Genomic DNA, 99,697 nt, shown 5'->3' with positions numbered 1-99,697 from the left:
AAAGCATCAAATATTCAAATGGTTCCTTTTATACAAAAAACTCCCACGAGCATATTGACCCTGGGAGTTTTTTAATATTCAAGAATTTCAAAAAAGAAACGCACAGCTAGAAGAGGAAAATCTCATCTTAAAAAAAGCAAGTGCCATATTCATGCAAAACGCCAAGTAAGAATTAAAGCCGTCTATCGGTTACGTTTTGAGCACACGGCAGTCACCCTCTGTCGTGTTTTACGTGTCAATCGTTCAACCTACTATAATTTCATTAACAGAAAACCTGCTAAGCGTGAAATTAATAATCAGCGATTTAGAAAACTACTACTCGAAATTTATATAAAAGCCAAGAAAAGAATTGGAACAAGAGCTTTCAAAATTATACTTCTGCATAATTATGGCGTTAATATCTCTGAAGGAAGAATTTATCGGCTCTTAAAGTCTATGAACCTTTCCAAAATGTTAGCGACTAAACCTCGTTTTAAATTAAGAAAGACGCCTGAATTTTCTTCTGATAACTTACTTAAACAAGAATTCAATCCTAAATCCCCAAATCAAGTCTGGACTACTGACTTCACTTATATTTCCATTGGAAACAAGCGTCACGTTTATCTCTGCGCTATTCTTGACCTCTACTCTAGAAAATGTATTGCTTGGAAACTCAGTCATAAAATTGATTTAAATTAGCCTGACCAAGGTAGCCAATTTAAATCACAAGAGTTTAGAAGATTGCTAGATGAACATCACTTAATACCCTCTTATTCGAAACCTGGCTATCCTTATGATAATGCGGTCACTGAGGTCTTTTTCAAGTACCTGAAACAACGTGAGATCAATCGAAGAACTTTTTATTCTATTGACAAAGTAAGATTAGCTTGCTTTGAATATATCGAGCTATTTTATAACAACTATAATCCCCATTCTGCAAACAAAGAGTTGACGCCAAATCAGAAAGAGGAAAATTATTTTTAAAATTAATTCCCTTTTTTCTGTCTAATTATTTGACATTAGTCCAGTTACACATATTCTATCAGTCTATACATATCAAAAAGTCTTATAAGTAAATACTTACAAGACTTTTGTATCAAATATCTTTACAAGTTCTGAATCCTCATTACTTAATGTTTCTCAGTCAAAATACCATCTAGCATCAAATAGACCTTATCACAATAATCAACCAAGCGTAAATCATGTGTGACCATAATTATCGCCTTATTCTTTTTCTTACTTTCTTCTGCAAGAATTTTCACGACTTCAAAAGCTTTATCAGTATCAAGACTTGCTGTTGGTTCATCAGCCAAGATAATCGTAGGGTCATGATAGAGTGCTCGAACAATCGCAACACGTTGTCTTTCACCACCAGATAAATCTTCTGGATATTTATTAACTAACAATGATATACCGAGTTGTTCAAACAACTCATCTCCTTTTGTTTTAGCCATATTTTTAGTGATTTTATCGACTAGTTTGAGTTGATTTTTGACTGTTAAAAATGGTACTAGATTAGAGCTCTGTAGGATAAAACCAATCTCATCGAACCGTAATTTCGCGCGTTCTTTTTCCTTTTTACCACTAAAAGTTTTACCATTAATGAATACCTCACCATTGGATGGTGCCTGTAAACCCCCTGCAATGGTTAAAAAAGTACTTTTACCTGATCCTGATGGTCCAATAATAGCAACAAATTCGCCTTTTTTAACCGAAAAATCAGTACACTTTAATGCTTCAATGATTTCATCACCGTCTTTAAAAGACTTCGTGACATTTTTAAATTCTATTGCATTCATCAGTTACTCCTGTCTACCCAATCGCTTTTAAAGGATCAATTTTAACAATCGAGCGCACCGAGAACAGAGCACCCAAAATTGCAACCAATACAATCAGCACAGCGATAACAGCGAGGAATACTGGCTGACTTTGGAAAGGTACAGCATCAGGCAATACTAGCGCAGATAAAACTGTTGCGATTAAACCTGTGATCACACCTGTGAAAGCGAGAATAAAAGTCTGTGCTACTACAGAATTTGCAATATAACGACTTGAAATTCCTTGTGCTTTCATAACACCGAAAATCGCTATTTTTTGCATCGTTAAGACGTAAACGAAAATACCGATAACAATCGCAGCAATCACCACGAGAAAACCAATCATAAAGCCGAAAGTCAGAACTTGCGCACTATAACCAGGCAATTTGTTGATAAAATCATGTATTGATAGTTTTTTCAAGCCTGCAGTTTCGCTAGGTGAACCTTTTGTGATAATGGCATTAACACTTACAGATTGTTGTCCAGACATACTGACACCATTACGCATTAACTGAATCGTCTCTAATGATGTATAAAGTACAGGCGACACACTGAATTTAGCCTGATCAGTGAAACCGACGATAGTTAAAATTTGATCGTTGGTTGCCAGTTTAACTTTGTCTCCTAACTTATAGTCGTATTGTGTCTCTAGACTCTTGTCAGCGACAACATCACCTGTTTCTTGAAACATTTTACCTTTGACGATATTGGGTTTGAGGAATTGTTCAGGATTAATGCCAAAAAAACTGACATTTTGTTTCTTTTGGTCATCCTTACTATCAATGATTATCCCAGGTGTCTGAGCTAGAACAGCTTTTTCTTTTGCCTTCACCTGATTAAGCATTTGAGGATCCAATCGTGACATGGACAAACTGTCATTGGCTTTATCTGACAAGAGGATATCTGTCGCATGCCATTTATCAACAGCCATGCGATTTTCTTGTGCCAAACCATAAGATAAGCCGGTCAGAAAAAAGACAAGGTAGGCAATTAAAAAGGTTACGCCAATCACCAGTGCATACCTCAATTTTGAATGTTTAATTTCATTAAGTGCCAAAAACATAGCATAAATCCCCCCTTTGCTTTTCAGTATAACACAAAATTTTGATTGATTCAGGTTTTTAAAATTTTAAAAAACAATTTTATTATAACGAAGCTCCTATCATCCCAAATAAAAAGACTTGTAAGCAATTGCCAAGTCTTTCAAATTTATTATTTAGCTTAAGGACTACTGTTTATAGGGATTAACTGGATTTCGTTTTAATGAAAAATGGTCTGGAACATAATCAACACCACCTTTTGCAAACGGATTGCACCGCAAAATTCTTGCTGTACCCATAAGTACACCAAGAAAGCCATGTTTTTGAATGGCGACAATCATATAATTCGAGCAGGTTGGATGATAACGACAAGCCCCTGGTAGCAAGGGCGAGATAGCAATTTGATAAAACCGGACAGGTGCAATAAGCACATGAGTAATCATTTTTTTTAGCATGGTGCTTTTATTTTCTTTCGTTTAATTATGAGTTAATGGTTAGCTCAGACACGTAATTTTATGATAAATTTGGTGCCTTGAGGCTGATTATCTTGAACATCAATCCTTCCACCACAAGCATCAATAATTTGTTTAGCAAGCGACAGACCTAAGCCAAAGCCACCTTTTTGACGAGTTCGAGCTTTATCTACACGGTAAAATCGGTCAAAAATCCTCTTTTTGTCTTCGTTAGAAATACCATATCCAGTGTCTGAGGTTGTGATCACAAGATTTTGACCATTTTTTTCTACTTTAATTTCAATCTGACTGCCAACATCTGTGTACTTGATGGCATTATCAAATAAAATCGTAAGAACTTGCTTAATCAGGCTTTCATCTAGTTTCACATGATCTTTAAAATGAACTGAGCTGGTAAACGTGCGCTCTGAATTTTCAGCGAGTAACTTATAATTTTCAAATATGTTTTCGAAATAGGTCTGATCAACTGTCGTCAGTTCTACTTTAAGACCACCGTCTCGTTTAGCTAGATTAAGCAGGTTACTCGTTAGCATTCGCATGTTTCTAACTTCTGCCAGACTCTGTGAAATATTTTCACTTTGATCAATAATCGTAGCAGTTGGTTTTTGGAACAAAAGCTCCAAACGATTTTGCAAAATAGCCAAAGGTGTTCTCAATTCATGACTGGCATTTTCAACAAAATTCTTTTCTTTCTCGTAAGCTGCCAATACTGGTTTTTGTGACCACCTAGATAAATAAATAGAGGCTACCAGTGAAATGAGCCAAAAACTGACCATGGTCGTTAAAATAATAAATTGACTTCGGGATAAACTGTCTGATAACTGATCGACATTGACAAAAATCTGAATATAAGCAATATTAGTCGTGATATTTTTATCAAAGGTTACTTTAAAGGTTTTAGTTCGGTAAAGAAGCGACTCTCCTAATGCTGTTTTGATAGTGACTGTGCTAATCTTACCAACATTTGACTCATCAAATTTTAGATCTTCAGCAACTGTAGATGTTTCTAAATTAGTATCAGCATTTAAAATCTGACCTTTTTTATCATAAAGGATGACAGTTTGGTTCGGAGAAAAAACAGAGATTTGCGTACCAGATACTGAATTTGTCTCGTTATTTGGATTATGATCAGGACCGTCAGAAAAAACAGTTGCTTTATTCGTGCCATGCAAGGCTAGATTTGTCAGCATGAGGGGATTTTTAGCTAATCTTTCAATCGTCTCATCTGTTGAGTTATAAATGCCTGAAGTCAATGTTTGCAGGATAATGGCGGATAGGGCCACGAAAATAATCGTAAAGACAACAAAGAAATGCAAAAAATATTTCACATCAAAGCGAAACAGGTGATGATTGGCGAATTTTTTGACGATTTTTTTCATGCGATTTTATCTTTATCTTTTTTCATATACTCTAACCTATCTTAAAATATAACCGACATTGCGCAAGGTGGAAAGATTTTCCACAAATTCTGATCCTTTGAGTTTCTTGCGTAATTTTGACATATAAACTTCTACAACAGTGACGGTTGTATCGCTGTCAAAGCCCCAAATTCGGTCGAAAATCTGCTCTTTAGGTAAAATGACATTACGATTTTGCAAAAAATATAGGAGCAAATCAAATTCTTTTCCTAGAATTTCGACGTTTTTTCCCGATATTGTTACTTGATTATTGGCCGTATTGACGACGAGAGCCTCACCATATTTAATAGTCGAAGTATCTTCAAGTTTACCTGAACGTTTAAGTAGGGCTTGAATCCGTGCTTTCAGTTCATCTAAATAGAAAGGCTTAGTTAGGTAATCATCAGCACCAATTTCAAAGCCATGCATTTTATCATCTAGGCTTTCCTTAGCAGTCATGATTAAAACAGGCGTTTTTACGCCTTTGGCACGGAGTTCAGCTAGGACTTCAAAGCCGTTTTTTTCTGGCAACATAAGGTCAAGTAAAATGATGTCATAAATATTCATTTCTGCTTCATATAAACCCTCGTCGCCATCAAAAACTTGGACGACATCAGCGAAATTTTCTAAAAAATCATAAACGGAATTGGATAAAGATAAGTCATCTTCTACTAATAGTATTTTGATCATCGTCTTGTTCACCTCTCTTAACTCATTAGGCTACTATGCAGTCTTAAAATCATTGCACAGTAGCCTTTTATCAACTTGCTTTTTATTTTACACTATTTTAGCCTAAAAAACTTAAGATAAACATAAAAAAAGCCGTCAGTTGACAGCTTTCGTCGATTCGCGTACCTTAAGCTCAAAAGGCACGGTCACTTTCTCACGAAAATCATCAGGATCTGCAATCAAATGCAATAACTTTTGCACTGAACTATGACCGAGCTGCGTGATATTAATATCAAATGTCGTCAAATAAGGATGAATCAAGCTCGCAAAGACAGAGTTATTAAACGAAATCACTGAAATGTCGTCAGGTACAGTAATCCCACGCTCTGTCAGGCCTTGAATAACTTTGATGGCTAGAATATCATCTAACACTACAAGTGCTGTCACATTGTCTAACGCCAGACTTTCTGACGTATAAAGCAACTGACCATTAAGTCCAAGCGACTTAATCTTCTCCTCAAAACCACGATAACGCTCATGAAAAACCTCGCCCTTGTCTGTATTCGTCACAAAAGCTAATTTTTTGTGACCCAAACCTGCAAGATATTGAGCAGCCTCAGCTCCCATAAGTTTATTATCATTATCAACAGCTGTCATCTCATTTGCCCGCTCAATAGGTGTCCCAACAATGACAAAAGGAATCTCACCTGCCAACAAATAATCACGCACATCGTCAGCTTCTCCCGCATAAAGCACGATAAAACCATCAACCCTTTTTTCCTGATACATGACTCTGACTTGACTCAAGAGTTCTTCAATTGTATGACCAGAGGCGATTGAAACCGTGATTTTGTTTTGATGGGCTTCTTCATTAATAGCTGTCAAAATTTTCATGAAAAAAGGCTGCTCAGACTTATTTTCAATTGGTGGAAAAATCACGCCAATAGCACCCGACTTGCCACTTGCAAGCATCTGTGCTGCTGAATTTCTTGAATAGTCAAGGTCAGCCATAGCTTTCCTGACTCTTTCTTTCGTCTTTTCGGAAATCGCCGAATGATTATGAATTGCTCGACTAACCGTTGACGGATTGACACCAGCACGTCTGGCAACATCTTTGATTGTAACTGCCATCGTTCCCCTTTCTATGCTTTCCTGTTTTAAAAAACGTGTTACTTTATTTAATTTTTAAAACCATCTTAATTCTTTAACAATAAGCAGAAAAACGGAAAACGGCTCGAAAGCGTTTCCGTTTACTAACTATTGATTGTCCCATACTTCTATTAAAAAATCAAGTGTCAGTTGGCTTGTATCAGAGACGAGTGCAATGTCTGAGCCTAATACTTCTGCTTTACCGACACCAATCGGTAACACATTTGCGGCTTTAATCGCTGCAATCCCAGAATAAGCATCCTCAATCCCGATTGCTTGACTCACGTCAACACCCACACCCTCAGCAGCAGCGATGAAAATATCAGGTGCTGGTTTACTTGCGACCACTTTTGCCGGATCGGCAATGGCATCAAAGTACTCTGTTATTTGCATTTGTTTCAGCAAAAATGGCCCATTTTTTGAAGCGGATGCTAGGGCAATTTTAATGCCTTGTCCTCGTAAATCCTGAAGCAATTGTAAAATACCAGGATAGACATCTTTTGGTGACACTGCTTGAATCATCTCAACATAGTTGTCATTTTTAAGTTTGGCCATAGCAGCAAATTCTTCTGGCGTATAATCATTTGCCTTGCCGCCATGTTCTAAAATACGACGCAAGGATTCTTCGCGTGAGACACCTTTCAGGTTTTCGTTGAACTCACGGTCAATCTCAATACCAATTTTCTTAGCCAGTTTTTCCCAGGCTAGAAAATGGTATTCCGCTGTGTCTGTAATCACACCGTCCAAATCAAACAAAACTGCTTGGAACATATTAACCACCTACTTTCACTGTATAGTTAGATGTCAATTCAACTGATTGACCATAGACTTCTAAAGTCAAAGCATCACCTGATAACAAGCTGACGGTAACATTTTCAGCCACTTCAATTTTCAAGAGACGACCACGATAATTGATATGGAAGGTATAACCGGTCCAATCTCTTGGTAAAAATGGTGCGAAGCTAAGTTTGCCATCCCATGTTTTCATTTGGGCAAAGCCTTGAACGATAGCTAACCAAGAGCCAGTCATTGACGTGATATGCAGACCATCTTCTGTATCATTATTATAGTTATCTAAGTCAAGACGCGCTGTTCGACCATACATTTCAACTGCTTTAGCTTCTTTGCCAAGTTCAGCCGCAAGAATGGCGTGAATAGATGGAGAAAGTGAGCTTTCATGGACGGTCATGGGTTCATAGAAATCAAAGTTGCGACGTTTTTCTTCCAATGAGAATTGGTTACCAAAGAAGTAAATCCCTTGTAGCACATCGGCTTGTTTGATAAATGGTGAGCGCAAAATTTTATCCCAAGACCAATTTTGGTTGAGTGGTAAATCTGACGCGTCCAAGGCTGAAACTGGGCGGAGGTCTTTATCCATAAAACCATCGTGTTGGACAAAGACGCCTTCTTTTTCATCAAATGGATAGTACATCTTGTCAACGATTTCTGACCATTTTGCCAATTCATCCACTGTGACGTTGAGGTCAGCACGGCTGTGTTTAGCCAGACTTTCAGTTGTATAACGCAACACCCAAGCCGCCAGTGTATTGGTATACCAATTGTTGTTGATATTATTTTCATACTCGTTTGGTCCAGTGACACCATGAATCATGTATTTGTCATTGCGCGCTGAGTAATGCACACGGTCTGCCCAGAAACGTGCGACCTCTACCAGAACATCGAGCCCCTCATGCGCCAAATAGGTTTCATCACCTGTATAGTTGGTATAGTTGTAAATTGCATAAGGAATAGCGCCGTTACGGTGTATTTCTTCAAAGGTAATTTCCCACTCGTTATGACACTCAACGCCTGTGAAGGTGACCATCGGATACAAGGCGCCTTTAAGACCTTGTTGGCGGGCATTATGTTGGGCTTGTGGCAATTGTTGGCGACGATATTTCAAGAGATTTTTTGTTACTTTTTCGTCTGCTAAAGAGAGATAAAGTGGGACAGCGTAGGCTTCTGTATCCCAGTAGGTTGCACCGCCATATTTTTCCCCAGTAAAGCCTTTAGGACCAATGTTAAGGCGTTCATCTTCACCATAATAAGTTGAGAAGAGCTGGAAAAGGTTGAAACGGATGCCTTGTTGGGCTTCATCAGAGCCTTCGATCACGACATCAGCAATGTCCCAACGTTTGGCCCAAGCAGTCACTTGTGCTTGATACAGGCTATTATAATCTTGCGTTTGAATAGATTTTTCAACGATAGCTTGGTTACCAACTTTAACTGCTGCTAAGTCAGCATAGTCACGGCTTGTCGTCACAACAACACGTTTTTCAAAGGTTAAAACGTCACCAGCTGTGATTGTTTTCTCAAAGCGATTGATAATGGCTTTTTCAGCTGTCATTCCCCCAACTGCATCGAAGTTTCCTGCAAATGTTTGACTGGCAACAACAGTAAATTGGTCGACACCAAATGGATTTTCAATCGTTTGCGTAGCGATGTAAGACCCATTATTCGTCTGACCTTTATCTAAGATGTTCCAAAACTGTTCATCATAATTGGCGTCTTCATTTTTGACATCTGCATCAATGATGGCGTCAATTTGAATCATGTGGTCTTTGCCATCGACTGATTCAAACATGAAGGCAAATACAGCCAGTTCTAAAATGTCAACGGAGAAAAAACGTTCAGCAGAAACTTTGACACCACGCACAATGTAAGTGTAGCTAAGCGTGCCTTTTGCCATATCAAGCGAGAGGTTAAAGTCGCTAATCAACTCGGTTGCCAAGTCTACTTCTGCGCCATCAATGACGAGTTTGATTTTGGCAATATTGAGTGCATTAATCGCTTTACCAAAATACTCTGGGTAGCCATTTTTCCACCAGCCGACCCGTGTCTTATCAGGATACCAAACACCTGCTAAATAGAAACCTTGGTGCATATCACCAGAATAAGTTTCAGCAAAATTACCACGCATACCCATATAGCCATTGCCAATGGCTGTCAACGATTCTTGTAATCGTCGGTCTTCAATTTCTAGTGTATCTGATTTGATTTGCCAAGGGTCAATCGCCATAATACGTTTGATTTGATTCATTGTTGATGTCCTCACTCATTCATTTTAGGTACTGTCATTTTCAATGTTTGCTTTGATTTTGTTGCTTGATTTGCTCCAGCATCTTCATGCTGTTTGGTGCATATTTTATGCAACCGATTTCATATTTATAGTTTAACATGCAACCGGTTGCACGTCAAGCTATTCTTTTATTTTTTTGTATATCCGATATGCCCAGCTCTCTAAAGATAGCTCTAACAGGTCTGGTACTATTGCTTGCGTGACCATGTCTTGATAATCATGTCCCGGTCTCTCGAAAGTTATCGTCGTTGGCGTTGCAGATAAGTTTGTCACGATTAAGAACTCGCCTCGCTTATAGGCTAGAACTGCCGGATGTTCAGGAAATAGAAATGTTATATGCCCTTCCGAAATATCTTGATATTCATGACGAAGTTGAATCAAAAATTTATAGAGATTCAGAATTGAGTCTGGATTTGTTTGTGCTGCTGCAACATTTTTCTCTAAGTAATTAGGATTAATGACCAACCAAGGTTTACCATCTGTGAAACCAGCATTTTCAGTTGCATCCCATTGCATGGGTGTTCGAGAATGGTCTCGAGAATTGACAGTCGCTACTTTGAGTGCTGCGGTCTTTGACAACCCCTCTGCCAATTTTTCATTGTATAAATAGATAGTATCGGTAGCATCAACTTGAGAAATATCTGTATAGTCAAAATTGGTCATACCGATCTCTTGACCTTGATAGATAAAAGGTGTACCACGTAATAACATATAGGCGACAGCTAGTGCTTTAGCCGAGGCCTCCGTACCATCTCCTAAAACGTCAATCACGCGCGGCTGGTCATGATTTTCCAAATATGGCGCATTCCAGCCACGTGCCAATAAATCTTCTTGCCATCGCATGATCGTGTCTTTAAATAATTTTAAATCACCTTGACCATTATCATCTTTATTGCTATGTTCCAGTTCAAAAATCATGTCGATGTAGCCATGGTCATCCGTCCAACTCGTCGCTTCTTTGCTAGATACACCACTAGCTTCTCCGACTGTCAATGCATCAAATTCATCGAATAGCTTCTTAAATTCTGCCATGTAAGCTTCAATACCAGCCACATTCATGAAAGGTTCCCAAGGAGAGTTATCTTTAAAAGATTTAATCTCAAAATCCCATGGCGCTTTCTCAATATGACTAATGGCATCCAGTCTAAAGCCATCAATGCCTTGCTCTAGCCACCAACGAACCATGTCATAAATTTCCTCACGTACCTTAGGATTGTGCCAATTCAAATCAGGCTGTTCCTTTGAAAAAACATGGAAATAGGCTTCACCTGTCGGTTCATCAATGGTCCAAGTACTGCCACCAAAAAATGAAATCCAATTATTAGGTAAGTGATCAGGTGTAGCTGGCTGCCAATGATAATAATCACGATAAGGATTGTCCTTGGACTTACGACTCTCGATGAACCAAGGGTGTTGATTCGACGTATGATTAACGACTAAATCCATGATGACCTTCATACCCATTGAATGCGCTTGCATCATCAAGTTTTGTAAATCAGCCATCGTCCCAAAACGGTCTTCGTCCAATGCATAGTAATCTGAAATATCATAGCCCCCGTCAAACTGAGGACTTTTATAGATTGGATTAATCCAGATAAAATCAACACCCAAATCTTTTAGATAAGGCAACTTCTCGATAATCCCATTAATATCCCCAATACCATCACCATTTGTATCCCGAAATGATTTGGGATAAATCTGATAGCCTACTGCTTGTTTAAACCAATTACTTTTCATATGTCACCCATCCTAACTCATCGTTTGCAACTATTATACAATGCAAACGTTTGCATTGTCAAGTAACTTTGCTATCCTATACAACTTTTATTTATTTCATCTTCATAACCCTATCTCCGCCTGACAAAAAAGACCGATAAGCATCGGTCATTCTTGCAACTAGCAGTCAAATTCAATCTGATACGACTTCAATGGCAAAGGCGTCCCATGGTTGCAGCAATACTTTCGTCAAATCATTTGGAATTTGACGATTGGCAATGATACCTTTACCACCCGTTAACTGACTTTCAAAAAGAGCAGTTTCGTCAGAGAAATTAACAACAACTAGGTATTGTCTCCCTTCAAAATGACGAAGATAGGCAAAAACATTGTCAGACGTTTCAAGCAACTCATAATCACCATAAACAATCCAATCATTTTGTTTGCGCAAGGCAATCAATTTTTGGTACGTATAGAAAATAGAGTCCTTATCAGCCAAGGCTGCTTCAGCATTAATTGTTTGATAATTAGCATTAACCGCCAACCAAGGTTGCCCTGTTGTGAAACCTGCATTATCAGTCGCATCCCATTGCATCGGTGTCCGAGCATTATCACGACCAACGGCACGGATACTCACCATGATATCTTCTGGTTTGTAGCCTTGTGCCAAACGTTCCGCATACATATTAACAGACTCAATATCTTCTACTTGGTCAATCGTATCAAATGGATAATTAGTCATGCCGATTTCTTCGCCCTGATAGATGAAAGGCGTGCCACGCATGAAATGAAGTAAAATCGCAAATGCTTTAGCACACTGAACGCGATATTCAGCATCATTGCCCCAGATTGAAATTGCTCTTGGCAAGTCATGGTTATTCCAAAACAATGAGTTCCAGCCTTGACCGACTGCTAAATCCGTCTGCCATTTAGAGATAATCGTTTTTAACTTAGATTTGTCAAGGTCAATCACATCCCATTTGGGTTGGTCAGGTTCATGTGATAAACTGATATGCTCAAATTGAAAGACCATCGACAGCTCTTCACGCTCAGGTGCTGAATAGAGCTTAGCAATTTCAGGTGTTGCTCCCCAAGTTTCTCCAACTGTCAATAAATCTTTATCACCAAAGGTAGCTTGATTCATTTCATGGAGGTAATCATGCAGCTTAGGCCCATTCCCAGTGATTTCATCATCAGGAATTTTCCCAATCAAATCAATCACGTCCATACGAAAACCACCAACGCCTTTATCAATCCAGAAATTCATCATATCGTAGACGGCTTGACGAACTTTTTCATTTTCCCAGTTTAAATCGGGCTGTTTTTTAGAGAAAAGATGCAGGAAATATTGACCACTTGCCTCATCAAGTTCCCAGGCAGAACCTGAGAAAGCTGACATCAAATCGTTGGGTTCATCACGCCAGACGTAATAATCACGGAATTCGTTGTCCTTAGATTTTTTTGACTCGACAAACCAAGCATGTTCATCCGAGGTATGATTCACCACTAAATCCATGATGATTTTAATGCCATGTTTATCTGCCTCTGCTAAGAGTTCGTCCATGGCTGCCATGTCGCCAAAAATACTGGCAATATCTTCATAGTCTGAAATGTCATAGCCGTTATCATCCATAGGACTTGCATAAACCGGACTGAGCCAGATCGCTGTAATACCAAGCTTTTCCAAGTAATTAAGACGGCTCGTGATACCTTTAATATCCCCAATACCATCACCATCAGAATCTTGAAAACTCCGCGGATAAACTTGATAGGCAACAGCTGTCTGCCACCATTTTTTCTCGAATGTCATGATTTTTTACCCTCCTCAGGATTTTGTAATGTGTTTTTTAGGATATGAGTAACAGTTTAACATAAGTAATTGGAGATGTAAACGTTACCACGTTTAAAAAACATTAAAACTTCTTTAATTTTTAGTTTATTTTGATTGATACTGTTGGTAAATTGACAACAGTAAAAAACTTTTTAGATAGGCAATCAATGCAAAGCCGATAAAGGTTGACAGGTAAATGGCAAAGACCATCATCACAGGTGTCAGCATGGCTAGCACAATGGGTAAAAGCGTGACGATTAAAATCAATAAAGAAATTTTCCCATGTCTTAATACCAGTAAATAAGCATTCTTAGCCGTTGTGATACCATTGTCATCAAAGCGGGCAATGTATGGAAAGATAAAAGTCATCCCGACAAGACTGATAAGACCTGCAAGACCCAAAGCAAGATAGACTAAGGGGCGTATCGGGATTGCGACTATACCAGCAAACAGGTAATTCAGCAGGACAAGAAGATTGATCATCGTAAAAATCAGATGATAGTAAGTCGCCAGTTTAAAATTCGTCTTAAAGGCGCGTAAATAATCAAGAGCGACATGGCCTGTCTTGCCTTCAATCATCTTAATTGTTACCGCAGTAAGGGCAGTATTTGCTGCACCAATGGTCACCATTGGCAAGCAAGTGATGAGATAGAGAAGATTCAAGACCATGAGCTGAAAAACTTTAGTTCCCACCTTGTAAATGAGACCGTCATATGAAAATAAATTTGTCATCGCAATATCTTTCCTCTCTCACATCATTCTTTGACAGAGCCAACAACCATCCCCGTTACAAAATATTTTTGCAACATCGGATAGATTAATAAAAGCGGGATGATAGCGACCATAATTTTTGCCGCATTTAAATTCTTATCCGAGAGCTGCGCAAGATTAGCAATGGATTCTGCAGAGGCATTGTTTTTAATCGCATCTGCAATGTTAACATTTAAGGCTTGGATATAAGTCATCAAAGGGTAATTTTCAGCCTTTGTAATATAGATTAAACCACCCATGAAATCATTCCAGGTGCCAACAATAGAAAACAGCGATACTGTCGCAAGTGACGGCAGAGAAATTGGGATAAATACCTGGAATAGGACTTGTAAAGGGGTCGCCCCATCAATGATTGCTGCCTCTTCAAGTGCTTTTGGAATGCCTCGAAAGAAATTCATGACCAAAATTACGGAGAAAATTGGAACAGCTCCTGGCAAAATCAAAGCCCAAATTGTATTCAGTAAACCTAACTGTTTCACGACCAAATATGTCGGAATCATTCCGCCATTGAATAACATGGCGAAAATCATGATATTCATGTAAATCGAACGCCCTTTAAAAGCTCGTTTACTTTTAGCCAATGGATAAGCCATCAGCACGATGAGTATCAAATTCAGAGCCAATGTCACTATAACTCTTAAAACAGAGATACCAAAGGACCGCCAAAATTGACCATCACCCATAATTTTCTGATAAGCTCCGAAAGTCAAATCAATTGGGATAAGTCCAACTTTGTTACCTGCAACAGCCGCAGAACCTGATAGAGAAATGGCGACAATATTCCAGAGTGGCAAGAGACAAATTAATCCCAGGCCAACCACTAGCGCATAAATAATAATAATCCGCGCATTTAACTTTTCTTTCATGAACCCCTCCAGCTCTAAAACATTTTACGGTCTGTGTAACGACCGGCGATTTCATTGGCCCCTATCATCAATACAGCACCAATCACTGCCTTAAAGAGCCCTACTGCTGTACCAAATGAATATTGACGACCAATCAAGCCGACACGATAAACGTAGGTATCTAGGATATCACCAGACTCATAAACCATCGGTGAATACAGATTATAGACTTGATCAAATCCAGCATTTAAAATATTGGGTAGATTCATGATAGCCAAGAGTAAAATGATCGTCATCATACCTGGTAAGGTCACATGCCAGACTTTTCTAAACCAACTTGCACCATCAATTGACGCCGCCTCATATAGACCTGGATCAATTGACGTAATTGCTGCTAAATAAACGACGGAACTATAGCCAAACTCCTTCCAAACATCTGTTCCAACCAACAAGGGCTGAAAGAGTTTATTAGAACCTAGAAAGTTCAAGTTTTTCAACCCAATCGCTTCCAACATTTGGGTGATAGAACCGTCTAAATTGAACATGTTCATCACAACTGCGGATAGGACAACCCAGGATAGAAAATGAGGTAGATAAACAATAGTCTGCACTGATTTTTTTAGAAAAATCACTCTAATTTCATTTAACAAAATGGCAAATATGATTGATAAGACTGTTCCAATCATTATTTTACCAAGTGCTATCACGATTGTATTGCGAAATAACAAGCCAACATCTGGTAGTGAAAACAAGCGTTGGAAGTGTGCCAATCCAATCCAATGAGACCCTAGTAAACCTTTGGCAGGAATATAATTTTGAAAAGCCATGGCAACCCCTGCCATCGGCACATAGGTAAAGATGATCAAGAATAAGAGTCCTGGAATCATCATCAAATGAAACATGACCTGATTTTTTCGTTCACGATTCGGCATGGGCTGTTTTTTTGATTCTTGGCTAGTTGCTAGCGATAGGTCTTGATTTGTAGCCATTACTTCTCCAATTCTAGGCATCCACCTTATTTTTTAGCGTCTACTTCTTTTTGGACTTCCTTAGTAACAGCTGTGCCACCTTGTTTGTACCATTGTTTCACAAAACTGTCGAAGTCAGAGATTGGTTTTGCACCTGTCACCATTTTCATAAAGGTCTCTTCGCGTAATTTATCCAAATCTGCACCTTTTTCTTCAAGTGTTTTCGTCGTACCAAAATAAGGTGACTCAGTTTCCGAAAAGATACCTTCATTTCTAACTTTGACCATTACATCATTAACTCCGATAATTCGAGAAGTGTATGTTGCCCAATCTGTCGAACTAGCAGTTGCTGGGGTTTTTAGATAGGTTTCAAGTGTTGTAATGAGTGTGCGTGTATCTGGGTATTTAACAGTATCTGCTGATTTTTTTCCATTTAAAACAGCTTGCGCATCAGATACTGTTTCTAAAAGCTCTGTTGACGGATTAATCTCGATATTAAAGGGACGTGATGTGCCATCTACTGCTGTTGCACGGTAATCAGCAATCTCTGGATAATCTGTCGCTGCTGTTGCATCATTACGCGTTTCATCATAGATAAAATTAATGATTTTCATGGCAAGTTCAGGTTTTTTAAACCCCTTACGGACAACAACAAAATTACCTGTTGGATTATTTTGAATGGTCGTAACCTTGCCTGCTGCATTTTCAAGAGCATAGGCTTTAAAGCTAGCTTCTTTATTTTTTTCTTTGGTCTGAAATAATTGCCAATCTGGAATATGCCATGGTCCAGGAATAATACCTGTTTCTCCATTGACAACCATGGCTGATATATCATCCCATGTTCTTGTGCCAAATTGCTTGTCTAATATGCCTTCTTTATACCAACCATTGAGCAAGGCTAAAAGTTCTTTGGTTTGACTACTCACGGTACCATTAACGACTTTCCCATCGTCACCAGTCAGCCAAAAACCAGGATGAGCTCCCAAGGCATCCCCAATGCCCATTGATGTGTAAGCTGAGCCGCCATAGTTGGCTGATATTAATGTCGGTGCCAAGGCCAAACCTGTGTTTTTAGCTGTCCCACCAGGGTTCTGTTCCGAAAACGCTTTAGCTGTATCATGTAACTCATTGATTGTAATCGCCCCATTACCATCTGCATCAAGTTTAAGTCCGAGTTTTTGCGCCCAGTCGTCACGAATCCAGAAAAGCGAAGGTCCTAAATCTCCAGCAGTTGCAGGTAAGCCCATGAGCTTATCATCAAAGGTACCATCTTCAAGCGGCCGATTGTTGTAAGACTCGTAAGCTTCTTTAATCCCTTTACTGGCTTTCTTTTTGTAAATATCCGTCATATTTTCAATCAAATCGTTTTCATACAGCTCTTTCATCTCATCACGAGATACGACCATCATATCTGGAATGTCACCTGAAGCGATAGCAAGTGATACTTGTCGCGTATAGTCATCACCATTAGCTTCAAATTTATCTTTGATTTTAACATTAAATTTTTTATCAACTGCTCGTGTGTAAGCGTTTGATTCGTAAGTATCACCTTTAGGTAACTTAGGGTCTGCAGTCGTTTGTCGCCCTAAAGTGATGATAAGTTTGCCATCCTTAGTTGTCGACGCAGCATCGTCTTTATTGCCACAAGCTGTAAATGCTAAAACAGCTGTGCCCAACATAAGAGCTGAAACCAATTTTTTCTTACAATTTGCCATCTTGAATTTCTCCTTTTCAAGTATCAACTGATTTGTTCTCCAATAGGTGTTACGCAACACCTATTAACAAAAAAATAATAACGATGCACTAATTGATGATAATTTAACTGCATATCCTCATATTTCATGCACTATCCAGACAAACGAACAATGTCCTAGATACAACAAGTGTTTCGTAACACCTTTAGCTAATCATATCACACTTTAAAATAAATTGCAAGCGTTTTCAGGTTAAAATATTGTTTTTAATGATTATCAAAAAATCCCCAATGAACATTATCATCAGGAATAAATACTTTGTAGACTATTTAGATATGAGCTGTTTGACAGTATTTCCTTCAATCAAGGTGCCTGATATCTGGATATTATGCACTAGAATAGGTTCTAAATTAATTTTCTGAAATAGCATTGTTAGCGCCTTCTCGGCTTTCAAATTCACATCTTGGGCAATGGTGGTTAATTTTGGTGAGGCAAATCGACTCAAAATATTGCCGTCAAATCCGACAATTGAAATATCATTAGGTATTGTCAAACCTGCGGCTTGAATACGAGATAAAGCAAGCGCTGCTAACAAATCTGATGCAAAAAATAAAGCTGTTTTCCCATCAAATTGACGCTGAATATAGGCGTCTATCCATTCTTCTATATCAGAAAAATAGTTAGGCAAACCCTGACAAACACTTGAGGTTGACAAACCATGGTCTGCCATTTTTTGTAAGACACCATCTCGACGTTGTGCGTCAACGCCTTGCCATCTCTCTGGTTTACCACGTGATAAAAAGGCAATTTCCTTATGACCTGCTTGTATCAGATATGCCGTCATCTTGGCAGCTGCCACTTTATCATCAAGCCCGACATTGCAGATTTCAGCTGCCACATCAACCGTTTCATCTTGAAAAACATCTAAAAAAACAGCCGGTGTCTTGAGGTACTGATACCATTGCGCAATCTCACGCGGTTGAAACCCTGACAAAATCACGCCCTCCATCTGCCAAGACTGCATCATCCGCAAACTTTCATCAAAAGATTGAGATTTATGATACATCAAATAATACCCTTGCTTACGTACATGATATTCAATGGCTTGTGTTAATTCCCCAACATAGGGGTTGCTAAATTCTCGATCCATTAAACCAATATTATCTTGAATAATGAGACCGATAATACGAGACCCGTTGTTAGCCAAGATACGTCCAGCCATCTGCTCGCTATAATTAAACTTCTCGAGTGCGGCTTGAATCTGTTGAAATTTTTCCCGAGAGACTTTCCCCGTTCTACCATGAATCACGTTTGAAACCGTTGTCGGGCTAGCTCCCGTATATTTTGCTATTTCTTTGATTGATACCATGCTTGATTCCCCAATAATTATCCTTGAATTTTGTACATTCGTTTTTTCAATTCTACCATGGTTTACTGACAATAATCAACTTTTAGTCTAAATAGCAAAAACATAGCCGTCATTTTTGACGACTATGTTCAATAGTTGCTACACAATTAAATTTCTTTCAAAATCATCGCCTGATGAAAGGCGACCTTGCCATTGTTACTCTGAACAATATCACCTGTCAGCAAATCTTCATACTTGCCATTGAGATGTGTAATGCCAATACCCTGAACTGGGAAAAGACCAACGATTATCTCATCTCCTAAAACATATTTGCCAATCAGTGCTTGACCATCTGCTTTAATCGTGTAATAGCCAGTCTTAAAAATTTCTGCTGAGGTAATCTCTGCTAATCTTGCCAGATAGTCACTCTGATCAAGGCCAGTTTGCCAGTCCACCTTGTCCGCGTCAAAAAGACTTGGGATGTGTTTGGCATGCACTTCTTGGCCGGCATAAAGTTGTGTTGTGCCTTGTTGAAAATAGATGAAAGCTGTCCAAGTTGCGAGTTTTTCAGGGTCAGAAATCAAGGCTGCGGCACGGAAATTATCATGGTTTTCCAGATAACGCATCTTGATATAATTATCCGGATAAATGACGGTTTGACGTGTCAGCGCCTCAGCATAATCTGCTAAACTGCGTTTGCCTGTTAAAACACCGTTAAAAATCTCAAAAACATCATAGTCATAAGCCATATCAAAGGCTTGAAAAATCTCAGATTCTGAAAGTGCGGTTTGACCTTGACTTCTGTTATAGCTGACGAAACTTTCTTCCACCGATTCGGATAACCAGACTGCATCAGGGCGTACTTTAGCCACAGCTTGACGTGCCTCAAGCCAGAAATCTAGCGGAACAAGAGATGCGACATCACATCGAAAACCATCCACAAATTCTGCCCACATCTGAAGGGTTTCAATTTGATACTCCCAGAGGTCATGGCTCAGACTATAATCCAAGTCTTTGACATCCGTCCAATCCCCAGTCTTGTTGCCAAAATCTCCGTTAGGCTTACGATAGAACCACTCGGGATGATGCTGGATGAGCCAAGAATCAGGCGAGGTATGGTTATAAACGACATCAATAATGACTTTCATACCTCTCGCGTGAATCGCCTCAGTCAACTGTACGAAATCGGCTTTTGTGCCATACTCTGGGTTGACTTCACGATAGTCCTGAATCGCATAGGGTGAGCCGAGAGCCCCCTTACGATTGACTTTCCCAATCGGATGAATCGGCATGAGCCAGATGATGTCAGTGCCTAGTGCCTTGATGCGGTCGAGCTCAGGCTCAATCGCTGCAAATGTACCAGCCGCACTGAAATTACGTGGAAAAATCGAATAAATAACTTGTCCTCTAAGTGTTTTTGATGTATCTACTGCCATTAGACGGTCTCACTTTCTAAAATAACAACAAATCCTTTAGGTTCTAAGATGCCATCACTCAAATGATTAGCAAAAATCACTTGACCTTTATCAATTGACATCTCATAAGTTGCCACACTCGCATTGAAAGTAGCTGTTAATCGAGTACCTAATAGACTACGCGTAAAGCTCACAATATCTCCCTCAACACGCCAAGCCAAATCGCCATCAACAAGAACCGCCAACTGGTCTTTACGAAGTTGGATTAAAGCCTTCATGAAGGCATACATATCCTGATCCTGCTTATCAGGTCGCCACTCCATCGGTTTACGATTATCAGGGTCATTATCGCCAGTCATGGCGTACTCACTGCCATAGTAGATATCCGGTGTGCCTTGTTGCAGGAACATAAAGGCATACATTTGTTTGACAATGTCTTTATCACCATTAGCAAGACTGAGAACACGTGGTGCATCGTGAGAATCTAATAAATTATACATCATTTGATTGGTTTGATCCCGATTGAGCATGAGTTGGACATTGAGATTGCTGATAAGTTTATCTGCTGATATTTTTCTCTTGGCAAAATAATCAATAATTGACCCCGTAAAGGCATAGTTCATCACACCATTGAACTCATCGCCATTGAGCCACGGCTGTGCACTTGTCCAAATTTCACCTAGAATATAAAAGTCTGGTTCAATGGCAGTGACTGTCTTGTAAAATCTTTTCCAGAAATGATGATCCACTTCATTTGCCACATCAATTCGCCAAGCATCAATACCAAATTCACGAATCCAATAGGTACTAATCTCTAATAAATAATCTTGAACTTCGGGATTAGCTGTATTGAGTTTAGGCATGTGGCGCGTAAAGGCAAAGGTTTCATAATTTGAATCATCGTCATATTCGCTTTTTGGTGTCGTCGTAATTGGCCAAGAATGAATGTGAAACCAATCAGCATACTTAGATTGCTTACCATTTTCCAACACATCCAACCATTCTGGACTTTCATCCCCTATATGATTAAAAACAGCATCTAACATGATTTTAATGCCACGCGCATGCGCCTTATCAACTAATTCTTTAAAATCAGCTTTCGTCCCAAAATGCGGGTCGATTTCTAAATAGTTTCTTGTGTCATACTTATGATTGGTTGGTGCCTCAAAAATCGGATTGAAATAAATGCCATTGATGCCTAAATCGACCAAATGATCTAAGTGATCAATCACACCACGTAGGTCACCACCATAAAAAGCCTCACGTGTTGGATGATCATCTGGATTCCAAGGAAGTGTCCCCTCATTATCATTTGACGAGTCACCATTCGCAAAGCGCTCAGGAAAAATCTGGTACCAAATGGTTTTCTTGACCCATTCAGGTGCTTTAAAACGATCAATTTCTTGGAAATAAGGCATTTTGAAATAGACATTCGAGCCCATGAGAGCGTCCTTTGTATCCGACGCTTCATCAATTAACGGTTCAAAGCCTTGATCCCCATAGAAAAGTACTTCTCCATCAAGTCCTGTAATATTAAAACCGTAATTCAAACGATTGTGTGGCGCATAGAGCTTTGCCTCCCAGTATTGATGCGTTTCTGTCGCAAGTCCTCGTGTCATTTCAACATCTGGCTCTTTTTGCCAAACACCATTTAACGTCTCATAAGGATCGCCTGATACAATGACGATTTTGGCAATATCATCTAAAGCTGTGCGAACACGGACGCGCATTTCGCTTGCTGTGTAGAGATAGGCATATTCTGATTCAGGGCGATGGTAAATGGCTGATAAGTTCATAATCATGTTCTCCTCTATTTATCTAAAAAATAAGATGTTAAACTGCTTTCAAAAATAGTTTAACATAATAAAGATAATTTGCAAACGTTTGCATATATATTGCTCAACAATTTATTAATTCGTGTTTAATAGTCGGCATTTCTTGGTATTAAAAAATGTGACAACCTTAATAGATATGGGATATTTCGTATAATTCCACTAATAATAGCAGTTTACAAAAAAATCAAAATAATGCTTGACTTTTCAAACAAACGGTTGCATAATAGAGATGTAAAATAAAAACGCTTTCATAAAAGCGATGGAGGATTAACTATGAAAACTTGGAAAAAAGCTTTGCTCTCAACAGCAATCCTTGGAACTGCAGCAATCGCACTCGCTGCTTGTGGCTCATCAAAATCATCTGATGGGGGCTCGAAGTCTAAAACAGATGGCAAAACAATCCGTCTCTACGTTGATACTGAGCAAAAGAAAGCTTACGATGAAATCGTCGCTAACTTTGTAAAAGAAAACAAGGACATCAAAGTTGACGTTAAAGCAAACAACTCTGGTGCCTCAAATGCCAAAACCGACATCGCTAAAGACCCGGCAAAATATGGAGATGTTTTCCAAGTCCCTCATGATCAATTAGGCGATATGGCAGAAAAAGGCTATATCAATGAAATCGCACCTAAATACGCTGATGTGTCCAAATCAGAAAACAGTGAACTTGCTTTTGACGCCGTTAACTACAAAGGTAAAACTTACGCCCTTCCTTACGAAGAACAATCACAATTCATCTACTATGATAAATCAAAACTCACTGCTGATGATGTGAAATCTTGGGACACTTTAACATCTAAAGGCGTACTTGGCACAAATTTCGCTGTACCATACAATGTATACCCTATCTTCTTCTCTGCAGGTACAACACTTTATGGTGAAAATGGTGAAACACTTGGCGATATGTCCGTCGACTCAGACAAAGGTGTCAATGCTATGAAATGGTTTGCCGCTCAAAAATCTAACAAAGGTGTCATGAATACAGATAACACACTTAACCAATTGAAATCTGGTAAAGTCTCTGCTATCATTGACGGCCCTTGGTCATCTACTTCAGTTAAAGAAGTTCTTGGCGACAACATGGCAGTAGCACCATACCCAACGATCAATATCGGTGGGGAAGAAAAACAAATGCAAGCCTTCCTTGGTATTAAATCAATCGCTGTTAACTCTAAAGCACCTGACCAAGCCGGCGCACAAAAACTCGCAGCTTACCTCACTTCTGAAGCTGCACAACTTGTTCTCTTTAAAGATCAAGGTCTCGTACCAACAAATACTAAAGCACAAGAAAATGCAGATGTTCAAGCTTCAGACTTGACTAAAACAGTTATCACAATGGCACAAACTGGTCACTCAACTTTGATGCCTAAATTAGCACAAATGTCTATCTTCTGGGACAAAGCAACACCGCTTATCAATGGTGCTTATACTGGTCAAATCAAAGAGGCTGACTACAAAGCACAATTGGCAACATTTGCTAAAGACATCAACAAATAATACATTCGATTCATGATAAAACATTCATAAAGAGTTAGGTCAAACTAACTTTTTATACTTTAGGTTAGCCTAGTGCTAATCTCTATCAGCCCGCCATGCGGGCTCGGTCTTATTCAATTCATTTCACTAACTTAAAATTAGGAAGAAACATTATGGCTAAAAAAAGAAAAATTAATGCAGAATCCATCGTTTCGGAAGCTGAACGTCATCTGTCTATCCGAGATGTCTGGAATGCCGGAAGTGCCGAAAAGCTGACCTTCTTCATCATGGGATTCAACCAGCTCAAGCACAAACAGTTTGCCAAAGGCGCCATGTTCTTGTTATTAGAAATTGCCTTTCTAGGTTGGCTTGCTTTTAGTGGTATCAGTGCTTTGTCGCTTTTGACAACACTTGGACCTAATAAGAAGATGACAACAGGACTTGATAAAGATGGGATCCCTGTCACGATTCAGCCTGACAATTCAGTCATTATCTTACTTTGGGGTGTCCTTGCGATACTTATTATTGCAGCTTTCGTCGTCCTCTTCATCCAAAATTACAAGTCAAACAAACACTTGGTTTATTTGACACAGACAGGTCAGCACATTCCAAGTAATAAAGAAGAATTAGCGTCACTTTTGGATAGCAACTTGCACAAAACCTTGATGGCTGTCCCACTCTTAGGTGTCTTTCTCTTTACCATTTTACCAACGCTTTACATGATTACGATGGCATTCACTAACTATAATAAAGAGCATGCCATTGCCTTTTCTTGGACTGGGTTGACATCATTTGGGCAAATTCTCTCTGGTAACTTGGCTGGGACATTCTTCCCTGTCTTAATTTGGACACTCATCTGGGCAGTCCTTGCGACTGCGACCACTTTTCTCGGTGGTGTGCTACTTGCTATGCTAATCGAGTCAAAAGGGATCAAAGGCAAAGGGATGTGGCGGACAATCTTCGTTATCGTCTTTGCAGTACCACAATTTGTCACTTTACTTTTGATGGCGCAATTCCTTAACACGCAAGGTGCCTTGAATAACCTGCTCATGGATTGGCACATCATCTCTGAGCCGATTAAATTCATCACAACAGACTCAAATGCTTGGGTCTCACGTGCTACCGTTATTGTTGTTAATATGTGGATTGGGATTCCTGTATCCATGTTAACCTCAACTGCGATCATCCAAAACTTACCGCAAGATCAAATTGAAGCCGCACGTATTGATGGGGCTAATAGCTTTAAAATCTTCAAGTCAATCACTTTCCCACAAATTCTGTTTGTGATGACCCCAGCCTTAATTCAACAATTCATCGGAAATATCAACAATTTCAACGTCATCTATCTCTTAACGGGTGGCTGGCCGATGAATGCCAACTATAATTCAGCTGGTGAGACAGACTTGCTGGTAACTTGGCTCTACAAACTGGTCTTTGGTCAAACGCAACAATACAACGTCGCTGCTGCACTCGGTATCTTAATCTTTATCGTCAATGCCAGCATTTCACTTATCGCTTATCGTCGTACTAATGCATTTAAGGAGGGGTAAATTATGAAATCTTATGCACATCAACGTCTCTTATCATTAGTCGGACGCTACGTTTTACTGATATTCCTTGCAATCGTATGGCTCTTCCCGATTGTCTGGATTGTCCTCGTGTCCTTTACTAAAAACTCAACAGGTTTCGTAGACACGATTATTCCTGATAATTTTACAATTGATAACTATGTGTCACTCCTTAAAAATGAAAATGGTGTCTTTCCATTTGTTAACTGGTTGGTTAACACTTTGATTGTGTCTGTTCTATCGACAATCATTTCAACACTCATTATCATCATGATGAGTTATGTGCTCTCACGTTTGAAATTTGCCTTTCGTAAACCTTTCTTACAAATCGCTTTAGTGCTGGGCATGTTTCCTGGTTTCATGTCGATGATTGCCTTATACTACATCTTGAAATCTTTTAATATGTTAAGTATCGGTGGTTTGGTTATGGTTTACGCAGGGGGTGCTGGTCTCGCTTTCTACATCGCTAAAGGTTTCTTTGATACCATTCCGCCATCAATTGATGAGGCCGCTAAAATTGATGGTGCCAACAAATGGCAGGTCTTTACCAACATCACCTTACCGCTTTCAAAACCAATTATTGTCTACACTGCCTTAATGGCTTTCATTGCGCCTTGGACAGACTTTATCTTTTCAGGTATTATCCTAGGTAACAATGATTCAAAATCATTTACTATTGCCTACGGTCTTTATACCATGGTCTTTAACTCCAAAGGTTCAGCTACAACCTACTTTACACAGTTTATCGCAGGTTGTGTGATTATCGCTATTCCGATTACCCTACTCTTCATCTTCATGCAAAAATTCTATGTCAATGGCATTACTGCTGGAGCTGATAAAGGTTAACCTCATCAAAGCCTGTCATTAACTTGACAGGCTTTTTGATTGCTTACATATTTTACTACTGCTACCATACTCAAAAAGCCTAGCGTTTAGCTAGACTTTTTGAGTTGGTTAACAATGCTGATATTAGCCCAACAAAGTTTTTAACTTAGCTTGATATTTGTCAAAATCAATCAGTAAACCTGAACCACCATATTGATCTAGAGCATCAACCCAATCACCATTTTCTGGTACTGTATAGCTTTCAATTCCCTTGGCTGCATCTAAAGCCAAGCCTGGCGCATGTGTCAACATAAAGAAGTCACTGACATTAGTTGAGGTCACACCTTTGATAGTGCCTAAAGCTGAGCTGCCTGTGAAAAGGGTCAACGGACTCTTAACGCCTGACATAATGGCTTGCATCACTTGCTGTTGACGTTTTGTCCGACCGAAGTCGCCCTCGTCATCTTTACGAAAACGTGCATAGTTCAATAAGGTTCGACCATCCATCCGCTGTGGTCTTACCTTAATTTTTTGAATCGGATTTTGATGTTCTGGCGTCCAATTCAAATCGTCAGGCACATCAACTGATTTGACAGTCTCTCCGTCTATCGTTGAAAATTTAGCATCAATTTTAACGCCCATAGGATAGAGCGAATCAATGACTGTCGCAAAACTATTGAAGTTAACCAAAGCATAATATTGAATATCAATATCAAAGTTTTTCTTCAAGACTTCACGCATATATTCGGCACCTTGATGATTATCTTGTTCACCAATGTTATAAGCCACATTGATTTTAGTATCAGCCCCGTATTGGCTGACACCTGGCTGATAAACTAAAGTATCACGCATAAAGCTCACAAGCTTGACTTTATTATCCTTGGCATTGACTTGCATGACCATGATAGAGTCACTTCGTGCATCCCCTGTTGTTTGAAAATCGCGTTGGTCTGTCCCCAATATCAAGATATTGGTTGCACCAGATGGCGTTTTCTGACCTGAAAATTTCTCCGTTTTCAACCCTTCCGGTGCTTTACTTTTACCTCTATGATAACCATAGATAAAGAAACCAATCATCAAAACGATGACAAGCAAAAGAAAGCGCCATAATTTTTTCCAAAAACTTACTTTTTTACGTTTTTTCTTGTTTTTTGGCTTTTTACTTGGGCGTGGGTGGTGATGTTTATTATAGCCATCAGAACTGCTGTTCGACTCAAAATTTGGTGCTTGGTGATAGGATTGAGAAGAATGATAGGCTTGCTCAGACTGCATTGGCTGACTTGCTTGGTATGTCTGATGCGATTGTTGATGAGCTTGATGTTGTTGCTGATGCGTTAAATGTTGCCCTGTTAGTCGATTATACTCTGCTAATTCGACATCATTAAGATATCTGAGATTAGCACGTAAATATTCGATTCTTAATTTTATTCGTTGGTCCATTCCTTTATTTTATCAAATTCCTGAGCAAATGTAAAAAAAAAACTGAAATAAATCAGAATTATTTAACAAAACTTTTAATTTTAGAAACTACTGCTGCAATGCCCATTCCAGTCGTATCAATTAGAATTGCATCATCTGCTTGTTTGAGCGGGCTGACCTCTCGTGTGGAATCTTTACGGTCTCGCTCAGCTATCTCAAACTTCAATTGCTCGTAATCAGTTAAAATGCCTTTTGCCAAGTTCTCCTTATAGCGGCGTTCTGCACGTTCTTCGACGGAAGCAACCAAAAAGATTTTGAGTTCAGCATCTGGCAACACAACAGTTCCGATATCGCGACCGTCCATAACGATACCACCATGACTTGCAATCTCACGCTGTGCATCAACGAGATACGCACGAATTTCAGGAATCGCCGAAATCCTAGATACGGCATTGGTCACATCATTTTGACGAATAGCATGCGTCACATCTACTTCACCGACATAAACCAGCTGGCCTTCTGAAGATGTCCCAAAAGAAATTGGATTCTCTTTTAAGATGGTAATAATTTTTTCAAAATCGTCATCTAACTCGTTAGATAAGGCAACGTAAGTTGCTGCACGGTACATTGCACCCGTGTCTAGATAGATAATATCAAAGTCTTTAGCGATAATCTTAGCGACTGTTGATTTACCACTAGAGGCTGGACCGTCAATTGCAATTCTAATCTCTTTTAAATTCATTTTAACTTAATGACATCTCCTGGATTTGCATACCAATTCTCAACGGTCATACCGTTAGCCTTGGCAATGGTTTGGGCATCTACACCTGTTCTAGCCGCGATTGAATAAAGACCTTCGCCTGCTTCAACAGTAGTCGTCTCTCCAGCCACTGTCGAACTCGATTCAGCTGTTTTAGAATCAGATGATTTATCTTCTGTTGCTGCACTTGATTGGCTAGCAGATGTAGCTTTTGACACGCTAGATTTACTGGTATAAAAACTTGACGATATTTTAGTATTGTCAACTAGTCGATTATTCCAGACAATAATCACAACAATACCACCAATGATCATAAATAAAAGCACTACTAAAAAAGTTAAAAAATTGGTAGATACCTCATTTTTTTTAGCTGATCGTTTAGGTGGCAACTCACCACGCGATTCTTGCATGGCACCATAAACTTCATTATTCCATGGTTCGTTTTTCTTAGTCATGATGTCCTTTCTCTGTTATACTAGTAGTATGATTATTCAAATACTTCCTGAGCAATGCATTGCTTGTGGCCTCTGCCACACTTATAATCCTATTTTTGACTACGATGTTGATGGTTTAGTTCGATTTGATACGGATGATACTATACTTGACCTTGCACCTGATCCAAGTCTTGTCCAAGCCGCTAAAGAATGTCCAACAAAAGCCATCGTTGTTAAAGAATACTGATATCACAGCATAGCTAGTCTGTGCTGTTTTATATTTTGCTAAGTTTACTTTTCTTGTCATTAGAGTAGCTGTCAAAATAATGGTCGATATGTCCGATCAATTCAACTTCTCCTTGAAAGTAGGGATTGATTGTCAAGGTATCCACAAAATATTTTTTGGGCCATTTTCTCATATAAAAAATCTTACCCTTAACATTGCGATTGGTATAAATAATAATAGCGCGTTTGCTAATTTTTATCATCGAGATACTAGAAATCACTGTCTTACCTGCATAACCTGGTACTAAACCACGTGACAATAGTAAATCTTTATCTTCCGAAATTTCAAAATAGCGTTGAAATCCAATCCAAACCAAAACGATAAAAATAATAAATAAAATAAATGAAGATCTTGAGATTTTGGTATTTTCATATAATAGAGCTAAGCTGATAAAGATAGGTGCAATTGACAAACACCAATAAGTTATCGTGATGGACAATTCTGGTTGCCAGTGGTAACGTAATTTACCGAATATTTTAATCATGTACCTAACGCTCTTTCTACGATTTCAGGTTGAAAATCTTAAAACTTGATCTACACTGGCATTTCATTCAATTGTCAACGCAACAGACAAGATTTTATGTTGATGAGTTGGCTGGATTAACCAATAGCTGTTTTAATTTTTCACTTTTAGGCGTCTAACGTCTGCCAAAGTCCTTACATTAAGTTTATCATATTTTCTGAAATAAAGCATAAAAAATTGTGTAAGAATATGCTGTTTTTAAAAAAAATCATCCTCAAGAAGTAGGATGATTTTCTTTTTATAAACAACTACATTTTTAAATATTACTTATTTTTAATTTTTTCAATTCGTTTGTCTGGTACAATCCAAAGTAGGAAAGATAAAACATTAATTATAAGACCACCGATTGGGATAAAAAAGGCAGCTACTAAAGCCAAAGCATTTAAAAGTAACGTTCGGTAAGACTTCCTATAGTCTCCTAATATTTTTGTCACACAAGCATTGTGGGCGTTGACTTTAACTAAGTTTTTAATCATAAATAACCACGTCAAATTAGCCAATAAAAATAAAGCGGCATAAAGTATTTCAGGGTCATGTGCCCAAATGTTATCCCCTAACCAATTGGTCGTAAATGGCAAGAGCGTTATTAAAAAGATAAAGGCATTGTTCCACCAAAGTGTCTGTCCGCTCACTTTTTCAACCATTTGAAAAATATGGTGATGATTACTCCAATAAATGACCAAGAAGATAAAACTAATGACATAAGCCGGAAAAATATCTTTCAGTACAACCAAATCCGCAAAGGTAGGGCCATGAACATGCGGAAATTCTAATACTAAAATCGTCATGACAATGGCAATGACGGCGTCTGTAAAAGCCTCTGTTCTACTTTTTTCCATTTTCTATTCCATATCTTTCTACTATTTTTTTATTATTTCATATGCCCAGACGCATTCTTCGCTACTAAAAGATTCGCCCGAATCTTTTACCAACGCTCGAACTGTAAAAGCCTCTGTTCTACTTTTTTCCATTTTCTATTCTACATCTTTCTACTATTTTTTTAGTGTTTCATATACCCAGACGCATTCTTCGCTACTAAAAGATTCGCCCGAATCTTTTACCAACGCTCGAACTGTAAAAGCCTCTGTTCTACTTTTTTCCATTTTCTATTCTACATCTTTCTACTATTTTTTTAGTGTTTCATATACCCAGACGCATTCTTCGCTACTAAAAGATTCACCCAAATCTTTTACCAACGCTCGAACTGTAAAAGCCTCTGTTCTACTTTTTTCCATTTTCTATTCCACATCTTTCTATTAATTTTTATAATATTTCATACGACCAGACGCATTTTATTAACTGGCCCTATTTTCTAGGCAGCAAACAATTATAACGCTGAACTTCAGCTGCAATCATCGCTGCAATCTCAGGAGTTTGGTAGTCCTCTGACTCAAACCAAATCTTTTTAATTTGCAAAGTATCTTGACGTGTCTTATCACGATCTGGTTCAAATCTGGCTATCAATTTATCGCCTAAAAGAATAGGCAAAACATAATAGCCATACTGCCGTAATTTTTCTGGCTTGTAAACTTCCCAAATGTACTCAAAGTCAAAAATCTCCTTGACAAATTTTCGATCCCAGATGATATTATCTAATGGCGCAATAAATCTGACTCGTTCAGTGTTAATCGGCATATCCTTAACTGCCAATAACCGCTGATAGTTATCTATTGTCAAATACAGTGCCTCTTTCATATCTGTCACCGTAATCTTAACAACTTTTCCTTGCGCTACGAAACGCGAAATAACTGCCTTACGCTCTTTCGTATGCCGACTTAGCCACCCAGCACCAGACCTCAACCAATACACCCCTAGACCAGACAATCTTCGATAAATGAACCAGTCTATAAAGTCTATTTCCAACTTAAATGTTGGCAAATTTTCCAAGCCCTTAGCTTTTTCAAAATGCATATAAAGTTTACGGCGCTCTTTTCTTTCAGCAATAATTGCCTTTCCTTGACACCAAAGATGATAGAGGACCACATTACCCAAATTTGAACTTCCCCAACTACTATCAGTAAGTTTACCAAAGTTCAAATCTTGAGATGAAATCGGTACTGAGCTCTGTTGTAAAATCTCCGTCACCTCATCCAAGTAAAATAGTGCTGTCTCTTGATCTCGATAACTTAGCGTTTTAAGATTACCCGCTGCCTGTTGTTCTCGAGCAAAAGCAAACTTACCCCACTCATCACGCGAAAAAAGGCATGCCTCCTTATCGAAACCCTCTATCAATACCTCATCCTGATAAAGCAGATCAGCCAAGATATCAGGACTATAATCTGAGAATCGACTTGCTAAAATAATATCAATATTTGTTCCTACTATATTGAGTGGGTCTTGTTGCAGGCTAGTCACTTTCCTAATATATGATAGAATACCTGATTTTCCGTCACCATACGCATCTAGTTCATCTAACCCAAAATGGTGGATCAAATACCGCCTTATATCCTGTTTTGAAAAAATCGTTTCAGGCATTTTCTCACCTTCCTAAATCATCAAACCTTAGCTTTAAGTTCTTTCAAAAATCGTTGACCGAGTTCTGTTAATAGACCTTTTTTGTGGCAAATATACCCTATCTCAATCTTCTCATCCACCTGCAGCGGTACGCTGAAAATATCGTCGCCATTCAAATCGCTGTTCAAAATACCCGTAGAAATGGTGTAGCCGTCAAGACCGATGAGTAAATTAAATAAGGTCGCACGGTCGGATACAACGATAGATTTGTCATGTCTAGCTGTCGACAAAATCTCTTCAGAAAAGTAAAAAGAATTACGCTCACCCTGCTCATAGCTCAGATACGGAAACTCAGCCATTTCGTCTAGTGTGACTGATGTTTTATTGGCGAGTGGATGGTGCTTAGAAATGAACACGTGCGGTACTGCCTGAAATAGCGGTGTAAACTCAAGATTGTTATCCAAAAACAGCTTGGTTAAGACGTCACGATTAAAATCATTGAGATATAAAACACCAATTTCTGAGCGAAAATCACGCACATCATCAATCACTTCATGTGTCCGAGTCTCTCGCAAAATCAACTCATAATTACGCATATCGTTTTCGCGTAAAATGCTCGCAAAACTTTCCACAACGAAGGCATAATGTTGCGCAGAAACGGCAAATAATTCCTTTTTCTCTCGATTATATTTATAGCGCTCCTCTAAAAGCTCTGTCTGCTCTACAATTTGTCTGGCATAAGATAAAAATTCTACGCCGTCTGAGGTCAATGTAATGCCTCGTGTTGAACGGGTAAAAATTTTAATATTCATTTCTTCTTCTAGCTCTCTTACTGCATTTGAAAGTGACGGCTGTGTTACAAATAAATGCTTTGAGGCCTCGTTCATAGAGCCAGTTTCAACGATTTTGATGATGTATTTTAATTGCTGGATTCTCATGGTATTTTCCTACTCAGATTCTAATTTTTTTTATAGCTATATTATAACATTTTTGCCAATATAGCTAGAGAAAAACAGGTTTATTTTTGCCAAAACTATTTCCTTATCTTCTAGAATAGTCTGTAATAATACAATTTCATGACAAAGAAACCGTTTCCACCTTTTGACTTGACAAACCATTTATGATAAGAGCATAATAGAGTGTAATAATTTTTTATTTACAATTTCTTATAAGGAGGAACTCAAATTTGAGTATCGGAATCGTAATTGCGAGCCACGGCGAATTTGCCGAGGGTATCCATCAATCAGGTTCAATGATTTTCGGTGAGCAAGAAAAAGTCCAAACGGTCACTTTCATGCCTAGTGAAGGTCCTGATGACTTGCGTGCTAAAATTGACGCAGCCATCGCGACATTCGACGCTGATGATGAGATTTTGGTGCTTGCGGATTTATGGAGTGGGTCACCATTTAACCAAGCAAGTGCTGTTCTGGGTGAAAATCCAGATCGCAACATCGCTATTATCACAGGTTTGAATTTGCCAATGCTAATTCAAGCATACACTGAACGTATGATGGATGCTGACGCTGGCTTAGAAAAAGTCGTTGCCAACATTCTCAAGGAAGCGAAAGACGGGATTAGAATTTTACCTGAAGCGCTCCAACCTGAAGAAACAGCAACAGTTGCACCAGCTGAAACAGTCGCTGCAGCTGCTATTCCTGAAGGTACTGTCATCGGTGATGGTAAGATTAAAATTAATCTTGTCCGTATTGATACACGTTTACTACACGGTCAAGTTGCGACTGCTTGGACACCGGAATCTAAAGCAGACCGTATCATTGTTGTTTCTGACGCTGTTGCTAAAGATGATTTGCGTAAACAATTGATTGGTCAAGCTGCACCAAATGGCGTGAAAGCCAACGTTATCCCAATATCTAAAATGATTGAGATTGCCAAAGACCCACGTTTTGGTGACACACATGCTTTCTTACTATTTGAAAACCCAGAAGATCTTCTTGCTGTGGTTGAAGGTGGCGTTGCTATTGATACAGTCAATGTTGGCTCAATGGCACATTCAACTGGTAAAACAATGGTTAACAAAGTGTTGTCAATGGATAAAAAAGACGTTGAAACCTTTGAAAAACTACGTGATTTGGGAGTCAAATTTGACGTTCGTAAAGTACCAAATGACTCTAGAGCTGATTTGTTCGATTTAATCAAAAAAGCTAACGTTCAGTAAAACGAAAGGAACTAAACATGTCTATTATCTCTATTATTTTAGTTCTGATCATTGCTTTCTTCGCAGGTCTTGAAGGCATCCTTGATCAGTTCCAATTTCACCAACCTATTATTTCTTGTACATTAATCGGTCTTGTAACTGGTCATTTGACAGCTGGTATTATCCTTGGTGGAACAATTCAAATGATGGCACTAGGTTGGGCTAATATCGGTGCTGCAGTTGCACCCGACGCTGCCCTTGCCGGTGTTGCTGCTGCCATTATCATGGTACAATCTAATAACTTTGATACAACAGGTATCACTGTCGCTTTCTCAACCGCTATCCCACTTTCGGTTGCTGGTCTTTTCTTGACAATGATCGTTCGTACGATTTCTGTCGGTTTAGTGCATGGTGCTGATGCCGAAGCTAAAAAAGGTAACTTTGCAGGTCTTGAACGATTCCATTTTGTTGCACTTTTATTACAAGGTATTCGTATCGTCATCCCTGCTTTTGCGCTTATCATGGTACCAACTCAAACCGTACAAAATGCGCTTGAAGCAATGCCAGCTTGGTTGACTGATGGTATGGCTATCGGTGGTGGCATGGTTGTTGCCGTAGGTTATGCCTTGGTTATCAACATGATGGCATCACGTGAGGTTTGGCCTTTCTTTGCCATTGGTTTTGCGCTTGCCGCAGTTAGTTCTTTAACACTTATCTCCCTTGGTGCAATTGGTGTTGCCCTAGCGCTTATCTACATCAACCTTTCTAAAATGGGTGGTAATGGTAACAGCACTAGTGGTGGTTCTGGTAGTACAGATCCTATCGGCGACATCTTGAATGACTATTAGAAAGGACGACAAGATTATTATGAATGAAAAATTTAAACTTTCGAAAAAAGACCGTTTAGCCGTTGCTTGGCGTTCTACTTTCCTTCAAGGTTCTTGGAACTATGAACGGATGCAAAACTTAGGTTGGGCTTTCTCTTTAATCCCAGCGATTAAAAAGCTCTACACAACAAAAGAAGACCGTGCTGCTGCTTTGACACGTCACATGGAGTTCTTCAATACACATCCTTACGTTGCAGCTCCAATCATGGGTGTAACACTTGCTCTTGAGGAAGAACGTGCGAATGGTGCAGCTATTGATGACGTTGCCATTCAAGGGGTTAAAGTTGGTATGATGGGTCCTCTTGCCGGTATCGGTGACCCTGTCTTTTGGTTTACTATTCGTCCTATCCTAGGTGCAATCGGTGCCTCACTTGCTTTGAGCGGTAATATCCTTGGACCAATTCTTTTCTTCGTCCTTTGGAACATCATTCGTTGGGCTTTTATCTGGTACACACAAGAATTTGGTTATAAAGCTGGTTCCTCAATTACTTCTGACTTGTCTGGTGGTTTGTTGCGAGACATCACTAAAGGTGCCTCAATCTTAGGGATGTTTATCCTTGCCGTTCTCGTAGAACGTTGGGTATCTATCAAATTTGCCCTGCAAGTTTCTAAAGTAAAACTCTCTGAGGGTGCTTACATCGAATGGGACAAGCTTCCTAAAGGTGGTAAAGGTATCCAAGAAGCTTTCCAAAAAGTTGGTGAAGGTCTTTCTCAAACACCTGATAAAGTCACAACTTTACAACAAAACTTGGATGGCTTAATTCCTGGTCTTGCTGGTTTACTCTTGACATTCCTATGTATGTGGTTACTTAAGAAAAAAGTTTCACCAATCGCTATCATCATCGGCTTATTCGTCTTTGGTGTTGTGATGCACGTACTTGGTGTTATGTAAAAAGAACGAAAGCTTGTCATTTATGACAGGCTTTTTTCGTGAAAAATGGTATACTAAAGATATGATACAATCACTGAATACAAAAACTTCTGCCCCTTTTCAAGCTATCGCTTATATTGGACTTGGTAATGTCTATGGTAAACTGCTCATTGGTGACAAAGCATTTGAGTTTTTTAATGATGCGAATGTGTCTGATGCCATTCAGATTCCTTGGGAAACCATTCATCATGTAGAGGGTGTCATTACCCGACAAAATAAAATCAGTCGCCAGTTTGTCATTGTCCTAAATAAACAAGGCAATAGCAAGCGACAAAACCATTTACGTTTTTCTTCTAAAGATGCTGGTAAAGTCCTTAAAATAATTCGCGAGCATATCGGTAATGATAAGGTGGTTAAAGCACAAACCTTAGTTAGCAAAATCAAAAAATTATTGACTAAAAGAAAAAGTTGATTATTATAGCCTATCTTGCTATAATGAGTTTAGCGGATAAGTAAGATTAATTATTGGTTTAGAAAGGTTGCGGTTGTTGCAAGCAACTCCTTGATTAATTTGAAATTCTACCGCCCTTAAACAGATTAAAATAAAAACGAGATGCTTTCAAAGCAAGACAGGTGGAACCGTGTTGAAAAACGCCCTGTTCATTTTGAAGGCATCTTTTTCATTACTCGGAGGACAATTATGTTAGACATTAAACAAATTCGCAATCAATTCGATGAGGTGGAAGCTAAGCTTAAAACACGCGGTGTAGCATCTGAAAAACTCTATGAATTACGTGATTTCGATGCTAAAAGACGTGAGTTAATCATCGAAACTGAACAACTCAAAAAACAACGTAATGAGGCGTCTGACGCCATTGGCATTGCCAAACGCAACAAAGAAGATGCTAGCGCTGCAATCACACAGATGCAGGAAGTGTCAAGTCACATCAAAGCACTTGACTCTGAGTTAGCTTTCTTTGATGAAAAAGTGACAGCTATACTTGAAACTTTACCAAATATCCCAGCAGATGATGTGCCTGTCGGTGCCGATGAGGATGATAATGTTGAAGTCAAACGTGTCGGAGAGGTGCCAAACTTTGATTTTGAACCACAAGCCCATTGGGATTTAGGGGAAAAATTGGGTATTTTAGACTGGGAACGTGGTGCTAAGGTCACTGGCTCACGTTTCTTGTTCTACAAAGGACTGGGGGCGCGCTTAGAGCGGGCACTCTACAACTTCATGTTGGATGAACACGCTAAAGAGGGCTATACTGAAATGATTACACCATACATGGTCAATCACGACTCCATGTATGGCACTGGTCAATATCCGAAATTTAAAGAAGATACCTTTGAATTAGCAGATAGTGATTTTGTTTTGATTCCAACTGCTGAAGTCCCATTGACCAACTACTATCGTAATGAAATCATCGATGGTAGCGAGCTTCCTATCTATTTCACTGCCATGAGTCCTTCATTTCGTTCTGAGGCCGGATCAGCAGGTCGAGACACACGCGGTCTCATCCGTTTGCATCAATTCCATAAAGTAGAGATGGTTAAGTTTTCTAAGCCAGAAACGTCATATCAAGAGCTTGACAAGATGGTCGCTAATGCCGGTAATATTCTTGAAAAATTAGGTTTAGCCTATCGTATTGTCGCTTTATCTACTGGCGACATGGGATTCTCTGCTGCTAAAACTTATGACTTAGAAGTCTGGATTCCATCACAACATACTTATCGCGAAATTTCTTCTTGTTCAAACACAGAAGATTTCCAAGCACGTCGTGCTCAAATTCGTTACCGTGATGAAGAGGGGAAAACACAACTCCTTCACACTTTAAATGGTTCTGGTTTAGCAGTCGGTCGTACTGTCGCTGCGCTGCTTGAAAACTACCAAAATGCTGACGGTTCTATCAGAATTCCTGAAGTACTCCGTCCTTATCTTGGCGGTGTTGATGTAATTAAATAATGATGATAAACTTTGAAAACAATCGGTTATTACTCGATTTTCCAAATGAGCTGGGGCAACTTGAGATCTTAGATTTAACAGCTTTCGTTGCTGATAAGTCTAAAGCCACTTTCTACTTTAAGGGACCAAATCTGGTCTCTCAAAAAGCGCAAGCTGATCGCGTGCTTGTCTTTAGTTTGCCATTAGACATTGAGCCTGTTTATTTCAAAAAATATCTCACAGCTCAAAAACTCCCCAAGCATCAAACAAACATTGTCAAGACTTATCTGGAGCAGCTTTTACCCTATCTAGATAAGCTCGGTTATCAATTCAAAATGTCTCAAGAAACGTTAACTACTTCTCCTACCAAAAATGCAGCTAAAGCACAACATCGTTTTTCAAAAGAAATAGCGGACATCCCTTTCTATATTGATTACAATGGTGCTAAAGCTGAAGTTTATTGGCTGAAACGATCTGATTTCCTCATCAAAAAAGGCGCTGTCCTTAAACAAGATATGCCGCTTAATCAAGATGGTTCTATCGGTTTTTCACAGAAATTTGCGCTGAGTTTGCGTCAGGAACACGCTGAGGTCATTGGTCCAGATGGCGTGACAACATCTGATATCCATTTAAAATCAGTCAATGAAGTCGGGCATTTACTTTATTTTGCAGGCACTAATTCTTGGTTGATACTCAAAGATAAGACTGGCAAATCACTTTCAAGTCACACAATTATTTCGTAAATAAAAAAACTGCTAAATTAGCAGTTTCAGGTTGTAGACAAACCCCATTTTTAAACCAAAATGGGGTTTGTTTTGATATTTTCTAATTTAGAAATAGCTTAACCGTCGGTTTTCTAAATAAAAATTTCCGTATTTCGTAAAAATCTTAACTAGATTTTTACTTTGTCTACAGTCTGAAACTGCTAAATTAGCAGTTTTTTTGCACAGTTACAGTTTTTTGGTCATCCAGTAATCATTGAGAAGATATTCTCCGAAGGGCGTATCAACCACCTGAACAATTTCAAAACCATAATGCTGGTAAATGGTTAAAGCATGCGTATTATCCCGATTTACATGCAAGTGTAGCTGATTTTTCCCATGACTTTTAGCAATTCTTTCAAATCTTTCAAAAACTTGTCGAGAAAGTCCTTGTCCTCGACTGCTTGCTAAAAAGTAAAGCTTACTAATAAAGAGTTGACTCTCCTCAAAAGCATAGGCTAAATAACCAATTGGCTGGTTATTTAGTAGAATTAATTCATACTGAACGCCATCATTGATTTCAGTTTTAATTTGGTCAATTGACTGATAAGTGTCTAACATATAAGCAACTTGTGTTGCCCCAATCACCGGTGTAAAAACTTCTGGCCAAATAACTAGAATCAAGTCTGATAATATTGCCATTGTTTCTGTCGTCTCTACTTTTTTATAATTTAACATCTTTCTAGATTTCACTCCTATTTCTCAGATAAACTGATGCGTTTAAAAGCATCTCTAATATAAAAAAATCATCTTTTAAGGATGATTTTTTGAACTTAATCTTTGCTGCCACCAATTCCGAAAATTCTCAAGATTGAGATGAAGAGGTTGATGAAGTCAAGATAGAGGCTCAATGCCATGCTAACTGCCCAACCGTCGGTCACATTACCGTTTGATCGATTGTATAGCATTTCGATTCTTTGATTATCCCAGGCAATTAAGCCTGAAAAGACGATGACTGAAAGGATTGAAATCATAAAGTCCATGCCTGAAGAACCTACGAATAGATTCACAACACTCGCAATGATAATACCAATCAGGGCTGCAAACATGGCTTTACCCATACCAGATAAATCACGTTTGGTCGTTTTACCAAAAATTGAAAGGGCAAAGAACATACCTGCTGTTATGGCAAAGGCTACCGCAATACTACTTAAATCAAAGTAGGCTAAGGTGAAAGTCAAGGTAAAGCCGTTCAAAGCTGAAAATCCAATGAAGGCTGGTAGTGCCATTGGTGAATTCTTAGCTGCCATTGGCGTTACAGCAACAACCAAGACCATCTCCAAAATCCATAAAATGAATAATAGCCATGTATGTCCTGTCAAAATCGCTGAGATATTATCAGCGAATACTGTCAAAGTAATAAAGGCCACCACAGCGCTGACTGCAATCCCCATACCAACTAATGCGTAAATACGCGCAAAGAAATCAGCAAGTGAAAATTTACCTGTATGTTGATTTGTTTCGAAAATTTGATTATCCATCATGTCCTCCTTTGATATCTATTTTTCTATCTACTTGGAACTTAATTTTAGTGCTAATGATAAGGCTTGACTACTCTGAATCCGAGAGCTCTTCTAATGGCGGTTGCACCAAAACAATTGCATCCGCTACGCGCTCTTCATCTCTCATGATCTCAATATTAATCGTTACCAAATCCTTGTTAGTATCAATTTTGATGATTTCAAAATTGAAACTTAGCAAATCATTACGAAAAATCTTTTCAATAAGATTGAGATTGACATTCACAACATGGCTCCCAGGACCTGGTAAATGTTTGTTAATGGTCGAAGTAATGATGCCAAAAATCAAAGCAGTCGGTACCACTGGTTTAGTCAAACCAAGTTCCTTAACATAATCATACTGCGAATAGAGTGGATTGTCATCGTTCGTAAGACCGAGATAGAGTAATATTTCTCTATTTTTTATCGTCTCAGACAGGCTAAAGGTCTCACCTTCCACTAATTCATCAATCGTTTTGCCTATTTTGATATCTTGATTTTGCAATTTCATTGACTTAATTTTTCTTTCTTGAACAGTTTATGATGTTTCCATTTCATCTTCATCAATTGTGTCCATTCCTTAATCGCCACATAATCATCAACAAAAGTCACGACAAAACTTTCTTTATAACGTGGTGGTGCAATCGTTGCACCCCACATATGTTTGATAATGATATCTTTTTCTAATTTTGAAATCGTCGTCAATTTTTGAGCGTTTTGGTAAGCAATTCTTGGATGTACATAGGCATGACTACCTTCAACAAACTTCGTTTCCCGCCAGTCATAATAAAAGAGGTCATGTAAAAGTCCTGCACGAGCCGTTGCTTTTTTGTTCCAACCAAATTTTTTGGAAATTTTGTAAGACGTATAGCTGACATTCAAAGAATGGAGCAAGCGTGTTGAAATGTAATGATGTGTAAACTCATTTAATTTTTGAACTTCTGGTGTCTCTAAGAGCCCACCGACATAGGACATGTACTCTGCATCGTAAAGCCATGGAAAATCTTTTTTATTCATAGATTCATTATACCACTATTTCTGAAAAGCAACTAAATTATTTCTTAATTCTTGGAAGATGTCATCGTTTTCTTGTGGTGAATAACTATTGGCACCACTAGCAAGCGGATGTCCACCACCAGCATGACGTTTGGCAACTTCATTAATCGGTGCAGCTTTTGAGCGCATTCTAACACGAAAATGACCGTCTGCTTGCTCGACAAAAATTGCCCAAGTTTGAATTTCTTTAATTTTCCCAGGTGCTGAGACAATGGCTGAGGTTTCTGAATCTGTGACATCATTTGCTTGCATGAGCTCTTGTGTGATAAAAATTCGTGCCACACCTTCAGGTGAAATCTCAAGATTTTCATAGACATAGCCTTGGAGTCTAGCGATTTTCATATCAAAAGAATCCATTTCACGCATGAGGCCTGCTCTATCAAAGGTATGCTCTGCTAATTTTGCAGCTGTGTAAAGCGTTTTAGGTGTCGTTGCTGGATAAAGGAAACGTCCCGTATCACCAACAATTCCCGCGTATAAGACTCTTGCTGCATCATCAGAAATCTGTAAATCATGATCAAAGGCAAAATTCGCAATGATTTCTGATGCTGAACTTGCTGTCGTATCAACTGCTAATAAATCTCCGTAAGCATCGTCATTGGGATGATGATCGATTTTAATCAAAAAATCGCCTGTTTGATACCTCACATCATCAATACGAGGTGTATTTGCCGTATCTGTCACAATGACAAGTTTGCCTTTGAAAGTTTCGTCAGATAGCCGGTCCATCTTGCCAATAAAAGCTAAACTTGGTTCATCAAACCCAACAGCTGAGATTGTTTTATCTGGAAAATTCATCCGCAAAATATCTCGCAGACCTAATTGGCTCCCTAGTGCATCTGGATCAGGATTTTTATGCCGGTGAATCACAATCTCGTCATAAGCTCTGATTGTATTTAGTATATCGTTCATGTATGTCCTTTTTCTAGTTAATTTGAAGGGTGACTAAAATCTTGCTGATAATCTGGTAATCCAAATACACCTCAAAATCAATGGTCGCACCAAGTCTTGATTCACTGATAATTTTTGGGTAAACTTCCAGTTCGTCATCAATGGCAACAGCACCCATAAAATAAATATTCATCGACTCGATGATGATATTTTTATTTTTCGTTTTGGTCATGACACGATCGGTGATATTACTGATAATCTCAGCCATCATCCCATTGGCAATGTTACCAACATTATTCATCATGTATGGCTCTACTGTAAAGGTGTAATAGGATTGCACTTCTTTTACAGCGCGGGCCACATCGTCAGTCATCGTGTGTGAAAACTGACTTTGCTCAGAAGACTCCTGCATACTACGCAGCATATCTGACTTACTAATGATCCCTGCATAAGTACTATCACTGTTAATGACTGGCATCATGTCGTAACCATCAAAAATCATTTTTTGGCTAGTTGATGCAACTGTCATGTCAAACTTGGCTAGTTTAGGATTTCGAGTCATGACCTTATCAATAGTTGTACTATTCTTCTTACCTGTGACATCTCGCATACTCACCACACCAACAACTAATTTATGTTGGTTGATGACTGCAAACCTAGAGCCATTGGTTTTTTTGACTAAATCTAGGTAGTCTTTAACAGTCGAAATCTCATAGAGGGTCGGTGCCTGGCTCTGATAAACATCTGCTACTGTTGTGATTTCCTTCTTGATTAATTCATTAGATAGTGCCCGATTAATACGGCTAGCAACAGTAAACGTGTCAAAATCTGTTCGAAGAACTGGTATATCGTGAGCGTTCGCATAGGCTAACACTTGTGGTTCAATGTCAACGCCCCCCGTAATTAGAACAGCATTTCCCTCATGCAGGGCAATGAGTTGGATATCCGTTCGGTCACCTACAATGACTAAACCACCATGCGTCAAGTATTTCAGGATATTCTCCTTAGTCATGGCAGCAATCGCGAATTTGCTAAAAGCCTGAGTCAAACCTGACTCCCCCGCCATGACTTCAGCACTTGAGATTTTGGCAATTTCACCAAAAGTCAGCGTTTCAATCACACGCTGTTCCTGAGTCGCAATCCTTGTTGTGCCTGAGCGGTCATTAATTGAAACAAGACCACGTGCCTGAGCTTCCTTAATCGCACGATAGGCTGTACCGTCAGAAACTTTTAATCGCGTCGCAAGGCCACGAACACTGACCTTTTTGCCAATTTCCAAATCATCAATGTAGTCCAGTAATTTTTGATGTTTACTCATATTTCACCTGATGAACCTTTCTAAAGCGTTTGAAATTTCTCACAATTTTGGTATAGGGGTCAAGTCCTTTGTAGCTTTCTTGTAAAATAAAGCCTGACTTTTCTGCGACCTTGCACGAGCCGATATTTTCTGTATCAACGACAATATCCAAGTGACGCAAACCAAACTCAGTCAGTCCGATTTCAGCTAAGGTTCGAACAGCCTCTGTCATTAACCCCTGACCCCAATATCGCTTATTCAGTGTATAACCAATTTCGACAGTTCTAGCTTTTTCATCTATTTTTACAAAGGTAATCGTGCCAATCATAACAGACTCATCCTTCAACTCTATCGCCCATTTTCCCAAGGGTTCTTTCATAAATAAAGTCGCAATGATTAAGCGTGTCTCTGCTAAATTATGGTGTGCAGGAAAAACGTAAATCACATTTTCTGGTTTACTAGCGTAGTCAAACATATCTTTCGCATCCGTCATCGCTATCGGGCGCAAAATCATCCGTGACGTTTCGATGATGTTGAAAGTTGCCAATTTCTCGTAGATAGTCATAACTGTATTATAACATTTTACCGCAATGAACTGCAATAAAAAATATAAACCTGATTTTTAACACTAACGGATTATAAAATTTAATAATTTTTGATTAAAAACCTGTCAATCATGCTTTTATCGTGTTATGTAACAATTTAAAATAGAAGATTATATTCTTAATAAGCATATGAAAAAATACAGCATCTTCTCGCAGACTCAGTAGATGCTGTGATTGGTCTATTTGTTTTTTTACTTATAGACTTCGAATCATAGCTAATTTAAGTGGGGATAAGAAGGTAAACCTTGGCAACCTTTGATTTTGATAGCGGGTACAAATATCCTTGTAAGTGATAGCAATATATTTTCTTTGATGAAAACGGTTTATTTATGGTAAAATAACAGTATGACGAATTTAGAAAATAGGCTTGATCGCGCCTCAAGCGGTGAATATCGACTAAATCCCGATGAACAAAAATTGTATCTCAATACTTTTCGTGAGCGTATTTTTCTTGCTATCACTTTTGATGATGCTAAAACACCTTTAGTCAAGACATCTTTTAATCAAATTTTAAGCCATTTTGATCTGGCAGATCAGCCAATTTTTGTCAAAATATGTGGAGAGTTACCAGATGATTTAACTGGCTATTACTTAAAATTAGCCGTTGAGCATCATTTTGAGGGACAGATTTTAATTGAACCCGCATCTGATCAATACGGTGTCGTCATCCATACAGACCATGCCGTTAATCGTGATATGATTGAGTTGCGAGATGTTTTTCCTGATCTTTTATCTAACCCTGTACCAGATCAACCAACAAAGAAGAAAAGTTTTTTCTCAAAACTTTTTGGTTAGACGCCTCAAATCAAAACTGATAATTATACAGAAACCTAAAACCCACAGAAAATTCGTTGGTGTCAACCGTTAATTTTCTGTGGGTTCTTTTTAAGTGATGCTCAAGTCCCTCAAAAAAAGCATACAATTTTTGAGATGACCGATGCTGTAGCTTTTTCATGAGCCGCGAAAGCTACGAACTACAACAATATAGCGAAAATCTTCCTAAAGTGTTTTCATTTTTAGTTTTCTGATCTGTTAATACCCGTTTAACTAAAGTCGAAGGCGTACAGGTGTACGGCAAGACTAATCAACGATGAAGTGATTAAAAATGGTCGAAAGTGAGTGTATTACTTTTTGGTTAAACGAGTATCAATATCATAGCGTTAGGCTCTACTTTTGTTGATGATAATTGCAATCCTTACTAGCGTGCTGTACCATGTTGCGGCAAGTACAAGTCTGTCATTTCAACGGTTTCTAAAGTCAGGAGCTTGATTTTATTTGCGAGACCCCCAGCATAGCCAGTTAGGCTACCATTACTTCCGACAACACGATGACATGGGATGATGATTGAAATTGGATTATGACCGACTGCACCGCCTACCGCTTGGCTCGACATGCTGACTCTGCCCATTTCTGCTGCGATTTTCTTAGCAATCTCACCATAGGTGATGACTTGACCGTATGGTATTTCCTGTAATAATCGCCAAACTGCCTGCCTAAACTCACTGCCTTTTGGCGCTAAGGGTAGCTCAGTTATAGCTGGCTGTTCTCCATCAAAATAATCATCTAACCACTTTTTCGTCGCCTTAAATACCGACAAGTGATGATTTGAGTTCCATGTCTCTGGAAAGTTTTCTGCGAAATATTTCTGATTTTCTAGCCAAAGACCCGTCAGACTTTCGCCATCACTTGCTAAGGTCAGGCGACCTACTGGTGATGAATATGTTGTTTGATAAAACATCAACTACCTTTCTTTATTTTCATGCTAAATTAATCTAAAAAAAATAAGGCACATAGGAACCCTACTTAGGGCTGCTTGCTTCCGCACCTGACCCACTTCATAGAATTACTATTGCCTCACTTCTTATTATATCATAAAATTTATTTTTTGCGACGATTTTTAAAAAAAATTTGCATCATTTGCGCACATTCTTCTTCCAAAATGCCTGATTCAACATGGAGGCGGTGATTAAGCCGCGTATCTTCTAGAATTTGGTAAAGGGATACAGCTCCACCAAATTTAGGGTTGGTAGCGCCGAAATAAACCTGTGATAATCTAGCAAGAGAAATCGCCCCCGAACACATGACACAAGGCTCAATCGTGACAAATAAAGCGCAATCAAGTAGACGCCAATTACCGACAACCTCATTCGCCCTATCAATGGCACAAATTTCAGCATGGTGAGTTGCTTTTTGATGCAGCTCACGCGCATTATAGGACCGCGCAATAATCTCACCATCTTTGACAATGACGGCACCGATTGGTACATCTTCATGAGCCGCTGCTTTTTGCGCCTCCATCAAAGCCTGACCCATAAAATATTCTTTTTCTTTTTGTGTAAAATCAATCAAAATGTATTAAAATCCCATGTCTTATGTGGCGTGGCAAGTTCAGTCGGCACACCTCGCGCCTCATCAGCTGCTTCTTGTCTCAATTGAGCCAAATCGCCAAACTGTGGTAAATGTGTGAGCACTAATTTTTTTACGTTTGCCTCGCGCGCGATACGTCCTGCCTCTACGCTTGATAAATGGTTAGGCATATTCGATTTGTCTGAGAAAAAATAAACATCCGCTAGTAACATATCAGCGTCCTTTGAAAAGTCAACTAGACCATTGAACCAACCTGTATCGCCTGTGAAAACGAGGGTCTGACCGGTTTTACGCTCTGTAATTCTCATGGCATAACAGGTAATGGGGTGCACGGTTTTCGTAAAGGTAATATCGAATGGCCCGATTTTTTGTACGCCATTGACATCATAAGCAATTCCCTCAGAGACCCCATCAAGTGTCAATTTTTGAAATTCGTGCCTGTCTTCGTTATGCCCGTAGATTTTGAGGATTGCGCTATCCCAATCGGGATCTGTTTTTGGCCAAAGCTGACGATACTGGCGCAGAACGCCAAGATCTGCGATATGATCCTGATGGTAGTGGCTGACAATCACTGCATCAATATAGAGTGGTGATACCTCATGCTCTAACTCTGTCACAGCACGACTGCCAGCGTCAATCATGAGATTGAATCCAGAATTACTAGTTAATAAATAAGAGGTTGTGCCAGCATCCTGATAAGGGAAGCCACCCCAAACACCCAAAGCTGTTAATTTCATATTATTTCCTTTCTGCGATTTTTACTTTGTAAAAATCTTGAAACTTGACCTACGCTATGCTGCGTCCAAGCGGGACATTCGCGAAATTCTGACGCTCAAAGGCTTTCGTATTTCAACGTGATCTTACTTTTATTTTAACACAAATGATTTAAGTTTACTTTAAGGAAGATGCATTATACTAAAGTCCTTCCTAAAAAATTTTTTCATAAAAAAACTCCCAAAGATCACCGCCTACTGGATATAGGCGGTGGTCTTTGTTTTTTATGATGACTATTTCATTAACATTAATTAACTTGAGGAATTACCTAAATCAACCGCAACAAGTCACTCATCGTCTGAATAAGATTGGATTGAGATGGTATATTTTAATCGATACTTTTTCATCGGAATAAGAACTTTCAATAGACAGTTTACCACTTAAACCATAGTCTTTTGTTTCTTTTCCAGTAAACTCTATGACAAGATTTGATGTTTTTTCTTGCAATCTATCAGGACGGTCATTACCTTAATTAGTTTTGCTATATTCTTTGCCAAATCTTTTTCATCTAAAAGTGTTTCATATGATTTTCTTGATTTTTCAGGTAGCTCAGAAAGATGTTTTTCGATAAATTTTGCTAACTGTTCTCCAGATAGTGTCATCGTAATGGCTGAACCATCTTGAGTAAAATTATTTTTATCTAAAGGTTGATGAGCCTTTCCCATAGCTTTTTTAGCATCTTCCGAAGCTAAACTTGCAACAGCCACAAGCTTTGATGCATTTTCTTCATAAATAGCATTAGCATCCACATACTTCCCTTTAATTTTTGCCCCGTCCACTGCCACACTGGCATCGCCAGCACTAGTAGTCTGGAGATATAAATCAAGTATTGGTTTTAACGGTTCAAGTTTGATGTATGCATGTGTATCTTTACTTACAACTTCTAATGGTATATCTTGTCCTGCTAGTGATACATTCCTATCAAATCCAGAATTTTTACCATCAGTCATTGTTTTTCCAGATATTTTGATACTTGACAAATAAGTATTAACTATTGAAGAATAACCGCTCGTGTCATCAGCAGCACTAACTTTTAAATCATCGGTCTTTAAGTTAAACTTTTGCATGGCAGATTTAGCTAGTTCATCATTATCCTTAATAAATTTAGATTAATTGCTATTTTAATCAACATCAGAAAAAAAAACATCTCTGACAAATGTCGCTGAGATGTTTATCTTTATTGTCTAAAAAAATTCTGGGTAATCTCAACACTAGCCATGGCATCTTTGGCATAGTAGTCAGCACCAACAAACTCACGATATTCTTCATTGAGGACTGCGCCACCGACCATAAAAACTGTGTCAGGTGCAACTGCCTTGACAGCTGTAATTGTTTTTTTCATATTTTGAACTGTAGTCGTCATCAGGGCTGATAAACCTACCAATTTAATCTTTTGCGTGACAACCGTTTCAACAACTGTTTCAATCGGTACATCTTTTCCCAGGTCAACAACATCATAACCATAATTTTCTAGAATCATTTTTACAATATTTTTTCCGATGTCATGGATATCCCCTTCAACAGTTGCCAAGAGTAGTCGACCTAGAGATTCTGATTTTTGACCTGATTTTGCAAGTACAGCTTTCAAAACTTCCTGTGCTTGTTGTGTCGCTTCCGCAGATTGCATCAGCTGTGGTAAAAATAGTTCACCTTTCTCAAACTGAGCACCTACAATATCCAAAGCTGGTATGAAATAAGTATTGACAATGTCAAGCGGTGTCATTGTCTCAAGCATTTTTCTAGTCTCGGCAGCCGTTAGCTCTTTGCGACCTTTGATAATCATCCCTTTCAAATCTAGCGTATCATCAGTCGATACTTGATTCTCACTACCATTTGCTACCGTCACAGCAATCGTTGCATTTTGCTCATTCGCGATATAATCTTCTGAGTTAGTATCTTGACCAGTGAAGACCTTGAGCGACCTTACCACACGCATCATATAATCTGACAAAGGATTCATAATCGGTGCGTCAAGTCCTGCACCAAAGGCTTGTGCCAAAAAGGTGCCATTTAAGAGCGCACGATTAGGTAGGCCAAAAGAAATATTAGACAAGCCAACAACTGTTTTACAACCTAAACGTTCTTTTACCAAGCGGATAGTATCCAATGTGACCGGCACTTGTTCTTGCTGAGCTGAGGCTGTCAAGACTAGCGGATCAATCATCACACGGTCAGGTGTGATGCCATATTTACCTGCCTCATGGACGATTTTTTCAGCGATTTGATAGCGTTTTTCAGCCGTTTCAGGAATACCCGCATCATCCAGACATAAACCTAAAATGACTCCACCATATTTCGCCACAATTGGTAAAATCTTAGCCATACTAGACGGTTTACCATTAACCGAATTAATCAAAGGAATCCCATTATAATGACGCGCACCTGCCTCTAGTGCAGCAGTTTCAGATGAATCAATCTGCAAAGGTAAATCAAGCAAAGCTTGTAACTCAACAATCGTTTTAACCATCATTTTGGCTTCATCAATTTCAGGTAAGCCAACATTGACATCTAAAATATCTGCACCCGCATCACGCTGGGCGACTGCCTCCTGAATGATATAGCCAATATTGTTCTCACGCAGCGCTTCTTTCAAACGTGGCTTACCTGTCGGATTGATTCGCTCACCAATCAGGCTAAGCCCCTTACCAATTTCTAGCGTTTTGAGTCCTGAGGTGATAAAAGTACCTGATTTTGGCTCTGGATAAACTCTTTCCGTTTGAGATATAAGCAAGCGTAGCTGCCTGATAAATTCTGGTGTTGTGCCACAACAACCACCTACGACAGCCACACCTTGTGCCAATAATTTTTGCGTATAAGCGACATAAGTTTCTGGTGTGATTTTGTAAACTGTCTCACCATTTTCCATCTGAGGTAAACCAGCATTAGCCTGAACCATGACCGGAATTTGCGCATAATCTAAAATCGTCGCAACAATTGGTGCAAGCTCCTTGGGTCCGAGCGAACAGTTAACCCCCAGAACATCCACACCCAAATTTTGCAAAGTCAAGGTCGCAGTTTGGGGGTCAACCCCCACAAAAGTTCGGCCATCTTCCTGATAAGTCATGGTTACAAACACGGGCAACTTGGTATTTTCTTTCACAGCTAAAACTGCGATTTTTGCTTCCAATAAATCTGCTACCGTCTCAATAATCACCAAATCAGCACCAGCTTGCTCTGCGATAATGGCTTGGCTTGCAAACATTTCATAGGCGGCATCAAATGATAAAGTCCCCATCGGTTGTAAGAGTTGCCCAGTCGGCCCCATGTCATAAGCCACATATTTAGGCTCAGACTTTTTAGCAAGCGCAATCGCTGTACGAATCGTCTCAGCCAACTCATCCGCAGCCATTTTCGTCGTATTAGCCTGAAACGTATTGGCCGTAATCACATCTGCACCCGCTGCGACATAGTCACGATGAATCGCTTCAACGACCTCCGGATGCGTCAGATTAAAATGCTCAGGAATCCCCCCAATCGGCAATCCTCTATCTTGAAGTTGCGTCCCCATTGCCCCATCAAAAAGCAAAATTTGCGTTTTCAAATCCGTTAAAATCGTCATGTTAAGTCTTCCTTTATTTGAAATTCAAGCTAACTTCTTATAGAAAATAGATAATAATTAAACCTGCGCAAAGGCAAAAGACGGTAGTCGCAAAAGCACCTTAAATCCCTTATTTTCTACTGAAGCTTTCGACTACATCGTACCGCTTTCATATCATGTTTTTAAGATATTTTTGAAAATGGTTGCTAATATTGGAAAAAAGAGCGCCGTTGACACGGCATGTGCCAAGTCAAACGTCAAGCCACTGAGCCAAAAAGGCCAGAATTGACTACCGAATAGCTGAGCTGAAAATATAGAGATAATAAAACCATAAAACATCGTCAATACAAAAACGACAAGTGTTCTCAAAATCATCGGTTTGAGCCATTTAAAGATAAACGCCCCAAAACTCAAAATCAAAGCATAGCTTATGATCTGACCCAAAATAATCACCGAGAACCCCATCAAAAAGCCCGTCACAAGCATGGTTAAGCTACTAACAACAATGGCATCAGCTAAGCTATAAGCCAAGATGAGAACAAAAAACAAGGCAGTAATCGGTTTGACATTTGGAAAAGCACCAAAAGTGAGGCGCAAGACGCAAGCAAGTGCCGTTAAAATTGCAAGTCGTGTTAGTCTTGTCGTCATCATCATGTCAAACCACTCACATTAAAGTCACCATTTCTGACCATATCCATCGTCAAATTTTGAGGCGGTTTACGACTAGGACGTGCCAATTTATCATCTTCAAACAAGCCAAGAATAGCCGTGACAGATTTTCTAGGAATCATCAAATAATTTTCCGTTAAAGTTAGACCTAGTTGTCTATCTGCACCCAAGGTTTTCAAAAATTGGGGCTGAACTTCTAGCGACAAATCCCCATACCCAGGTGAAAATCTGCGATTTAGGATACTATCCGTAAACTGTGTATCAATATCAACTTCTGCTAAATCACAGATTTTCTCAATATAATCAACACAGGCAGCATCTAGCACAAAGGCTTTTGTCATCTCAGATAGCTCGTAGAGTCTGACCTGGCGTTCGACTTCAATCCCTAGCGTGGCGGCCAGCAAAACGACTTGTTTGGCGTTTTTCAAATGGCTATAAAGCTGTTTCGATTGGAGAACTAAATCTGTATTAGTGAGATGAATGGCGTGATTGGCCTCATCTAGCGTAAAATCATAGGCCTGATAAAGGTAACGTGCATTTGATACGTTCTGAACTTCCAAGATCATCTCGTCTACTAGCGCTGAGATGTCCGGCGTCAGTTCTTGTTTGCGTCTATAACCTAGATAGCGTAAGACTTCTGATTTTTCCAAGGGTAGATATTGCATAGGCTCTCCATTTTTCTCTTAGATTTATCATAGCATAATTTTAAGCAGTCGACTTATACTTAAATCGTCAATAAAGCTATAAGTTATATTTATACCCAAAACTAACAAAAAAACTTCTTAGAGACCAAGAAGTTTTAACGTTTATTTATAGTGATCCCAGCAGGATTCGAACCTGCGACCGTTCGCTTAGAAGGCGAATGCTCTATCCAGCTGAGCTATGAGACCAAGTACAACTACTAAATTTTATCAAAATTCAGCAGTTTAGTCAAATCGTTAATAAATCGGGTTACCATATGCATCGTATTGTGGTTCAGAAGTTTGGTTATCATAAACATTGCTTGATGTAGCAGCCTCTTCTGATGTACTTTCTTTTGATGCTTCTTCTGCAGAGGCTTCCGCCCCATTAGTAAGTAAAGTTTTCTCAGTTGTTTTACCGTTCACCGTTGTCGTTACAGTTGGCAGTGTTGCGCTTGATGCATAACCACCATAGTAATTTTCAAAGGTGACGATATTAGAAGAAAGACTTTTTACAGCTGACTGACCTAGTGACAGTCGCAAAGCATTTTGCACACTCAATAAATTATCGGTTGGCATCACTTGATAAGAAATGCCATCAATCATTTCACCAATGCCTTGAAGTTTAATTGAGCGCATTTTTTGAAAAGCGTCTTTGTAGCCTAACAAACTCTTCAAAGAATTACCATTCACAGCAAAGTCTGTTTTCATATTACCAGAAATGGCTTTTAAAATTTTCTCGTACTTAGTAATCGAATTAAGGCTTAATATTTTACCCATAATTTGCGTAATGACTTCACGTTGACGTGCTTGACGCCCAATATCACCTTCTGGATCTTGATGGCGCATACGGGCATATACTAATGCCTGATCGCCATTGATATGCTGCTTACCTGGTTCCACTGTTGCTGTGTAATCAGGTTCAGTTTCTTCAATCGAAATTGTTTCCCCTAATTTATTATCTACTTCAATCCCACCAACAGCATCGACAAGATCTTTCAGTCCATTCATGTTAATCAAGGCATATTTATCAATACCCAAGCCGATTTGTTGTTGAATCGTTGCAACTGCGGTTACAGCCCCACCACTCGCATAGGCAGCATTCAACTTGGCAGTCTCGACAACACTACCATCTTTATCGACAATGTTCGTCAACATATCTCGCTCTAAAGAAACCATGGTTGTTGTATTGGTCTGAGGATTAATTGTCATGACAATCATCGTATCCGACTGACCAGACCATAAATCTGAACGCGTAGCATCACCCGTGTCAACCCCCATCAATAAAATCGTCAATGGTTTTGTTGCTTTGATAATATCATCTGATTTTTTACTTGAACTCAGACCTAAATCAGAGAAGGTCGATTTAAACGCATCTTCTGTTTGATTTAAGACAACCGTACCATAAGCAAAAATGAGACCCGCAAACACTAAAAGTGTCGCTAAGAAACCAAGTAATAATTTCTTCCAAAGTCGCATCTTAGGCTTGCCATTTTTCTTCAGCTTCCCATTTTTGTTCTGGTTTTTTTTAGAGCCATGCTTGGCTTCATAAGTAATTCTCTGACTTCTTTTCATTATTCCATTTTACCAGAAAAACTAAATTCAAACTCTAATTAAGATAAAATGTTACAAACTTGTAATCTTAATCAAAAAATCTCACCATTTCTAGTACATCAATTAAATTCCCGAATTCATCTCTTGCCCCAAATTTCCGAGTTGATTCAATCTCAAAACCTTTTTTTTGATAAAGATGAATAGCTCTTTCGTTTCGTTTCTGAACTTGGAGCTCTAAGCGCTTGATGACACCGACTTCTTGAATAAAATCTAACATATCTGATATTAAAATATGGCCAATGCCATAGCCTTGAAAGTTTTGACTAACAGCAATAAATAAATCTCCAATATGTCGAATGCGTTCATGAAAATCTGCTGTTAAACTAATGACACCTGCAATTTCACCATCTATTAGGGCTAATAAGTAAGCATTATTATCTTTTTCAGCAATTTGGGCCAGATACTCAGACATTTGTGTAGCTGTCATCAAGATACCTACTTCATCAAGTGTTAAAAAATGTGATTCCTTACCTACTTGATTTAAAAAATTAATCAAGTTTTGGGCATCTTTAGGTTCAGCTTCTCTTACAATAATTTCAGTCATACGTCTCCTTTGGCAAGCAACCAGTCTTAGACTAAATAAGTCTCATAGCGATGACCATGTGCAACAAGTGTCACCTCTCGCTCATCATCTCTGTAGTCGAAAATAATCTCCAAATACTCACTCGGCAAATCTTGCGCCAATAGATTCCCCCACTCAATCACAGTGACACCATTACCAAATAAATAATCATCTAAATCTATCGAATCGGGGTCATCTCCAATGCGATAAACATCCATATGATATAAAGGCAGGCGTCCTTCGTATTCACGAACAATGGTATAGGTCGGGCTTTTAATCATCTGATGAATATCTAAACCAAGTCCAAGCCCCTTGGTAAAAGTCGTTTTTCCTGCACCCAATTCACCGGTCAAGACGATAATATCTCCTGCTTGTAACTTTTTGCCTAAAGTTTCAGCAAAATTCAACATTTGTTTTTCATTCAATTTCATAGTTTTATTATAACATACCCCATTGCTTGATTGATATTATTGATACTAATGCGAGTTTATTTAGGGTAAAATCAAGCTTGACTTTAATACTCGATTACAGAAAACTGGCTGTCCAACTCTAGCAACGCAAGTACTCTTTCTTTCAAAAAATGTTTTTTCGCCTACATTATAGGATTTAAGTTTAATCATAGTTAGCAACCAAAGCCGCTCTTAAACCAATATGATGGTAACTAGTCAGAGCGGTAATCTCTAAAGGATATATCAAAAAAACAGCCTCTCGACTGATTTTTATATTTGGTTTATCTCACGAATGCTTTCGACCATTAGAACAAGCCCCGCTAGGATTATTAGTCCTTGGATGATGCTCGTTTTATTTTGAATAATAAGTGAGATGATAATCGTAACAGCTAAAACTGTTCCGATGATGACAACAAAAAGGTTTAAGCTTTTTTTTATCTCATCTGGTGCCAGAAAAAGGTAACACAAGACAAAGAGTGCTAATACGACTAAATAAAACATCTTATCCTCTCTTATATCTATTGGTCTATTGACTGCTTATCCTTTTTTCTTTTTGTTCGCTTTTTCGCGTTCTGCTTTATTCAAGATTTGTTTACGTAAACGGATTGATTCTGGTGTGATTTCGAGGTATTCGTCGTCAGCCATGAATTCAATAGATTCTTCCAAAGTCAAGATACGTGGTGTTTTGATCACATTAGTTTGGTCTTTATTGGCAGAACGTACGTTTGTCATTTGTTTTGCTTTTGTTACGTTAACTGTCAAGTCATTTTCACGAGAATGTTCCCCGATGATCATGCCTTCGTAAACTTCTGTTCCTGGATTAACAAAGATTGTACCACGTTCTTCAACACCCATGATAGCGTAAGTCGTTGTTTTACCAGTGTCGATAGAGACAAGAGCACCACGGCTACGACCACCGATTTGTTCATGAATCATTGGCATGTATTGGTCAAAGGTATGGTTCATGATACCGTAACCACGTGTCATTGACAAGAATTCAGTTGAGAAACCAATCAAACCACGAGCTGGTACAAGGAAGATTAAACGAACTTGACCGTTACCAGTGTTAATCATATCAAGCATGTTACCTTTACGTTCAGAAAGGGCTTGGATGATTGAACCTTGATATTCTTCAGGTGTGTCGATTTGTACACGTTCAAACGGTTCTGAGCGAACACCATCGATTTCACGTTCAATAACTTCTGGACGTGATACTTGTAGCTCATAACCCTCACGACGCATTGTTTCAATCAAGATTGACAAATGCAATTCACCACGACCGGATACGATCCAACGGTCAGGTGAGTCAGTCGGGTCAATACGAAGTGATACGTCAGTTTGCAATTCTGATTGCAAGCGTTCTTCAACTTTACGTGATGTTACCCATTTACCTTCGCGACCAGCAAAAGGTGAGTTATTGACAAGGAAAGTCATTTGCAAAGTTGGTTCATCGATATGAAGAATTGGTAGTGGGTCAATATGATCAGAAGGTGTTACTGTTTCACCAACAAAGATGTCATCCATACCAGATACAGCAATCAAATCACCAGCTTTTGCTTCTTGGATTTCAATACGATCGAGACCAAAGAAACCAAATAATTTAGTGACACGGAAGTTTTGTTTTGTGCCATCAAGTTTTGAAAGCGTTACGCTATCACCAACTTTAATGGTACCACGGAAAACACGTCCGATACCGATACGGCCAACGAAATCATTGTAATCAAGTAGTGAAACTTGAAATTGCAATGGTTCATCAGAGTTATCAACTGGAGCAGGAATATGTTCGATGATTGTTTCAAACAATGGTTCCATTGTATGTTCTTGCGTATCAAGATCATCAGAAAGGCTTGATGTCCCATTGATAGCTGATGCGTAAACTACTGGGAATTCCAATTGTTCTTCATCGGCACCAAGTTCAATCAAAAGTTCCAAAACTTCATCAACAACTTCTTCAGGACGAGCTGAAGGCTTATCAATTTTATTGACAACAACGATTGGTGTCAAACCTTGATCCAAGGCTTTTTTCAACACGAAACGTGTCTGAGGCATTGTACCTTCGTAAGCATCAACAACAAGAACAACGCCGTCAACCATTTTCATGATACGTTCAACTTCGCCACCGAAGTCCGCGTGACCAGGGGTGTCCAAGATGTTAATATGTTTGTCTTTATATTTAACGGCTGTATTTTTAGCAAGAATGGTAATCCCGCGTTCTTTTTCAAGGTCGTTTGAGTCCATGGCACGATCATCAAGATGTGCGCGAGCGCTCAATGTATCTGATTGTTTCAAAAGTTCATCCACAAGAGTTGTTTTACCATGGTCAACGTGGGCGATGATTGCGACATTACGAATGTCTTCGCGTAATTTAGTCAAGATTTATACCTCATAATTTGAGATCACTTCTAAAAATCATAATGCGACTTTCATACACTGCCACTTGAACATTTTTTAGAGATGATCTTTATTCTATTTCAACTTTATAAGTATAACATATTTTTGACAAAATGCAACAAGAACGCCTACATTAAGCGTTTTCAGTACTTATTTACTTGACTTAACTCTAAAATCACTTTATAATGAAATAATGAAAAGAAAAACTAAAAAAAAGTAGATTAGGACTGCTCATAGCCATATCATTTGTTTTGATTCTAGCCGTTTTAGTTGTTATTTTTATCAAACCATTTGATAAAAATACAGGAGATACAAAGAATTCACCTGTTAAGGTGGATCCTTCAAAAAGTGCCTCGGTCATAACATCTCATTCAGTTGTTGTCTCTCACAACACTGAAAAGTAGAAAATACAGGAGATGCAACTTGGGTTCAAGTTCATTCCAAAGGGAGAGGTGAAAAATTTCAAAATATTTCAATAGCTAATATAAAAATTTATAAAGCACATAATCCCCAAGTTTTAAAAACTGCGACTTCTAAACATCCAGCCTTAGCAATTTTACCAGATGTTATGGCACAATATCCAGATGCTCTGATTATGAATGCTTCAGGTTTTAACATGGAAACTGGTGATATTACAGGTTTTCAAATTAATAATGGTGCGCTTTTTACCAACTGGGGAGAAAATAAACGGGCACACGAAGCCTTTATCATCAATAAAGATGGTTCTATGACAACTTATGATAGCTCAACACCTGCGAGTCAAATTCTTGCAAATGGCGCTGAACAATCTTATAGTTTTGGTAAAATTTTAATCAAAAAAGGCAGGGTCCAAGAAAATGATGGCTCTGTCAATTGGATGATTCATAGTTTTATTGGTAACGATAAGCAAAATAATCTCTATCTCATGATTAGTGAAACAAACGCTGGTTATGAGAATATCATGGATCAAATTAAAAATCTCAATCTAGCAAACCTTGTTCTGATGGATGGTGGGGGGGCTTCCCAAATGGGACTGAATGGCCAAACCATTGTACCGAGTCAGGATAATCGACAAGTGGGGGACTTTATCGTTCTTAAATAACTATGAAAAAAAATAAACAATATAAACGTAACACCTCAAAAACAGCTTCTACTACTAAAAAGAAGAAAAAAGCACCCCTAATCATTACTTTAATTATCTTACTTTTAGTAGGGTCAAGCATTACCTATATCTTATTAAAACCCAAACAAACCGCTTCTTCTGCACTCAAACCGATTAAAACTACAGCACCCAATGCCATCGTCCCTCCGACCTCCGTTTCAATTGCGCCCGCAAAAGAGGTGGAAGATACTGGTGAGGCTGGTTGGGTACAAGTTAAATCCAAGCAAAAACTTGAGAAATTCACAGATATGTCTGTACCAGGTGTTACCATTTACCGTGCTAATAATCCAAAAGTTTTAAAAACAGCTGCAGCACAAATTCCAGGTACTTTCATGATGTCTGACATCGTCGCGAAGTACCCTGATTCACTTATTATGAATACTTCTGGCTTTGACATGAATACAGGTCAAATTGTCGGCTTTCAAATTAACAATGGTCAGATATTTTCAAACTGGTCAAATACTACCTATGGCAGTGCAGCATTTGTTATCAATAAAAATGGCTCAGCTAATGGGTATGACCTCACAACACCAGCAGATGATATTATTAAAAAGGGTGGGGAGCAAAGCTACGGTTTTGGTAGCATCCTGATCAAAGATGGTGTTATCTTACCAAATGATGGCTCTGTCAACTGGATGATTCATTCTTACATTGGTAACGATGCAGATAATAACATCTATCTCATCATTTCAGATACTAGTGTCGGCTACGATGGGACTATGGCAGCAGTTGCTAACCTCAATCTACAAAACCTTGTCGTTTTAGATGGTGGTGGTTCTTCACAAATGTCGCTAAATGGGCAAACAATCTTCGAAAGTCAAGATGGCAGACCTGTCGCTGATTTCATCGTTCTACGATAAACAAAACTATTGCAACACTAATAATATAATTTAAATAAATCAAAAGCTAACACTTTCAAACAAGGAAGTGTTAGCTTTTGATTTATTTAGTTTCTATCTGACAGCAAGTCTTCACTCATTCAATGCTGTTTCAATTCTATCATGAGCCTTATTGACTAACGCTTCTGACAGAATTTTTTGTGTTTTACCATCAATCGTAGTCTCTACTGGTTTAAGATTTTCTTTTGTGATATTTCCTAAAACACCATTATAATTCAATCCAAGTGCTTTAATATTGCCAAAAACAAAGTCTGTCTTGACATTATCACCAAAAGCATTCACAAATTTTTTGTAATTAACAACAGTATTCGCTGATTTCAATTTTGGAATAATCGCAATCAGTACAGTCTGCTCACGGTCGATTAAATCTGCCTCAGCTTTATCAGCATCATCTCCAACTTTAGTGAGATATGCCTTCACTTCATCTGCTTTTTTCAAGATTAATGTTCCCGGTTTAAATTCAAAACCACTTGATACAAAATGCGTATCATTTTGAACTTGAACACCACCAACAACCTCAACAAAATCACCTAACCCACGCATGTCAAAAGTCATATAACGTGGAATGTCAACGCCTAAAAGTGTCTGCAAAGCATCAATTTCCCCTGCTGCTCCTTTAGAGCCATAAAGCTCTTTCAGAGTTGTCGATTCAGAAGGGAGGTAAATATTTCGATTCAAACTAATGACAGTTGTCTTATTCTTTTTAGGGTTAACTGTTAAAACTAGAATATCATTTGCCGTTTTGTCATTAACACCTAAGAATAGAAAACTAAATGATGACTTTTCTTTCAGACTCGGGAGTTTAGCAGTCGTCTTTCTATCAATTGTCTGATAGGATTTGACCATGACATTCTTAACATCAAAATAAGCTTTCCCAAAAATAGCGCCACCAATCAATAAAACCAGTAAAACGATTAGCCCAAATATTTTAAGGCCACGGTATTTTTTTTTCTTTTTGGGTGTTATATTTTTTTCAGATAGACGTTCCGATCGTCGTTTTCTTGTTTCCATAAGGGGTCAAGCTCCTTTTTTTGTTTTGCCATGCCACCCCTTTATCCCAGTTTTTAGGATAACAATGTTAGTATAGCCAGCTTTTTTGAGCTTAAGCGCAGCACGAATAGCAAAAACTGGCTTAGCATCCTCATATAAAAGGACAGCTTTGTCTTTACGAATTGCTGAAATACTTTGATCAAATTGAGAAAAAGGAAGATTCCTAGCGCCCAAAATATGGATAATCCGAAAAGCTGATGATTCACGTAAATCAATGAGTTGTCCACCTACTATTTGTTCAGCAAAATCAGCATTATCGACAATTTTAGCAACCGATTTAATTCTAAATTTATTAATATACGGGTATGCAAACATGGCGATTATCACCAAGATAAGTATGATATTGATAATTAACCACATTTTTAAACAGCCTCATTTTCAGTAAATTTCAATGCCAAGCTAGCTGCGCCAATAATCCCAGCGTCATTGCCTAGTTTGGCAATTTTAATCTTAGTTGAATTTCTAACTTGTGGGAAAGTATAAAGATTAAAGTATTTTTCAATCCGTGCACGCAAGAATTCACCCGCAGCAGAAACACCACCGCCGATAACAATAGAATCTGGATTCAAAGTATTAGCCAAATTTCCTGATGCCAATCCAAGATATTGACCGACTTGCTCAACAACTGAATCAGCAAATTTATCAGCTGCTTCAGCCGCTACAAAAATATCTTTTGAGCTTACAGCGTCACCGTTATCAATCGCTGCTTTAATCGCAGACTCACCTTCATATTCCTCAGCGAGTTTACGGGCAACACGAACAACACCTGTTGCTGACGCAACAGTTTCTAGACAGCCTGCTTTACCGCAAGTGCAAGCAAAAGCATCTGAACTTGTATCAACAGTGACATGACCAATTTCTCCACCAGCACCAGCAACACCATGAATCAGATTACCAGCTGCTATGATACCGCCACCAACACCTGTTCCTAGTGTCATGAAGATGACATCCGGATTGTTTTCACCCGCACCAACCCAACGTTCGCCTAAAGCGGCAACATTAGCATCGTTATCAATAGCGAATGGTAGACCGATACCTGCTTCAATAGTTGCACCTACTTCTTGTAGAGTTTCCCATCCCAAGTTATAGGCACCAATGACTGTATTTTTGACAATATCAACAGAACCAGGAGAGCCCATACCAATACCTAAAAAGTCAGCTTTATCAAGTTTATACAAATCTAAACGATGATTGATAGACGCAATGATATCAGGCACGATTTGTTGACCATTGCCGATAATATTAGTCTCAATTGCCCATTTATCCTGAACTTCACCAGCTACTGTCAAGATGCCAAATTTAATCGTCGTACCACCAAGGTCAATCCCGATAATTTTTTTCGTCATAAGTCTTTTTCTCACTTTCAAGTCTGTGTTCTCGCCGTAGAATTAAGTCTGCGGTAAAATAATCCTTTTGATCTGGAATCAAGCCAGCATCGTATAAAGTCTTTAGCTCCTGTGCCATGAAAAAAATAGCATCAAGTCGATTGCTAAAAAGGTTAATATAACCATGCTTTTTCAAAAATTCCTGAACATCATATAAAGTTTTCATCCTTCCACATTTTATCATATATTGAAAACATTTTCAAACATGAATTTAAAGACTTTCTTAGATTTTTTAACGGATTGATTTTTTCTGATCTATGACAAAAAAAACTCGCCACTAACGAGTTTTTTATTTTTATTATTTCATTACAATCCTGGTGCTACTCCAAGTTCAGATTCTAACATCCAAATTGTTTTTTCAATATCACCTTTAGCATCAGCAAAGAGACCATTTGTGACATCGTCATCTTCTTCATCTGTTGCATGGACACCATCTTGGAAAAGATCTGACAAATATTTGTAAGCTTTAACAACTTCTGTCAAACGTTCCTCTGTCGTTTTATCCCAAGTAGCAGTTTCAAGCTCAATCTTTGATAACTCATCAAATTCTTTCAATGTTGAGACTGGAGAACCACCAATAGTAATTAATCGTTCTGACAAAACATCTAAATGACTATTTAGACCGTCCATTAATTCATCCATTTTAGGATGTAATTTCATAAAGCCAGGGCCGCGTAAGTACCAATGTACTTGATGCACCAAAGCGGCTGCTTTTGATAAGTCTGCAACGGATTGATTCAAAACTGCTTTCGTTTTTTCTCTAGACATTTTTCTCCTCCATCAGAACCTATAAGTAATTTTCAAAAAGTTACTACTTACAAAGTCTCTTGCTAAGTTGATTAAATCAGAAACATTTGCTCAAGGTTATCTTTAATTAACATCTATAAAGACCACCCTAACAATTTCATTATAGAAAAAAATCAGTATTTTATCAAATATTTAGGTTCTTTTTTCGTATGAATAAGTATGACTATTTTCTTAATTTTTACACTTGGTACAATTTGGGGTTCTTTCTTTGGTTTGATGATTGATCGCTTACCGGAACATTCCATCGTACGTCCTAGATCTCATTGCTTAAACTGCGGTCAAATCCTAATTTGGCGAGATTTGATTCCTATTATTTCTCAACTTATTAACGGTGCGAGATGCCGATATTGCAAGATAAAATTAACCTGTTGGTATAGTATTTTAGAGTTAGCATGTGGTGTTTTGTTTGTCATGGGTTGGTTAGAAAAAGTTGATCTCACTTTTTCTTTGATTTGCCTCGCCTCTTTCTTAATGGTTGGATTTGACCTCAAAACTCATGCTTTTCCTTTGGGGATATGGCTCATCTTTTTTGCGCTCCTGAGTTTCACTTGTCCTTACAATATAGGCGTTTTATCGTGTATTCTCATTGCAATTGTGACAGAACTTTTTTCTCTCAAAATGGGTAGTGGAGACTGGCTTTATTTAAGTTTAGTCTCATTTTCTGCCGATTTTTTCCAGTTAACACTTTGTCTATTTTGGGCAAGTCTTAGCGGACTTCTTTACTATGCTTTCAACCCCAAACAAAGAAAGGCAGAAATACCTTTCCTCCCTTTTTTATTTCTCAGCTATCTGTGCCACTTCTGTTTAAAAATGATGCTGCAATAACTAATTCTTTTGATAAAATTCAGTTATTAGGCATTCTTTTAATTTTTTTCAAGGTTCTTAGCAGCAACTACTATTCCTGTTCTAATCGTTTTTCAAAGCCCTGTCACTGTCACCCCTAAAAGACGAATACCCACATTATCACGTAAGGCAACATCCAATAATTTTTGCGCACTTTGATCAATTAGATAAACATCATCTACTTTATCATCTAAAGATAGGCGCTTGGTAAAAGTCGTAAAGTCAGCATAACGTATTTTAATCACGACAATATGACCCTTCAGCTGCTTCTCTTGTAAAATCATGCCCACTTTTTCCGATAATTTACTCACTTCAGCCTTGATATCTGCCTCTAAATAAAGCAGTTTACCATAAGTTTTTTCTTTCCCCACTGACTTTCTAATTCGATTAGGCTTAACAGGCACATTATGGATACCATTAGCTTTTAGGTAGAGCTCCCAGCCAAAAACACCTAATTTTTCCGCTAAATATTGTGGGGAGCTCTTTTGAATATCCCCTCCTTCAGTGATACCTAAAGCTTCCAACTTTTCAGCTGTTTTTTCCCCTACACCATGGAATTTTTTGACCGATAGTTCTGCTAAAAAATCCAAAGCATCCTCTGGTGCAATCAAAGTCAAGCCTTTTGGTTTCTCAATATCAGAAGCAATTTTAGCCAAAAATTTGTTATAAGAAACACCTGCAGAGCTTGTTAAATGAAGTTCAGTAAAAATATCATGCTGAATCATCTTAGCTATCTTAACAGCACTCGCTGCATTGATTTTATTCACCGTCACATCCAGATAAGCCTCATCTAAGGCCATGCCCTCAACCTCATCAGTATAGCGATGAAAAATGTCATGCATCTGGCGTGAAACCTCTTGATAACGTGCATAGTTACCCGATACAAAAACGGCTTGCGGACAAAGTTCGTAAGCTTCTTTCGCCGACATGGCAGAATGAATGCCGTATTTTCTTGCTGCATAGTTTGCCGTTGAGACGACGCCACGCCCACCAGTTTCTAAAGGATTTTTAGCAATGACGACAGGTTTTCCTTTTAATTCTGGATTATCTCGCTCTTCAATTGACGCAAAAAAGGCATCCATGTCAACATGGATGATTTTGCGACTGGTATCATTGATAAGTGGGAATACTAGCATACTTTATTTTAGCATTTTTTGTTAGTTTATACAACTAACACACGATTTTCAAATTGACGACATCAAAAAATGACCCGTTAAAGGTCATTTTCACTAAATATCAATTGTTGAATATTGGGCATTGGCTTCAATAAAGTCACGACGGGGTTCTACCCGATCCCCCATCAGCATATCAAAGATTTGATCCGCTTCCGCGGCATCTTCAACACTGACTTGCGCCATCGTCCGATGCTCAGGATCCATGGTTGTTTCCCATAGCTGGTGATCATCCATTTCCCCAAGACCTTTATACCGTTGAACGATTGGCTTACGCTTACTTGTTGTCATGTTTACAATAGCTTCTTGAAGTTCTGTTTCTTGATTGACACCAGGTTGTATATAAGTAATCTTATCGCCAAGCTTAACCCCATAAATCGGTGGTTGGGCAATATAAACATAACCCGCTTCAACAACTGGTCGCATATAACGATAAAACAGCGTCAAAAGCAAAGTTCTGATATGTGCACCATCGACATCAGCATCGGTCATAATGACCAATTTTTGATAGCGTGCCTTTGTAACATCAAAATCAGCACCAAATCCCGTCCCCATTGCTGTAAACAATGAGCGAATTTCTTCATTGGCTAGGATTTTTTCCATGCTTGCTTTTTCAACGTTGAGGATTTTACCACGAATTGGTAAAATCGCTTGAAACTCACGATTTCGACCAGATTTTGCTGAACCTCCAGCAGAATCTCCTTCGACAATGAAAATTTCAGTTTGTTTTGGATCATTTGATGAACAATCTGCCAACTTCCCTGGTAGATTTGAAATTTCAAGACCAGATTTTTTGCGTGTCACTTCACGCGCACGCTTAGCTGCAATTCTCGCCTTGCTGGCTAAAATTCCCTTTTCCACGATGCGTTTTGCGACCTGCGGATTTTCCAAAAGAAAAGTGCCAAACTCTTCACTAAATAGCTTGTTAACAATTCCTGAAACCTCAGAATTACCGAGTTTTGTCTTAGTTTGACCTTCAAACTGCGGATTCGGATGTTTAACTGAAATCACAGCTGTCAATCCTTCACGAACGTCATCCCCAGTTAGATTTTCTTCATTTTCTTTGAGTAGTTTGTTAGACTTGGCGTAGTTATTAATCACACGTGTCAAGGCTGTTCTAAATCCTTGTTCATGCGTACCACCCTCATGCGTACTGATATTATTGGCAAAAGATAAAACCATTGAATGATAACTGCCCGTATACTGCATAGCAACTTCAACAGTTATCTCGTCCATCTCACCTTCTGTGAAAATCGCGGGCTCAAATAAAACAGGCTTTTCTTCATTAAGATATTCGACATAGGACTGAATACCACCCTCATAATGATAGTGAAGACTTTCAGCCTCTTCTAGTCGTTTATCAGTGATTGAGATACGCAAGCCACGATTCAAGAAAGCTAGCTCACGCACCCGTTTCGCTAATTTTTGAAAATCAAATTCGGTAGTTTCTGTGAAAATTGTAGGGTCTGGTGTAAAATGAACGGTTGTCCCATGATGATCTGGATCTGTCTCACCGATCATGGCTAAATCACCACCAACGACACCGCGGTGATATTCCTGATAGTATTTTTGACCTTGTTTGAAGACTGTGACATCTAACTGAGTAGACAAGGCATTAACAACAGATGAACCAACACCATGCAGACCACCTGATACTTTATAACCGCCACCGCCAAATTTACCACCTGCATGTAGAACTGTAAAGACAGTTTCAACCGCTGGACGACCCGTTTTCTCTTGAATATCAACTGGAATACCGCGACCGTCATCAACAACGGTAATCGAATTATCAGGCTCAATAAAAACCTCAATATGTGAGGCAAAACCGGCTAATGCCTCATCAATCGAGTTATCCACGATTTCCCATACCAAATGGTGCAAACCCTCTGATGATGTTGAACCGATATACATACCAGGACGCATCCGTACAGCTTCAAGACCTTCTAATACTTGAATCTGACTGGCATCATACTCCGCTGCTTTTTCTTTTTTATCTTGTATCGCTTGTAATTCTTCTGTTGTCAACTTTCGCCTCTTTCATTATATTCAATCAGTTAAAAAGTAACACACATCTATTTCAATCAGAATGATCACTTCCCACTATCATCAGTTGATAACTGGTGATAGTGTTTCTACCACAGAAAATCATTTTGTGTTCAAATAACCTAAAGATGTCCGACTTATAAAGGATTCAATACACAACACATTGATATAATTATACCACAATTCACGATTTTTTGCTTGAACTTTCAGGTGATGATAGCTACCTTTAAAATAGGCTTTAATTAGCAGTTGAGGGTTATAACAGTCAACACTTGGCTTATCGAGCAATGTCCTGATAATGCTCATGTCCACCTGTCAAATTATAGACGGTTTTAAAGCCTTCATACCGTAAAATATTTTGTCGTTGAAAAAGGCGGCGCATATTCTAAATCCATTTGAAACAAATCTTTGGCCTTTATACCTAGCGTAATCGTTGACGCAAAGATGCCAATTCTCTTCTCTCCCCCCTGTGGACCAATAATTCCCCCTAAAATGCAATGTGTCTGTTTATCTGCAATTTCTTTAATCATTATATCTTGTTCAGCCATATAGGCTGGCTTATCTGGTTTGATATTAAACAAAACAGCACCCCGATAACCTTCAGCTAGTGCCTCTTTTTCAGTCAAACCTGTTTGCGCAATGGTCAAGTCAAAGAAACGTAAAATACCCGTTCCAAGTATACCCTGAAAACGTAATGCCCCACCTGTCATAGCATCGCCTACTATTCTCCCCATTTTATTAGCAGTTGTCGCCATTGGTCGATAAATCGGTTTACCTATGATGACATGAAAGCTCTCAGCCACATCACCGACAGCGTAACTCTTAATAAGTTAGTCTACAGGGTCGTATCTGTCACAATCACGCCTGTTTCCCAAAAAAGCCACACCAATTTGGGGAGTTGCAAGAGATGTATCGGGTACAACATCCGTTGCTAAATATAGAGGTCCGCTTCAAGAACATTCCTTTGACTCGTAACAGCCGATTTAAAACGCGTTGTTTCATGAACTTAGGTAATTGTTTCAACTACTCGAAATTGAATGCCTTGCTTGTGCATCTCCTCCTCAATTCGAAACCAATGTAACCGACATCAGCCAACATCAGCTGTTTTCGGCTGTTGTTCATCTATGAATGACTTTATAACTTTACCACTGTGAATATTTCTAACTTACTGTAAACTTGTCAAGAATAAAAACATCATGCGCCGCTGGCACATGATGTTTCAATCTATTTATAGCTCCAAAATATCAATTAATTTAGTAACATGATGCGTCGCCTTAATCATTTCTTGATCTTCCGATGCGAAAAAAATCGTATCAATATGCGCATGCTGACCAGCAAGGATATCAATATCTCTATCCCCAATCATGACAGGCTGCGCAGGCTTATAAGTATCAAGCAAATAATTGATTGAGTCAGGACTCGGTTTTCTAGCAAAGCCATTACTAGACGTCACGACTTCCGTAAAATAACTAGATATCCCTGCGGCCGCAAGAATCTCTAAAACCTGGTCATTACGATGCGAAATCATAAAATTTCGATGACCACTTTCGACAATGGTTGCAAGTACACGGATAGCGTCTGGAAATAAAACAGGTGTCGTCAGGGTTTGGGCCTCTCTTTTTTTGTACATGGCTACAAAATCAGGTAACCCAGCTGCAAATTGAGAGACTGCAAAGTCAGTCGATACCCGAAGTGCATCGTAGACCGCATGATAACCGACATTGACCCCAAAGCTTTCTAGCAAAACGTCATGAAAAGCAGTCGCTGATGTTTGATAGTTATCAAGTAATGTCCCGCCTAAATCCCAAATATAATCTGTATAACTCATGATTTTCCTTCTTCTAATGACAATAAAATAACACTGACTAAGGTCACCAACATCGAGATGCCGATGACTATATCAAATGGCATGTTGAACAAAAAGATACTAAAGACTGCTGCTAAAATTGGCTCCATAGCTGCGCAGACTTCAGCAACAATAGGCGATACGTACTTGATTGCACTCATGTTGAACATGAAGGCAACGGCTGTTCCAATGACTGCTACACCAAGCGCTAACAAGAGACTATCTGGCGTGATCCTAAAATCGAATTGCCAGACTGGATGAACGCAGTTCATAACAAGGCCTGCAATGAGCATTCCCCACCCTGTCACATTCATAACATCATATGTATGCAGCAGACGCTTTGGAATCAAAGAATAAGATACAACGGCAATCGCTGATAACATCCCTAACGACAAAGCGAGTGGCGATAAAGTCATGGCTGAGATATTCCCGTGGGTTGTCAGGAAAAAAATACCTATCATAGCAAATATGACTAATACTAGTGACTTTAGATTGGGTTTCTGTCGGCGAAAAATGGTGAGATAGACGAGTAAGAAAATAGGGGATGTGAATTGTAAAACTGTTGCTGTCGCAACACCTGCCTCTTGAACACAAGCATAAAAAGTCAGTTGTACCATCAGGACGCCAAAGATGGCGTAACCAAATAATAAGGCATAATTCTTCTTGTCTTTCCAAATCGACAAAAACGCCGATGGCTTTTGAATTAAGGAAATCGTCAATAAAATTAGACCTGCAATAGTCAAGCGAAAGGTTGTAATCCATAGTGCATTCCCATCATACTGTTCAAAAAAAATTTGACCAAAGACGCCAGAAAATGCCCATAAAACACCTGCTAAGATGGCGTAAACAGTGCCTTTAAAAATATGAGATTTGCTGTTTTTCATTCTTATATTTTAACATAAATTTTGAGATTTTTTTCACTTACTTGTATCATGATTGAATGGTGTGAGTTCAATGATCTGGTCAGCGACATTTTTGACAAATGTAACATCGTGCTCAACCACCAATAACGCAGGTTTAATTGTTTTTAACAATGCCTCAATTTGTTCTTGGTTGAAAACATCTAAGTAATTCAAGGGTTCATCCCAGATGAAAAGTTCAGCGCATTGAGACAGAGATTTAGCCAATTCTACCTTTTTTTGTTGACCCATAGACATATTTTCTATATTTTGATGAAAGACAGCACGTTCCATCCCTAGTTTTCTCAGGTTATTGAGGAAGAGACTATAGTCTAGTTGGTGATCATCCGCAAATGTGTTCAAATCCCCACGATTGTCATCATAAATCTGACGAACGCGAGAAAAATTAAGGTGTTTACTTTTAGCTAACTGAATTATTTTTTCTAGTAGTTGAGATTTACCAACACCGTTTGGTCCAGTAATAGCCGTGATTTGACCAGCACTTTGCGCCAAATTAATTGGCGTAAATAAAGGCCGACCTTCAAATGATACCGTTAAGGCTTTTTCAGTCAATAGAATCTGTCGATGACTAGGTACATAAATCATAGATAGGGCATCAACCTTTTCTATATTCTTGAGTAATTTTTCTTTTTCAGTAATTTCTGAATACATTCGATGCTCTAGAACCTTAGCTTTTTTCATCTGACGGGCACTTCTAGCACCGATAAATCCTGTATCTCCAATAGCGCCACTCCCCTTTTTACGGGGGTCACCGTACTTATCCTTTTCTCGACTATGTGACCAGTCCACCTTGTCATGTGCCGTCTGTTTCAGGCGACCAATTTCTGATTTGAGCTTGTTATTTTGTGCCCATTCAAAGTCATCGCGCTGTTTCTTCTGCTGTTCATAAGTCGAGAAATTCGCTGCAATTAGTTCGAGACCATTGCGCTCAATGGCAAGTAAGTGATCCGTTACCTCGTCTAAAAACTGACGATCATGGCTGACAACGATATAACCAGATTTACTCCGTTTTAAATAGTTGGCGATTTTAGCACGACTAGCGACATCTAAATGGTTGGTCGGCTCATCAATCAAAGGAAAATTTGCCTCATCTAGGAAAAGACCTGCTAGTAAAACCTTGGTTTGCTCACCTCCAGATAAGGTATTAAAAGGGCGCCATAGAATATCCTCAGGTAACCCGAGTAGGTTTAGTTCTCTATGTATCTGCCAATCTGGGGCATCATACAGCTCATCCAAAATAAATTTAGTCAGCTGCGTCTTATCTACTATCGTTTGTGGAAAGTAGACAAAATTCACATCAGACTGAATTCGACCTGCATATGGTAACTCACCGAGTAGTAATTTCATCAGTGTTGTCTTACCTCTGCCATTTCGCCCAACTAAGGCTAGTTTCCAACTGGCATCAAAGGTAACAGTGACATCTTCAAAAATCATATTATCAGCATAGCCGAAACTCATATTTTTTAATGCTATCAAAAAAGCACCTCCATAACTTAAGTAAATTAAGCCAAAAGTGCCTCAAAAAGCCTTGATTTTACAGACAGAATCATAAATAAAAAGAGAGCATGTTAATTCTGACAGACAAGGTGAAAAGTCCGCACAAATAAGCTTAATAAAAATTCATTAAAAATTTTCAATCGCTTAAATGCGCAATGGACCCCACCTCATCAGCACTTTCACACTGATACTTTCTCTATTTTTTCTCATTTTAACACAAAAAAATCACCTTTTCAAGTGATTTTCTTAAGGGTCATCTCTAAAAACTACTTTTGCGGCTGGATTACTCGCCACAGAAACTGCTATGTTACTGCAAAGTGCGGAGCAATAACGACGCGATAGGGAAATTTAGCCAAAAGGGGCAAACCTGAGTTTTTAGAGGTGCCCTTAAATTTTTATCCTTTAAGTTCAATAGCAAGATCAAGGCCTTTATCCCCTTGCATCAAGCCATACATTTGCATTGGAATGTCTTTAACTGGTGTTTCTGGGAATTTCTTAGTCACTTCGTCAACCATGTAGCGTGCTTGTGGGCCAATCATGATAACATCAGCTTTAGGTCCTTCTGAATCTACTTCTGCAAGTCCATAAGCTTTTACATCATAGTCAAGACCACGTTTTTCAGCTTCTTGTTGCATTTTTTGTGCAAATAGTGAAGTTGACATGCCTGCTGAACAGAATAATTTTACTGTAGTTGTCATTTGTGAGTACCATCTCCGTTTACAACGCTTTTGTTGTAAACGCTTTCTTTCTTTTGATACATTAATTATATAAAAAAAATACCACTTTGCAAAGTGGTATGTGATAAATTTGTTGTACTACAGTTTTTTTGTGCTATAACGGCTTGACCTCGTCACTTGTTTTTTAGGATGTTCCTGCGTAAATTTCGGTTCCTGATTATATTTCATGGATAGTACCAAACCTATTCCAATCAAATTACCGATAAGCGAGCTACCTCCCTGAGAAATAAAAGGTAGTGGAATTCCCGTCAATGGCAGTACGCCAATGTTTGCACCGATATTTTCAAAAACATGAAAGAGAATCATCATCGTAATCCCAGTCGAAACATAAATATAAAACTGATTATTGGCACGAATCGTTACCCGAATCATGCGATAGATTAAAATAAAATACAGTAAAATGACAAACGCTGATCCCAAGAAACCAAAGTTCTCACCTATAACTGTGAAAATCATATCAGACTCACGTACTGGAACGCTGATATTAGCGACGTTAAACCCTTTGCCAAACAAGCCACCAGTCCCAATTGCTAATAAGCCTTGGGCTTGCTGGTAGGTTGAACCTTGTGCATTAGCAAATGGATCTCGCCAGGCATCTATCCGTAGAATCTGATAGTTATCCATACCGACAGATCTTAAAAAATCTCGTCCAGCATCAAAGGTTGTGAGAAAAATAATCCCACCTCCAAGCAAGGCAACAACAACCACAACAGGCAGAATAAGTCGCCAAGAAATACCCGAAACAATAACAATCCCTGAAAAAATCGCCATAAAGACAAGCGCAGTCCCAAAGTCTTTTTGTGCTGCTAATAGCCCCATGACTGGCAAGGTCACCAGGAACATATATAAAATCAACAAGAGATCATCTTTTAACAAACGATTTTTCAGCCTATTTTGGAAACTCACAACGACTCGTGCCATCAATAAAATATAGGAAATCTTCATGAATTCAGAAGGTTGAAAAAGATTACTCCCTCCCAGATAAACCCAGTTTTTAGCACCTGTCAACGACACCGTTAAAGGATCATAAAACTTCAAAGGTAGAATCATGAGCACAATACCCAGACCATATAAAATCGGAGTGAATTTCCAAAGCATCTTCGCATCAAAATGCATGACAACAAGTGCCACAACAACCCCAGCAATCCCCCATGTAATCTGTTGTGTCATGACTTTTGCGACACGAGTTGGATAATCATGGCTTGTTGCTATATAAAGCACGAGTAAACCTATCAAATTCAGCAAAAATGCTGGTAAAATCAACGCATAATCAATTCGGCTATCAAAAGTTAATTTTTGTTTTTTCATTATGCTTTATTATATCACACCCCACTCAGCAGTCCAATACTAGACAAGCAAAATTTCCCAACCATTTTGTCACAGACTGATACACCTCAAAATCAATGCCAAATAAAAAAAGCCAACACATGGTCAGATTTTTTTCGTATTAAGCATGAGTGAGCTCACAATGACACTCACACTTGATAAACTCATCGCAAGCGCCGCAAACATTGGATTTAACAGTCCAAATGCCGCAAGCGGAATCCCAACAAGATTGTAAATAAAGGCCCAGAAATAATTTTGATGAATTTTTCCGACCGTCTTTTGAGACAGGCGAATCAGGCTGATAATTTTCGACAACGAATTTTCGGACGTGATGACCACATCCCCCGACTGCATGGCGATATCACTACCTGACCCCATAGCCACACCAACCAAAGCACTGGATAACGCAACAGAATCGTTAATACCATCTCCGACCATCATAGCATTTGCTGTGCTCCTGACGATTTGCGCTTTTTTCACTGGGGTAGCTTGCGCAATCACTGTATCAACATTGACAAGCGCATTGATTTTACCAGCTGCAGTCTCATTATCTCCCGTCAACATGGTTGTTTTGATGCCCATTCGGGCAAGGTCGGCTATCGTTTGAACAGCGTCCGCTTTGATTTCAGATGAGAAGGTTGCAATACCCAGTAGAGTTGTCGCAGTTGCTAGATAAATGCTAGTATCTGAGGATGTAGAAACGTCTATCCCTTGCTCTGCCATTAAATCAGCATTACCCGCAAAATAAACCTGTCCCTGAATTCGCCCAGTTAAACCACGACCAGCTAATTCTTGAAAGTCTAAAACAGGTAATGGTTCTGTCTGCTTCAAAGCCTGTGCCAAGGGGTGGTTAGAAAAACTTTCCAAGCTAGCTAGAATTTGAAAGTCTTCGTCAGACCCTGACCAATTAGCCAACTGAAAGTGACCTGTCGTAATCGTGCCAGTCTTATCAAAAATCACAGTCGAGATATGTTTGCTATGTTCAAGTGCGTTGGCATCTTTAATCAAAATACCGTTTCTAGCGCCTAGACCCGTCGCCACCATAATCGCAGTAGGTGTCGCTAATCCTAGGGCACAAGGACATGAAATGACGAGGACACTAGTTGCGTGCAGGAGGGCTTGGATGATATCTTTGGTGAAGATAGCTGTTAGGATAAAGGTTATCAGGGCAATCCCTAATACGGCTGGCACAAAAATGGCTGAAATGCGGTCCGCAGTTTTTTGAATTTCTGGTTTGGTAGCTTGGGCTTCTGCCATGGCTGCCATCATTTGTGAAATAGCAGAATCATCCAACGTATGGATAACGCGAGCTGTGATAACGCCATCTAAGTTAACTGCGCCCTCCAGGACTGTTTGACTTACTGCTTTTGTTACCGGAACTGCTTCACCAGTCAGTGAGGATTCATCAAAACTTGCTTGTCCAGACAAAATTTCTAAATCAAGTGGCACACGTTCACCCGGTTTAACAAGAATGACTTGATTTTCAGCAATCATCTCAACTGGTGTCTCAGTTTCCTGATTCTCTTTTAAGAGATGAACCGTTTTAGCTTGCTTTTTTTGCAAACTATAAATGGCAGCTGATGTATTTTTCTTCGCCCGATTTTCTAGATTTTTTCCGAGTAGGACTAATGTGATAATCACGGCAGCAGATTCAAAATTGACGGCTGACATATTGCCCATAAACAAACCAAAAACGAGACTGGAAACATAGGCAACAGTTGTGCCAAGTGCAACAAGCACGTCCATATTAGCTGACTTATTTTTCAAAGCCATGTAGGCACCTTTATAAAATCTAGCACCAAAAATAAACTGAACAGGTGTAGCAAGCACTAACTGCATGATTGGATGATGAAAAATCATCAAACGATGCACCTGTAAAGTACCAGCAACCATACCAAGTAACATTGGCATGGTCAAAATGGCTGATAGTACAAAGGACCAAAAAAGTTTTTTCTCTGCGCGCTCCTTTGCCTGACGAATTTTTTCACGATGCGCTTTATCATCAACAATCGCATCATAACCTGCTTGTCGAACTGCTGCTATCACAGTCTCAACGTCACAGTCATCTTGCATCACCACCTTGGCTTTTTCTGTTGCCAAGTTAACACTGGCTTCTAAAATTTTATCAGAGTCATGCAACGCTTTGTCAACGCGCATCACGCAGTTAGCACAGGTCATGCCTGTAATGACAAAAGATTGTGTTTTCATATTAAAAATCTTTCCTATTTTTAAAAAAGCAGTGGCTTATACTCGAGCCACCGCTTTATCACGATACTAGACTAGACCACTTTATAGCCAGCTGCAGCAACTGCTGCACTTAACTGTTCAAGCGGGGTATCTTCTGATTTTACAACTGCTTCACCCTTTTTGAGGTTAACTTTAGCAGATGTAACTCCAGAAACACTCTCAAGCGCCTCCGTCACGTGTGACACACAGTGTTGACAAGTCATGCCTTCAATTTTCAAATGTGTTTTAATCATGAGATAGCCTCCATTACTTTCATATTATCAGTTGCATGGTCATGATGACAGGTACATGCACTGAACTTTTCTAAACAGTCGCAAGTCACATGACAAGCAGGTGTCTTTTCTGCCAATGCCTCACGAATCATTTGCAGATTGTCAGACGTAAGCTTAGCATCATCAATTAAATTGACCAAAACATTCACATGCTTTTTAGCACAGACCTTATCAAGTAATTCTTGACCCATCAAGCCGACTGCCTCACATTCAGACATGGTCGGTGTATAGATAAATTTCCGACCTGATTTTGTCGTTGTAAGCATTTCTTTTTTTACTAACCGCCCTAAAAGGGTTTTTATTGTTGCAACAGACCAGTCATTAGATGCTGCGATTTGACAGGCTATTTGATCAACGGATGCTTGCTCCAAAGTCCAAATCGCTCGCATCACGACCATCTCTGAGTCTGATATATTGATTTTCATATTATCACCTCTATTTATAGTTTACAACTGTAAACTATAATTGTCAAGTTAAACTACTCGTTAAATTTAATAGTTGTTCTTTCGACTTACTCAATCCTTAGATTGAATCACCGCAACGATTCCTGTTTCGAAATCAATGGTAACAGGACGATCATCAACAAACTCATTTGAAGAAAGAGAAAAATTTGATGGAAAATCAGTCTTTGGCAAGTCGTACTTGGCTTGAATGATTGAAAAGCCTATCACGGGGGTTAAACTGGCAAAAGCCAAATAAGTCATCTGAGGAAGTTTGATTAACCTGTGCGTGCCTGGCCCTACAAATCTGATAACATTTTGTGCATCTAGCAGGGTAATTTTAGACAATAACTCAGAAAATCTAGTTTGCAAAACCAAATAAAATATCTGAATTTCATGGTCAAATCGACCACCCAATCCACCCAAAATTAAAATGTCAGTAGCATCTGGAAACTTTGCCATAGCAGCCAAAACAGCTAGCTCTAAATCTGTATCATCTTTTTCCGCAGGGGATTGCTGGACATCATCTGCATAAGCACAAACCGACTTATACTCTTCCAAATTCAAACTATCAAAATCGCCAATCGCAAGATGGACTGGAAAACCAGCCTGCATCAATTGATAGGCGCCACGATCAACACCGATAAAAAAAGTATCGGTGTTACCTGTGTATGCCTTAATTAAAGTATCGAAAGCTGTTGCAGGTCCCCCTGCTAAGATGACTATTTTCATAAGTTTCATTATATCAAAAAAACGTCCTAAGACGTTTAATTCTGAATGATTTGTACACTATTTTTATTTATACAAAGATTTAGATTTGCCATACCACCAATTAAAGAAATGTTTTTGTAGCCAAGGCTGGATCCACTTATCCAAGCCAAATGACCGGCCAGAACCATTCATGAGGGCGATAGCGACGAAGATAAACCAGATGTTGACCCAGTAGAACATCCCTGAGAGGGAGAACATAACAGTCAAGGCGGCCGTTGCTGCTGCTGCAATCCAGGTGAAAGCACCCACGATTAGGGCGAGTGCAAGCGCAATCTCAACAATTGACATGAATTTCTGCATGAAAAGTGCCACTTCTTTGTTGGGAATCATGAATTTAAAGATAGGTTCCAACCAGTTTGGCACTTTGTCGAGGACTGCCATTGGTTCATGACCATAAGAATAAGACAAACCAAATTCAGCGGCTGATTTTGCAGATTCAGCTGCACCGGATGTTGCCGCACCACTGGCTGCTGCTGTGGCATCGGCTGCTTTCGTTGCTGTCTCAGCCGCACCTGTCGAGGCTCCAGCTGCGGCATCGGCTGCGGTTGACGCTGTTTCTCTGAGCCATGCAAATGGAAAATGTAGATCATTTGTAAACCATGAGCCTTTACCAAACCAAGTTGTGGGATTCAAGAGTTTGCCGTCACCGACAACTTTGGTAGAGGCCTCTGTCAACCACACAAACCCATAAAAAATACGTAGAGGAACCGACCAGAGGACATTACCTAAACGAGAGGTATGTCCACGAAAAATGTTGCGCCCATTTGGTGTATGGAAAAATTCATTTTTCAGGTAAGTGAAGAAATACCAGAGGCTACCGATTTGCAAGGTATAAAGGATATAAATCAGGTGTTTGACAACCATGGCAAAGAAACCTGACAAATGCAGTTTACCCATGAGAGATGCGACGCCCCATTTAGAGCCCACTGATACCATCGTCCCTTGATATTTACCGACAAATTTGTGCTTGTCGCCACCTTTGATAGCTGCAATGATATTTTCAGAGGCGGTATGCGCTGTTTGCTCAGCAGCTTCAACGATTTGAGGTGTTGGACGACCAGTTGCCTCTTCAATAAAACCTGACACATCACCAGCCACATAAATGCCTTGATTTTCAAAACCTATTGCTTCCATATAGGCGTTGGCAGTCAAACGATGACCACGTTCGCTTTCAGAAAGACCATAAGCTGTAGCTTGCGTATTGCCTTGGACACCAGTTGTCCAAATCAGGGTATGCGTTGGGATATCCGCACGATCTTTGATCTTGATATGGTCAGCTGCAACTTCAGTAATGGCGTGATTTAAAAGAAGGTTAACATTTTTTTTGCCGAGATATTTGACTACTTTATCGGCATCAGAACGGTCCAAAGTATTTAGAATCGTTGGCATCATTTCAACGACATTGAGCGTGATTTCTGATTCATCAAGTTTATAGTCACGTGCTACGACTTGACGCCAATCGATAAGTTCACCGACCATTTCAATTCCGGTAAAGCCAGAACCCGCTACGACAAAATTAAGCAAAGCTTGCGTTTGGCATCGTCATGTTCAAGCGATGCTTGTTCAAGAACTGTTTCTAGATGACGTTTAATTTTAAGCGCATCTGCCATTGACCACAAGGTAAAGGCATTTTCTTTAACACCTGGCACGCCAAAGTCGTTTGGCTCGCCACCAATGGCTACGATGACATAATCAAAGTCTAAAACGCCACTCGCTTTTGTTGTGACTTTTTTTGCTACCTTATCTAATCCGATAACTTCATCTGTCAAAATTTGCACATTATGACGATGTGCAAATAATTTTTGCAAATCATATTGCGCATTGGTGAATGGTACACGGCCAGCCGCAACTTCGTGCAACTGCGTCATCATCGTATGATAGCTATGCTTGTCTATCAAGGTGATTTCTACTTCATTTTTTAGTTTTTTAGATAAAGTTTTAGCCGCCTTGACACCAGCAAAACCAGCACCAATCACGATAATTTTCTTCTTAGACATTGAACGTCTCCTAATATAATAAATTCTAATTTTTTTGTAAAAATCTACATTTTAATTATAGTCCATTTAGTCAGAAAAGTAAAATTAAAATGAGCTTACTTTTGAAGTTTTTGACAAATAAACGAATAAAAAATTGTAAATATTTAATGAGTCTTGTCCACCAAAACGCTGAACTTGATACAGTTCAAAGTGTTACGGATGCTGACATAATTTTTAGCTCATCAACTTATGGCAACGCAACCGTTGATGATGGCGTTAAAATTGCGTCTGGATTGCCTAAACTTTTTCAACTTTACATGAGTAAAGACGATAATTTCAACCGCTGTATTCTTGTCAAAGGCGTTCAATCTCCAAAAGACGTTTTAACCCACATAATTTTGAATAACAGATAGAAAAGCTTGACCAAATTGGTCGGCTTTTTTTTCGCCAATCCCTGAGACATTCAACATATCGTTTAAAGATAGTGGTTTGGCATCTGCCAAATTCATCAAAACTTGGTCTGAAAAGACCATGAAAGGTGGGATTGCCAATTCTTTGGCAAAGACTGTGCGTTGTTTTCGCAGTAATTCAAAGAGTTCACCACCGACTTCCCGTTTCGTCGAACGGGATTTCTCAAGTGTTTCTTTGACTTTAATTTCGCGCATGGTAACCGTCTGCTCGCCTTTTAGAATTCGAACACCTTTTTCAGAAATGCTGAGGCCATTATACTCGCCCGCAACATCCAAATATCCATCTGCTACCAAGTAATCAACAAAGCTATTGAGTTTTTTGATTGACCAGTCTGCCATGAGGCCATAAGTTGAAAGTGTGTCAAAGCCTGTCCAAAGCATTTTTTCGGGCAATTTACCGCGTAGCACATTTACGACTTGCGTCCGAGAATAGCTGCCTTCACGTAACTGACTCATCCTGACGATATTTGACAGTACCTTTTGGGCATCAATTGTCACATCAATTAACTCGCGGTCATCCGTGCAATTGGAACAGATACCACAATCTGCCATCTCTTCACCAAAGTACTGGATAATGTAGCGCTGTAAACACATTTGAGTGCTGGCGAAAGCTGTCATTTCTTGTAATTTAGCAAGTTCTTTGTGTCGATATGCGGTATCTTGGTTATCAGCCATGTCTATGAAAAAACGTTGCAGTTGAATATCACGCGCTGAATACAAGAGGACACTCTCACTAGGCAAACCATCTCGTCCTACACGACCAATCTCCTGATAATAAGCCTCAATAGCCCCCGGCATTGTCAAATGTATAACATAACGGACATTGGTTTTATTAATTCCCATACCGAAGGCATTGGTCGCGACGATGACTTGAAAATCATCATAGAGAAAGCCGTTTTGAGCTGATTCTCTAGCCTCATCTGACATGCCAGCGTGATAACGGCCAGCAGAAACACCCGATTGTTGCAATAATTCCCAAACTTCATCAACTTTCTTACGTGTTCCGGCATAGATAATACCAACATCAGCTGAATGATTTTTGACATAAGAGCGTACATACTTACGTTTTTCAGCGTCTGTCAGCCCTTTTTCGATTTTGATAGCGAGATTGGCTCTAGCAAATCCTGTCACAATCGTTTCTTCAATATTTAAAATACGAACCAAATCGGCTTGGACTTTTTCTGTCGCAGTCGCGGTCAGTGCCATGACATTAGGATGGTTACTTAAACCTTCGATTAAATCAACTGCTCTCAAATAAGCAGGTCTAAAATCATGCCCCCATTGGGACAAAACGTGTACCTCATCAATCACAACCAAATTCAAATTTAAAGACTGGATAAAGTTATAAAAATAAGCATCTTCTAGGCGTTCAGGTGCAACAAAGAAGATTTGATAAACGCCTTGTTTGATATCATAAGTACGATTTTTTATATCCTCAAAATCTAGCGAGCTATTGATCATAGTCGCTGAAACACCAGCCGCCACCAACTCATCAACCTGATTTTTCATCAATGAAATCAAAGGTGAGACAACCATCGTCAGACCTTCTGATAAAATCGCTGGTATTTGATAAGTCAGTGATTTCCCACCACCTGTAGGCATGATGCCGAGTGTTCGTTTACCAGATAGAACACTGTTAATAATCGCTTCTTGTCCATCTCGAAAACTTTCATAACCATAGATGGATTTTAATATATCGTGTACAGTTGTCATGTTTTAATTATAACAGAAAATCCATCATTTTCTGTTAGATACACATCACTGACATTCGACTTACTTCTGCTATTAAGATCAGAGTCAATCGCTTTCCTTTGTAAAAAAGAAAACAGAGCGGTATAATAACTATAGGAGGTAATCTCATGAAAATTACATTTGACGAACAAGTACTTGCTAGACTAACTGACTGGTCTGATGCCGATATTGTATTAGATTTTGATAATACAATTGGTGAAACAGGGCGTCCTGTAGAAGGATGTTCTATTGGTACCAATTATCGCTTGATTGCCATTGATAAAGGCACAGTGCCTGACATCTTTGACGTCGTGATTGCGTCAAACTTTGCGCCCCTACATTTTAAAAAATATGGTGAAATGTTCCTTGAAAACGACATGACTATCACTGAAAACACAGACAAACGTGTGCAACTCAAAGCTTCCGGTGAAGTGATTGACAGCAACGTTCAGATTTTAGATTACCGACAAGCTAAATAACTCGCTGACATCATGTCAAATAAAAATACCATCTGATTATTTTCAGACGGTATTTTTTTTGATTTAATTTGCGACAATGTTTACTAATTTATCAGGCACCGCAATCACTTTACGAACTGTTTTACCTGCGATTAAATCTTTTATCACATCATTTTCAAGGGCAATTTTTTCCAATTCGTCTTTTGAGGCACCTGTTGGTACCATGACTTTAGCTTTATTTTTGCCTAATACTTGAAGGACGATTTCAATTTCATCATCTTGAAGTTTACTGTCGTCAAATGTTGGCCAAGCGACATAAGAAATGCCTGCTTCACCAGTCAATGTTTGCCATAATTCTTCACCCAAATGCGGTGCGAATGGCGCTAATAACTGAATGAATCCTTTGGCATAATCAAGTGGCAATTCAGGTAATTTATTAGCAGCATTGACAAAGATCATCAACTGAGAAATCGCTGTGTTAAATTTCAAAGCATCCAAATGCTCAGTGACAAATTTAACTGTTTCGTTATAGACGCGATCTAATTTGCCATCGTTTTCAGCCGTAATCGTTTTTTCTGTGATTAAACGATAAACACGCTCTAGGAATTTATGTGACCCTTCAAGTCCTTCTGTTGACCAAGCAATACTGGCATCAAGTGGTCCCATGAACATTTCATAAAGGCGTAACGTATCCGCGCCGTATTGCTCAACGACATCATCCGGATTGATAACATTCTTCAACGATTTCGACATCTTAGCAGGGCCTTGCTCGAGCGCTTCACCATTTTCCAGATGATAGAACTTGCCATCACGCGCCTCAACCTTATCAGATGCCACAAGTGCACCACGACTATCGCGATAGCTTGTACCCAAAATCATCCCTTGGTTATAAAGTTTTTGGAACGGCTCTTTGGTTGGCACTATGCCAATGTCGTAGAGGAATTTATGCCAGAAACGCGCATAAAGCAAGTGAAGGACGGCATGCTCAGCACCACCGATATAGATGTCAACTGGTAGCCATTCTTTGAGAAGTTCTGGGTCAGCCAACTGCTCGCTGTTTTTCGGATCAATATAGCGTAGGAAATACCAGCTAGAACCCGCCCATTGTGGCATGGTGTTGGTCTCGCGACGTCCCTTAACACCATCTTCACGTGTGACTGATAACCAGTCTGTTAAGTTGGCAAGTGGTGACTCACCAGTCCCTGAAGGCTTAATGTCAGTTGTTTTTGGTAAAACAAGTGGTAAATCTTGTTCTGGCACAGCTGTCGATGTGCCATCTTCCCAATGGATAATTGGGATGGGTTCACCCCAGTAACGTTGGCGACTAAAGAGCCAGTCACGCAAGCGATAGGTCACTTTTTCTTGACCGAAGTGATGCGTTTCTAACCACTCAACCATTTTAGCAATGGCTTCTGACTTATCAAGACCATCTAAGAAGTCTGAGTTAATGTGCAAACCATCTTCTGTATAAGCCTCCTTTGTCACGTCACCACCAGCAATAACCGGAATGATTGGTAAATCGAAAGTTGTCGCAAAATCCCAGTCACGTTGGTCATGAGCTGGTACGGCCATGATGGCACCTGTCCCATAGCTTGCAAGGACATAGTCTGAAATCCAGATTGGGATTTCACGGCCATTGACTGGATTGATGGCATAAGCACCTGTCCAAACGCCTGTTTTTTCTTTAGCAAGGTCTGTTCTCGCCAAGTCAGATTTGAGGCTGGCTTGGTGTTGATATTCTTTAACAAACTCAGCTTGACCTGGACTTGCGATTTGGTTGACCAACTCGTGTTCTGGTGCTAAAACAGCATAAGTCGCACCGAAAAGTGTATCAGGACGTGTCGTAAAGACGGTGAAATCTTGGTCAAAGCCTTTGATTTTGAAATCAACATTAGCACCGACTGACTTACCAATCCAGTTGCGTTGCATATCTTTGACTGACTCTGGCCAGTCAACATCTTCAAGGTCATTTAAGAGACGTTCAGCATAGGCTGTAATTTTCAGCATCCATTGGCGCATCGGTTTGCGAACGACTGGATAGCCACCACGCTCTGAGGTGCCGTCAGGCAGGACTTCTTCATTTGAGATAGCAGTGCCTAGTTCTTCTACCCAGTTGACGGCAACTTCTGCCTCATAAGCCAAGCCTTTTTCATAGAGTTTGGTGAAAATCCACTGCGTCCATTTGTAGTAATCTGGATCCGTCGTGTTAATTTCGCGCTCCCAGTCATAAGAAAAACCAAGGGCATTGATTTGACGTTTAAAGGTCGCGATATTTTTCGCAGTGAACTCGGCAGGATCATTACCTGTATCCATGGCATATTGTTCAGCAGGCAGACCAAAAGCATCCCAGCCCATTGGGTGCAAGACATTGTAGCCTTGTGCCCGACGCATCCGGCTAAGAATATCCGTTGCCGTGTAACCCTCCGGATGCCCAACATGGAGCCCTGCCCCACTTGGATAAGGGAACATGTCTAGGGCATAGAATTTCGGTTTATTTTTATCCGTCCCCGTTTTGAAGGTCTGATTGTCAGCCCAAAAGGCTTGCCATTTTTTTTCTATTGCTTGATGGTTAAAGGTCATAATATTCTTTCTGTTGGTTAGTGTTAGTATGCTTTATTTTACGATAATTTCATCGTTTTTTCAACTTGATATCCAAGTCTGTACGACTCAAATCAGACTGTAAAGCAAGACCAAATCGCTCCCGCTTAATGTCAAGCCATACTGTCGTTCAAATTTCTTAATCTTTTGTGTCAGTGTATTACGGTGGATATACATAGCCTTGGCTGTTTTTAGCTGGTTGCCGTCATGTTGATAGAGCTGTGTGATTAAATCCTGCGCCTCTATGTCGGTCAAAAGCCCTTGCTTAATTTTGGTTAATGGCGGACTGGTGACTTGGGCGAGACCAGCTTTAATAAGCGATTCTGAAAAACTGAGGCCCTGATCAAAGTTGTTTTGCTCAGTCGGATAAAGCGTGCTGAGTTCCGTTTGATCTGCAAACAACCCCAAATAGTACTCACATTTCACCCCTAAATCCTGAGTTAGGGTCCCAAGAACTTGCTTAATTTCTCCCTCGCTCAGGCGTTCTGCTGACATTTTTTCAATGGCGATGCCGTAAGTGGATGAGATTTGTTTAACCCTCACGATACCTGGGAAAATCAGGGATAGATTTTCAGCGATTTCAGAAAAGTTTTGAGATTTGAACTGTATCACACGATAGGTGCCATGAGATAGGTGAGAAAAATCAAATTTGGGGGCTTGAAACAGGACATCATTAAATAGACTGATTTCCCGTTGTGTCAGTTCATTTTTCGCGATATGAAATGGCCTACCCTCGTTTTCAAAATTGAGGTCTGAGGCGTTTTCACTTATCCCTTTTTTAATCGGGAATAGTTTGGCTAATGTTTCTATCTTCATGACTTTACCAAAAAACGCCAACTGGCGTTTAGACTATATCTTCTGATTTGACACGCATCGCAAACAATGGTGACAAAGGACGATTTTCGTGAATTCTGACAATGGCATCAGCAATTAGCGCCGAGATTGAAATTTCAGTAATTTTTTCAGATTCGCGAATACTATCCGGTAACTCAATAGTGTCTGTGACAACTAATTTCGTAATTGCTGAATTTTCAATACGCTCAAGTGCTGGTCCTGACAAGACACCGTGTGTACAAGAGGCATAAATTTCAGTTGCGCCAAGTTCTTTAAGGGCGTTAGCTGCAAGTGTGATTGTCCCTGCTGTATCAATCATGTCATCAATGAGGACACATTTTTTACCTTTGACATCGCCGATAATATTCATAATTTCAGCAACATTGGCACGTGGCCGACGTTTGTCAATAATCGCAATCGGTGTTTTCAAGAAGTCAGCCAATTTACGTGCGCGTGTTACCCCACCATGGTCAGGCGAGACAACCACGACGTCACCATTAGCACCGGTCAAACCGAGACGATCAAAATAGTCTGCAATAAGTGGCGCACCCATGAGGTGGTCAACTGGAATATCGAAGAAACCTTGAATTTGTGACGCATGGAGGTCAATTGTCACTAAGCGGTCAACACCAGCTCTTTGGAGCATGTTTGCGACCAATTTTGATGTGATAGGTTCGCGTGGGCGTGCTTTGCGGTCTTGACGTGCATAGCCATAATAAGGCATGACAACATTAACCGAGCCAACAGAGGCACGTTTCAAAGCATCAACCATAATCAACAATTCCATCAAGTTTTCATTGACTGGACTAGAGGTTGATTGAATCAGAAAGACATGACTGCCACGAACTGACTCCTTAATATTGATTTGAATTTCACCGTCACTGAAAGTTTTAACATTGCATTTTCCGAGATCGAGTCCCATGTTTCTAGCGATTTTTTTAGCCAGTTCTTGGTTTGAGCTGAGTGCAAATAACTTCAGGTTTGCGTACGACATGTCTTCCTCCGAGATTTTGATACCTTGCCAAATGGTACAAGGCAATCGTTTGAGCACTTTTAAGCGTTCAATGACTGGCTTGTTAACCATGGCTAATAGGTATGAACTAGAATAATTTGAACACTATCCCACTATAGGATACTCTCCCATTTTACTATTTTTCAAGTGTTTTGTAAATGCTCCTGATAATACCAGGCTAAATAAGGTCTTGGAAAATCCCTTTGACAAATAGTGCCTCATCAAAGTCTTCCAAGTCTTGTATCCCCTCACCAAGTCCGACTAATTTAACAGGAATTTGTAAAATTTGTTGAATCGTTAAGATGATCCCACCTTTTGCTGAACCGTCAAGTTTTGTTAAGACAATGCCAGTCAATGGTGTGACGTTTGAAAATTCCTTAGCTTGAGAAATCGCATTTTGACCTGTTGTTGCGTCTAGGGCTAACAAGGTTTCATGTGGCGCATCTGGTAACTCACGCTTGATGATTTTACCCATTTTTTCAAGTTCTTTCATCAAGTTATCTTTATTTTGTAAACGACCAGCTGTATCAATCAGTAAAACATCAAATTGTTCAGTATTAGCACGTTTGACCGCATCAAAAACAACAGACGCTGGGTCAGAGTTTTCTTTACCAACAACAACATCAACACCACTACGACGTGCCCATTCGACCAATTGGTCTCTGGCCCCAGCACGGAAAGTATCAGCTGCCGCAAGCAAGACTTTTTTACCTTCATGCTTGTAACGGTTCGCCAGTTTACCAATCGTTGTTGTTTTCCCTACACCGTTGACCCCAACAAATAACATCACAGTTAGACCATCCTGAAGATTGAGCCGTGTATTCAGACCAGACTCTCCAAAATTATCGACCATTTTTTCAATGATGACACGTTTCACATCGTCTTTTGACTTGGCATTTTGAAGTTTAACTTCTCGCCGCAAATCATCTGTCAGCTGTGTTGCCACATCAACACCAACATCACTCATAATGAGCGTATCTTCTAAATCTTCGAAGAATGCTTCGTCAACAGAACGAAAATTCGCTAAAAATTCATTAAAACGGGCGCCAAATGACTTGCTCGTTTTTTTCAATGATTTTTCGTATTTCTCCTCGATTTGTTTTGGCGTTTCAGGCTCAATTTCAGGCTTGAGTTCAGCCTCAACTTTGACATCAGCCGTTTCTGCGACAACTTCTATCGTTTCAATTTCTTTTTCTGATACTGATTTAGGTTCAATTTCAATTTCAGATATTGGTTCACTGACAATTACAGACTTGGATTCTGGTGCAGTCTCAGCATCGGTTGTTGCTTCTTTTTCTGTTAAATCAAATTTGAAAATATCTGCTGATGCATTTTCTTCAATCTGTTCTGCAACTTTTTTACCAAAAATTTTATCAAATAAGCCCATTTAATCCTCCAATATATAAGTCTGAATTGCCCAAGCAACGCCATGTTCATCATTTGTAACTGGTGCGACAACATCTGCCAATGCTTTAACTTCAGGGGTTGCATTCTTCATCGCAATACCAAGCCCTGCCCATTCTAGCATAGCCAAATCGTTTTCCTCATCTCCCATTGCCATAACAGCCGTTTGATCAATACCTAAAATGGTTGTTAGCTTGTCAAGACCGAAAGACTTAACCACGCCCTTAGGCATGATTTCTAGCAGAATATCCCGAGACTTGAAAATCTCATACTTTTCCTTTAAAGCGACTGGAATTTGAGGAATTTGTTGGTCCAGAAAGTCCGCATTAATCGCGCTGACAGCCTTATTAAAGATAATATCCCGAGGTATCATATCAAATGGCCCTTCGAAAAAATCGAGAAAAGGACTGAAACTCTGGTAAAGTGAGTTAGGGTTAGTTTCATAAGCGATACCCTCAGAAATGACATCAAGTGGCAAGTCAAGTTGCGCAAGTACCTCGTGAATCTCTACTAAATCATCATAAGAAAAAGTTTTCTTCGACAAAATCTCCCCGTTATTACGCTGAACCAAGCCACCGTTAAAGGTAATCGAGTATTCTGATGCCACGAGTAAATCTAGCTCAGTCAAAATATGCTCAATCGCTTTTAATGGTCGACCAGTTGTAATCACGACATGAACACCTGCTGCTTGTGCTTGTTTAATGGCAACTCTATTTTCAGCAGAAATCTGCTTGTCGTGCGTTAATAAGGTCCCATCTAAATCTAGTGCTAACAATTTTATTTTTGACATTTTAAAGGGCCTCTTTCTTATTTTTATTATTTATCTGTTGCCACAAAATCTTTTAGCTTAACTGAAACAATCTTCGAGACGCCACCTTCCTGCATGGTTACACCATACATCGCTTTAGCCGCCTTCATTGTCCCTTTTCTGTGGGTCACAACGATAAACTGACTGCTTTCATCGAAACGCGTCATATAATCTCCAAAACGTTTAACATTCGCCTCATCTAACGCAGCCTCAACTTCGTCAAGGACGACGAATGGTACTGTCCGAACACGTATAATGGCGAACAGCAAGGCAAGCGCCGTTAGGGATTTTTCGCCCCCACTCATGAGGTTGAGACTGGCAAGTTTTTTACCGGGTGGCTGAACAGCAATCTCAATCCCAGCATCTAATAAATTCTCAGACGTTAAAATCAGGTCAGCCTGACCACCACCAAACATTTGCGTGAAAGTCTTTTGAAACGATTCTCTGATTGCCTCGAAAGTTGATTTAAAGCGAACCTTTACCTCGTCATCCATATCACTGATTGTTGTTTCCAGCAAATCCTTGGCTTTAAGCAAATCTTCTTTTTGCGTATTGAGAAACTCACGGCGTTCATTAACTTCATCAAATTGTTCAATTGCTCCTAGATTAATTGGCCCGAGTTTTCTGATTTGCACTTCTAAGGCTTGCAACTGACGTTCACTTTCTGGCAGACTAACTAAGTCTTCTGCTTGTTTCTGCGCAGCATCAAAACTCATTTGATAGTCATTAACCAGTTTGTTTTGACGACTTCTCAATTTGTTTTCAGACGTTTCAAGTGACAATTCCAGTCTTGTTTTCTGAGCTAATTGGTCTTGACGTTGCTTAATATTCACCGCATTTACATCATCCAAATCTTCGATTTGGGCAGTCAAATCTTCGCGCTCGAAACGTAGACTGACGAGTTTCATATTAGCTGCCTCTAGTTTGTCCGCAACTTGGGTGAGATTAGATGTCAAACTTTTGAGACGCGTCTCATCATTTAAATCTGATGCATTGGTCTCATTTTGTCTGGTTAAGGCTTCAACCTCAGCGTCCAATGTGCCTTTCTCAACAGTTAACCGTTTGATTTCACCTGTCGTATGCCGAACATCGGATGTGATTTCAGAAAATTTCAGTTGACTATCTTGCAACTCTCGACGCAAGTTCTCCGTCAGTGCTTTGACTTGTGATTGACTACTTTTCACTTCGGAAATATCGGTGTTAATCTGTGTTTTCTTATCTTGAATCGTAGCAAGAGCAGACTGATGCGCGTCATTTTCAAGCGTAAGCTTGTCAATAAGGGATTGCTCATCAGACGCATTGGATAAGGCCAAACGACTTTCTAAATCTTGCTTACTTTCCAAGAGTGCTTGCGCTTTTAAGCTGTATTCTTGACTTTCTAACCTTGCTGCTTCACCTTTTTGACGTAAGTCGGCTAAAGTCGTGGTCAAGGCTGTTTTTTGATGTTGTAAGTCTTGTAAGTCTTTTTCAAAACCGCGAACAGTCTGGTCCAAAGCTGCAACTTTTTGTGTCAAATCATCAATTTCGACATTGGTAAAAGTCGTCGAGTTTTTCTTATTTGCACCACCTGAGAAAGATCCACCAGGTCTAATTTCTGTGCCATCTAGGGCAACGATCCGGACTGTAAAATTCAATGCACGGGCAATTTTTGTCGCATGATCATTCGTATCAACAATAAGAATACTCCCTAATAAATTTGAAATTGCTGGTGCAATTTTTTCATCATAGGTGACTAAGTTTTCTGCTGTATCAATGAAACCTGGCATATTGGCAACCTGATTCGTTTTGCCAAAATGACGCGGTTTAATTGTCGTCAAGGGTAGGAAGGTCGCACGTCCTAAGCGTTGTGCTCTTAGGAAATTAATGGCTGATTTCGCGGATTGCTCATCTGAAACGATAATATTTTGAGCGCCCCCTGCCAACGCAATATCCATAGCCGTGGCATACTGCTTATCAAAACTCACCAAATCAGCCACTGCACCAATTATCCCCGGCAACTTATCAGAGGCTTGTAAGACGGCTTTAACACCTTGATAGAAATTAGCATGACTAGCCCGGATATTTTCCAGACTCGTTAAACGTGCCTTACCTTTATTCAGCTCATCCATAGCCGAAAACAAATGATTCTGTGTCTGACTAATATCTGCTTCTAACTTTTTGAATTGCGTATCTGCTGTACTGTACTGGCTTAAAAGCTGGTCTAACTCTAGTTTCAGGGTTTCCGAGCGTTGGTTTGTTGCCGCTAACTCTACTTTTAAGCTATCATATTTTTCAGATAATGCTTGATTTTCATCAGACTTGCTGGCAGCATTCGCTCTGATATTATCTAACTCTGATGTGTTTTTGGTAATGGCATTAGAGAGCTGAGCTTCTTGGTTTACTAAGTCCACAAATGCCGCTCGCAAACGCTCAATGACATCATCTGGATTTTCAGAAAAATTATTTAATTTACCTTGTAGAGTTTGAATCTGCATTTCCAAATCATCTTTTAAGACTTGTTTTTTTTCAAGTTTATCCGTTAAACTTGTCAGGTTTTCAGAAATCTCAGCTACTTTATTTGTGAGATTTGCGATGCGTGCCTCACGTTCTGCCGCAGACTTTTGGGACATCTGAGCTTGACTGTGAAAAATATCAATTTTGGACTGAAAATCAGACTTTGCTGTTGTGAATTGTAAAATCTCAGTCTGTAATTTTTCTTGTTCTGATTCAACAGCTGAACGTTGTTGTTTTAATTTAAGCACATCTCGCTCAAAGACTTCCTGTGCTGCATCAAGCTGAGCTAAGGTCTGCTGCACTTCTTTAAATTGCGCTTGCGCACTTTCATAGCTAACTTTTTCAGCAATGATTTGTGCGACTAAAACAGATATTTCAAGTGTCGCACGTTTCTCATCGAATTCACGGAATTTAAGTGCGACATCACGTTGCGCACGCAAGGGCGTTAGCTGACCATCTAACTCATAGATAATATCGTCTAAGCGGTCCATGTTTTCTTGTGTCGCTGATAATTTAGATTCTGTTTCTTTCTTACGATTTTTGTACTTTAAAACACCCGCGGCTTCTTCAAAAATGGCGCGACGTTCTTCTGGTTTGCTGTTAAAAATCGACTCTATCTTCCCTTGGGAAATGATTGAAAAGCTATCACGACCAAGACCGGTATCCGTGAACAATTCATGAACATCTTTCAATCGGACTTTTTTGCCGTTAATCAAAAACTCGCTATCACCATTACGATATAGCCGACGTGTAATGACAACTGTTGCCTCACTTGGTAGATAACTGTCGGCATTATCAAAGGTGACAATGACTTCTGCATAGTTGAGCGCACGGCGTTTTTGCGTGCCTGCAAAAATAATATCTGGCATTTTAGCGCCACGGAGACTTTTAGCAGACTGCTCGCCCAATGCCCAACGTAAACTCTCGGTAACATTTGACTTACCCGAACCATTTGGCCCGACAATCGCTGTCACACCCGTATCAAAAGTAATTTTTGTCCGATCAGCAAAAGATTTAAAACCGACCATTTCGATTTGTTTCAAATACATGCCTAGTTACCCTTTTGTTGATTTTTCTGTTTTAAGAAAGCTGAACGTGCCGCATCTTGCTCCGCAATTTTCTTAGATTTTCCTTTGCCGCGACCAATAGCGCGTCCCTCAAATACCACATCCACCTCAAAAACAGGCGCATGCACCGGACCACTTTTCCCAACGACGATATATTCAAGTGGAATTTTATTGTTTTTATCAATTTGGCCTGCTGTATAAAAAATCTCTTGTAAGGCAGATTTATAGTCCGTGACTTTATCATAAGACCCATTTTCAATCTCAGGAATCATCACATCATAAATAAATTTTTTAACTGCAGCCAAATCTTTATCCATCAATAAGGCACCTAGAAAAGCCTCAAATAAATTTTCCAGATTGGCATCATTTTCACGACCACCACCTTTTTCTTCACCATTCCCGAGTTTCAAATACTGATCAAACCCTAGTTTACGCGAAAAGTCCGCAAGAGACTCCCTGCGAACGATTGAAATTTTCTTTTCAGTTAAAATACCCTCACGCTCATGCGGATAGGCTTTGTAGAGATATTCAACAACGATAAACCCTAGCGCTGCATCCCCTAAAAATTCTAAGCGTTCATTATGAAAGACACTCGAATTTTTATGCTCAAAATAATAAGATTTATGTGTAAAAGCTTCTTCTAATAGCTCAGGCTTATCAAAACTAATCTGAAACGCTCTTAATTTTTCTTGTAAAGTTTCCATTGTCTCCATTATACCAAAAAGTACCGATTTTCGCACTTTCTCACCAATCAGACCTAATCATGATATTCTGAATTTATCTTAAGACCCTGTCCTCATAAAAATCATGCGCCTCGATTAACCATGGAGGCATCACCAATAAATCACTATGATATAAATAATTGATAAAGAATTGAGCCATCGCATCCTCATCCAAATCAAACCGTTTTGCAAGCTTTTTCGCCTCATTAGCAACATTTAATAAATGCCGCCACAAATAGGCATGTGTCGCTTGATTTGCAGTACAAACGCGCTTGACATCTTCAAGAATATCACCCGTCATCGGCACATTAAAATAGTGAGCTTTCACGTCATCATATAAAGTCATTATCCTAGCCTCATCACCACTTGATTGCGCAATAGCTCACCGCTCTCATAAATCGGCTCAGCATAATGCGTCACAAAATAATCCTTAATCACGTCAACAATTTCAAATCCGACGGATTCATATAAACCAATCGCATCGACCGTCAAGTCTCCCGTTCTTATCCAAATCACAGCTTGAGCGTCACGTGATTGAATAGTCGTAAGCGCATCAGTCATCAAGGCTCTGCCGATACCTTGCCTAAAGTGGGCTGGATCAACAGACACATTCATAATTTCATAGTGATGGTTTTCTGACAATGGCATCAGCACTAACACGCCTAATATAGCCTGCTCACCATTTTCAGCAACAAACACACGAGACTTTGACATATAAGCCTCGACAATCGCACGATCTGGGTCAGCGTTTAATAATAGTGTCCACGGTAGGGACTCACCCCGTTTCAATTCTCTTATCATCTTGTGAAATACCAAAATAAGGAGTCTCCTCCTTATTCCTTCTTATCAATTCTTTTCTGTTTCCTGATCAATTTCCTTACCTAAAAAATAAGAAATGACTGTGCGAATCACGACCAAAGCTGCAAGTTTACCAATGTCCTCAAAAGTTGGTTTAATAATACTTTCAACGATATCTGCTGCAATCAAAACTTCTAAGGAGAATAAAACGTAAGCCCCAAGGTCATTTTTGATTGTGCGCAAAACACTCGCCTTATCAGCATGACTCACCTCATTTTTGATAAATTTGACTGTTGCCTTGACGACGCCACAAATCAAGACCAAAACGGCTACGATATTCATGACCAGAATCAGCAACTCACAGATTTCAGTAGTTATCGCCATTTTTAACCTACAACACTACCGTTAGCAACTTCTGGTGAAACTGTCAATAATGTCAATTGATCATCTGATTCAGCTGATAAAATCATCCCTTGTGACAGCAAGCCCATCATCTTACGCGGTTTCAAATTCGCAACAATTTGCAATTTCAGACCGACCAATTCTTCAGGATTTGGATAGAATTTTGCAATACCAGACAAGATTTGACGGTGACCTTCATCGCCCGCATCCAATTCGAATTTTAAGAGTTTGTCAGAGCCTTCAACTTTTTCAACAGCGATGACTTCTGCTACTTTAATTTCAATTTTTTCAAAATCATCAAATTTAATGGCTTTTTTATCAGAGACTAAAGTCGTTTCTGTTGGGTCGAATTCAGTTGTTTCAACTGCTGAAGATGTTGCTTGCATTTGTGCTTTAATATAAGCAACTTCTTCTTCCGCATCTAAACGTGGGAAGATTGGCTCACCTTTGCTGACAACTGGTGCAACAAATTCATAACCAAAAGCTAAATTTGTTAATTGTGATTCTGCTGAGTCAAGACCGAGTTGTCCAAAAATAGCTTGAGATGTTGTGCGCATGAAAGGTTGTAACAAGACAGCAACGATGCGTAAACTTTCAGCTAAGTGATACATAACACTATTTAACTCAGCTGATTTGCTCTCATCTTTAGCTAAAATCCAAGGTGTTGTCTCATCAATATATTTATTAGAACGTGAAATAATCGTCCAGATTTCATTGAGCGCAACATTGAACTCCATCTTATTCATTGAGGTATGGTAGTTCTCAATAGCTGTTTCAATCACTGATTGCAGTTTACCGTCAAAGGCTGTCTGTGTTTCTGGTGTCTGGATTTGACCCGCTTGATATTTATTAATCATGGCAACCGTCCGATTAAGGAGATTCCCTAGGTCATTTGCCAAGTCATAATTGACACGGTTAACAAAATCTTCCGGTGTGAAAATACCATCACTACCAAACGGTACAGCACGCATGAGATAATAACGTAAAGCATCGAGACCGTAACGCTCTACTAACATTTCTGGATAAACGACATTGCCCTTAGATTTAGACATTTTGCCATCTTTCATGAGCAACCAACCGTGTCCGAAAACTTGCTTAGGCAATGGCAAACCAAGTGCCATCAGCATAATTGGCCAATAGATGGTGTGGAAACGAACGATTTCTTTACCAACCATATGAACATTGGCTGGCCAGAATTTGTCGAAATTCGTCGTATCATCGCTACCATAGCCAAGTGCTGTGATATAGTTGGCAAGCGCATCAAACCAAACATAAACGACGTGTTTAGGATTTGATTTAACTGGCACACCCCAAGTGAAAGTTGTTCGTGACAATGACAAGTCTTCTAAACCTGGTTTGATGAAGTTGTTAATCATTTCATTTTTACGTGATTCGGGTTGGATGAAGTCAGGATGCGATTCATAGTAAGCCAACAAACGGTCAGCATACTTACTCATCCGGAAGAAATAAGATTCTTCTTTAACACGCTCAACTTCATGTCCACTTGGCGCTTTACCGCCAATCATCACCCCATTTTCATCACGATAAACTTCAGCAAGTTGAGATTCAGTGAAATACTCTTCATCAGAAACAGAATACCAACCATCATATTCACCAAGATAGATGTCGTCTTGCGCAATCAAACGTTCAAACATATCTGCAATGGCTTTTTCGTGGTAATCATCTGTTGTCCGAATAAATTTATCGTAAGAAATATCAAGCGTTGCCCACAATTTCTTTATGTCAGCAGCCATGCCATCAACATAGGTTTGAGGTGAGATACCGAGTTCATTCGCTTTTTGTTCGATTTTCAGACCATGCTCATCTGTTCCGGTCAAATAAAAAACGTCAAAATCCATTAAACGTTTGTAACGTGCCAGCACGTCACAAGCAATCGTTGTATAAGAATTACCGATATGTAATTTACCAGAAGGATAGTAAATTGGTGTGGTAATATAAAAAGTTTCTTTTGAAGTCGTTGCATTAGTGTCAGTCAATGTATAGTCCTCTTTCAAGACGTCAGATGAGACGCCGTAATCATTACTATTATACCATATTTTGATGTAATAGCATTACTGCAATTTTTTGTAATGAGCTGTTAGTCAACAAAATGTTAACACAAGCTAGTTTGTTTCAAATCATGAGCCGGATACCTTATAATATAAGGATTTTGACGCACTATATAGCAAACCAAGTCAACAGAATGTTGATTTACAGATCACAAAATTTTGCTAAACTTAATTTATAGAGTTGGCCGACTTTAGAATGGCTATTCAATAAGATGAAACCAATCATCTTCTCTTAGATTGCCAGAAATACAATCTAACAAAGTCATCAGGAGGAATACTATGACAAACGAAAATTCATTGGACAACATCGTAGCACTTGATAAGATTTCAACACGTTCAGAAGATGAGATGATAGCAATTGAAGGTGGGAAATACTACGGAAATGCCTTATACGTTAATAAAAAACAAGAACAATTTAGGTAAACTGGGGACAAACTGCAACAAGTATAGCAAATAATACTGAAGCAAATCCTTGACTGGTGGTTCAGCTTTCTGGAATAATAGATATTAAGTAATCCCCTCCTTTACTTTAAGTCGCCTGTCTCATAGTCGATACGGATATTGACTACAAAGAACAGTAAATGAGAGATACTATACTCAAATACCTAAACAATAAATCTTAAAGATTAGAAAAGAACAACAAGCCATTTGCTGTTTTTAGCGATTCCTATTGTGATCAAGGGCTTTTCCCCTTAAATACACCAGATTTCTGGTATAATAAAACCTATGAAAATGAAATTTATCTCTTGGAATATTGATTCCCTAAACGCTGCCTTGACCAGCGATTCCCCACGTGCCCAACTCTCGCAAGCTGTCCTAACAAACCTCGCAGACCTGAACGCAGATGTCATCGCCCTTCAAGAAACCAAACTATCTGCCAAAGGCCCAACCAAAAAGCACTTAAAAATCCTAGCTGAGCGGTTCCCTGGTTATGCCATCGCATGGCGTTCATCCGTTGAGCCTGCTCGCAAAGGCTATGCTGGGACAATGTTTCTCTACAAACAAGAGTTGTCTGTCACCATTGAAACGCCAGAAATCGGTGCGCCTTCGACAATGGACAGTGAAGGTCGCATTATTTCCTTAGAATTTGATAATTTCTACCTGACCCAAGTCTATACGCCCAATGCAGGTGATGGCTTGAAACGCCTAGCAGAACGCCAAATTTGGGATGAGAAATACCGAGATTACCTCCTTGAACTTGACGCAAAAAAACCAGTCATTGCGACAGGTGACTATAATGTCGCTCACTTCGAAATTGACTTGGCACATCCTAATAATAATCGCAATTCACCTGGTTTTACAGATGAAGAACGTCAAGGTTTTACAAATTTACTAGCAGCAGGATTTACGGATACTTTCCGACATGTCCATGGACAAATCCCAAATGTTTATTCTTGGTGGGCACAACGCTCTAAAACAAGTAAAATCAACAACGCAGGGTGGCGGATTGACTATTTCATCACCTCAGATCGTATTGCTGAGCATATCAGTGCATCTGACATGATTGACTCCGGTGCCAGACAAGACCACACCCCTATCTTGCTTGAAATCGACCTATAAGCTTTCATCATGTCTACGCCCCACATTGATAGCCTTTGAAAGGCTGTCAATGTGGGGTTTTTGATGCCATATGCCGAAGTTAGCCAAGATTTCAAAATTAGCCTGACTGAGTATATCGCGTACAACTTCTTGTTCCAACTTGTATAAAAAACCAGTCACTTCAATTAGTGACTGGTGTACATCTATTACCTATCCATACTTTTATTTTTCCCTAAACGCCAACAAAGTCGCCTATTTTTCTGTCGTAAACGATAGGTCGTCCCGTACTTGAGATGCCCCTGATAGCTCATCAAAGTACTTTGAAGCTGCTCAAATTTGATAGTACCACTTTCATAGTCTCTTAAAACCTGTTTAACTCGTTTATTCATTCGGATTTTTGACTGTCCTCTTAATCGACGAATGACTTTTCCTGTCTCACTCAGGGAAAAACGAAATCCTAAATATGTCACACCATTTGAAAGTTTGGTGAGTTGTGTTTTGGGATTTAAGGTTAATTTTTCTTTTTCTAGTTCCTGCTTGATTTCTGACCAAACCTGTCTTAAAACTTGTTTGCTCTGATGTATCATGACAAAGTCATCCATATAGCGACTATAATGAAGTAGGCGTTTCTCTTCTTTTAAGAAGCGATCTAGCCAATCAAGATAAAAAATAGCAAACCATTGACTGGTCTGATTTCCCAAAGGAAGACCCACTCCTTCCTTTCCTACCGTATGATAACTGTCAATAATCATATCTAAAAGCGCTAGAATACGTCTATCTTTAATAACACGTGTCAGTTTTTTCTTGAGCACCGCATGATTGATAGAGTCAAAGTATTTATGAATGTCACATTTTAGGATATACCCTGATTGACCATGTCTTTTATAATGCTGAACCATAAAATGTGTGAAACGTTTGAGGGCAAAATGTGTCCCTTTGCCTTTCTGACAAGCAGCATTATCATAAATCAGACGCTTGCTGACGAGAGGCTCTAAAATTTCATCACAGATACCATGTAATAAAACACGCGTTTCATAGTTCGTCGCATAGATGTCTCTCACTTTTGGGTCATAAACCTTAAAATGATAGTACTTTATCCGCTTTAGTCTACCTGTTTCAAGTTTCTTTTGAAGTTTGATCAAATTTTCCATGGCGTGCAAGTCATAACGAATGACTTCACCTTTATGACGTTGTCCTTTACGTGCCCTTAAATGTGCTTGATATAGAGCAGATAAAGAGGTAAGCTGTTCAAAATTCATTTTTCTCCATTGCTAAGCCATTTTAGCATGATTATACTAAGGTATCTAAAAAAGGAACACGATTTTTGAGATGATTTTTGTCAGTTATTCAACGGCTAAGTGGTAATCCAGCGACTAAGATTTTTTTCAAAAATCAAGTCTACTGTATATCGCATGGCACGTAATGCGCTAAAGCGAAAAGTGCCAATGCTAAAGCGCAAAGATAATTGAAAGCATCGCTTCCAAGCGATGGATAAAGGTAACAAAGATGCCATCAGTTAATCGACAAAATGGCGAAAATCAGCCCAAAATGTTTTCTTTTTTAGGTATTTGAGTATCACTATATCAGTATGAAACAAGTGCTTTCGACGGCACTTGTTCCCAGGGAATTCGATAGCATTTTGTAGACTGGGTATAGATTTCACACCGGATGCCTTTAAACACATTCACATGTGCGTAAAGATATCAGCCCACTATTTTTTACAGATTTTGCAATCTGTCGGACGAAGTCTGTCTTGCCCTATTGTCTCCCTAAACGTAGGAAAAGACAGACTTCACACACATTCCTTTACCTTGACTCTGACAAAACGATTTGAATACACCATGCGCCTCGTTTTGTTCCACATTATAAGGTCAATCGGGACGAACCGGCAAGCTGTTGTTCACATTATTGTTGTTGTTGAAGTTGCCATTGTTGACCGCGCCCGCATTATAATAGTTGTTGCCGGCCGACCGAATCCAAAAACTCGCGACGATGTCCGCCTAGTGTCAATGTGTGACCGTTTCAAAAGAATCATGATAGGGAGGCATAAATTTTCTGATAGCGACTTCGATCACTTTTAATCCAAGCTTGTAAATACTGAATACAGATGATTCCTTGCTTATTAATTTGTGTAGCGTGTTTAAAGGTTATCGCCTGATATTTTTGTGCCTCCATACTAAAGTAGTTGAGTGCTTGGAGCTTACTTAACGCCTGGTGCTGATAGCTCAGACGTTTTTCAGCGGTGGTTGTGATATTCGCCTTAGTGACATAGATATTGTTGGCTAAGAGCATCAGCTCAACAACGTCCATGGTCAAATTTTGTAACCGAGTAATAAAGGTGAAACGATATTGTTTGGGTGAATTTTGTGTAACGCGTAAGACATAGCTCATCAGATCATTGCCATACGTCAGTACCTTAAGTGGGCTATCACCCGGATGGTGTGTTTTTAACCCCAACTTTCTCTCCTCTTCAAGATATTAATACGACTGCTTAATTGTCTTTTTTTGATTTCGCTTCTCCAAATTCCTCTCACTTTTACGCCCTAGTCCGATTGATTCCAGACTTTAAACTTTCTTGCTCAAACGAATAAGAGAGTTACTTTATTTTGGCAAAACATCTGATTCAAATGCTTGCCCCCACTGCCTTTTCGGCAGTGAGATATGAGATGATAGATGCTAGATTGTTAACTTAATTGGATTGCTAAAGCGGGACGAACCGGCAGGCCGTAGTTCACATCACCGTTGAAGAAGCTGCCACTGAGGACCGCGCCCGCAGCATAAAAGTCGTAGCCGGCCGACCGAAGCCAAAAGTAAGGGTAGTTGGCATCAATAGCTGTAAAGTCTAACAAAGTACTGTAATAACCAGTGTCACTTTGGTTGGCATTCGAGTTCCAATTCAGATTATCATCATAAAACGTGCTTTTATCCAGACTTTGGATATCGCCATAGCTTAAAGCAAAGGCTTGTTGTTTTAGAACTGTTAACGGTGCCAAAGAGGTTGGAAAACGGTTATCTGTATAGTAAGACTGCCAATCTTGCCAGTACCAGTTATCGTAAGCTAATGGAAGATTGCTATCATATTGGTTAAACAAGATATTATCGCTATAACGTGACCAATTCGGTAAATCTAAATCA

91 protein-coding genes, 1 tRNA gene, 1 other RNA gene and 4 pseudogenes are annotated in these 99,697 nt (G+C 39.3%); 19 read left to right on the top strand and 78 right to left on the bottom strand.

The genetic code is table 11. The annotated features are described in order from the left end of the window. Positions 1–90: 90 nt before the first annotated feature. A pseudogene (locus RR45_RS04815) lies at positions 91–988 on the top strand (IS3 family transposase); the annotation flags it as partial. A gap of 121 nt (positions 989–1,109) precedes the next feature. On the opposite strand, the gene RR45_RS04810 reads toward RR45_RS04815, so the two are convergent. From RR45_RS04810 to RR45_RS04730, 17 genes are all read right to left on the bottom strand, one after another. Continuing rightward, positions 1,110–1,778 carry an ABC transporter ATP-binding protein gene (locus tag RR45_RS04810; RefSeq protein ID WP_031365307.1) on the bottom strand — a complete coding sequence of 223 codons (669 nt, stop codon included), beginning with the start codon at positions 1,776–1,778 and terminating at the stop codon, positions 1,110–1,112. 13 nt (positions 1,779–1,791) lie between these two features. Further along, the gene (locus RR45_RS04805; protein ID WP_031365306.1) at positions 1,792–2,859 is read right to left on the bottom strand and encodes an ABC transporter permease; all 1,068 of its coding nucleotides are present in this window, start codon (positions 2,857–2,859) and stop codon (positions 1,792–1,794) included. Between the two features lie 165 nt (positions 2,860–3,024). After that, positions 3,025–3,279 carry a membrane protein insertion efficiency factor YidD gene (gene yidD / locus RR45_RS04800; protein ID WP_031365305.1) on the bottom strand — a complete coding sequence of 85 codons (255 nt, stop codon included), beginning with the start codon at positions 3,277–3,279 and terminating at the stop codon, positions 3,025–3,027. A gap of 56 nt (positions 3,280–3,335) precedes the next feature. After that, positions 3,336–4,688 carry a sensor histidine kinase gene (locus RR45_RS04795; protein WP_031365304.1) on the bottom strand — a complete coding sequence of 451 codons (1,353 nt, stop codon included), beginning with the start codon at positions 4,686–4,688 and terminating at the stop codon, positions 3,336–3,338. A gap of 36 nt (positions 4,689–4,724) precedes the next feature. After that, complete coding sequence (locus RR45_RS04790; RefSeq protein WP_031365303.1) at positions 4,725–5,396, bottom strand: response regulator transcription factor; 672 nt, start codon at positions 5,394–5,396, stop codon at positions 4,725–4,727. Between the two features lie 135 nt (positions 5,397–5,531). Beyond that, positions 5,532–6,506, bottom strand: a complete 975-nt coding sequence (locus RR45_RS04785) for a LacI family DNA-binding transcriptional regulator (RefSeq protein ID WP_031365302.1) — start codon at positions 6,504–6,506, stop codon at positions 5,532–5,534. 126 nt (positions 6,507–6,632) lie between these two features. Further along, positions 6,633–7,295, bottom strand: a complete 663-nt coding sequence (gene pgmB, locus RR45_RS04780) for a beta-phosphoglucomutase (RefSeq protein WP_031365301.1) — start codon at positions 7,293–7,295, stop codon at positions 6,633–6,635. A gap of 1 nt (position 7,296) precedes the next feature. Continuing rightward, positions 7,297–9,564 carry a glycoside hydrolase family 65 protein gene (locus tag RR45_RS04775; RefSeq protein ID WP_031365300.1) on the bottom strand — a complete coding sequence of 756 codons (2,268 nt, stop codon included), beginning with the start codon at positions 9,562–9,564 and terminating at the stop codon, positions 7,297–7,299. 159 nt (positions 9,565–9,723) lie between these two features. Further along, positions 9,724–11,340 carry a glycoside hydrolase family 13 protein gene (locus tag RR45_RS04770; protein ID WP_031365299.1) on the bottom strand — a complete coding sequence of 539 codons (1,617 nt, stop codon included), beginning with the start codon at positions 11,338–11,340 and terminating at the stop codon, positions 9,724–9,726. Between the two features lie 172 nt (positions 11,341–11,512). Next, positions 11,513–13,129 carry a glycoside hydrolase family 13 protein gene (locus tag RR45_RS04765; RefSeq protein ID WP_031365298.1) on the bottom strand — a complete coding sequence of 539 codons (1,617 nt, stop codon included), beginning with the start codon at positions 13,127–13,129 and terminating at the stop codon, positions 11,513–11,515. Positions 13,130–13,255: 126 nt separating this feature from the next. Then, a complete protein-coding gene (locus tag RR45_RS04760) occupies positions 13,256–13,882 on the bottom strand; it encodes a YesL family protein (RefSeq protein WP_031365297.1) in 627 nt (208 codons plus the stop codon). Between the two features lie 23 nt (positions 13,883–13,905). Then, positions 13,906–14,787, bottom strand: coding sequence for a carbohydrate ABC transporter permease (locus RR45_RS04755; protein WP_031365296.1), 882 nt, complete (start codon positions 14,785–14,787; stop codon positions 13,906–13,908). A 14-nt stretch (positions 14,788–14,801) separates the two neighbouring features. Beyond that, complete coding sequence (locus tag RR45_RS04750; protein WP_208601309.1) at positions 14,802–15,755, bottom strand: ABC transporter permease; 954 nt, start codon at positions 15,753–15,755, stop codon at positions 14,802–14,804. Positions 15,756–15,781: 26 nt separating this feature from the next. Beyond that, positions 15,782–17,449: a hypothetical protein gene (locus RR45_RS04745; protein ID WP_031365294.1), complete on the bottom strand. Its 1,668-nt coding sequence runs from the start codon at positions 17,447–17,449 to the stop codon at positions 15,782–15,784. 304 nt (positions 17,450–17,753) lie between these two features. Beyond that, positions 17,754–18,797, bottom strand: coding sequence for a LacI family DNA-binding transcriptional regulator (locus RR45_RS04740; protein WP_031365293.1), 1,044 nt, complete (start codon positions 18,795–18,797; stop codon positions 17,754–17,756). 146 nt (positions 18,798–18,943) lie between these two features. Beyond that, entirely contained in the window at positions 18,944–20,212 is a 1,269-nt protein-coding gene (locus tag RR45_RS04735; RefSeq protein WP_031365292.1) for an alpha-amylase family glycosyl hydrolase, read from the bottom strand. Beyond that, entirely contained in the window at positions 20,212–21,987 is a 1,776-nt protein-coding gene (locus RR45_RS04730; RefSeq protein ID WP_031365291.1) for a glycoside hydrolase family 13 protein, read from the bottom strand. Before RR45_RS04730 ends, RR45_RS04735 begins: the two co-directional genes overlap by 1 nt. Positions 21,988–22,299: 312 nt before the next feature. On the opposite strand from RR45_RS04730, the gene RR45_RS04725 reads away from it, so the two are divergent. From RR45_RS04725 to RR45_RS04715, 3 genes are all read left to right on the top strand, one after another. Beyond that, positions 22,300–23,523 (top strand): extracellular solute-binding protein, encoded by a 1,224-nt coding sequence (locus RR45_RS04725; protein ID WP_031365290.1) that lies wholly within the window; start codon positions 22,300–22,302, stop codon positions 23,521–23,523. 152 nt (positions 23,524–23,675) lie between these two features. Next, positions 23,676–25,052, top strand: a complete 1,377-nt coding sequence (locus RR45_RS04720) for a carbohydrate ABC transporter permease (protein ID WP_072353486.1) — start codon at positions 23,676–23,678, stop codon at positions 25,050–25,052. A gap of 3 nt (positions 25,053–25,055) precedes the next feature. Continuing rightward, complete coding sequence (locus RR45_RS04715) at positions 25,056–25,916, top strand: sugar ABC transporter permease (RefSeq protein ID WP_031365288.1); 861 nt, start codon at positions 25,056–25,058, stop codon at positions 25,914–25,916. Positions 25,917–26,039: 123 nt separating this feature from the next. Here RR45_RS04715 and RR45_RS04710 read toward each other — a convergent pair whose 3' ends face one another. The 3 genes from RR45_RS04710 to RR45_RS04700 are packed head-to-tail and all read right to left on the bottom strand — an operon-like array spanning position 26,040 to position 28,529. Next, a complete protein-coding gene (locus RR45_RS04710) occupies positions 26,040–27,335 on the bottom strand; it encodes an LCP family protein (RefSeq protein ID WP_031365287.1) in 1,296 nt (431 codons plus the stop codon). Positions 27,336–27,393: 58 nt separating this feature from the next. Beyond that, positions 27,394–28,056, bottom strand: coding sequence for a (d)CMP kinase (cmk, locus tag RR45_RS04705; protein ID WP_031365286.1), 663 nt, complete (start codon positions 28,054–28,056; stop codon positions 27,394–27,396). Further along, positions 28,053–28,529, bottom strand: a complete 477-nt coding sequence (locus RR45_RS04700) for an SAG1386/EF1546 family surface-associated protein (protein ID WP_031365285.1) — start codon at positions 28,527–28,529, stop codon at positions 28,053–28,055. The genes cmk and RR45_RS04700 overlap by 4 nt, the downstream gene beginning before the upstream one ends. 28 nt (positions 28,530–28,557) lie before the next feature. On the opposite strand from RR45_RS04700, the gene RR45_RS04695 reads away from it, so the two are divergent. Next, a complete protein-coding gene (locus tag RR45_RS04695) occupies positions 28,558–28,755 on the top strand; it encodes a ferredoxin (RefSeq protein WP_031365284.1) in 198 nt (65 codons plus the stop codon). A gap of 28 nt (positions 28,756–28,783) precedes the next feature. Here the strand turns inward: RR45_RS04695 and RR45_RS04690 are convergent, their stop codons facing one another. The 4 genes from RR45_RS04690 to RR45_RS04675 form a co-directional block, all read right to left on the bottom strand. Next, on the bottom strand, positions 28,784–29,278 hold the full coding sequence (locus RR45_RS04690) for an EbsA family protein (protein WP_031365283.1): 495 nt from the start codon (positions 29,276–29,278) through the stop codon (positions 28,784–28,786). 302 nt (positions 29,279–29,580) lie between these two features. Beyond that, positions 29,581–30,156 (bottom strand): TMEM175 family protein, encoded by a 576-nt coding sequence (locus tag RR45_RS04685; protein ID WP_031365282.1) that lies wholly within the window; start codon positions 30,154–30,156, stop codon positions 29,581–29,583. Between the two features lie 466 nt (positions 30,157–30,622). Then, entirely contained in the window at positions 30,623–31,792 is a 1,170-nt protein-coding gene (locus RR45_RS04680) for a DNA glycosylase AlkZ-like family protein (protein ID WP_031365281.1), read from the bottom strand. 20 nt (positions 31,793–31,812) lie between these two features. Then, positions 31,813–32,709: a LysR family transcriptional regulator gene (locus RR45_RS04675; RefSeq protein ID WP_031365280.1), complete on the bottom strand. Its 897-nt coding sequence runs from the start codon at positions 32,707–32,709 to the stop codon at positions 31,813–31,815. Positions 32,710–32,957: 248 nt separating this feature from the next. Between RR45_RS04675 and RR45_RS04670 the strand changes: the two genes are divergently transcribed. From RR45_RS04670 to RR45_RS04645, 6 genes are all read left to right on the top strand, one after another. Continuing rightward, a complete protein-coding gene (locus RR45_RS04670; RefSeq protein ID WP_031365279.1) occupies positions 32,958–33,947 on the top strand; it encodes a PTS sugar transporter subunit IIB in 990 nt (329 codons plus the stop codon). Positions 33,948–33,964: 17 nt separating this feature from the next. Next, positions 33,965–34,774, top strand: a complete 810-nt coding sequence (locus RR45_RS04665; RefSeq protein ID WP_031365278.1) for a PTS mannose/fructose/sorbose transporter subunit IIC — start codon at positions 33,965–33,967, stop codon at positions 34,772–34,774. A 19-nt stretch (positions 34,775–34,793) separates the two neighbouring features. Next, positions 34,794–35,705 carry a PTS system mannose/fructose/sorbose family transporter subunit IID gene (locus tag RR45_RS04660; RefSeq protein WP_031365277.1) on the top strand — a complete coding sequence of 304 codons (912 nt, stop codon included), beginning with the start codon at positions 34,794–34,796 and terminating at the stop codon, positions 35,703–35,705. Positions 35,706–35,766: 61 nt separating this feature from the next. Continuing rightward, a complete protein-coding gene (locus tag RR45_RS04655) occupies positions 35,767–36,156 on the top strand; it encodes a DUF956 family protein (RefSeq protein WP_031365276.1) in 390 nt (129 codons plus the stop codon). A 228-nt stretch (positions 36,157–36,384) separates the two neighbouring features. Further along, on the top strand, positions 36,385–37,653 hold the full coding sequence (gene serS, locus RR45_RS04650) for a serine--tRNA ligase (protein ID WP_031365275.1): 1,269 nt from the start codon (positions 36,385–36,387) through the stop codon (positions 37,651–37,653). Next, positions 37,653–38,375 carry a hypothetical protein gene (locus RR45_RS04645; RefSeq protein ID WP_072353485.1) on the top strand — a complete coding sequence of 241 codons (723 nt, stop codon included), beginning with the start codon at positions 37,653–37,655 and terminating at the stop codon, positions 38,373–38,375. Before serS ends, RR45_RS04645 begins: the two co-directional genes overlap by 1 nt. Before the next feature lie 207 nt (positions 38,376–38,582). On the opposite strand, the gene RR45_RS04640 is transcribed toward RR45_RS04645, so the two are convergent. The 7 genes from RR45_RS04640 to RR45_RS04610 all read right to left on the bottom strand — a co-directional run bounded on the left by RR45_RS04640 (position 38,583) and on the right by RR45_RS04610 (position 43,701). After that, on the bottom strand, positions 38,583–39,071 hold the full coding sequence (locus tag RR45_RS04640) for a GNAT family N-acetyltransferase (RefSeq protein ID WP_031365273.1): 489 nt from the start codon (positions 39,069–39,071) through the stop codon (positions 38,583–38,585). Between the two features lie 95 nt (positions 39,072–39,166). Beyond that, complete coding sequence (locus tag RR45_RS04635) at positions 39,167–39,874, bottom strand: Bax inhibitor-1/YccA family protein (protein WP_031365272.1); 708 nt, start codon at positions 39,872–39,874, stop codon at positions 39,167–39,169. Positions 39,875–39,944: 70 nt separating this feature from the next. Next, positions 39,945–40,403, bottom strand: coding sequence for a hotdog family protein (locus tag RR45_RS04630; RefSeq protein ID WP_003139914.1), 459 nt, complete (start codon positions 40,401–40,403; stop codon positions 39,945–39,947). After that, on the bottom strand, positions 40,400–40,909 hold the full coding sequence (locus tag RR45_RS04625) for an HD domain-containing protein (RefSeq protein ID WP_031365271.1): 510 nt from the start codon (positions 40,907–40,909) through the stop codon (positions 40,400–40,402). The genes RR45_RS04630 and RR45_RS04625 overlap by 4 nt, the downstream gene beginning before the upstream one ends. 15 nt (positions 40,910–40,924) lie before the next feature. Further along, entirely contained in the window at positions 40,925–41,860 is a 936-nt protein-coding gene (locus tag RR45_RS04620) for a DHH family phosphoesterase (RefSeq protein WP_031365270.1), read from the bottom strand. 13 nt (positions 41,861–41,873) lie between these two features. Next, a complete protein-coding gene (locus RR45_RS04615; protein WP_031365269.1) occupies positions 41,874–43,157 on the bottom strand; it encodes a DRTGG domain-containing protein in 1,284 nt (427 codons plus the stop codon). Next, a complete protein-coding gene (locus RR45_RS04610) occupies positions 43,150–43,701 on the bottom strand; it encodes a GNAT family N-acetyltransferase (RefSeq protein ID WP_031365268.1) in 552 nt (183 codons plus the stop codon). The genes RR45_RS04615 and RR45_RS04610 overlap by 8 nt, the downstream gene beginning before the upstream one ends. A gap of 385 nt (positions 43,702–44,086) precedes the next feature. On the opposite strand from RR45_RS04610, the gene RR45_RS04605 reads away from it, so the two are divergent. Continuing rightward, positions 44,087–44,536 carry a DUF1694 domain-containing protein gene (locus RR45_RS04605; RefSeq protein ID WP_031365267.1) on the top strand — a complete coding sequence of 150 codons (450 nt, stop codon included), beginning with the start codon at positions 44,087–44,089 and terminating at the stop codon, positions 44,534–44,536. Positions 44,537–44,939: 403 nt separating this feature from the next. Here the strand turns inward: RR45_RS04605 and RR45_RS04600 are convergent, their stop codons facing one another. The 14 genes from RR45_RS04600 to typA all read right to left on the bottom strand — a co-directional run bounded on the left by RR45_RS04600 (position 44,940) and on the right by typA (position 56,767). Beyond that, positions 44,940–45,479: a methylated-DNA--[protein]-cysteine S-methyltransferase gene (locus RR45_RS04600; RefSeq protein ID WP_031365266.1), complete on the bottom strand. Its 540-nt coding sequence runs from the start codon at positions 45,477–45,479 to the stop codon at positions 44,940–44,942. Positions 45,480–45,509: 30 nt separating this feature from the next. Then, positions 45,510–45,607, bottom strand: an RNA gene (ffs, locus tag RR45_RS04595) — signal recognition particle sRNA small type. 12 nt (positions 45,608–45,619) lie between these two features. Beyond that, positions 45,620–46,087 (bottom strand): tRNA adenosine(34) deaminase TadA, encoded by a 468-nt coding sequence (gene tadA / locus RR45_RS04590; RefSeq protein ID WP_031365265.1) that lies wholly within the window; start codon positions 46,085–46,087, stop codon positions 45,620–45,622. After that, the gene (locus RR45_RS04585; RefSeq protein WP_031365264.1) at positions 46,087–46,845 is read right to left on the bottom strand and encodes an MBL fold metallo-hydrolase; all 759 of its coding nucleotides are present in this window, start codon (positions 46,843–46,845) and stop codon (positions 46,087–46,089) included. The genes tadA and RR45_RS04585 overlap by 1 nt, the downstream gene beginning before the upstream one ends. 453 nt (positions 46,846–47,298) lie before the next feature. Then, positions 47,299–47,949, bottom strand: a complete 651-nt coding sequence (locus RR45_RS04580) for a hypothetical protein (RefSeq protein ID WP_031365263.1) — start codon at positions 47,947–47,949, stop codon at positions 47,299–47,301. 110 nt (positions 47,950–48,059) lie between these two features. Further along, complete coding sequence (locus RR45_RS04575) at positions 48,060–50,441, bottom strand: homocysteine S-methyltransferase family protein (RefSeq protein ID WP_031365262.1); 2,382 nt, start codon at positions 50,439–50,441, stop codon at positions 48,060–48,062. A gap of 153 nt (positions 50,442–50,594) precedes the next feature. After that, complete coding sequence (locus RR45_RS04570) at positions 50,595–51,074, bottom strand: hypothetical protein (RefSeq protein WP_084463415.1); 480 nt, start codon at positions 51,072–51,074, stop codon at positions 50,595–50,597. Continuing rightward, entirely contained in the window at positions 51,071–51,754 is a 684-nt protein-coding gene (locus RR45_RS04565; protein ID WP_072353484.1) for a methionine synthase, read from the bottom strand. The genes RR45_RS04570 and RR45_RS04565 overlap by 4 nt, the downstream gene beginning before the upstream one ends. 151 nt (positions 51,755–51,905) lie before the next feature. Beyond that, positions 51,906–51,979 (bottom strand) — tRNA-Arg (locus RR45_RS04560). Between the two features lie 48 nt (positions 51,980–52,027). Beyond that, positions 52,028–53,344 (bottom strand): LCP family protein, encoded by a 1,317-nt coding sequence (locus tag RR45_RS04555; RefSeq protein ID WP_072353483.1) that lies wholly within the window; start codon positions 53,342–53,344, stop codon positions 52,028–52,030. Positions 53,345–53,411: 67 nt separating this feature from the next. Next, a complete protein-coding gene (locus RR45_RS04550) occupies positions 53,412–53,927 on the bottom strand; it encodes a GNAT family N-acetyltransferase (protein ID WP_031365258.1) in 516 nt (171 codons plus the stop codon). Between the two features lie 26 nt (positions 53,928–53,953). Continuing rightward, on the bottom strand, positions 53,954–54,376 hold the full coding sequence (gene tsaE / locus RR45_RS04545; protein ID WP_031365257.1) for a tRNA (adenosine(37)-N6)-threonylcarbamoyltransferase complex ATPase subunit type 1 TsaE: 423 nt from the start codon (positions 54,374–54,376) through the stop codon (positions 53,954–53,956). A 288-nt stretch (positions 54,377–54,664) separates the two neighbouring features. After that, positions 54,665–54,895, bottom strand: coding sequence for a DUF3165 family protein (locus RR45_RS04540; RefSeq protein ID WP_031365256.1), 231 nt, complete (start codon positions 54,893–54,895; stop codon positions 54,665–54,667). Between the two features lie 36 nt (positions 54,896–54,931). After that, positions 54,932–56,767 (bottom strand): translational GTPase TypA, encoded by a 1,836-nt coding sequence (gene typA / locus RR45_RS04535; RefSeq protein WP_031365255.1) that lies wholly within the window; start codon positions 56,765–56,767, stop codon positions 54,932–54,934. A gap of 245 nt (positions 56,768–57,012) precedes the next feature. Between typA and RR45_RS11615 the strand changes: the two are divergent. Both RR45_RS11615 and RR45_RS04525 read left to right on the top strand, forming a co-directional pair. Next, a pseudogene (locus RR45_RS11615) lies at positions 57,013–57,866 on the top strand (phosphodiester glycosidase family protein). Between the two features lie 2 nt (positions 57,867–57,868). Further along, positions 57,869–58,786, top strand: a complete 918-nt coding sequence (locus RR45_RS04525) for a phosphodiester glycosidase family protein (RefSeq protein ID WP_084463410.1) — start codon at positions 57,869–57,871, stop codon at positions 58,784–58,786. 111 nt (positions 58,787–58,897) lie between these two features. Here the strand turns inward: RR45_RS04525 and RR45_RS04520 are convergent, their stop codons facing one another. The 5 genes from RR45_RS04520 to RR45_RS04500 all read right to left on the bottom strand — a co-directional run bounded on the left by RR45_RS04520 (position 58,898) and on the right by RR45_RS04500 (position 62,028). Continuing rightward, positions 58,898–59,836 (bottom strand): LCP family protein, encoded by a 939-nt coding sequence (locus RR45_RS04520; protein ID WP_031365251.1) that lies wholly within the window; start codon positions 59,834–59,836, stop codon positions 58,898–58,900. A gap of 6 nt (positions 59,837–59,842) precedes the next feature. Next, positions 59,843–60,235 carry a rhodanese-like domain-containing protein gene (locus tag RR45_RS04515; protein WP_244148286.1) on the bottom strand — a complete coding sequence of 131 codons (393 nt, stop codon included), beginning with the start codon at positions 60,233–60,235 and terminating at the stop codon, positions 59,843–59,845. 2 nt (positions 60,236–60,237) lie between these two features. After that, the gene (locus RR45_RS04510) at positions 60,238–61,221 is read right to left on the bottom strand and encodes an ROK family glucokinase (RefSeq protein ID WP_031365249.1); all 984 of its coding nucleotides are present in this window, start codon (positions 61,219–61,221) and stop codon (positions 60,238–60,240) included. Further along, positions 61,196–61,426 carry a YqgQ family protein gene (locus RR45_RS04505; RefSeq protein ID WP_031365248.1) on the bottom strand — a complete coding sequence of 77 codons (231 nt, stop codon included), beginning with the start codon at positions 61,424–61,426 and terminating at the stop codon, positions 61,196–61,198. Before RR45_RS04505 ends, RR45_RS04510 begins: the two co-directional genes overlap by 26 nt. 140 nt (positions 61,427–61,566) lie before the next feature. After that, positions 61,567–62,028, bottom strand: a complete 462-nt coding sequence (locus RR45_RS04500; protein ID WP_031365247.1) for a Dps family protein — start codon at positions 62,026–62,028, stop codon at positions 61,567–61,569. Between the two features lie 198 nt (positions 62,029–62,226). Between RR45_RS04500 and RR45_RS04495 the strand changes: the two genes are divergently transcribed. Then, positions 62,227–62,892, top strand: coding sequence for a prepilin peptidase (locus RR45_RS04495; RefSeq protein ID WP_031365246.1), 666 nt, complete (start codon positions 62,227–62,229; stop codon positions 62,890–62,892). Positions 62,893–62,984: 92 nt separating this feature from the next. Here RR45_RS04495 and dinB read toward each other — a convergent pair whose 3' ends face one another. The 13 genes and pseudogenes from dinB to RR45_RS04430 form a co-directional block, all read right to left on the bottom strand. Continuing rightward, positions 62,985–64,046, bottom strand: a complete 1,062-nt coding sequence (dinB, locus tag RR45_RS04490; RefSeq protein WP_031365245.1) for a DNA polymerase IV — start codon at positions 64,044–64,046, stop codon at positions 62,985–62,987. 93 nt (positions 64,047–64,139) lie between these two features. Further along, complete coding sequence (gene gyrB, locus RR45_RS04485; protein ID WP_031365244.1) at positions 64,140–66,107, bottom strand: DNA topoisomerase (ATP-hydrolyzing) subunit B; 1,968 nt, start codon at positions 66,105–66,107, stop codon at positions 64,140–64,142. A 374-nt stretch (positions 66,108–66,481) separates the two neighbouring features. Next, a pseudogene (locus tag RR45_RS04480) lies at positions 66,482–66,943 on the bottom strand (FAD-dependent oxidoreductase); the annotation flags it as partial. Between the two features lie 410 nt (positions 66,944–67,353). Further along, a complete protein-coding gene (locus RR45_RS04475) occupies positions 67,354–67,953 on the bottom strand; it encodes an HAD-IA family hydrolase (protein ID WP_031365243.1) in 600 nt (199 codons plus the stop codon). Further along, positions 67,950–68,855: a DMT family transporter gene (locus RR45_RS04470; RefSeq protein ID WP_031365242.1), complete on the bottom strand. Its 906-nt coding sequence runs from the start codon at positions 68,853–68,855 to the stop codon at positions 67,950–67,952. Before RR45_RS04470 ends, RR45_RS04475 begins: the two co-directional genes overlap by 4 nt. Positions 68,856–68,888: 33 nt before the next feature. Beyond that, positions 68,889–70,367, bottom strand: coding sequence for a ribosomal protection-like ABC-F family protein (gene abc-f, locus RR45_RS04465; protein WP_096823159.1), 1,479 nt, complete (start codon positions 70,365–70,367; stop codon positions 68,889–68,891). A 416-nt stretch (positions 70,368–70,783) separates the two neighbouring features. Continuing rightward, entirely contained in the window at positions 70,784–71,086 is a 303-nt protein-coding gene (locus RR45_RS04460) for a PTS sugar transporter subunit IIB (protein ID WP_031365240.1), read from the bottom strand. A gap of 117 nt (positions 71,087–71,203) precedes the next feature. Continuing rightward, a complete protein-coding gene (locus tag RR45_RS04455) occupies positions 71,204–72,433 on the bottom strand; it encodes an FtsW/RodA/SpoVE family cell cycle protein (RefSeq protein ID WP_031365239.1) in 1,230 nt (409 codons plus the stop codon). Between the two features lie 123 nt (positions 72,434–72,556). After that, entirely contained in the window at positions 72,557–74,659 is a 2,103-nt protein-coding gene (locus tag RR45_RS04450) for a heavy metal translocating P-type ATPase (RefSeq protein WP_031365238.1), read from the bottom strand. Between the two features lie 71 nt (positions 74,660–74,730). Then, positions 74,731–74,931: a heavy-metal-associated domain-containing protein gene (locus RR45_RS04445; protein WP_031365237.1), complete on the bottom strand. Its 201-nt coding sequence runs from the start codon at positions 74,929–74,931 to the stop codon at positions 74,731–74,733. Then, a complete protein-coding gene (locus tag RR45_RS04440; protein WP_031365236.1) occupies positions 74,928–75,395 on the bottom strand; it encodes a CopY/TcrY family copper transport repressor in 468 nt (155 codons plus the stop codon). Before RR45_RS04440 ends, RR45_RS04445 begins: the two co-directional genes overlap by 4 nt. A gap of 90 nt (positions 75,396–75,485) precedes the next feature. Continuing rightward, positions 75,486–76,142, bottom strand: coding sequence for a thiamine diphosphokinase (locus tag RR45_RS04435; RefSeq protein WP_031365235.1), 657 nt, complete (start codon positions 76,140–76,142; stop codon positions 75,486–75,488). A 63-nt stretch (positions 76,143–76,205) separates the two neighbouring features. Next, positions 76,206–78,178, bottom strand: a pseudogene (locus tag RR45_RS04430) (NAD(P)/FAD-dependent oxidoreductase). A 146-nt stretch (positions 78,179–78,324) separates the two neighbouring features. On the opposite strand from RR45_RS04430, the gene RR45_RS04425 reads away from it, so the two are divergent. Further along, a complete protein-coding gene (locus RR45_RS04425; RefSeq protein WP_143188720.1) occupies positions 78,325–78,570 on the top strand; it encodes an alpha-hydroxy-acid oxidizing protein in 246 nt (81 codons plus the stop codon). Here RR45_RS04425 and recQ read toward each other — a convergent pair. After that, on the bottom strand, positions 78,541–80,340 hold the full coding sequence (gene recQ, locus RR45_RS04420) for a DNA helicase RecQ (RefSeq protein ID WP_031365233.1): 1,800 nt from the start codon (positions 80,338–80,340) through the stop codon (positions 78,541–78,543). The genes RR45_RS04425 and recQ overlap by 30 nt on opposite strands. A gap of 146 nt (positions 80,341–80,486) precedes the next feature. On the opposite strand from recQ, the gene RR45_RS04415 reads away from it, so the two are divergent. After that, complete coding sequence (locus RR45_RS04415; protein WP_031365232.1) at positions 80,487–80,837, top strand: iron-sulfur cluster biosynthesis family protein; 351 nt, start codon at positions 80,487–80,489, stop codon at positions 80,835–80,837. Positions 80,838–80,900: 63 nt separating this feature from the next. Here RR45_RS04415 and leuS read toward each other — a convergent pair whose 3' ends face one another. From leuS to metG, 11 genes are all read right to left on the bottom strand, one after another. Further along, positions 80,901–83,396: a leucine--tRNA ligase gene (leuS, locus tag RR45_RS04410; RefSeq protein ID WP_031365231.1), complete on the bottom strand. Its 2,496-nt coding sequence runs from the start codon at positions 83,394–83,396 to the stop codon at positions 80,901–80,903. An 87-nt stretch (positions 83,397–83,483) separates the two neighbouring features. Continuing rightward, positions 83,484–84,230 carry a helix-turn-helix domain-containing protein gene (locus RR45_RS04405; protein ID WP_143188719.1) on the bottom strand — a complete coding sequence of 249 codons (747 nt, stop codon included), beginning with the start codon at positions 84,228–84,230 and terminating at the stop codon, positions 83,484–83,486. A 28-nt stretch (positions 84,231–84,258) separates the two neighbouring features. Further along, positions 84,259–85,242, bottom strand: a complete 984-nt coding sequence (locus RR45_RS04400) for a ribose-phosphate diphosphokinase (protein ID WP_031365229.1) — start codon at positions 85,240–85,242, stop codon at positions 84,259–84,261. A 196-nt stretch (positions 85,243–85,438) separates the two neighbouring features. After that, entirely contained in the window at positions 85,439–86,647 is a 1,209-nt protein-coding gene (gene ftsY / locus RR45_RS04395; RefSeq protein ID WP_031365228.1) for a signal recognition particle-docking protein FtsY, read from the bottom strand. After that, a complete protein-coding gene (locus RR45_RS04390) occupies positions 86,648–87,454 on the bottom strand; it encodes a Cof-type HAD-IIB family hydrolase (protein WP_031365227.1) in 807 nt (268 codons plus the stop codon). It abuts the gene before it with no gap. Positions 87,455–87,480: 26 nt separating this feature from the next. Further along, complete coding sequence (gene smc / locus RR45_RS04385; protein ID WP_031365226.1) at positions 87,481–91,014, bottom strand: chromosome segregation protein SMC; 3,534 nt, start codon at positions 91,012–91,014, stop codon at positions 87,481–87,483. Between the two features lie 2 nt (positions 91,015–91,016). Continuing rightward, positions 91,017–91,736: a ribonuclease III gene (gene rnc, locus RR45_RS04380; RefSeq protein WP_072353480.1), complete on the bottom strand. Its 720-nt coding sequence runs from the start codon at positions 91,734–91,736 to the stop codon at positions 91,017–91,019. Between the two features lie 73 nt (positions 91,737–91,809). After that, positions 91,810–92,100 carry a hypothetical protein gene (locus RR45_RS04375; protein ID WP_031365224.1) on the bottom strand — a complete coding sequence of 97 codons (291 nt, stop codon included), beginning with the start codon at positions 92,098–92,100 and terminating at the stop codon, positions 91,810–91,812. Then, positions 92,100–92,555 (bottom strand): GNAT family N-acetyltransferase, encoded by a 456-nt coding sequence (locus tag RR45_RS04370; protein WP_031365223.1) that lies wholly within the window; start codon positions 92,553–92,555, stop codon positions 92,100–92,102. Before RR45_RS04370 ends, RR45_RS04375 begins: the two co-directional genes overlap by 1 nt. Before the next feature lie 45 nt (positions 92,556–92,600). Beyond that, a complete protein-coding gene (locus RR45_RS04365) occupies positions 92,601–92,936 on the bottom strand; it encodes a DUF1622 domain-containing protein (protein WP_031365222.1) in 336 nt (111 codons plus the stop codon). A gap of 2 nt (positions 92,937–92,938) precedes the next feature. Then, positions 92,939–94,951, bottom strand: coding sequence for a methionine--tRNA ligase (metG, locus tag RR45_RS04360; protein ID WP_031365221.1), 2,013 nt, complete (start codon positions 94,949–94,951; stop codon positions 92,939–92,941). Positions 94,952–95,302: 351 nt separating this feature from the next. Between metG and RR45_RS11175 the strand changes: the two genes are divergently transcribed. Together RR45_RS11175 and RR45_RS04355 are read left to right on the top strand one after the other, a co-directional pair. Then, on the top strand, positions 95,303–95,446 hold the full coding sequence (locus RR45_RS11175) for a hypothetical protein (RefSeq protein WP_167362564.1): 144 nt from the start codon (positions 95,303–95,305) through the stop codon (positions 95,444–95,446). Between the two features lie 309 nt (positions 95,447–95,755). Beyond that, a complete protein-coding gene (locus RR45_RS04355) occupies positions 95,756–96,583 on the top strand; it encodes an exodeoxyribonuclease III (RefSeq protein ID WP_031365220.1) in 828 nt (275 codons plus the stop codon). Positions 96,584–96,768: 185 nt separating this feature from the next. Here the strand turns inward: RR45_RS04355 and RR45_RS04350 are convergent, their stop codons facing one another. The 3 genes from RR45_RS04350 to RR45_RS11170 all read right to left on the bottom strand — a co-directional run. Next, positions 96,769–97,821 (bottom strand): RNA-directed DNA polymerase, encoded by a 1,053-nt coding sequence (locus RR45_RS04350; RefSeq protein WP_072353479.1) that lies wholly within the window; start codon positions 97,819–97,821, stop codon positions 96,769–96,771. 772 nt (positions 97,822–98,593) lie between these two features. After that, positions 98,594–99,019, bottom strand: a complete 426-nt coding sequence (locus RR45_RS04345; protein WP_031365218.1) for a four helix bundle protein — start codon at positions 99,017–99,019, stop codon at positions 98,594–98,596. A 227-nt stretch (positions 99,020–99,246) separates the two neighbouring features. Further along, the coding region (locus tag RR45_RS11170) for a hypothetical protein (protein ID WP_179295324.1) at positions 99,247–99,697 on the bottom strand (451 nt) is incomplete at its 5' end.

Source organism: Pseudolactococcus chungangensis CAU 28 = DSM 22330, assembly GCF_002441885.1.
Lineage (GTDB): Bacteria > Bacillota > Bacilli > Lactobacillales > Streptococcaceae > Pseudolactococcus > Pseudolactococcus chungangensis.
This window is presented reverse-complemented; position numbering and strand designations above follow the sequence as displayed.

Bases quoted from the DNA above. Each gene is read 5' to 3' on its own strand.
- dinB (WP_031365245.1), bottom strand. From the start codon at position 64,046: ATGCTAGTATTCCCACTTATCAATGATACCAGTCGCAAAATCATCCAT.
- RR45_RS04685 (WP_031365282.1), bottom strand. From the start codon at position 30,156: ATGGAAAAAAGTAGAACAGAGGCTTTTACAGACGCCGTCATTGCCATT.
- RR45_RS04460 (WP_031365240.1), bottom strand. From the start codon at position 71,086: ATGACAACTACAGTAAAATTATTCTGTTCAGCAGGCATGTCAACTTCA.
- RR45_RS04470 (WP_031365242.1), bottom strand. From the start codon at position 68,855: ATGAAAAACAGCAAATCTCATATTTTTAAAGGCACTGTTTACGCCATC.
- RR45_RS04720 (WP_072353486.1), top strand. From the start codon at position 23,676: ATGGCTAAAAAAAGAAAAATTAATGCAGAATCCATCGTTTCGGAAGCT.
- RR45_RS04370 (WP_031365223.1), bottom strand. From the start codon at position 92,555: ATGATAAGAGAATTGAAACGGGGTGAGTCCCTACCGTGGACACTATTA.
- RR45_RS04580 (WP_031365263.1), bottom strand. From the start codon at position 47,949: ATGCAAAAGTTTAACTTAAAGACCGATGATTTAAAAGTTAGTGCTGCT.
- RR45_RS04750 (WP_208601309.1), bottom strand. From the start codon at position 15,755: ATGGCTACAAATCAAGACCTATCGCTAGCAACTAGCCAAGAATCAAAA.
- RR45_RS04790 (WP_031365303.1), bottom strand. From the start codon at position 5,396: ATGATCAAAATACTATTAGTAGAAGATGACTTATCTTTATCCAATTCC.
- recQ (WP_031365233.1), bottom strand. From the start codon at position 80,340: ATGACAACTGTACACGATATATTAAAATCCATCTATGGTTATGAAAGT.
- RR45_RS04440 (WP_031365236.1), bottom strand. From the start codon at position 75,395: ATGAAAATCAATATATCAGACTCAGAGATGGTCGTGATGCGAGCGATT.
- RR45_RS04475 (WP_031365243.1), bottom strand. From the start codon at position 67,953: ATGAGTTATACAGATTATATTTGGGATTTAGGCGGGACATTACTTGAT.
- RR45_RS04355 (WP_031365220.1), top strand. From the start codon at position 95,756: ATGAAATTTATCTCTTGGAATATTGATTCCCTAAACGCTGCCTTGACC.
- RR45_RS04450 (WP_031365238.1), bottom strand. From the start codon at position 74,659: ATGAAAACACAATCTTTTGTCATTACAGGCATGACCTGTGCTAACTGC.
- leuS (WP_031365231.1), bottom strand. From the start codon at position 83,396: ATGACCTTTAACCATCAAGCAATAGAAAAAAAATGGCAAGCCTTTTGG.
- RR45_RS04690 (WP_031365283.1), bottom strand. From the start codon at position 29,278: ATGATTAAAATATTCGGTAAATTACGTTACCACTGGCAACCAGAATTG.
- RR45_RS04730 (WP_031365291.1), bottom strand. From the start codon at position 21,987: ATGAACTTATCAGCCATTTACCATCGCCCTGAATCAGAATATGCCTAT.
- RR45_RS04805 (WP_031365306.1), bottom strand. From the start codon at position 2,859: ATGTTTTTGGCACTTAATGAAATTAAACATTCAAAATTGAGGTATGCA.
- RR45_RS04765 (WP_031365298.1), bottom strand. From the start codon at position 13,129: ATGACATTCGAGAAAAAATGGTGGCAGACAGCTGTTGCCTATCAAGTT.
- RR45_RS04505 (WP_031365248.1), bottom strand. From the start codon at position 61,426: ATGAAAACTTTATATGATGTTCAGGAATTTTTGAAAAAGCATGGTTAT.
- RR45_RS04620 (WP_031365270.1), bottom strand. From the start codon at position 41,860: ATGAACGATATACTAAATACAATCAGAGCTTATGACGAGATTGTGATT.
- RR45_RS04610 (WP_031365268.1), bottom strand. From the start codon at position 43,701: ATGACTATCTACGAGAAATTGGCAACTTTCAACATCATCGAAACGTCA.
- RR45_RS04510 (WP_031365249.1), bottom strand. From the start codon at position 61,221: ATGACGAAAAAAATTATCGGGATTGACCTTGGTGGTACGACGATTAAA.
- ftsY (WP_031365228.1), bottom strand. From the start codon at position 86,647: ATGGGCTTATTTGATAAAATTTTTGGTAAAAAAGTTGCAGAACAGATT.
- RR45_RS04700 (WP_031365285.1), bottom strand. From the start codon at position 28,529: ATGACTAAGAAAAACGAACCATGGAATAATGAAGTTTATGGTGCCATG.
- RR45_RS04375 (WP_031365224.1), bottom strand. From the start codon at position 92,100: ATGACTTTATATGATGACGTGAAAGCTCACTATTTTAATGTGCCGATG.
- RR45_RS04540 (WP_031365256.1), bottom strand. From the start codon at position 54,895: ATGTTTTATTTAGTCGTATTAGCACTCTTTGTCTTGTGTTACCTTTTT.
- RR45_RS04795 (WP_031365304.1), bottom strand. From the start codon at position 4,688: ATGAAAAAAATCGTCAAAAAATTCGCCAATCATCACCTGTTTCGCTTT.
- RR45_RS04615 (WP_031365269.1), bottom strand. From the start codon at position 43,157: ATGAGTAAACATCAAAAATTACTGGACTACATTGATGATTTGGAAATT.
- RR45_RS04605 (WP_031365267.1), top strand. From the start codon at position 44,087: ATGACGAATTTAGAAAATAGGCTTGATCGCGCCTCAAGCGGTGAATAT.
- RR45_RS04770 (WP_031365299.1), bottom strand. From the start codon at position 11,340: ATGAAAAGTAATTGGTTTAAACAAGCAGTAGGCTATCAGATTTATCCC.
- RR45_RS04515 (WP_244148286.1), bottom strand. From the start codon at position 60,235: ATGTGGTTAATTATCAATATCATACTTATCTTGGTGATAATCGCCATG.
- RR45_RS04365 (WP_031365222.1), bottom strand. From the start codon at position 92,936: ATGGCGATAACTACTGAAATCTGTGAGTTGCTGATTCTGGTCATGAAT.
- RR45_RS04550 (WP_031365258.1), bottom strand. From the start codon at position 53,927: ATGACTGAAATTATTGTAAGAGAAGCTGAACCTAAAGATGCCCAAAAC.
- RR45_RS04575 (WP_031365262.1), bottom strand. From the start codon at position 50,441: ATGACGATTTTAACGGATTTGAAAACGCAAATTTTGCTTTTTGATGGG.
- RR45_RS04745 (WP_031365294.1), bottom strand. From the start codon at position 17,449: ATGGCAAATTGTAAGAAAAAATTGGTTTCAGCTCTTATGTTGGGCACA.
- RR45_RS04660 (WP_031365277.1), top strand. From the start codon at position 34,794: ATGAATGAAAAATTTAAACTTTCGAAAAAAGACCGTTTAGCCGTTGCT.
- rnc (WP_072353480.1), bottom strand. From the start codon at position 91,736: ATGGAAACTTTACAAGAAAAATTAAGAGCGTTTCAGATTAGTTTTGAT.
- RR45_RS04565 (WP_072353484.1), bottom strand. From the start codon at position 51,754: ATGCAATATCTACCCTTGGAAAAATCAGAAGTCTTACGCTATCTAGGT.
- RR45_RS04640 (WP_031365273.1), bottom strand. From the start codon at position 39,071: ATGTTAAATTATAAAAAAGTAGAGACGACAGAAACAATGGCAATATTA.
- RR45_RS04740 (WP_031365293.1), bottom strand. From the start codon at position 18,797: ATGGTATCAATCAAAGAAATAGCAAAATATACGGGAGCTAGCCCGACA.
- RR45_RS04390 (WP_031365227.1), bottom strand. From the start codon at position 87,454: ATGTCAAAAATAAAATTGTTAGCACTAGATTTAGATGGGACCTTATTA.
- RR45_RS04350 (WP_072353479.1), bottom strand. From the start codon at position 97,821: ATGAATTTTGAACAGCTTACCTCTTTATCTGCTCTATATCAAGCACAT.
- RR45_RS04735 (WP_031365292.1), bottom strand. From the start codon at position 20,212: ATGGCAGTAGATACATCAAAAACACTTAGAGGACAAGTTATTTATTCG.
- RR45_RS04405 (WP_143188719.1), bottom strand. From the start codon at position 84,230: ATGAAGATAGAAACATTAGCCAAACTATTCCCGATTAAAAAAGGGATA.
- RR45_RS04585 (WP_031365264.1), bottom strand. From the start codon at position 46,845: ATGAAATTAACAGCTTTGGGTGTTTGGGGTGGCTTCCCTTATCAGGAT.
- RR45_RS04775 (WP_031365300.1), bottom strand. From the start codon at position 9,564: ATGAATCAAATCAAACGTATTATGGCGATTGACCCTTGGCAAATCAAA.
- RR45_RS04570 (WP_084463415.1), bottom strand. From the start codon at position 51,074: ATGATGATGACGACAAGACTAACACGACTTGCAATTTTAACGGCACTT.
- RR45_RS04715 (WP_031365288.1), top strand. From the start codon at position 25,056: ATGAAATCTTATGCACATCAACGTCTCTTATCATTAGTCGGACGCTAC.
- RR45_RS04645 (WP_072353485.1), top strand. From the start codon at position 37,653: ATGATGATAAACTTTGAAAACAATCGGTTATTACTCGATTTTCCAAAT.
- serS (WP_031365275.1), top strand. From the start codon at position 36,385: ATGTTAGACATTAAACAAATTCGCAATCAATTCGATGAGGTGGAAGCT.
- smc (WP_031365226.1), bottom strand. From the start codon at position 91,014: ATGTATTTGAAACAAATCGAAATGGTCGGTTTTAAATCTTTTGCTGAT.
- RR45_RS04725 (WP_031365290.1), top strand. From the start codon at position 22,300: ATGAAAACTTGGAAAAAAGCTTTGCTCTCAACAGCAATCCTTGGAACT.
- tsaE (WP_031365257.1), bottom strand. From the start codon at position 54,376: ATGAAATTGAATGAAAAACAAATGTTGAATTTTGCTGAAACTTTAGGC.
- RR45_RS04500 (WP_031365247.1), bottom strand. From the start codon at position 62,028: ATGTCTAGAGAAAAAACGAAAGCAGTTTTGAATCAATCCGTTGCAGAC.
- RR45_RS04435 (WP_031365235.1), bottom strand. From the start codon at position 76,142: ATGAAAATAGTCATCTTAGCAGGGGGACCTGCAACAGCTTTCGATACT.
- cmk (WP_031365286.1), bottom strand. From the start codon at position 28,056: ATGAATTTAAAAGAGATTAGAATTGCAATTGACGGTCCAGCCTCTAGT.
- RR45_RS04785 (WP_031365302.1), bottom strand. From the start codon at position 6,506: ATGGCAGTTACAATCAAAGATGTTGCCAGACGTGCTGGTGTCAATCCG.
- RR45_RS04600 (WP_031365266.1), bottom strand. From the start codon at position 45,479: ATGTTTTATCAAACAACATATTCATCACCAGTAGGTCGCCTGACCTTA.
- RR45_RS04520 (WP_031365251.1), bottom strand. From the start codon at position 59,836: ATGGAAACAAGAAAACGACGATCGGAACGTCTATCTGAAAAAAATATA.
- RR45_RS04555 (WP_072353483.1), bottom strand. From the start codon at position 53,344: ATGAAAAGAAGTCAGAGAATTACTTATGAAGCCAAGCATGGCTCTAAA.
- RR45_RS04625 (WP_031365271.1), bottom strand. From the start codon at position 40,909: ATGAATAAAAAAGATTTTCCATGGCTTTACGATGCAGAGTACATGTCC.
- RR45_RS11175 (WP_167362564.1), top strand. From the start codon at position 95,303: ATGACAAACGAAAATTCATTGGACAACATCGTAGCACTTGATAAGATT.
- RR45_RS04635 (WP_031365272.1), bottom strand. From the start codon at position 39,874: ATGGATAATCAAATTTTCGAAACAAATCAACATACAGGTAAATTTTCA.
- RR45_RS04710 (WP_031365287.1), bottom strand. From the start codon at position 27,335: ATGGACCAACGAATAAAATTAAGAATCGAATATTTACGTGCTAATCTC.
- RR45_RS04415 (WP_031365232.1), top strand. From the start codon at position 80,487: ATGAAAATTACATTTGACGAACAAGTACTTGCTAGACTAACTGACTGG.
- pgmB (WP_031365301.1), bottom strand. From the start codon at position 7,295: ATGTTCCAAGCAGTTTTGTTTGATTTGGACGGTGTGATTACAGACACA.
- RR45_RS04630 (WP_003139914.1), bottom strand. From the start codon at position 40,403: ATGAAATTGCAAAATCAAGATATCAAAATAGGCAAAACGATTGATGAA.
- RR45_RS04445 (WP_031365237.1), bottom strand. From the start codon at position 74,931: ATGATTAAAACACATTTGAAAATTGAAGGCATGACTTGTCAACACTGT.
- RR45_RS04665 (WP_031365278.1), top strand. From the start codon at position 33,965: ATGTCTATTATCTCTATTATTTTAGTTCTGATCATTGCTTTCTTCGCA.
- RR45_RS04675 (WP_031365280.1), bottom strand. From the start codon at position 32,709: ATGAGAATCCAGCAATTAAAATACATCATCAAAATCGTTGAAACTGGC.
- RR45_RS04455 (WP_031365239.1), bottom strand. From the start codon at position 72,433: ATGAAAAAACAAAAATTAACTTTTGATAGCCGAATTGATTATGCGTTG.
- RR45_RS04655 (WP_031365276.1), top strand. From the start codon at position 35,767: ATGATACAATCACTGAATACAAAAACTTCTGCCCCTTTTCAAGCTATC.
- RR45_RS04400 (WP_031365229.1), bottom strand. From the start codon at position 85,242: ATGTCGTACGCAAACCTGAAGTTATTTGCACTCAGCTCAAACCAAGAA.
- RR45_RS04810 (WP_031365307.1), bottom strand. From the start codon at position 1,778: ATGAATGCAATAGAATTTAAAAATGTCACGAAGTCTTTTAAAGACGGT.
- RR45_RS04695 (WP_031365284.1), top strand. From the start codon at position 28,558: ATGATTATTCAAATACTTCCTGAGCAATGCATTGCTTGTGGCCTCTGC.
- yidD (WP_031365305.1), bottom strand. From the start codon at position 3,279: ATGATTACTCATGTGCTTATTGCACCTGTCCGGTTTTATCAAATTGCT.
- RR45_RS04755 (WP_031365296.1), bottom strand. From the start codon at position 14,787: ATGAAAGAAAAGTTAAATGCGCGGATTATTATTATTTATGCGCTAGTG.
- RR45_RS04680 (WP_031365281.1), bottom strand. From the start codon at position 31,792: ATGCCTGAAACGATTTTTTCAAAACAGGATATAAGGCGGTATTTGATC.
- RR45_RS04495 (WP_031365246.1), top strand. From the start codon at position 62,227: ATGACTATTTTCTTAATTTTTACACTTGGTACAATTTGGGGTTCTTTC.
- RR45_RS04760 (WP_031365297.1), bottom strand. From the start codon at position 13,882: ATGACAAATTTATTTTCATATGACGGTCTCATTTACAAGGTGGGAACT.
- RR45_RS04425 (WP_143188720.1), top strand. From the start codon at position 78,325: ATGAGTCTTGTCCACCAAAACGCTGAACTTGATACAGTTCAAAGTGTT.
- RR45_RS04525 (WP_084463410.1), top strand. From the start codon at position 57,869: ATGAAAAAAAATAAACAATATAAACGTAACACCTCAAAAACAGCTTCT.